Origin of the sequence: Streptomyces sp. 184 (genome assembly GCF_045781775.1) — a bacterium.
In the GTDB taxonomy this organism is placed as follows: Bacteria; Actinomycetota; Actinomycetes; order Streptomycetales; family Streptomycetaceae; genus Streptomyces.
In genome coordinates this window covers 5,105,235-5,217,388 of the sequence record NZ_CP123230.1, presented here as the reverse complement: position 1 = coordinate 5,217,388, position 112,154 = coordinate 5,105,235, and the positions used below count along the sequence as shown (strand labels likewise).

107 protein-coding genes, 2 tRNA genes and 3 pseudogenes (2 of these 112 cut by a window edge) are annotated in these 112,154 nt (G+C 72.3%); 64 read left to right on the top strand and 48 right to left on the bottom strand.

Features of this window, described 5'->3' with window-relative positions:
• The 4 genes from QBL21_RS22070 to QBL21_RS22055 form a co-directional block, all read left to right on the top strand.
• Positions 1-550 carry the 3' portion of a hypothetical protein gene (locus tag QBL21_RS22070; RefSeq protein WP_407563956.1) on the top strand. 344 nt of this gene lie to the left of the window's left edge, so only the last 550 of its 894 coding nucleotides appear in the window; its start codon lies off the left edge, out of view; it ends in the stop codon at positions 548-550.
• A gap of 76 nt (positions 551-626) precedes the next feature.
• On the top strand, positions 627-1,196 hold the full coding sequence (locus QBL21_RS22065) for a carboxymuconolactone decarboxylase family protein (protein ID WP_407563955.1): 570 nt from the start codon (positions 627-629) through the stop codon (positions 1,194-1,196).
• Positions 1,193-2,062, top strand: a complete 870-nt coding sequence (locus QBL21_RS22060) for an RNA polymerase sigma-70 factor (RefSeq protein WP_407563954.1) — start codon at positions 1,193-1,195, stop codon at positions 2,060-2,062. Before QBL21_RS22065 ends, QBL21_RS22060 begins: the two co-directional genes overlap by 4 nt.
• Positions 2,063-2,226: 164 nt before the next feature.
• A complete protein-coding gene (locus QBL21_RS22055) occupies positions 2,227-2,589 on the top strand; it encodes a nuclear transport factor 2 family protein (RefSeq protein WP_407566507.1) in 363 nt (120 codons plus the stop codon).
• A 95-nt stretch (positions 2,590-2,684) separates the two neighbouring features.
• On the opposite strand, the gene QBL21_RS22050 is transcribed toward QBL21_RS22055, so the two are convergent.
• The 6 genes from QBL21_RS22050 to QBL21_RS22025 all read right to left on the bottom strand — a co-directional run bounded on the left by QBL21_RS22050 (position 2,685) and on the right by QBL21_RS22025 (position 7,402).
• Positions 2,685-3,608 (bottom strand): NADP-dependent oxidoreductase, encoded by a 924-nt coding sequence (locus QBL21_RS22050; protein ID WP_407563953.1) that lies wholly within the window; start codon positions 3,606-3,608, stop codon positions 2,685-2,687.
• Positions 3,609-3,747: 139 nt separating this feature from the next.
• Positions 3,748-3,945: a hypothetical protein gene (locus tag QBL21_RS22045; RefSeq protein ID WP_407563952.1), complete on the bottom strand. Its 198-nt coding sequence runs from the start codon at positions 3,943-3,945 to the stop codon at positions 3,748-3,750.
• Positions 3,942-4,544: a DUF5994 family protein gene (locus QBL21_RS22040; protein WP_407563951.1), complete on the bottom strand. Its 603-nt coding sequence runs from the start codon at positions 4,542-4,544 to the stop codon at positions 3,942-3,944. The genes QBL21_RS22045 and QBL21_RS22040 overlap by 4 nt, the downstream gene beginning before the upstream one ends.
• Positions 4,545-4,934: 390 nt before the next feature.
• Positions 4,935-5,234 (bottom strand): hypothetical protein, encoded by a 300-nt coding sequence (locus QBL21_RS22035; RefSeq protein ID WP_407563950.1) that lies wholly within the window; start codon positions 5,232-5,234, stop codon positions 4,935-4,937.
• A 452-nt stretch (positions 5,235-5,686) separates the two neighbouring features.
• Positions 5,687-6,736, bottom strand: a complete 1,050-nt coding sequence (locus QBL21_RS22030; RefSeq protein ID WP_407563949.1) for a fatty acid desaturase family protein — start codon at positions 6,734-6,736, stop codon at positions 5,687-5,689.
• 123 nt (positions 6,737-6,859) lie between these two features.
• On the bottom strand, positions 6,860-7,402 hold the full coding sequence (locus QBL21_RS22025; protein ID WP_407563948.1) for a hypothetical protein: 543 nt from the start codon (positions 7,400-7,402) through the stop codon (positions 6,860-6,862).
• Positions 7,403-7,783: 381 nt separating this feature from the next.
• Here QBL21_RS22025 and QBL21_RS22020 point away from each other — a divergent pair, with 381 nt between their 5' ends.
• Positions 7,784-7,987, top strand: coding sequence for a cold-shock protein (locus tag QBL21_RS22020; RefSeq protein ID WP_407563947.1), 204 nt, complete (start codon positions 7,784-7,786; stop codon positions 7,985-7,987).
• 192 nt (positions 7,988-8,179) lie between these two features.
• A complete protein-coding gene (locus QBL21_RS22015) occupies positions 8,180-9,646 on the top strand; it encodes a DEAD/DEAH box helicase (RefSeq protein WP_407563946.1) in 1,467 nt (488 codons plus the stop codon).
• A 519-nt stretch (positions 9,647-10,165) separates the two neighbouring features.
• Here QBL21_RS22015 and QBL21_RS22010 read toward each other — a convergent pair.
• The 5 genes from QBL21_RS22010 to QBL21_RS21990 form a co-directional block, all read right to left on the bottom strand.
• Entirely contained in the window at positions 10,166-10,828 is a 663-nt protein-coding gene (locus QBL21_RS22010; RefSeq protein ID WP_407563945.1) for a TetR/AcrR family transcriptional regulator, read from the bottom strand.
• Between the two features lie 132 nt (positions 10,829-10,960).
• Complete coding sequence (locus tag QBL21_RS22005; RefSeq protein WP_407563944.1) at positions 10,961-11,653, bottom strand: SGNH/GDSL hydrolase family protein; 693 nt, start codon at positions 11,651-11,653, stop codon at positions 10,961-10,963.
• Positions 11,654-11,679: 26 nt separating this feature from the next.
• Positions 11,680-13,077 (bottom strand): DHA2 family efflux MFS transporter permease subunit, encoded by a 1,398-nt coding sequence (locus QBL21_RS22000; RefSeq protein ID WP_407566506.1) that lies wholly within the window; start codon positions 13,075-13,077, stop codon positions 11,680-11,682.
• A gap of 178 nt (positions 13,078-13,255) precedes the next feature.
• Positions 13,256-13,930 carry a TetR family transcriptional regulator gene (locus QBL21_RS21995; RefSeq protein WP_407566505.1) on the bottom strand — a complete coding sequence of 225 codons (675 nt, stop codon included), beginning with the start codon at positions 13,928-13,930 and terminating at the stop codon, positions 13,256-13,258.
• A 224-nt stretch (positions 13,931-14,154) separates the two neighbouring features.
• A complete protein-coding gene (locus tag QBL21_RS21990) occupies positions 14,155-15,372 on the bottom strand; it encodes an MFS transporter (RefSeq protein ID WP_407563943.1) in 1,218 nt (405 codons plus the stop codon).
• A gap of 487 nt (positions 15,373-15,859) precedes the next feature.
• Here QBL21_RS21990 and QBL21_RS21985 point away from each other — a divergent pair, with 487 nt between their 5' ends.
• Both QBL21_RS21985 and QBL21_RS21980 read left to right on the top strand, forming a co-directional pair.
• On the top strand, positions 15,860-16,276 hold the full coding sequence (locus QBL21_RS21985; RefSeq protein ID WP_407563942.1) for a RidA family protein: 417 nt from the start codon (positions 15,860-15,862) through the stop codon (positions 16,274-16,276).
• Entirely contained in the window at positions 16,273-17,118 is an 846-nt protein-coding gene (locus QBL21_RS21980) for an SAM-dependent methyltransferase (protein WP_407563941.1), read from the top strand. The genes QBL21_RS21985 and QBL21_RS21980 overlap by 4 nt, the downstream gene beginning before the upstream one ends.
• Before the next feature lie 34 nt (positions 17,119-17,152).
• Here the strand turns inward: QBL21_RS21980 and QBL21_RS21975 are convergent, their stop codons facing one another.
• From QBL21_RS21975 to QBL21_RS21965, 3 genes are read right to left on the bottom strand one after another with little or no spacing between them, the layout of a single operon-like run.
• The gene (locus tag QBL21_RS21975; protein ID WP_407563940.1) at positions 17,153-18,442 is read right to left on the bottom strand and encodes a hypothetical protein; all 1,290 of its coding nucleotides are present in this window, start codon (positions 18,440-18,442) and stop codon (positions 17,153-17,155) included.
• The gene (locus QBL21_RS21970; RefSeq protein ID WP_407563939.1) at positions 18,439-18,846 is read right to left on the bottom strand and encodes a hypothetical protein; all 408 of its coding nucleotides are present in this window, start codon (positions 18,844-18,846) and stop codon (positions 18,439-18,441) included. The genes QBL21_RS21975 and QBL21_RS21970 overlap by 4 nt, the downstream gene beginning before the upstream one ends.
• On the bottom strand, positions 18,843-19,478 hold the full coding sequence (locus QBL21_RS21965) for an HXXEE domain-containing protein (RefSeq protein ID WP_407563938.1): 636 nt from the start codon (positions 19,476-19,478) through the stop codon (positions 18,843-18,845). The genes QBL21_RS21970 and QBL21_RS21965 overlap by 4 nt, the downstream gene beginning before the upstream one ends.
• A 76-nt stretch (positions 19,479-19,554) precedes the next feature.
• Between QBL21_RS21965 and QBL21_RS21960 the strand changes: the two genes are divergently transcribed.
• From QBL21_RS21960 to QBL21_RS21950, 3 genes are all read left to right on the top strand, one after another.
• Entirely contained in the window at positions 19,555-20,136 is a 582-nt protein-coding gene (locus QBL21_RS21960; RefSeq protein ID WP_407563937.1) for a TetR/AcrR family transcriptional regulator, read from the top strand.
• A gap of 205 nt (positions 20,137-20,341) precedes the next feature.
• Positions 20,342-21,823, top strand: coding sequence for a M28 family metallopeptidase (locus QBL21_RS21955; protein WP_407563936.1), 1,482 nt, complete (start codon positions 20,342-20,344; stop codon positions 21,821-21,823).
• Positions 21,824-21,851: 28 nt separating this feature from the next.
• The gene (locus QBL21_RS21950; protein ID WP_407563935.1) at positions 21,852-22,892 is read left to right on the top strand and encodes a ParB N-terminal domain-containing protein; all 1,041 of its coding nucleotides are present in this window, start codon (positions 21,852-21,854) and stop codon (positions 22,890-22,892) included.
• Positions 22,893-22,974: 82 nt separating this feature from the next.
• Here QBL21_RS21950 and QBL21_RS21945 read toward each other — a convergent pair whose 3' ends face one another.
• Positions 22,975-23,949, bottom strand: a complete 975-nt coding sequence (locus QBL21_RS21945) for a GlxA family transcriptional regulator (RefSeq protein WP_407563934.1) — start codon at positions 23,947-23,949, stop codon at positions 22,975-22,977.
• A gap of 178 nt (positions 23,950-24,127) precedes the next feature.
• A complete protein-coding gene (locus QBL21_RS21940; RefSeq protein ID WP_407563933.1) occupies positions 24,128-25,117 on the bottom strand; it encodes an ABC transporter permease in 990 nt (329 codons plus the stop codon).
• Positions 25,118-25,330: 213 nt separating this feature from the next.
• Here QBL21_RS21940 and QBL21_RS21935 point away from each other — a divergent pair, with 213 nt between their 5' ends.
• Positions 25,331-26,011: a TetR/AcrR family transcriptional regulator gene (locus QBL21_RS21935; protein ID WP_407563932.1), complete on the top strand. Its 681-nt coding sequence runs from the start codon at positions 25,331-25,333 to the stop codon at positions 26,009-26,011.
• A 144-nt stretch (positions 26,012-26,155) separates the two neighbouring features.
• On the opposite strand, the gene QBL21_RS21930 is transcribed toward QBL21_RS21935, so the two are convergent.
• Both QBL21_RS21930 and QBL21_RS21925 read right to left on the bottom strand, forming a co-directional pair.
• Positions 26,156-27,325, bottom strand: coding sequence for an FAD-dependent monooxygenase (locus tag QBL21_RS21930; protein WP_407563931.1), 1,170 nt, complete (start codon positions 27,323-27,325; stop codon positions 26,156-26,158).
• An 80-nt stretch (positions 27,326-27,405) separates the two neighbouring features.
• Positions 27,406-28,575 (bottom strand): FAD-dependent oxidoreductase, encoded by a 1,170-nt coding sequence (locus QBL21_RS21925; RefSeq protein WP_407563930.1) that lies wholly within the window; start codon positions 28,573-28,575, stop codon positions 27,406-27,408.
• Positions 28,576-28,676: 101 nt separating this feature from the next.
• Here QBL21_RS21925 and QBL21_RS21920 point away from each other — a divergent pair, with 101 nt between their 5' ends.
• The gene (locus tag QBL21_RS21920) at positions 28,677-29,273 is read left to right on the top strand and encodes a TetR family transcriptional regulator (RefSeq protein WP_407563929.1); all 597 of its coding nucleotides are present in this window, start codon (positions 28,677-28,679) and stop codon (positions 29,271-29,273) included.
• On the opposite strand, the gene QBL21_RS21915 is transcribed toward QBL21_RS21920, so the two are convergent.
• Positions 29,242-29,931 carry a SelB C-terminal domain-containing protein gene (locus tag QBL21_RS21915; RefSeq protein ID WP_407563928.1) on the bottom strand — a complete coding sequence of 230 codons (690 nt, stop codon included), beginning with the start codon at positions 29,929-29,931 and terminating at the stop codon, positions 29,242-29,244. The genes QBL21_RS21920 and QBL21_RS21915 overlap by 32 nt on opposite strands.
• A gap of 269 nt (positions 29,932-30,200) precedes the next feature.
• A tRNA-Sec gene (locus QBL21_RS21910) sits at positions 30,201-30,293 on the bottom strand.
• Positions 30,294-30,519: 226 nt separating this feature from the next.
• Between QBL21_RS21910 and QBL21_RS21905 the strand changes: the two genes are divergently transcribed.
• From QBL21_RS21905 to QBL21_RS21890, 4 genes are all read left to right on the top strand, one after another.
• Positions 30,520-31,014 (top strand): hypothetical protein, encoded by a 495-nt coding sequence (locus QBL21_RS21905; protein WP_407563927.1) that lies wholly within the window; start codon positions 30,520-30,522, stop codon positions 31,012-31,014.
• A gap of 1 nt (position 31,015) precedes the next feature.
• Positions 31,016-31,594, top strand: coding sequence for a MauE/DoxX family redox-associated membrane protein (locus tag QBL21_RS21900; protein WP_407563926.1), 579 nt, complete (start codon positions 31,016-31,018; stop codon positions 31,592-31,594).
• On the top strand, positions 31,591-32,163 hold the full coding sequence (locus tag QBL21_RS21895) for a hypothetical protein (RefSeq protein ID WP_407563925.1): 573 nt from the start codon (positions 31,591-31,593) through the stop codon (positions 32,161-32,163). Before QBL21_RS21900 ends, QBL21_RS21895 begins: the two co-directional genes overlap by 4 nt.
• Positions 32,164-32,662: 499 nt before the next feature.
• Positions 32,663-33,292, top strand: a complete 630-nt coding sequence (locus QBL21_RS21890; RefSeq protein WP_407563924.1) for a hypothetical protein — start codon at positions 32,663-32,665, stop codon at positions 33,290-33,292.
• A 103-nt stretch (positions 33,293-33,395) separates the two neighbouring features.
• On the opposite strand, the gene QBL21_RS21885 is transcribed toward QBL21_RS21890, so the two are convergent.
• The 4 genes and pseudogenes from QBL21_RS21885 to selD all read right to left on the bottom strand — a co-directional run.
• On the bottom strand, positions 33,396-33,887 hold the full coding sequence (locus tag QBL21_RS21885; protein ID WP_407563923.1) for a hypothetical protein: 492 nt from the start codon (positions 33,885-33,887) through the stop codon (positions 33,396-33,398).
• Between the two features lie 188 nt (positions 33,888-34,075).
• Positions 34,076-34,873 carry a hypothetical protein gene (locus tag QBL21_RS21880; protein WP_407566504.1) on the bottom strand — a complete coding sequence of 266 codons (798 nt, stop codon included), beginning with the start codon at positions 34,871-34,873 and terminating at the stop codon, positions 34,076-34,078.
• Between the two features lie 119 nt (positions 34,874-34,992).
• Positions 34,993-35,070, bottom strand: a pseudogene (locus tag QBL21_RS21875) (hypothetical protein); the annotation flags it as partial.
• Between the two features lie 43 nt (positions 35,071-35,113).
• Positions 35,114-35,842 (bottom strand): annotated as a pseudogene (gene selD, locus QBL21_RS21870) (selenide, water dikinase SelD); the annotation flags it as partial.
• Between the two features lie 259 nt (positions 35,843-36,101).
• Here selD and phnD point away from each other — a divergent pair.
• The 3 genes from phnD to phnE all read left to right on the top strand — a co-directional run bounded on the left by phnD (position 36,102) and on the right by phnE (position 38,648).
• Positions 36,102-37,010: a phosphate/phosphite/phosphonate ABC transporter substrate-binding protein gene (gene phnD, locus QBL21_RS21865; protein WP_407563922.1), complete on the top strand. Its 909-nt coding sequence runs from the start codon at positions 36,102-36,104 to the stop codon at positions 37,008-37,010.
• A 43-nt stretch (positions 37,011-37,053) separates the two neighbouring features.
• Complete coding sequence (locus QBL21_RS21860) at positions 37,054-37,791, top strand: phosphonate ABC transporter ATP-binding protein (protein WP_407563921.1); 738 nt, start codon at positions 37,054-37,056, stop codon at positions 37,789-37,791.
• A 62-nt stretch (positions 37,792-37,853) separates the two neighbouring features.
• Positions 37,854-38,648 carry a phosphonate ABC transporter, permease protein PhnE gene (gene phnE / locus QBL21_RS21855; RefSeq protein ID WP_407563920.1) on the top strand — a complete coding sequence of 265 codons (795 nt, stop codon included), beginning with the start codon at positions 37,854-37,856 and terminating at the stop codon, positions 38,646-38,648.
• Between the two features lie 326 nt (positions 38,649-38,974).
• Here the strand turns inward: phnE and QBL21_RS21850 are convergent, their stop codons facing one another.
• From QBL21_RS21850 to QBL21_RS21830, 5 genes are all read right to left on the bottom strand, one after another.
• Positions 38,975-39,637, bottom strand: coding sequence for a PadR family transcriptional regulator (locus QBL21_RS21850; protein ID WP_407563919.1), 663 nt, complete (start codon positions 39,635-39,637; stop codon positions 38,975-38,977).
• A gap of 55 nt (positions 39,638-39,692) precedes the next feature.
• On the bottom strand, positions 39,693-41,975 hold the full coding sequence (locus QBL21_RS21845; protein ID WP_407563918.1) for a xanthine dehydrogenase family protein molybdopterin-binding subunit: 2,283 nt from the start codon (positions 41,973-41,975) through the stop codon (positions 39,693-39,695).
• Positions 41,972-42,832, bottom strand: coding sequence for an FAD binding domain-containing protein (locus QBL21_RS21840; RefSeq protein WP_407563917.1), 861 nt, complete (start codon positions 42,830-42,832; stop codon positions 41,972-41,974). The genes QBL21_RS21845 and QBL21_RS21840 overlap by 4 nt, the downstream gene beginning before the upstream one ends.
• Positions 42,829-43,368: a (2Fe-2S)-binding protein gene (locus QBL21_RS21835; protein WP_407563916.1), complete on the bottom strand. Its 540-nt coding sequence runs from the start codon at positions 43,366-43,368 to the stop codon at positions 42,829-42,831. Before QBL21_RS21835 ends, QBL21_RS21840 begins: the two co-directional genes overlap by 4 nt.
• Before the next feature lie 63 nt (positions 43,369-43,431).
• On the bottom strand, positions 43,432-44,430 hold the full coding sequence (locus QBL21_RS21830; RefSeq protein WP_407563915.1) for an asparaginase: 999 nt from the start codon (positions 44,428-44,430) through the stop codon (positions 43,432-43,434).
• Positions 44,431-44,583: 153 nt separating this feature from the next.
• Between QBL21_RS21830 and QBL21_RS21825 the strand changes: the two genes are divergently transcribed.
• The 4 genes from QBL21_RS21825 to QBL21_RS21810 all read left to right on the top strand — a co-directional run bounded on the left by QBL21_RS21825 (position 44,584) and on the right by QBL21_RS21810 (position 49,182).
• Positions 44,584-45,552, top strand: coding sequence for an MBL fold metallo-hydrolase (locus tag QBL21_RS21825; protein WP_407563914.1), 969 nt, complete (start codon positions 44,584-44,586; stop codon positions 45,550-45,552).
• Positions 45,553-45,624: 72 nt separating this feature from the next.
• Positions 45,625-46,407, top strand: coding sequence for an SRPBCC family protein (locus tag QBL21_RS21820; RefSeq protein ID WP_407563913.1), 783 nt, complete (start codon positions 45,625-45,627; stop codon positions 46,405-46,407).
• Between the two features lie 272 nt (positions 46,408-46,679).
• Positions 46,680-47,774: a mandelate racemase/muconate lactonizing enzyme family protein gene (locus QBL21_RS21815; RefSeq protein ID WP_407563912.1), complete on the top strand. Its 1,095-nt coding sequence runs from the start codon at positions 46,680-46,682 to the stop codon at positions 47,772-47,774.
• 40 nt (positions 47,775-47,814) lie between these two features.
• The gene (locus tag QBL21_RS21810; protein WP_407563911.1) at positions 47,815-49,182 is read left to right on the top strand and encodes a dihydroorotase; all 1,368 of its coding nucleotides are present in this window, start codon (positions 47,815-47,817) and stop codon (positions 49,180-49,182) included.
• A 98-nt stretch (positions 49,183-49,280) separates the two neighbouring features.
• Here QBL21_RS21810 and QBL21_RS21805 read toward each other — a convergent pair whose 3' ends face one another.
• Positions 49,281-50,162, bottom strand: coding sequence for an NAD-dependent epimerase/dehydratase family protein (locus tag QBL21_RS21805; RefSeq protein ID WP_407563910.1), 882 nt, complete (start codon positions 50,160-50,162; stop codon positions 49,281-49,283).
• A 548-nt stretch (positions 50,163-50,710) separates the two neighbouring features.
• On the opposite strand from QBL21_RS21805, the gene QBL21_RS21800 reads away from it, so the two are divergent.
• The 10 genes and pseudogenes from QBL21_RS21800 to QBL21_RS21755 all read left to right on the top strand — a co-directional run bounded on the left by QBL21_RS21800 (position 50,711) and on the right by QBL21_RS21755 (position 59,385).
• Positions 50,711-50,833 carry a hypothetical protein gene (locus QBL21_RS21800; RefSeq protein WP_407563909.1) on the top strand — a complete coding sequence of 41 codons (123 nt, stop codon included), beginning with the start codon at positions 50,711-50,713 and terminating at the stop codon, positions 50,831-50,833.
• Between the two features lie 36 nt (positions 50,834-50,869).
• Complete coding sequence (locus tag QBL21_RS21795) at positions 50,870-51,448, top strand: LysR substrate-binding domain-containing protein (protein ID WP_407563908.1); 579 nt, start codon at positions 50,870-50,872, stop codon at positions 51,446-51,448.
• Between the two features lie 45 nt (positions 51,449-51,493).
• Complete coding sequence (locus QBL21_RS21790; protein ID WP_407563907.1) at positions 51,494-52,336, top strand: ferritin-like domain-containing protein; 843 nt, start codon at positions 51,494-51,496, stop codon at positions 52,334-52,336.
• Between the two features lie 179 nt (positions 52,337-52,515).
• Positions 52,516-52,968, top strand: a pseudogene (locus QBL21_RS21785) (helicase-related protein); the annotation flags it as partial.
• 222 nt (positions 52,969-53,190) lie between these two features.
• Positions 53,191-54,024: a 2OG-Fe dioxygenase family protein gene (locus QBL21_RS21780; RefSeq protein ID WP_407563906.1), complete on the top strand. Its 834-nt coding sequence runs from the start codon at positions 53,191-53,193 to the stop codon at positions 54,022-54,024.
• A gap of 118 nt (positions 54,025-54,142) precedes the next feature.
• Positions 54,143-54,850 (top strand): HemK2/MTQ2 family protein methyltransferase, encoded by a 708-nt coding sequence (locus tag QBL21_RS21775; protein ID WP_407563905.1) that lies wholly within the window; start codon positions 54,143-54,145, stop codon positions 54,848-54,850.
• Positions 54,851-55,019: 169 nt separating this feature from the next.
• Positions 55,020-55,277 (top strand): hypothetical protein, encoded by a 258-nt coding sequence (locus QBL21_RS21770; RefSeq protein WP_407563904.1) that lies wholly within the window; start codon positions 55,020-55,022, stop codon positions 55,275-55,277.
• 275 nt (positions 55,278-55,552) lie between these two features.
• Positions 55,553-56,437: an SDR family oxidoreductase gene (locus QBL21_RS21765; RefSeq protein ID WP_407563903.1), complete on the top strand. Its 885-nt coding sequence runs from the start codon at positions 55,553-55,555 to the stop codon at positions 56,435-56,437.
• Between the two features lie 144 nt (positions 56,438-56,581).
• Entirely contained in the window at positions 56,582-57,628 is a 1,047-nt protein-coding gene (locus QBL21_RS21760) for an SDR family NAD(P)-dependent oxidoreductase (RefSeq protein WP_407563902.1), read from the top strand.
• Between the two features lie 263 nt (positions 57,629-57,891).
• Positions 57,892-59,385: an aminotransferase class I/II-fold pyridoxal phosphate-dependent enzyme gene (locus tag QBL21_RS21755; RefSeq protein WP_407563901.1), complete on the top strand. Its 1,494-nt coding sequence runs from the start codon at positions 57,892-57,894 to the stop codon at positions 59,383-59,385.
• A gap of 133 nt (positions 59,386-59,518) precedes the next feature.
• On the opposite strand, the gene QBL21_RS21750 is transcribed toward QBL21_RS21755, so the two are convergent.
• Both QBL21_RS21750 and QBL21_RS21745 read right to left on the bottom strand, forming a co-directional pair.
• On the bottom strand, positions 59,519-61,333 hold the full coding sequence (locus tag QBL21_RS21750) for a thiamine pyrophosphate-requiring protein (RefSeq protein ID WP_407563900.1): 1,815 nt from the start codon (positions 61,331-61,333) through the stop codon (positions 59,519-59,521).
• A 136-nt stretch (positions 61,334-61,469) separates the two neighbouring features.
• A complete protein-coding gene (locus QBL21_RS21745; RefSeq protein ID WP_407563899.1) occupies positions 61,470-61,793 on the bottom strand; it encodes a plasmid stabilization protein in 324 nt (107 codons plus the stop codon).
• Between the two features lie 277 nt (positions 61,794-62,070).
• Between QBL21_RS21745 and QBL21_RS21740 the strand changes: the two genes are divergently transcribed.
• Entirely contained in the window at positions 62,071-62,628 is a 558-nt protein-coding gene (locus QBL21_RS21740) for a hemerythrin domain-containing protein (RefSeq protein WP_407563898.1), read from the top strand.
• Positions 62,629-62,810: 182 nt separating this feature from the next.
• Here QBL21_RS21740 and QBL21_RS21735 read toward each other — a convergent pair whose 3' ends face one another.
• Entirely contained in the window at positions 62,811-63,440 is a 630-nt protein-coding gene (locus QBL21_RS21735) for a type III effector protein (protein ID WP_407563897.1), read from the bottom strand.
• Between the two features lie 128 nt (positions 63,441-63,568).
• On the opposite strand from QBL21_RS21735, the gene QBL21_RS21730 reads away from it, so the two are divergent.
• The 3 genes from QBL21_RS21730 (at position 63,569) to QBL21_RS21720 (ending at position 64,838) form a co-directional block, all read left to right on the top strand.
• Complete coding sequence (locus tag QBL21_RS21730) at positions 63,569-64,000, top strand: Hsp20/alpha crystallin family protein (RefSeq protein WP_407563896.1); 432 nt, start codon at positions 63,569-63,571, stop codon at positions 63,998-64,000.
• An 89-nt stretch (positions 64,001-64,089) separates the two neighbouring features.
• Positions 64,090-64,332: a DUF2267 domain-containing protein gene (locus QBL21_RS21725; protein WP_407563895.1), complete on the top strand. Its 243-nt coding sequence runs from the start codon at positions 64,090-64,092 to the stop codon at positions 64,330-64,332.
• A gap of 62 nt (positions 64,333-64,394) precedes the next feature.
• Positions 64,395-64,838, top strand: a complete 444-nt coding sequence (locus QBL21_RS21720) for a DUF2267 domain-containing protein (RefSeq protein WP_407563894.1) — start codon at positions 64,395-64,397, stop codon at positions 64,836-64,838.
• A gap of 100 nt (positions 64,839-64,938) precedes the next feature.
• Here QBL21_RS21720 and QBL21_RS21715 read toward each other — a convergent pair whose 3' ends face one another.
• Positions 64,939-65,361: an ATP-binding protein gene (locus tag QBL21_RS21715; protein WP_407563893.1), complete on the bottom strand. Its 423-nt coding sequence runs from the start codon at positions 65,359-65,361 to the stop codon at positions 64,939-64,941.
• Between the two features lie 706 nt (positions 65,362-66,067).
• Here QBL21_RS21715 and QBL21_RS21710 point away from each other — a divergent pair.
• Positions 66,068-66,406 (top strand): helix-turn-helix domain-containing protein, encoded by a 339-nt coding sequence (locus QBL21_RS21710; RefSeq protein ID WP_407563892.1) that lies wholly within the window; start codon positions 66,068-66,070, stop codon positions 66,404-66,406.
• A gap of 229 nt (positions 66,407-66,635) precedes the next feature.
• Here QBL21_RS21710 and QBL21_RS21705 read toward each other — a convergent pair whose 3' ends face one another.
• Together QBL21_RS21705 and QBL21_RS21700 are read right to left on the bottom strand one after the other, a co-directional pair.
• The gene (locus QBL21_RS21705; protein WP_407563891.1) at positions 66,636-67,256 is read right to left on the bottom strand and encodes a hypothetical protein; all 621 of its coding nucleotides are present in this window, start codon (positions 67,254-67,256) and stop codon (positions 66,636-66,638) included.
• Positions 67,257-67,454: 198 nt separating this feature from the next.
• Positions 67,455-67,539 (bottom strand) — tRNA-Leu (locus QBL21_RS21700).
• Positions 67,540-67,683: 144 nt separating this feature from the next.
• Here QBL21_RS21700 and QBL21_RS21695 point away from each other — a divergent pair.
• The 3 genes from QBL21_RS21695 to QBL21_RS21685 all read left to right on the top strand — a co-directional run bounded on the left by QBL21_RS21695 (position 67,684) and on the right by QBL21_RS21685 (position 70,350).
• The gene (locus QBL21_RS21695) at positions 67,684-69,018 is read left to right on the top strand and encodes a M20/M25/M40 family metallo-hydrolase (RefSeq protein ID WP_407563890.1); all 1,335 of its coding nucleotides are present in this window, start codon (positions 67,684-67,686) and stop codon (positions 69,016-69,018) included.
• Between the two features lie 183 nt (positions 69,019-69,201).
• Entirely contained in the window at positions 69,202-69,435 is a 234-nt protein-coding gene (gene chpH, locus QBL21_RS21690) for a chaplin ChpH (RefSeq protein ID WP_407563889.1), read from the top strand.
• Positions 69,436-69,573: 138 nt separating this feature from the next.
• Entirely contained in the window at positions 69,574-70,350 is a 777-nt protein-coding gene (locus tag QBL21_RS21685) for a chaplin (RefSeq protein WP_407563888.1), read from the top strand.
• A 152-nt stretch (positions 70,351-70,502) separates the two neighbouring features.
• On the opposite strand, the gene QBL21_RS21680 is transcribed toward QBL21_RS21685, so the two are convergent.
• Complete coding sequence (locus QBL21_RS21680; RefSeq protein WP_026276372.1) at positions 70,503-70,691, bottom strand: DUF5703 family protein; 189 nt, start codon at positions 70,689-70,691, stop codon at positions 70,503-70,505.
• A 47-nt stretch (positions 70,692-70,738) separates the two neighbouring features.
• Between QBL21_RS21680 and QBL21_RS21675 the strand changes: the two genes are divergently transcribed.
• Positions 70,739-71,503 carry a hypothetical protein gene (locus QBL21_RS21675; protein WP_407563887.1) on the top strand — a complete coding sequence of 255 codons (765 nt, stop codon included), beginning with the start codon at positions 70,739-70,741 and terminating at the stop codon, positions 71,501-71,503.
• 117 nt (positions 71,504-71,620) lie between these two features.
• Here the strand turns inward: QBL21_RS21675 and QBL21_RS21670 are convergent, their stop codons facing one another.
• Together QBL21_RS21670 and QBL21_RS21665 are read right to left on the bottom strand one after the other, a co-directional pair.
• Entirely contained in the window at positions 71,621-73,999 is a 2,379-nt protein-coding gene (locus tag QBL21_RS21670; protein WP_407563886.1) for a helix-hairpin-helix domain-containing protein, read from the bottom strand.
• Positions 73,996-75,003, bottom strand: coding sequence for an aldo/keto reductase (locus QBL21_RS21665; protein WP_407563885.1), 1,008 nt, complete (start codon positions 75,001-75,003; stop codon positions 73,996-73,998). Before QBL21_RS21665 ends, QBL21_RS21670 begins: the two co-directional genes overlap by 4 nt.
• A gap of 123 nt (positions 75,004-75,126) precedes the next feature.
• Here QBL21_RS21665 and QBL21_RS21660 point away from each other — a divergent pair, with 123 nt between their 5' ends.
• Both QBL21_RS21660 and QBL21_RS21655 read left to right on the top strand, forming a co-directional pair.
• Positions 75,127-76,176 (top strand): LLM class F420-dependent oxidoreductase, encoded by a 1,050-nt coding sequence (locus QBL21_RS21660; RefSeq protein WP_407563884.1) that lies wholly within the window; start codon positions 75,127-75,129, stop codon positions 76,174-76,176.
• Between the two features lie 223 nt (positions 76,177-76,399).
• Entirely contained in the window at positions 76,400-77,191 is a 792-nt protein-coding gene (locus tag QBL21_RS21655; protein ID WP_407563883.1) for a ferritin-like domain-containing protein, read from the top strand.
• A 62-nt stretch (positions 77,192-77,253) separates the two neighbouring features.
• On the opposite strand, the gene corA is transcribed toward QBL21_RS21655, so the two are convergent.
• Positions 77,254-78,252, bottom strand: coding sequence for a magnesium/cobalt transporter CorA (corA, locus tag QBL21_RS21650; protein WP_407563882.1), 999 nt, complete (start codon positions 78,250-78,252; stop codon positions 77,254-77,256).
• 56 nt (positions 78,253-78,308) lie between these two features.
• Here corA and QBL21_RS21645 point away from each other — a divergent pair, with 56 nt between their 5' ends.
• The 4 genes from QBL21_RS21645 (at position 78,309) to mshC (ending at position 82,046) form a co-directional block, all read left to right on the top strand.
• On the top strand, positions 78,309-79,046 hold the full coding sequence (locus QBL21_RS21645; protein ID WP_407563881.1) for a histidine phosphatase family protein: 738 nt from the start codon (positions 78,309-78,311) through the stop codon (positions 79,044-79,046).
• Between the two features lie 85 nt (positions 79,047-79,131).
• Positions 79,132-79,722, top strand: a complete 591-nt coding sequence (locus QBL21_RS21640; RefSeq protein ID WP_407563880.1) for a DUF3090 domain-containing protein — start codon at positions 79,132-79,134, stop codon at positions 79,720-79,722.
• Positions 79,686-80,675, top strand: a complete 990-nt coding sequence (locus QBL21_RS21635; RefSeq protein ID WP_407563879.1) for an SCO1664 family protein — start codon at positions 79,686-79,688, stop codon at positions 80,673-80,675. Before QBL21_RS21640 ends, QBL21_RS21635 begins: the two co-directional genes overlap by 37 nt.
• A 141-nt stretch (positions 80,676-80,816) precedes the next feature.
• Positions 80,817-82,046 (top strand): cysteine--1-D-myo-inosityl 2-amino-2-deoxy-alpha-D-glucopyranoside ligase, encoded by a 1,230-nt coding sequence (mshC, locus tag QBL21_RS21630; protein WP_407563878.1) that lies wholly within the window; start codon positions 80,817-80,819, stop codon positions 82,044-82,046.
• Between the two features lie 30 nt (positions 82,047-82,076).
• Here the strand turns inward: mshC and QBL21_RS21625 are convergent, their stop codons facing one another.
• Positions 82,077-83,381, bottom strand: coding sequence for a PAC2 family protein (locus QBL21_RS21625; protein ID WP_407563877.1), 1,305 nt, complete (start codon positions 83,379-83,381; stop codon positions 82,077-82,079).
• 260 nt (positions 83,382-83,641) lie between these two features.
• Here QBL21_RS21625 and QBL21_RS21620 point away from each other — a divergent pair, with 260 nt between their 5' ends.
• The 6 genes from QBL21_RS21620 (at position 83,642) to QBL21_RS21595 (ending at position 90,649) form a co-directional block, all read left to right on the top strand.
• Positions 83,642-84,961: an enolase C-terminal domain-like protein gene (locus QBL21_RS21620; RefSeq protein ID WP_407563876.1), complete on the top strand. Its 1,320-nt coding sequence runs from the start codon at positions 83,642-83,644 to the stop codon at positions 84,959-84,961.
• Between the two features lie 157 nt (positions 84,962-85,118).
• Entirely contained in the window at positions 85,119-86,165 is a 1,047-nt protein-coding gene (locus tag QBL21_RS21615; RefSeq protein ID WP_407563875.1) for a sugar ABC transporter substrate-binding protein, read from the top strand.
• A 3-nt stretch (positions 86,166-86,168) separates the two neighbouring features.
• Positions 86,169-87,773, top strand: a complete 1,605-nt coding sequence (locus QBL21_RS21610) for a sugar ABC transporter ATP-binding protein (RefSeq protein WP_407563874.1) — start codon at positions 86,169-86,171, stop codon at positions 87,771-87,773.
• A complete protein-coding gene (locus QBL21_RS21605; protein WP_407563873.1) occupies positions 87,770-88,831 on the top strand; it encodes an ABC transporter permease in 1,062 nt (353 codons plus the stop codon). The genes QBL21_RS21610 and QBL21_RS21605 overlap by 4 nt, the downstream gene beginning before the upstream one ends.
• Positions 88,832-88,841: 10 nt before the next feature.
• Entirely contained in the window at positions 88,842-89,807 is a 966-nt protein-coding gene (locus QBL21_RS21600; RefSeq protein ID WP_407563872.1) for an aldo/keto reductase, read from the top strand.
• Positions 89,808-89,809: 2 nt separating this feature from the next.
• Complete coding sequence (locus tag QBL21_RS21595; protein WP_407563871.1) at positions 89,810-90,649, top strand: amidohydrolase family protein; 840 nt, start codon at positions 89,810-89,812, stop codon at positions 90,647-90,649.
• A gap of 98 nt (positions 90,650-90,747) precedes the next feature.
• Here QBL21_RS21595 and QBL21_RS21590 read toward each other — a convergent pair whose 3' ends face one another.
• From QBL21_RS21590 to QBL21_RS21570, 5 genes are all read right to left on the bottom strand, one after another.
• A complete protein-coding gene (locus QBL21_RS21590) occupies positions 90,748-91,419 on the bottom strand; it encodes a FadR/GntR family transcriptional regulator (protein WP_407563870.1) in 672 nt (223 codons plus the stop codon).
• 173 nt (positions 91,420-91,592) lie between these two features.
• Positions 91,593-93,215 carry an FAD-dependent oxidoreductase gene (locus tag QBL21_RS21585; protein ID WP_407563869.1) on the bottom strand — a complete coding sequence of 541 codons (1,623 nt, stop codon included), beginning with the start codon at positions 93,213-93,215 and terminating at the stop codon, positions 91,593-91,595.
• A gap of 5 nt (positions 93,216-93,220) precedes the next feature.
• Positions 93,221-94,747 (bottom strand): glycerol kinase GlpK, encoded by a 1,527-nt coding sequence (gene glpK / locus QBL21_RS21580; protein ID WP_407563868.1) that lies wholly within the window; start codon positions 94,745-94,747, stop codon positions 93,221-93,223.
• Between the two features lie 84 nt (positions 94,748-94,831).
• Positions 94,832-95,629 carry an MIP/aquaporin family protein gene (locus tag QBL21_RS21575; RefSeq protein ID WP_407563867.1) on the bottom strand — a complete coding sequence of 266 codons (798 nt, stop codon included), beginning with the start codon at positions 95,627-95,629 and terminating at the stop codon, positions 94,832-94,834.
• Positions 95,630-95,827: 198 nt separating this feature from the next.
• Complete coding sequence (locus tag QBL21_RS21570) at positions 95,828-96,592, bottom strand: IclR family transcriptional regulator (RefSeq protein WP_407563866.1); 765 nt, start codon at positions 96,590-96,592, stop codon at positions 95,828-95,830.
• A 258-nt stretch (positions 96,593-96,850) separates the two neighbouring features.
• Here QBL21_RS21570 and metH point away from each other — a divergent pair, with 258 nt between their 5' ends.
• The 4 genes from metH to QBL21_RS21550 all read left to right on the top strand — a co-directional run bounded on the left by metH (position 96,851) and on the right by QBL21_RS21550 (position 104,903).
• The gene (metH, locus tag QBL21_RS21565) at positions 96,851-100,384 is read left to right on the top strand and encodes a methionine synthase (RefSeq protein WP_407563865.1); all 3,534 of its coding nucleotides are present in this window, start codon (positions 96,851-96,853) and stop codon (positions 100,382-100,384) included.
• Between the two features lie 178 nt (positions 100,385-100,562).
• A complete protein-coding gene (locus QBL21_RS21560; protein ID WP_407563864.1) occupies positions 100,563-101,297 on the top strand; it encodes an HAD family hydrolase in 735 nt (244 codons plus the stop codon).
• Positions 101,298-101,637: 340 nt separating this feature from the next.
• The gene (locus QBL21_RS21555; protein ID WP_407563863.1) at positions 101,638-103,242 is read left to right on the top strand and encodes an ABC transporter substrate-binding protein; all 1,605 of its coding nucleotides are present in this window, start codon (positions 101,638-101,640) and stop codon (positions 103,240-103,242) included.
• 59 nt (positions 103,243-103,301) lie between these two features.
• The gene (locus QBL21_RS21550; protein ID WP_407563862.1) at positions 103,302-104,903 is read left to right on the top strand and encodes an ABC transporter substrate-binding protein; all 1,602 of its coding nucleotides are present in this window, start codon (positions 103,302-103,304) and stop codon (positions 104,901-104,903) included.
• A 71-nt stretch (positions 104,904-104,974) separates the two neighbouring features.
• On the opposite strand, the gene QBL21_RS21545 is transcribed toward QBL21_RS21550, so the two are convergent.
• Together QBL21_RS21545 and QBL21_RS21540 are read right to left on the bottom strand one after the other, a co-directional pair.
• A complete protein-coding gene (locus QBL21_RS21545; protein WP_027746322.1) occupies positions 104,975-105,646 on the bottom strand; it encodes a response regulator transcription factor in 672 nt (223 codons plus the stop codon).
• Positions 105,647-105,678: 32 nt separating this feature from the next.
• Complete coding sequence (locus QBL21_RS21540) at positions 105,679-106,743, bottom strand: RecB family exonuclease (RefSeq protein WP_407563861.1); 1,065 nt, start codon at positions 106,741-106,743, stop codon at positions 105,679-105,681.
• 103 nt (positions 106,744-106,846) lie between these two features.
• Between QBL21_RS21540 and QBL21_RS21535 the strand changes: the two genes are divergently transcribed.
• The 5 genes from QBL21_RS21535 to dop form a co-directional block, all read left to right on the top strand.
• On the top strand, positions 106,847-108,016 hold the full coding sequence (locus QBL21_RS21535; RefSeq protein ID WP_407563860.1) for a site-2 protease family protein: 1,170 nt from the start codon (positions 106,847-106,849) through the stop codon (positions 108,014-108,016).
• Positions 108,017-108,043: 27 nt separating this feature from the next.
• A complete protein-coding gene (locus tag QBL21_RS21530; protein ID WP_407563859.1) occupies positions 108,044-108,949 on the top strand; it encodes a tRNA (adenine-N1)-methyltransferase in 906 nt (301 codons plus the stop codon).
• A gap of 99 nt (positions 108,950-109,048) precedes the next feature.
• The gene (locus tag QBL21_RS21525; RefSeq protein ID WP_407563858.1) at positions 109,049-109,624 is read left to right on the top strand and encodes a hypothetical protein; all 576 of its coding nucleotides are present in this window, start codon (positions 109,049-109,051) and stop codon (positions 109,622-109,624) included.
• Positions 109,625-109,916: 292 nt separating this feature from the next.
• Positions 109,917-111,683 carry a proteasome ATPase gene (gene arc / locus QBL21_RS21520; RefSeq protein WP_407563857.1) on the top strand — a complete coding sequence of 589 codons (1,767 nt, stop codon included), beginning with the start codon at positions 109,917-109,919 and terminating at the stop codon, positions 111,681-111,683.
• Between the two features lie 244 nt (positions 111,684-111,927).
• Positions 111,928-112,154, top strand: partial view of a depupylase/deamidase Dop gene (dop, locus tag QBL21_RS21515; RefSeq protein ID WP_407563856.1) — the 5' end (the start) only. Its footprint extends 1,285 nt past the window's final position; the window shows 227 of its 1,512 coding nt (coding positions 1-227); the start codon lies at positions 111,928-111,930; the stop codon falls past the right edge of the window.

Genomic DNA, 112,154 nt, shown 5'->3' with positions numbered 1-112,154 from the left:
CGTCGGCGACGCCGTCCAGCACGAGGTCGAGACGACCCTCCACGCCGTCCTCGCCGACCCGGACGCGGCCCGCGAGTGGGCCGCCGGCCACCTCGCCAAGCCCCTCACCGTCCGCTCCGGCTTCCCGGGCACCACCGCCTCGTCCACCGCCACCTCCGGCTCCACCTCCGCCCCCGCGTCCCGCCCCGCCCGCAGGCGCCACCTCAAGGTCGTCAGGGACCCCGGCAAGGCCCGCGCCGAAGAGCTGACCCGGGCCCGTAAGGAGGCCAAGGCCGCCGAACGCGAGGCCCGCGACCGCGACAAGGCCCTGCACCAGGACGAATCCCGGCGGGACGCGGCCGAATCCCGTCTGGAGGAGGCGGCCGCCCGCGTCGCCGAGCTGACCGGGCAACTGAGAGCCGCGGAGAAGGCGGAAACGCAGGCCCGCGAAGCCTTCGCGAAGGCCCGGCGCGCGGTCACCGCCACCACGCGCGCCACCCGGGAGTCCCGCAGAGCGGCCGACAGAGCCGCGGCGAAGGTGGCCGATCTGGAAGCCGAAACGGACACCTGAGACGCCCCCGCGGTGTCACGGCCGGTCCGCGGCCGGTGTCTCGATGGGGACCGGATCGCGTGACGAAGGAGAAACCGTGACCGTGCGTGTCCCCAAGGCGGAACTTCCCACCCAGTTGAAGGAGTCCATGACACAGCAGTTCGGAGAGGTGCCCGAGCCGGTGGAGGCGGTGTTCAACCACCCCGACCTGGCGGCGGCCACCCTGGAGTTCTCGGCGAAGCTGGCCACGTGGCGCGCCGTCGACGCGGGTCTGAAGTCGTTCGCGCACATGGCGGTCGCCTCGCTCGTCGGGTGCAGTTGGTGCCTCGACGTCGGCTACTTCCTCGCGCAGAACGAGGAGCTGGACCTGACCAAGGCCAGCCAGGTGCCGCGGTGGCGGGACTCGGAGGTGTTCTCGCCGCTGGAGCGCGAGGTGATGGAGTACGCGGAGGCGATGTCCGTCACGCCCACGACCGTCACCGACGAGCAGGCGGCGAGCCTGCTGAAGCAGCTCGGCTCCGCCGGTCTCGTGGAGCTGACGACGTACATCGGCTACGTCAATCTGTCGACAAGGGTGAACACGGCCCACGGGATCACCTCGCAGGGCTTCTCGGAGTCGTGCGCGGTCCCGCTGGCCGGGCGCCCGGAGAGTGCCGGCCGGGCGTGACGACGGCGCCCGACGACCCGTTCGTCTCCCACCGCAGCCTGCTGTTCACCGTCGCGTACGAGATCCTCGGCTCGGCGGCGGACGCGGAGGACGTCGTGCAGGAGTCCTGGCTGCGGTGGTCCGGCGCGGACCGGGCGCGGGTACGGGACGCGCGGGCGTACCTCGTACGCATCGTCACCCGGCAGTCGCTCAACCGCCTGCGGACGCTGGCGCGCCGGCGCGAGGACTACGTCGGCGAGTGGCTGCCGGAGCCGCTGCTGACCACGCACGACGTCGCCGAGGACGTGGTGCTCGCGGAGAGCGTGTCGATGGCGATGCTCACCGTGCTGGAGACGCTCGGGCCCACCGAGCGGGCGGTGTTCGTGCTCCGCGAGGTCTTCGACGTGCCGTACGACGAGATCGCCCGAGCCATCGGCAAGCCGGCGGCCACCGTGCGGCAGATCGCCCGGCGGGCCCGCGTGCACGTGGCGGCCCGCCGGCCGCGGGTGCGGGTCAGCAGCTCCGAGCAGCAGGCGGTGGTGGAACGGTTCCTGACCGCGCTGCGCACCGGGGAGCTGCGAGAACTCCTGGAGGTCATGGCGCCGGACGTGGTGATGGTCATCGACGGCGGCGGGTTCGTGCCCGCGGCCCTGTCCCCGGTCCGCGGGGGCCGGCAGGTCGCGGAGCTGCTCGCGAAGGTGAACCGCGTGGCGCTGGGGACGGCCGCCGTCTGGCTGAACGGCGCCCCCGCGGGGCGGATCGACTTCGACGGCGAGCCGGGCGCGGTGAGCCTGGAGCTGGCGGACGGAAAGATCACCCGGATCTACGTCGTCCGCAACCCCCGCAAGCTCACCCGCATCGACCACCCCGCCGACCTCACCCGGTGACGCGCGCAACACCGCGGCGGCAGCCGGCCGCGGTGTTGCGGTCCGTGCGTCCGCGACGCACTCGTTCCGGGCAGCGGCCTTACCTCTGCGGTAATCGACGCCGACGCGGGGTGCCCCGCATCGTGGAGGCATCGATCAGCAGTCGCTTCGTGGAGGTCAACACCATGTCGGCATACGAGTCCGCCGTCGCCCGCTACTTCACCGCCTGGAACGCCACCGACCCCGCCGAGCGGGAGAAGGCCGTCGCCGCGGCCTGGACCGAGGACGCCACGTACACCGACCCGCTGGCCGACGTCAGCGGCCACACCGGGCTCACCGCCGTGATCACCGGCGCGCAGGAGCAGTTCCCGGGCTTCGAGTTCCGCCTCCTCGGCCCCGTCGACGGCCACCACGACACCGCCCGCTTCACCTGGGAGCTGATCGCGCCGGACGGCTCGGCCCCGGTCCAGGGCTTCGACGTCGTCACCCTGGCCGAGGACGGCCGGATCACGTCCGTACGCGGCTTCCTCGACCGCGTGCCGGGCTGACCCGCCCCGGGCAGCCGCGGCGGCAGCCGTCGCCCGTCGTCCCGGTCGGCGCGCACGTCCCCGGAGGCGGGCCGGCGCGCCGCGGGCGGTCCGGTTCAGTCGTCCTCGGCGACCCGGATGACCGTCTTTCCGGGGGTGCGCCTGCCGGGTGCGAACGCGACTGCCGCCTCCGCGAGCGGGCGTACGCTCCCGACCAGGGGCTTGAGCCTTCCGTCCCGCAGCCGCCCGGCGAGATCGGCGAGGCGGGCCCGGTCGGGTTCCACGACGAAGAAGACCGCGCGCCCGTCGGCGGGCCGGACCCTCACCGGCTCGGCGATGGTGACCAGCGTGCCCCCGGGACGTACCAGGGCGGTGGAGCGGTCGAGGATCTCGCCGCCGATGACGTCGAAGACCACGTCGACCTCTCCGGCGTCCTCCAGGCGCTCCGACTCCAGGTCCACGAAGGCGTCGGCGCCCAGTCCGAGGGCGGTGGCCCGGTCGGCGGTGCGGCCGGTGCCGACCACCCGGGTGCCGGCCTCGCGGGCCAACTGCACCGCGATGGATCCGACACCGCCCGCCGCACCGTGGACGAGCACCGTCTGCCCCGTGGTGAGCCGGCCGTGGTCGAACAGCGCCTGCCAGGCGGTCAGTCCGGAGATGGGCAGGGCCGCCGCGGTGACGTGGTCGACGTCGGCGGGCAGCGGGGCGAGGTTGCGGGCCTCGACGGCGGTGAACTGGGCGAGCGAGCCGTTACGGGTCCAGTCGGTGAGCCCGTACACCCGCTGGCCGACGGTGAGTCCGGTCGTGCCGTAGCCCAACTCGGCGACCACGCCGGACAGCTCGTGCCCGGGCACGCTCGGCGTGCGGTCCCGGCCGGCGCGATCGGTCCACGTACCCGGCCAGTCCAGCTCACCGGGGGTGAACCCGGCGGCGTGCACCCGCACGATCACGTCGTTCTCGGCGGCATGCGGGTGGGGCAGGTCCGTCAGGGACATCCCTGCCGGACCTGCGTCACGGTCTCGAACGGTGATGGCTTGCACGGGAATCCGACTCCTTTCCGGGCAGCCCGACGTGGCCGCCGCTCCGCCCATCCTCGCGGACCCGCACGCCGTTCGCGGCGGTGGCACGCCTCACCGGCCGCCGCGGCCTCGGCCGCATCTCCGGGCAGGGCAGGCGCGCCTACCTTCTGTCGGGCAGCGGTCCCTTCGACGTGGGCGGCCCGCGCTTGCCGCCGTTCCTGCGGCGGCGGGAGGGGGTGTAGTGGTGGTTGGCGAGGCGTTCGGCCCGCTGGGCGTTGAGCAGGTGCAGGACGAGCGCGCCCAGCGCGATCATGCCGAGGAGGATGAGGACGGTGACGAGGGTCTCCACGTTGTTCACCTCTCCTTCGTGGAGGTCGGCGGCGGAGCAGTAGTTGCGGGGATGCGGGCGTGCGGGACCGGAGGGGATGCCGTACGCGGGAGCACGGTACGTCCGCCTTCGGAGTCCCAGATCGCCTGCTGGGCCGTGTCGCCCTCGGTCGAGTGCCGGCGGTGTCCGGCTTCCCGCATCATCCGGCTCGCCGTCCGCACCCGCGCGGGGTCGACGGCGGCGGCCGTCAGCCAGGCGGCGGCCTCGGGCGCGGTCTCGGGCGGGATGACCAGAAGATCCCAGCGGCCGGCGCCGTAGGAGCGCAGCAGCAGGCTGTGGGGGTCCAGCTCGGCGCTGAACCAGCCCACTTCGACCACATGGCCGGCGACCGGGATCCTGCGGGGCGTCTTTGGCCAGTGCGTGGAGTTCACCGCGAGGCGGATGATCCGCCCCCACAGCGGGTCCAGGACGGCGATCAGAGCGGGCAGCTCGGCGGTCAGGTCCCGGGAGCGGGGCCACCACGCGCCGTCCAGTGCCGCCGGCGCGGTGCCGGCGGTGAGCGCCAGCCGCGGGGGTACGGGGGTGAGCCGGTCTTCGGTTGTCGGCGGGGGGAGAGCGGTCGCGGTCATGGTGCCGACCTTGCTCCGGGCGGGCTGCGCCGCGGCCCGGGCTCGCGTACGCCGAAAACGGCACAGGCACGGAAGCTTGTGCACGAATTGCCTTCGGTGCTCTCAGTCTACTCCCCGCCCGCGGGTCACCGCGGGGTCGGCGCAGGTGAGGAGGCCGCACACCGGGCCGGACCGGGGCGGTCACGTCGTCGGAGGGTGCGGCCGGCGGCCGGGCGGCGGCCCCGCACGTCCCGCGGCGGGGAGCCCGAGGCGGTGATGCGGTCGATCTCCTCAGGCACCGCACCGACGTGACTCCGCCACCACTCGCCCGGCCGGTCCGCCCGGCAGCCGTAGGCGCAGCCCAGAGGCGGGCCCCCGCCGGCGACGCCCGTGGCCCGGCGGATGTGTGCCCTACAGCTCGTCGTCGTGCGGATGGCCCGTGACGAGGCGCAGACGGGGCGGCCCGACCGCCTCGGGGACGTGGACGGTGTCGATGGTGAGGTGGAGCCGGGTGCCCTGGCCGTCCTCCCCCGCGGGGTAGCTGCGCTGTTCGTCGCCCGCGAAGCGGAGGCGGAGCACCTCGGCGATCTGGCGCGCGGTCTCGGGGCTGGCCGCGACGATACGGACCTCCGCGAAGCCCGGTGCGGGGAGCGAACCCGGCCGTGGGGCCGGTGCGGGCGCCGCGTGGCCGTTGCCGGTGTCCGTGGTCATCCGGTGCCCGTCCCGCGGCCCCGGGCGCCTCTGCGCGCCCGGCTGCTCGGGCGCCGCCGGCCGCGACCGCCGTCCCGGTGGTCGCGCCGTACGAGGTGGTCGACATGACCACCCGGTTCGGGACCTGTACCGGGGACCGTCGTCGCGGCCCGGCGCGGACGCCGGGACGGCTCTCGGAGGACCCCCGGCCGCCCGCCGGCGCCCGTGGCCACCGCGCCCCCTCCCACCGGACGGAGACACGTGACTGCCGGTGAGCTGAGGCTTACGGCCGGGGCGGACCTGCGGACAACGGACAAAACCGTCATGAAGCGGACCGATCTCGGGCGGCGTCACGCCGGCCCGGTGTATCCGTACGCCGGGAACGGCGCCGACCACGAAGTCGGCACGCGAAGTGCTCCCGGCGCTCCCCACCCTACTCCGCCGCGGCCAGGCGTCCCGGCCGCGGCGGCACATCAGGACGCCCGGGCCGCGCCGCGCAGCGGGGCACCTGCCTCGTGCAGGCTGCGCAGAGCCTGCTTGTACGAGGCGAACAGCCCCGTCTCCGCGTAGGAGACGCCCAGTTCCTGGCAGTGACGCCGGACGATGGCCTGCGCCTTCGACAGATGAGGGCTGGGCATGCTCGGGAAGAGGTGGTGCTCGATCTGGTAGTTCAGCCCGCCCAGCGCCAGGTCGGTGAGCCGGCCGCCGCGCACGTTGCGGGAGGTGAGCACCTGGCGGCGCAGGAAGTCCGGGAGGTCGTTGCCGGACAGCGTCGGCATGCCCTTGTGGTTGGGGGCGAAGACGGAGCCGAGGTAGAGGCCGAACAGCCCCTGGTGGACGGCCAGGAAGGCGACCGCCATCCCGGGCGGCAGGACCAGGAACAGCACCGCCAGATACGCCGCGATGTGCCCGAACAGCAGGGTGCCCTCCAGCGTCCGGTGCTTGGTCTGGCGGCCGGCCAGCGCGCGGATGCCGGCGACGTGCAGGTTGACGCCCTCAAGGGTGAGCAGCGGGAAGAACAGCACGGCCTGCCAGCGGCCGAGCAGGCGGGGCAGTCCGCGGGCGGCGCGCGCCTGCTCGGGCGTCCAGACCAGGATGTCGGGGGCGATGTCGGGGTCGCGCTCTTCGTGGTTGGGGTTGGCGTGGTGGCGGGTGTGCTTGTCCTGCCACCACTCGTAGCCCATGCCGATGGCGGCGCCCGCGATCCGGCCGGAGGCGGTGCTCGCCCGGCGCAGCCGGAAGACCTGGCGGTGCGCCACGTCGTGGGCGACCAGGGCGACCTGGCCGAAGACCACGGCGAGTACGGCGGCGACCGCCAGCGTCCACCAACTGGCGCCGACGAACGCGAAGACGGTCCAGGCGGCGGCGTAGCACGCGGCCACGGCGGTGATGCGGACCGCGTAGTAGCCGGGGCGGCGGGCCATCAGCCCGGCGTCGGAGATCTTCTTCGACAGCCGGGCGAAGTCACTGCCGGTCTCGTTCGGGGGCCGGACACGTGCTGAGGGTGCTGAGGATGCGGTCATGGTGGTGCGTCCTTGTCTTCGGCGGTACGTACGCGGTCATCCGCCCGCCGTCCCGTAGGGACGGCGGGGAGGCGGGCCCGGAGAACATCGGTGATCTCCTCTCGGCGGGTGCGACACCCGCGGCTACAGGGCGATGTGTTCGCGGATCCTGCCCCGCACCATCGGTCTGCGGTCCCCGATGGCCAGGGGCAGGGTGGGCAGGCGGCGGGCCAGGTCGGCGGCGGTGAGCGGCGGTCCGAGCGGCAGGGTGACCTTGCCGCGGGCGTCCTCGTGCCACGCACCGACCTGCACTTCCCGGACCCGGGTGACGAGGCCGTCGACGACGTACACGACGGCGCGGAGTAACTCCCGCTTGTCACGGGCGACGGTGAAGCCCATGCGGTCGGCGTCCAGTTGGGCCCGGCTGTCCTCGCCGTGGCCCGTCTCGCCGTACCGCCGTCCCCCGGCGGTGACCCTCCTGGTGCGGCCGCCGCGGTAGACGACCATGACCACACCGGCGGCGCGTTCACGCGCCCGAACGGTCTTGGGATCCAGGTCAAGCAGGGTTGCCGCCTGACTGACCCCGCCGGCCCTCGCGACGATCGCGCGGATCACCATCGCGTACTCGGTGCAAAGCGCCCGCTGCCGGGATTCGATTATGCGCAGCCGATCAAGAAGATCGCGCATGCCATTCCCTCATGGTATGGGCCGGAGGCCCTTACGCCCCATTGGACGTATTTTCCGCGCCGATGTCAAAGAGCCGGAGATCACCGGACGCCATGGCCGGCCCGCGGCCCGCTCCCCCGGGGAGGTCACCGGGGGAGCGGGCCCTGGGCGCCGGGTGCCCGGCCGCCGCGGCCTGCGGAACCAAGGTCGTGTGCCGCCCGTGCTAGGCTGGACGCCAGTTGCAGTTGTGGTTCCCATGTACTTTGTGTGCGCCTGCTGGCTTTGACCTTCAGGCGCATTTCTGTTTTTCGGTGCTTTACCGGATCGGGTAATCATCGCGGCGACGCGGTATCGCGCACCGTGCGTACCGCCGGCATTGCCACCAAAAGGAGAGAAAAAGACATGGCCACTGGCACCGTGAAGTGGTTCAACAGTGAAAAGGGCTTCGGCTTCATCGCCCAGGACGACGGCGGCGCCGACGTCTTCGCCCATCACTCCAACATCAACGCCCAGGGCTTCCGCGAGCTGGCCGAGGGCCAGAAGGTGGAGTTCGACGCCGTCCAGGGCCAGAAGGGCCTCCAGGCGGAGAACATCACCATCGTCTGAAGCCTTGATCCGAGGACGTGGCGCAAGTCACGAGCACGGGCCGGCGCCGTATGGCGCGGGCCCGTGCCCTGCGGCCGGAGCGCTCGTCGCACCGCGCCGCCGTTCGCCCATTCCCCGGCCCGTTCCTGCGGCTTCCGTGCGGCTCGTCCCCGCCGGGATCTCCTCGACACGCGCCGTGACGAGGAGGTTCACATGAACCGCAGTACACCCCGCGCCCCCGACAACCCGGCCCGCCGCCGTTCGCGCGGTCAGGCCCAGCGCCGGTCGGGCCGCCGCAAACCCGCCGCCGTGCAGGGCGAGTTCGCCCTGCCGGCGAACACCACACCCGCGCTGCCCCCGGCCGCGTCGTTCGCCGACCTGGACATGCCGTCCGTGCTGCTGACGACGCTGCGGCATCAGGGAGTGCGGGTGCCGTTCCCCATCCAGGCGGCCACCCTGCCCGACTCCCTGGCCGGCCGGGACGTCCTCGGCCGCGGCCGTACCGGCTCGGGCAAGACGCTGGCCTTCGGCCTGGCGCTGCTGGCCCGTACCGCCGGCCGGCGCGCCACCGCCCGCCACCCGCTCGCGCTCGTCCTGGTGCCCACCCGCGAACTGGCCCAGCAGGTCACCGAAGCCCTCACCCCCTACGCCCGGGCGGCGCACCTGCGGCTCGCCACGGTCGTCGGCGGCATGTCCCAGGCGCGGCAGGCCGCCGCGCTGCGCGACGGCGCCGAGGTGGTCGTGGCCACCCCGGGACGGCTGCGGGACCTGATCGACCGCCGGGACTGCCACCTCGACCAGGTACGCATCACCGTGCTGGACGAAGCCGACCAGATGGCCGACATGGGCTTCCTGCCCCAGGTCACCGCCCTGCTGCGGCAGGTGCGGACGGACGGCCAGCGGATGCTGTTCTCGGCCACGCTGGACCACAACGTCGACCGGTTGGTCAAGGGCTTCCTCACCGACCCGGTCGTGCACTCGGTCGACCCGTCGGCCGCGACCGTGACGACGATGGAGCACCACGTGCTGCATGTCACGGACGGCGACAAGCGGACGGCCGCCACCCACATCGCCGCCCGCGACGGCCGCGTGCTGCTCTTCCTGCACACCAAGCGCGGCGTCGACCGGCTGACCAAGCACCTGCTGGCGAACGGGGTGAAGGCCGGGGCGCTGCACGGCGGCAAGTCCCAGTCCCAGCGCAACCGCACCCTTGAGCAGTTCAAGGGCGGAGACGTCACCGCGCTGGTCGCCACCAACGTCGCCGCCCGCGGTATCCACATCGACGACCTCGACCTGGTCGTCAACGTCGACCCGCCCGCCGACCACAAGGACTACCTCCACCGCAGCGGCCGCACCGCCCGCGCCGGCGGGTCGGGCAGCGTCGTGACCCTCGTCCTGCCCGAGCAGCGCCGCGAGATGACCCGCCTGACCACCACCGCGGGCATCACCGCACACGTCGCCCACGTCCAGCCCGGCAGCACGGAACTCGCCCGCATCACCGGCGCCCGCACCCCCTCCGGTGTCCCCGTCACCCCCACCGCATCCGCCGTGCGGCCCGTCAAGCGCAAGAGCACCGGAGGCCGCAACAACCGACGCGGCAACACCGCCCTGACCCAGCGCGCCTCGTCCCTCCGCACCCGCTTCCCGGAGAAGACGACGCCCCGCAGGGCGGCCGCGTAACGCTGCAACACAGCCCGGCTGCCGCACCTGCGAAGGCGGCCGGGCGACGAGCGGAAGTGAAGCCCGTGGAGGGGGCGGCACACCGCTCGAACGCGACGACCGGACCAAGGAAAACGAGGGCGGCGCCGGGCGCTTGGGCCGGGGAGCCGGAAGCGAAGGCCGATTCCCTGTCACACGGTCGAGTCCTGGTCCCGAGCCGGCCCACAACCCAACCCCTCATCCTCCGCACCGATCTGCACCTTGGCGGTGAGGTAGTAGACCAGTCACGGACCGCGCTGGGCGACGCGGAGGGAATCGATGACAGTCACACCTCCGCGCAGCGACGAGACCGGGCGCGCGGCCACGTTCCGGGAAGTCCCGGATGCTGGTGATCGCGGTTCGTTCAGAGGGGGCCATTCCTCTCGCGCCGGGCACCTGCCCTGCACCTCAAACAACGAGCGGACAGCAGCCTGGCCACACGCCTGCCGCACCGTACTGGGCGGACAGCCACCCAGCAGCCGTGTTCTGCGATCCCACGGGTCAGTACAGCCAGCGGGTGCCGCTGACCATGCGGTCGGTGATGTGTTCGTAGTGCGTCGGGGTGATGGCCGGGCCCGGGAGTGAGCCGCCGCGGGTGCGGTCGGCTTCCGGGCGCAGGCCGTCGAGGTAGAGCCGCAACTGGCGGTGGGCCAGGGCCGCGTCCTCGGGCAGCCCGTCGCCGGGGAGAAGCAGGGACAGGCGCATGATCATGAGGGGGATGTCGCCGAAGACGACGTCCTTGCGGACCTGGTCGGCCTCCTGCGCCCGCGTGAGGAGCCCCAGCACCGGGCGGACCGTCGCGCTGCGCAGCTCGTCGAGCTCCTCGTCGAACTGGATCCGGCCGGACAGCGCGGGCAGCACGGCACCGACGCGCAGGCTGAGGGCCACGTGTGCGAACCGGCGCAGCGCCTCGAACGGCTCGTCCTCGCGGTCCAGCGCCTGCTCCGCCGCCCGGCGTATCCCGGTGAGCGTGGCGGTGGCGACGCCGCGCATGAGCGCCTCGCGGTTGGCGTAGTTCCGGTAGAGCGTGGCGATGCCGACGCCGGCCCGGCGGGCGACCCTCTCCAGCGGGATGTCGGGGCCCTGGCTCACGAAGACCTCGCGGGCGGCCCGGAGAATCAGCTCACGGTTCCGCCGCGCGTCCGCGCGCATCCGGGCCCTCACGGTGCCTCCTCATGGCGAAGGGAATTCTCCCACTCGCCGTAACCGTAGGAGGGGGACGCAGCGTTCTCGCCCGTCCGAGGCGAAGTGAGAGACATGGCCGTACTGATCATCCACATCGGGGCGGAGGATTGTTCATGTCTCGGTCCGGGCCGCCTTGCCGCTGCCGGCGAGAAGTTCGACCAGGGTGTGGACCGTACGGGCCGCCGTTGCGGCGTGGCCGCGCCGGTTCAGGTGCAACCCGTCGCTGCCGTAGATGTCCGGGGCCGCTCCCAGCGGATCGTCGGTGAGCGGCACGTGTGCCGCGCCGTGTGCCGCGGCGATCGCCGCCGTCCGGGCGCCGAGCGCGCGCAGTCTCTCCGTCATCCCGGTGCGCATGGCCTCGGGCACGTACGGGGAGCCGGAACAGTCGAAGAGGCCGAGGGTGACCACGTCGGCGCCGCTCTTCCGCAGGGCCACGACGATGGCGTCGAGGTGCCCCGCCACCGCCTCCAGATCGAACCGCCGGCGCAGGAGGTCGTTCCCGCCGGCGGTCACGAGCGCAAGGTCGGGCTCGAAGGCCAGCGCCGGGGCGAGTTGCCCGGCGCGGATCTCCTCGGCCAGCAGGTCGCGCCGGCCGAGGTTGAGGTACTCGACCCGTTCGCCGCCGGTGCTCCGCCCCAGCGCGTTCATGACGGTCGTGGCCCAGGGGACGTCGGGAAACCCGGGCGTGGGTTCGCCGACACCTTCGGCGATGCTGTCCCCGATGACGACCACACGACGCCAGGGTGCGGAGGAGAGCGCGTCGAGGTCCTCGTCGGCCACTTCGTGAGAGCCGGGGATGGTCATGGGTGGAACCTCCGTTCTACGGGGTGTCATGCGGCCGTCTCCACGGTGGTGCCCGTGGCCGGGGGATCGGAGGACACGACTCGTGCCGGCGGCTTCTTCCCCGCCGAGGTGGCCAGGCCCATGCCGGCAGCGGCGGTGAGCAGCGAGGCGATCGCGCACATCCGGTAGACGTCGGCGAAGTCGCCGGTGCCCGGGCCGCCGCCGCCCCTGTTCAGGAGAGCGGCCAGCATCGCGAGACCGAGGGCACCGCCCACCTGGCGAGAGGTGATGTTCAGCCCGGTGGCACTGGCGAAGCGCGGTGGCTGGACCGACAGCGCCGCCGCGGTGGACACCCCGGTGCTGATCATGCCGATGCCGACCCCGCAGGTGAGTCCGGTGGGCAGCCACAGCGCCAGGAACGCCGGCTCGTCGGGTAGGGCGACGGCGATCCAGACCGCGGTGCCGGCCAGCACAAGGGCTCCGGCGACGACCGAACCGCGGGCGCTGAGGCGGGCCGAGTAGCGGCCCACCAGGATGCCGGCCAGTGCAGAGGCGACGGCACCATGAGTCATGGCGAGCCCCGCGCGCAGTTCCGAGTACTGCCACACCTGGGTGAGATAGAGGACGCCGAGCAGCAGCCAGGGGTAGAGCGCGAACCCGAAGAAGAACGAGACCACGTTCGCCATTGCGTAGCCGCGCCTGCGCCACAGGGTGACTTCCAGCCCGGGGTTGGGGTGCCGCCACGCCTGGGCCACGGCGGCGACGAGCAGCACCACGCCGCTGACGAGAGCGAGCAGCGTACGGGTGTCGTCCCATCCCCAGTCGGTCCCCTGGCTGACCCCCAGCACCACGCCGCCGATGCCGAGAGCGAGCAGCACGGAGCCGAGGAGATCCGGAGTGCGGCCTCCCGTCCGATGCGGGGAGACGACGCGGATGGCCGCGATCAGCGCTGCCCCGATGGGCACGGAGATGAGGAAGACCGAGCGCCAGCCGAAGGCGTCGACCAGCACCCCGCCGAGGCTGGGGCCGACGGCGGCGGCGAGGGAGGCGGACCCCGCCCAGATGCCGATCGCGGCGCCCCGGCGCGTCGGGGGCACCTGCCCGAGGATGATGGCGAGGGAGGCGGGGATCAACGCGGCGGCTCCGGCCCCCTGCACGGCACGCGAGACCAGCAGGACCTCCAGCGAAGGCGCGGCGGCGCAGCCGGCAGAAGCGAAGGTGAAGACCACGAGCCCTGCGAGGTACAGCCGACGACGACCGAGCGTGTCGGCCAACCGCCCGAGGGGCGCCAGGAGCGCCGCGAACGCGATGGCGTACGAAGTCATCACCCAGGTCAGCCCGGCTACGGACACACCCGGGAACTCCCGCCCCAGATCCGGCATGGCCAGGTTGGCGATCGTGACGTCGAGCAGAGCGACGAACGACCCTCCGCAGGCGAGCAACATGACGGCCACAGGGCTGCCGCCACCGGGGGACTCGGGATGTGAACGGGCGCTCAACGCATACCTCCAAAACATACCGACCGAAGGAATGTAAGTTCCGGGCGGCAGTCCGTCAACCTTCCGGCTCCTGCGGTGACGGTTCTCGGTGTCCCGCCAGAGATCGTCGGCCGCCGCCACGAACTCAACCCCGGTCGCGTACCTGATGGCCGGGTGGTGTGGGTGGCGTGCCGGTGAGGTGGATCTGGACGACCGGGGCGAGCCGGCGGATCAGATCCTCCCGGTCCGCCGAGGCCAGCGGCTCCAACCTGGCGATGTAGCGCAGCATCGCCGCCCCTACGAGCTGTGCCGCTGCCAGCTCCGCGCGCATCTCGCCGTCCGGCGGTGGCAGGGCGGAGGCGACGTGGCGGACCACGTTGCGGGTGAGCATGCGCCGGAAGATCGCCTCCGCGGTCCGGTTGGTGACGGCCGAGCGGACGACGGCGAGAATCGGCTCGCGGGTGAGCCGGTTCTCCCACACGCCGAAGAGCAGCCGCGTCAGCCGCTCCCCGGCCTCCTCGACCGGACCGATGAGCAGCACGTCCGTCACGGACAGCGCGGGCGTGAGGGACACCTCCAGAGCAGCCTCGAAGACCCGCTCCTTCGTGCCGTAGTAGTGGTGCACGAGGGAGGGGTCCACTGCCGCGGTCCTTGCGATGCGGCGAACGGTCGTCCTGTCGTAGCCGCGGGCGGCGAACTCGGCACGCGCGGCGGCGAGGATACGGTCGTTGGTCGTGGGCCCGACCGCACCCCGTGCCCGCGCCGGCCGCCCACGCCGCCGCCCGGGCGGAGGGGCGCCCGTATCGCCGGGCGGGGTCACCACGGTGCGTTCCGCGGGACATCCTCGATCGACACGTTCGCTGCGTCGGCTCGTTGCAGGGGTGACATATCGGTCCTGAGTAGTACACGGCCTCGCGGGTGCGACGAGAGCCGAACTGCCGAACGGATAGACACGGCCTGAAACTTCTACCGGTTCCGTGGGCCGTCGGCGCGTGCAGGGTCGCGGGCGGCGACTGCGGCTCTTCCGCAGTCGTACACCGGGTCTCAGCCTCGGGCCCGGTGGGCCGGGAGTTCCGGGCGGTGGCGGTAGAGGGCGGGGACGGCGGTGGCCAGGAGGAGGAGGTAGCCGGCGACGGCGAGGAGGTAGGGGGCGCGGAGACCGAGAGGGCCGGCCAGTAAGCCGCCGAGTACGGCCCCGGCGCTGACCGCGGTGTGCAGCAGGATGCGGAAGACGGCGGCGATGCGGCCCTGTAGGGCGGCGGGGACCGCGGCCATGCGCAGCGTCGCGATCGTCACGTTGCCGAGGCCGATGCCGAAGTTCTCCACCGCGAGCGCCGCTCCGGCGAGCCGGGGGTCGGTGGTGAGGACCATTCCGGTGTATCCGGTGGCGGCGGACAGGATTGCCGCGGGCAGCAGCCACAGCCGGTGGGGTTCGACGAGGCGACCGGCCGTCACCGCGCCGGCCAGCCCTCCGACGGCCGCGCCACCCACGAACACTCCGTACTGAGTCGGCGTCAGGTCCAGCACCTCGAGGCCCAGCAGCACTTGGACAGCAAGCGCACCGGACTGTAGGCCCGCCAGCACGGTGAGCGTGAGAGCGAGCAGCCGGACAAAGCGGTTGCGCCGTAGCAGGGCCAGGCCCGAGCGCACATCGTCGCGCAGGCGTGTGCCCGAGACGCGGTCGGAAGGAGCCTCCGGCGCTCCGCGCAGCAGCCACGCCGAGCCGCCGAAGGCGACGGCGTTGAGGAGCATGGGCAGGGCCGGCGCAGCGGCCGTCAGCGCCCCGCCCAGGGCGGGGCCCAGCATCCGGTCCGCCTGCCGGCCCGTCTCCAGATGACCGTTGGCCGTGCCCAGGCGCTCGCGGGTGACGGTCCGGGTGAGCCACGCCTGGGCCGCGCACTCGAAGACGACGGTCGCCGAGCCGACTGCGAATGCCGTGACCAGCAGCGTCGCCAGCGTGAGGTCAGTCCACAGGGCGAGTACGCCGGTCGCGGCGACGATCGCCATCCGGGTCAGGTCCGCGGCTATCAGCAGCGGTCGGGCGCTCCGCCGGTCGATCACGGCGCCGGCGACGAGGCCGAAGACCGCCCAGGGCAGCCGCAGCGCCAGCATGACGAGGGAGACGTGGAGCGGATCCGTGGTGGCGGCCACGGCCAGCAGGGGCAGGGTCACAGCGACCATGCCGTTGGCCGAGGAGGCGGTCGTGGCGGCCCACCAGTAGCGCCAGAACGTGCGGCCCAGCGCGGGGCGTTCCGACGACACGCGAACCTCCTACGCGCCCGTACCGACCGACGGGAGAACGGACAGGGCCGCCGGCCGGGCCGGCGGCCCTGCACCCCGTCGGAAGGGGGCCGACGGGGGATACCGACGGTGCTCAGTCCCAACCGTTATCGGCCATTGCGCATACCTCCTCTCGCACACCGTTTCCCGGAATCGGAGGGCACAAGGAAACGGCAGACGCCGTTCGACTGTCAATGTGCGCGTACCGAAGGCGCTCTCGTAAACCCGGGTAACGGCTGCCGAGCTGAAATCCGCGATTTCGCGCGCACCGCCGAACGTCGGCAACCGGATGGAAAATCCGGGCCGCCCTCCGCTTCCCGGCGACTTCTTCACCGGCCGCCACCGACGCCCTAAGCTGCGTCGCAGCCCCGGGCCTTGCTGTACCACCCGTCGGCAGGTCCGGGGCCCTGCGGGCACCCCCGCCCCGCTCTCATCTCCACCGACCGGCGCGATCCACGGAGGTATTGCGATGAATCGCAAGCAGAATTCCCTCTCGAAGCAGGTGATTCACACACCGGCCGCCGTGCTTCCCGTGGGTCCTTTCCCGCAGGGAGTGCGCGCAGGAGACTTCCTTTTCATCTCCGGCACGGTGCCCTACGACTCGAGCACGTCGCAGGCCGTCGAAGGCGGCATCGAGGTGCAGACGGCTCACGTCATGAGCAGCATCCGGCAAATACTCAAAGCGGCCGGGGGATCGATGGACGACCTGGTCAAGGTGACGGTCCATATGAAAGACGTCGGCGAGTGGGACAGAATGAACCAGGTCTACAAGACATTCTTCGACCATTACCTCCCGGCACGGATGACGATGCACGCACCGCCCCCGCTCGGTTTCCTCGTCGACATCGACGCGGTCGCGTACCTGCCCGGCAAGGGGCACGCGTGACAGCGGCGGACAGCGCGGAGCGACGACCGGCGGAAGAAGGCGGGCCGGGGTCCACGGACGGCCTGCGCACGGATCAGCCCCACGCCGCCCGGATGTACGACTACCTGCTCGGCGGGACCGACTACTTCGCTTCCGACCGGGCAGCAGCGGACCAGGCCGTCGCGGCCTTCCCCACGCTGCGCACCGCCGCCCGGGAGAACCGCCGCTTCCTCGGGCGGGCGGTGCGCCATCTGGTCGAACAGGTAGGCATACGCCAGTTCCTCGACATCGGCTCCGGGCTGCCCACGGCCGAGAACGTCCACCAGGTCGCCCGGCGGTACGCGCCCGACGTCCGCGTGGTCTACGTCGACAGCGACCCTCTCGTGCTCGCCCACGGGCAGGCCCTGCTGGCCGAGGACCACCGCACCACCGTCATCCGGGCCGACGCCCGCGAGCCGGAGACCGTCCTCGGCCACAGCGCCACCCGCCGGCTGCTGGACTTCTCCCAGCCCATCGGCGTACTGGCCGTGGCCCTGCTGCACTTCATCGGCGACAAGGACGATCCCGCGGGCATCGTGCGCACGCTGCGCGGTGCCGTGGTGCCCGGAAGCCACTTCGTCCTCTCCCACGCCACCGCCGACGTCGCCCCGTCGAACGCCCTGGGGGTACAGGATGCCTACCGCGCCCGCGGCGTACCGCTCAGCCTGCGCGGCAAGCAGGAGTTCACGGAGTTCTTCACCGGTCTGGAGCTGATCGAGCCGGGTATCCAGATGGTCTCCGACTGGCGCTCGGACCTCCCTTTGGAGCACCGTCCGTCCCACGCCGACGTCTCCTGGTACGGCGGCCTCGGCAGGCTCCCCTAGCGCGTCGGCCGCGGCGGGCGGGCGGCCGGAGCCCTCAGGCCAGTAGCAGGCCGAGGCCGGTCACGGTGTAGAGGACCATGAGCGAGAGCATCGGGAGCTGGCTCGCCACCCGGCCCGCGGTGAAGGTCCGGTCCGCCGTGTCGTGGGTGGCGATCGTGCCGACGACATGACCGGCGATCACGGAGACGATCTGCACGTGCGAGGTCGTCGCCGGCGTCAGGACGGCGTCGTCCACGGCCCGGTCGGCAAGCCCGAGCAGGTCGGCGCCGGTACCGAAGGGGTCGCTCGCGAGGATGACGGTCCGCTGCCCCTCCGTCAGCAGCAGCGTGACGTAGTGCGCGACGACGTAGCCGAGGGCGACGGGCAGGACCGCGGGGGCGAACTGCCGAGCCGTGCCCGGACGGTGGCGGGCGATGCGGTCCGCCGCGGCGGCGGCGAGCGCGTAACCCGCCGACACGACGGTGATCGCCGCCGCGAGCCCGAGCGTGCCGGTGACGGCGTCGGGCAGCGGGCCGTCCTGCCGCAGCCGGATCCAGAACGGGGCGCCCGACAGCCCGTCGTACGCGGTCGAGCCAAGCAGCACCAGGACCATCGCCCGCAGGCCGGGCCGCACGGGCAACGCGGCGAGTCCGGCCAGCGGGCTCCGCAACACCAGCCGCCCGTCCGGCCCGCGGCCGAGGGGCGACATGCGCGCGACGAGTGTGGAGTACACCTCGAAGGCGTCCGCGCGGGCGAACCAGCGGGGGCCGAAGACGACGGCACCGCCGAAGGCGACCACCGCGTACGCGCCGGCGTACGCACCCACGACGGCCGGGGACGTACGGTTCGGCGCCACCAGCTCCAGCCACGCGAACGAGGCGAGCAGCAGTGCGGCCGGCCGGTACCCCCACGCTTCCGGGTACGGCCGCCGGGGCCGCGGCGTCACCAGCCCGTACAGGAAGCGCAGCGGATTCAGCCGGCGCCAGACCGGGCCGCAGACCAGGGACGCCAGGGGGACGCCGACCCACAGCAGGACGTAGAGCATGCCCGGAGCGGCGTTCCGGGCCGGGTCGGGGTCGCCGGCGAGCACGGCGGCCGTGAACCACGCCGCGGCGAGCACGCCGGCCAGCCCCAGTGCCCGGCGGGTGAGCCGGGCGTCAACGGCCCGCTGGATCCGGGCGGGCAGCGTCCGCCCCGTCGGCCGGCAGGGCGGCGAGCGGGTGCCGGCCACCAGCACGAAGGTGGCGACAAGGGCCATTACCGCGCCGGTGAGGGCTTCGGACAGCGGGACGGGCAGGTCCTGGCGGCCGCCGACGCCGTGCGCGATCAGGTGCGCAGTGGTCACCGCACCGCCAGTTGGAACAGCACGAGGTGCGAGCCGTGCGTCTCGACCTCGTACAGCCCGGGCCGGTCGGCGACGAAGTCGATGGCGGCCGGCCGGCCCGGGGCGGCGCGGTCGGCGAGGTCGTACCCGTGGACATGCACCTCCTCGGTGCGGTCGGCGGTGACCACGATCCTGAGGCGCTCGCCCACGCGTACGGCATGGCGGCCGGGCGGGGGAGTGACCTCGTCGCCGGTGACGGCCACCCGAAGCTCACGCGCCGCCGGGGCCGATGCCCCCGCGCGGGACGTCGGCCGCGGCCCGGACGGGTCCGCCTCCTCGGCGGCGCAGCCGGTGAGGAGCGTGGCCGCGACCGCACAGAGGACGGGCGTGCGGATCGGACGAGGGACGAGGAGCTGAACGATCATGCCGCCGCCGGTCCCGTCGCGGCTTCGGCCTTGAGCCGGCGGCTCTCCTGGACCAGGAAGTAGATGAGCAGCACGCTCATGACGAAGTGCCCGAACGCGGTGTACAAGCCGGGGAAGTAGCCGCCTTCGAGGAACGGAAGGACGAAGTGGGCGATGGCGTTGACCAGGCCGAGCCCGAGCGCGTAGAACCACAGGGCGTAGTTCGCGACCCGGATCTGGTAGAGGGCACCGGCCCCGGCGAGGCAGAGCACCGCGCTCATATAGAAGACCGCCGCGAGCAGGAACGACTTCTCGGTCCAGTCCTGCGAGGTGTCGAAGAGGTCCGCGAAGTCGTGCGGGAAGCCGGCGAGATACTCCTCCGACATGTGGATGAGCTGGAACGCCACCGCGCACAGATACGCGGCGATGACCCTGCGGGAACGCACGGGGTGGGCGTAGTTCGTCTTCAGCCAGGCGACGTACGCCACCACGGCGGCGACGATCGGGGGGATCGCCCCCTGCCACGGCCAGACCACCACCAGCGTGACGCAGAAGCCGGTCATCACCAGGGCGGCGACCACGGCGGAGACACGTTCCGTTCGCTCCCGGGGGCGGATCGGCGCGGGTGCCGTTTCGGCCGGGGGGTGCTCCATGGCGCTACCTCCATTGTGAGACTCGGAGTATTGATACTGGTAGTATCTGAGACTGTCAATCTCACCGGGAGTGCCCATGACCGAGACCCGCAGCGGCCGCCGGCCGGACCCCGCCGTCGACACGGCGATCCGCGAGGCGGTGATCGAGCTGCTCTTCGAGCGCGGCTTCGAGATGACCTTCGACGAGGTCGCCGCGCGCGCCGGCGTGGGCCGCGCCACCGTGTTTCGGCGTTTCCCCACCAAGCGGGACCTGGTTCTCGACGCCGTCGCGCAGCTCACCGTGTCGCGCATCCAGATGCCCGACACGGGGTCGCTGCGCGGGGACCTCCTGGCCGGGATCGCCGAGATCATGCGGGTGTTCGGCGAGCCGCGGCTACGGCTCTTCACCCGCCGGATCCTCGGCGAGGCATGCCGCGACGCGGCCTTCAGCGACGTGCTCCGCGCCAACCTGGACCGCCGACTGGAGTTGATCTCCGGTGTGCTCGACCGGGGCGTCCTGCGCGGTGAACTGCCCGCCTCGGCCGACCCCGCCCTGATCTCCGATCTGCTCTCAGGTCTCCTGGCCGTCCGGCTCGCCACCGACACCGCGCTCCCCGGTCCCGAGGAGATCGCCGCGCTCGTCGACGGGCTCCTGCACGGCTTCGCCGCGCAGCGCTGAGAGTGCAAACGGCACCGGCGTGACGGCAGCGGTCACATCCGCTGGAGCCCACGCCGCCGTACCCGCGCCCGGGGCCGCGCGGCGTTGTCGGGTATGGCCAAAACCGGGCGGAGCCTGACCGTGCCGGCGCTGTCCCGGCGTACCACGAGGACCGAATGATCGAGAGGCCCGACCGGCGTTCGGTCACCCGATGGCAAGGAGCCGCATGCGCAAGTCCGTCCCGAGACATCTCGCCTCCCCACTCACCGCCCGGCCGCTCCTCACCCTGCTGCTGCTCCTGCTGCTCACCACCTCGGTCGCGTCCGTGCCGCGGTCGGCGACCTCCGTCGACGCGATCGCCGGATCGGTACGCGGCAAGCAACTCGACCGGCATCTGACGGCGCTGAAGAACATCGCCGACATGCACGGCGGCACGCGATCGCGCGGCACCCCCGGGTACGACGCCTCCGTCGCCTACGTCGCCGGGCAACTGCGCGGCTTCGGGTACGACGTGTCGTACACCGACGTGGAGTTCGGCAAGAGCTGGACCGAGCCGTCGCCGCCCGGAATGGCGCAGGTGTCACCGCGGCAGCGCACGTACTCCACACCGGACGACTTCGCCACCGTCGTCTCCTCCGGCGCCGGGGACGTCGCCGCCCGGATCCGGCCCGTCGACGTGATGCTGCCGATGCCGCCCGCCGAGAACGCCTCGACCAGCGGCTGCGAGATGAGCGACTTCAAGGACTTCGCACCCGGGGACATAGCGCTGCTCCAGCGCGGTACCTGCTCGCACTACCTCAAGGCCCGGAACGCCGAGGCGGCCGGCGCCGGGGGGATCGTCTTCTTCAACGACGGCTACCCCGGGCGGACCGATCCCTTCGTGTTCGACATCGCCGACTGGCGCTGGGCCCTGCCCATCGTCTACGCCACCGCTGCCGTCGGCCAGGACCTCGCCGCGGCGCCGGACACCACGGTGCGGCTGGAGGTCGACGCGCGCGCGGAGACGGGCCTCATCCGCAACGTCCTCGCCGAGTCGCCGCGGGGCAGCGCGGACGACGTGGTCCTAGCTGGCGGGCATCTGGACAGCGCCCCGGAGGGGCCGGGCATGAACGACAACGCCTCCGGCGTCGCCGCGCTGCTGGAGACCGCCCGGGTGCTGGCGGACCAACCGCTGCGCAACCGCGTGCGGTTCGCCTTCTGGGGTGGTGAGGCGGCCGGGCTGCTCGGCTCGACACAGTACGTGGGGGCCCTGCCGGCCGCTGAGCGCGAGCGGATCGGCCTGTATCTGAACTTCGACATGCTCGCCTCACCCAACTACGCCTACAAGATCCTCGACGGCGACGACTCCGACGGCGTCGGTGCCCCGGCCGGGCCGCCCGGTTCGGCGGCGATCGAGCGGGTCTTCGCGTCGTACTACGAGCGCCGCGGCCTCGGCCATGTGGGCATAGATTTTGCAGGCACCTCCGACTACTCGCCGTTCACGGCGCACGGCATCCCCGTCGGCGGCCTGGTCACCGGGGCCCGCGGGCTGAAGACCGAGACCGAGGCCGCCCTCTTCGGCGGCCGGGCGGGCGAGGCGTACGACCCGTGCCACCACAGGGCGTGCGACACCGGGGCAAACGTGGACGGGACCGCCCTGCGCACCAACGCGGGGGCCGTGGCCACCGCCGTCGCCACCTATGCATTCGGCGCACCGGTACAGGGCTGACCCGCGCGCCCACACCCAGGGAGAGAGCTTGAGCGCCGAGAAGCGAAACGCCGTCCTCTCGCTCCTTCCTTCCTCGTCCGCGATCGGGACGACGAAGGCCGAGGGGGCCGAGAGGGCCGAGGGGGTCGGCGAGGAGAGGGGCGGGACAGGCCCCGACCGGGTACCGGTCGACCGGCTGCTGAGAGCCGACTCACCCCGCCTCGACGGAGTCGACCACGACCATGTGCGCGTACTCGCCGAGGTCGAGACCGAGCTGCCGCCGATCCTGGTGCACCGGGCCACGATGCGCGTCATCGACGGCATGCACCGGCTGCACGCGGCCCGCCTCACCGGGCAGCCCACCGTAAGGGTGCGGTACTTCGACGGCACCGAGGGCGAGGCATTCGTCGCGGCCGTCGAGGCCAACATCAGCCATGGCCGGCCCCTGACCCTGGCGGACCGCCGGGTCTCCGCGCGGCGGATCGTCGACCTCTACCCCCGGTGGTCGGACCGGGCGATCGCCGCCAAGGCGGGCCTGTCCGGGAAGACCGTCGCCGCCATCCGGCGCGAGCACGGCGGCCCGGACCGGCAGTCGTCCGCCCGGCTGGGGCAGGACGGCCGGGTACGGCCGCTCGACGCCGCGGCGGGCCGCATGCGGGCCGGCGACGTGATCGCCGAGAACCCCGGCGCCACCCTGCGGGAGATCGCCGAGGCCGCCGGCATCTCCGTCACCACGGCGCGGGACGTGCGGCTGCGGTTGCGCCGGGGTGACAGCCCGCTGCCGGGAGGGCGGCGGGCCGGAGAGGAACCGGCCAGGGACCTGCCGCCCCGGCCGCGCGCGACCGACTGCGCCCCCGCGCTCGACTCCCTCAGACGTGACCCCGCCCTGCGCTACACCGTCGACGGGCGCGCTCTGCTGCGCTGGCTCGAAACCCACGTCGTAAGCGACGAGGACGTCGCCCGGCTGACCGGCGTTCCGCCGCACCGCATGGCCACCCTCGCCCTCGTCGCCCGCTGCTGCTCGGCGGTCTGGGAGCAGGTGGCGAACGAGCTGGAGGGGCGCGGCGCGGGCCGCGGCCCGTGCCCGTAGCGGACATGCCGTACGACCGCGGAACTTCCGCGGTCGCACGCCCCGCGGGCGCGGGTGTGCAGGGGCGCGGGCGTGCGGATGCTCAGCCGGGGTGCCCGGCCGCGTCGGTCGCGGCCGTGAAGGTACTGCGGTACGCGCGGGGAGAGACGCCGAGCTGACGGATGAAATGGGTGCGCATCGTCGTCGGCGAGCCGAAGCCGGCTTCCTGCGCGACGCGGTCGACCGGCAGGTCGGTGGCCTCCAGGAACTGCCGGGCGCGGTTGACGCGCCGGTGCAGGAGCCACTGGTGGGGCGTGGTGCCCAGGTGGATGCGGAACCAGCGGGTGAGCGTGCGCACGCTGACGCAGGCGTGCCGGGCGATGTCCTGGACCGTCAACGTACGGTCCAGATGGGCATCCAGCCAGCCGAGGACGGCGTAGAGCGCCGACAGGCCGTCGCCGGGTTCGTGGTGCGGTACGAGTTGCGCGTGGCCGGCCTCGCGCTGTAGCGGGACCACCATGCGGCGGGAGGTGCGGGCGGCGACGACCGCCCCGTGGTCCCGGCGCACGAGATGCAGGCACAGGTCCAGCCCGGAGGCGACGCCGGCGGAGGTGAGGATCGCGCCGTCGTCCACGTACAGCACCGAGGTGTCCACCTCGATCTGCGGGTAGCGGTCGGCCAGGGCCGCGGCGTGTTCCCAGTGCGTGGTCGCGCGCCGGCCGTCCAGCAGCCCGGCCGCGGCGAGGACGAAGCTGCCCACGCAGATCGAGGCGATGCGGGCGCCGCGCGCCGCCGCGGCGCGGAGGGCCCGGAGCATCTCGGGTGGGGGCTCGTCGAGGAACCGGTCGCTGCCCGGCACCACCACCGTGTCCGCGTCGGCCAACTGGTCCAGGCCCCAACCGGACTCCAGCCGCATGGCGCCAAATACCGCCGAGGTCGCCACACCTCCGGGCACGGTGCACACCCTGGTCTCGTAGTACGGCGTCCGACCGACGCCGGCCATTCCGAAGACGCCGCAGGGAATGGCCAGGTCGAGGGCGATGACGCCGTCCAGGGCGAGGATTGCCACCACATGCACGACGGTGAATGTAGACCGCCTGCCCGGGGACGTCGAAGCGGTTGCCGGGAAGCGGAGGCGATGCGGCGCACAGTCGTCCGTTTGGCCGCGCCCGGCGGGCCGCGCGGGTGGCGCGGTCCGCCGGACACGGCCGGGGAGATCGGCGGGGTCCTAGCCCCGGCCGCCGTGCGCCGTCGCGTCAGGCTGCTTCCGCGGAGGGGCGCAGGGCCTCGAACTCGCGAATGTCCCGCCGGGACCGGCGGAAGTCGTCCAGCCAGAGGAGGGACAGGCCGACGACGGCCCAGATGATCAGAGTGATCAGCGCGGCGGTGGCGCCGTGCCCGTCGAAGAAGGAGACCGAGCGCAGCAGCGTGCCCCCGGCGCCCGGCGGCAGCCATTGGCCGATCATGCCGACGGGCTCCGGCAGCAGCTCGGGGGCGGAGGTGATGCCGGCGAAGGGATTGCCGAAGATCACCACCAGCAGCGCGCCCAGCGCGATGCCGGAATGTCCGCGCAGTGCCCCGAGCCCGGCGACCACGGCGCCGCCGGCGAGCACGATGAGCGCGAAGACACCGGCCTGCGCCCACCAGTTGCCGGTGAGGATGTCCAGCCAGGTGTCGGTGATCAGCCCTGCCGTTACCCCGATCAGAGTGGCGGCTGCGAGCACCGCGCCGATCGCAGGGGTGCCGCGCATGCCCAGCAGGGGAACGACGGCGCCGAGCGCCAGGCCGGCGATGGCCAGGGGCAGGATGCTGGAGTTCAACGCACTGCCGCGCGGGTCGGCGGCCGGACTCGGGACCACGTCCTCCACCGGCATCGGCTCCTCGGCCGAAGCGCCGGACGCGGTGGCGGTGGTGGCCAGCAACTGCGCGACGGTGGGGCTGGCGGCGGAGGCGGTCAGCAGTTTGGGGCCCTCGGGTCCGCTCACCACCGCCCCGTAGACCTCGCGTTCCTCGATGGCGGTGCGGGCCGCCTGCTCATCCGGATAGATGTGCAGGTCGAATGCACCTTCGCGGGCGGAGAGTTGTTTCTCGATACCGGCGGCGGCGTCGGCGGGGGCGGCGATGCCGATGGGCAGATCGCGCGGTTCGAGTCGGGCATTGGGCCAGATGAAGGCCCACAGCGCCAGGGTGATGGCGAGGGGGACCATCACCATGGCGACGACCATGCTGCGGCTCTGGGTGCTCATAAGGCGGCCTCGTCGAAAGGGAAGAAGGGGTCCGGAATTCCGTGCGGACGCGGCACAACGGCCGCCTTCGCACGCCACCTTCATACCGGAAGTCATTGCCGTTGCGCGCTTTATGGAGGGTTCAGGCCGACTGTGCTATCACTTGCGGGCGTCGACGGGAAGACACGGCTTCCCGGTTCCTAATCTGGTGGCAGGGAAACGAATTGAGGAGCCGTGGCCGCCAGAATGCGTGCTGATGCGCAACGAAATCGTGAGCGGATCCTCTTGGCCGCTCGTCAGGTGTTCGTCGATCAGGGCCCGGACGTCGCACTGGAGAAAATCGCGCGGCGCGCCGGAGTGGGCATTGCGACCTTGTACCGGCGCTTTCCCAGCCGTGCGGACCTGATTCGCGGCGTCATCGCCGAGACGCTGACCGGGCTCTACGACCACGTGCGCCGGGCCATCGAGCAGGAGCCGGACGAGTTCGAGGCGCTGCGCCGGGCCATGCACACCGCCCTCGAACTCGAACTCGGGGTGCTGTTCTCGACGCTCTCCGGCAGGTTCGCCGTGGACGACCTCATCGAGGAATCGCAGCGTGACGCGGCGGCACTGCTCCAGGGGCTGGTGTTCCGGGCGCAGGCGGCGCAACTGCTCCGCGACGACGTGGGCTTCGGCGACATCGTCCTGGCGATCATCCGGCTGGGCCGGCCGCTGCCCGGCAGGCTGCTCCCCCTCGACCGCGATCTGGCCCACCGCCAGCTTGAGCTGTACCTGGACGGGCTGCGGCCCGCCGCTGCCCTGTCGCGCACCGCCCCGCTACCGGGCCCCATGATCAGCCTCGGCTGGTTCCGGCGCTTCCGCCGCCAATTCGGCCCCGCCTGGGGCCCGGCGAGTGAAAACTCGGAGAAGGGCTAGCCGGCCGCGTCGTACCCGGCGGAGATGTGCGGAGAATTCCACGTGGTAAACACCGTGGTCGGCGCGGCCCGCCGTGACGCACGGCGCCGCCGTACGCGGCCGGCCGGGGAGTCCGGCCGGCCGCTCACCGGGGCGAAAGGAGGGTCAGCGGTCGACCAGCCGTGTGAGCCGGTAGATCATCCTGCGATTCAGCGGCGGGAAAGTCGTCAGGGGCATGAGTGAGTCCCGTACGGCTCCCTTCACCGGACTGCGCACGGTGGCGGCGGCGTTGATGCGGCGGGTCACGCCGACGGCGTCGCGGGCGATCGGGAGGCGAATGCGCTCGTAGTCGTCCAGGACGCCGGGACCACCGCCGGTCAGTGCACGCGCCAGCAGGTCGCCCAGGGTGATGGCGTCCTGGATGCCGAGGTTCATGCCCTGGCCGATGATGGGACTGTTGACGTGCGCCGCGTCGCCGGCGAGGAAGACCCGCCCCACGCGGAAGCGCTCCGCGACCCGGTGGTGAATCTTGGTGTACGACTCGTTCGCCACGTCCAGCACGCGGATCCGCCGCCGGGCGGGACCTCTCTCCCGCAGCAGCGCCTCGACCCGTTCCGCGGTCAGCTCGCCGGGCAACTCGTCGACGGACAAGCACACCCGGTGCAGCCTGCCGGGCATACGGCCCATGATGACCGCGCCCGCGCGGGAGAAGAACAAGTGGATCTCGTCGGGCGTCGAGCCTTCGGCCAGCTCCAGATCGGCCAGGATGAACCGCTGGGCGAAGGTCTCGCCGGGGAATCCCGCCTTGATCAGTTTCCGCACGTCGCTGCGGGTGCCGTCGGCGCCGACCGCGTACGCGGCGCGCACGGTGCGCCGCTCGCCGTCCGTTCCCGTCACGGTCGCGACGACTTCGGAGGCGCTCTGCTGAACTGCCGAGACCCGGTACGGCCGGTGGACGTCGCCGCCGAGTTCGCGCAGCCGGCCGAGCAGGACCGCCTCGTTGACGTGCTGCGGCAACAGCACGGCGAACGGGAAGTCCGTGCGCAGCCGGTCGAGCCGGAGGGTGGCGATGTTGCGGTCGCGGTCGCCGGAGAAGATCCGGATCCGCTCGGCGCGGTTTCCCGCCTCGGCCAGCCGCTCGGCGACTTTCAGTTCCCGCAGCATCTCCAGGGTGCGGGGCAGCGTTCCGACCGCCCGGGAGTAGTTGCCGCCCTCTTCGGCGGCGTCGACGACCTGGCAGCCGACGCCCCTGGCGTGCAGGGTGGCGGCGAGCGCGAGCCCGGTGGGGCCCGCGCCGATCACCAGGACGTCCGTGGTCTCGGGGAGTTCACTCATGGTGGGAGGCGATCCCTTCTCGTAGGGCGTGGCGCGGCGCCGTACGGCGGTCGCCGTAGGGCGCGGCGCCCGGCGGCGAGTCAGCGGTCGATGAGGCGGGTCATGCGGGCGAGCATCGCCCGGTTCACCGCGGGGAGCCTCGGGGCGACGGAGAAGACGGCGTCGCGCACGCCGCCCTTCCAGGCGCTGCGCTCGGTGGCGAGCCGCTGGATCCGCCGCGTGACGGCGACGGCGTTGCGCGCGATGGGGCGGCGGACCCGCTCGTACGCGTCGAGGTCGTCCTCGCCGACCAGGAACACGGTCGCCAGCAGGTTGCCCAGGGTGATGGCGTCCTGGATGCCGAGGTTCATGCCCTGGCCGATGATGGGGCTGTTGGTGTGCGCGGCGTCACCGGCGAGAAACACCCGTCCGGTGCGGTATCGCTCCGCGACGCGGTGCTGGACGGGCGTGTCGGAGTCGGTCGCCAACCTTTGGACGTGGATCCGCCTGCTCACCGGCAGCCGCTCCAGCAGCAGTTCTTCCGCGGTCCCGGGTGTCAGCCCGTGGGGCACGTCGTCGACCGACAGGCACACGCGGTGCAGGCCGCCGGGCATGTTGCCCATGATCACGGTGCCGGCGCGGGAGAAGAACAGGTGCACCTCGTCCGGCGGTGACCCGCCGTCGAGTTGCAGATCGGCCAGGACGAGGCGGTGCCGGAAGGCGTCGCCGGGGTAGTCCACGCCGATGAGCTTGCGCACGGCGCTGCCGGCGCCGTCGGCGCCGACCGCGTAGGCGGCGCGGAGCGTGCGCTTCTCCCCGACCGCGTCCACCGCGGTGGCGACGACCTCGTCCCCGCTCTGCCGCAGGCCGCAGAGCCGGAAGGGCCGGTGGACGTCGCCGCCGAGCTCACGCAGCCGGCACAGGAGAATCCGCTCGGTGGCGTGCTGGGGGAGCAGGACGGCATACGGGAAGTCGGTACGCAGCCGGTCGAGCCGGAGAGTGGCGATGTCGCGGTCGCGGTCGCGGGAGAAGATCCGTACCCGCCGCGCGACATTGCCCACCTCCGCCATGCGCTCGGCGACCTCCAACTGGTGCAGCATCTCCAGCGTGCGCGGGAGGGTCCCGACCGCACGGGAGTGGTTGTGGCCCTCTTCCGCCTTGTCGATCACGCAGCACCCCACGCCGACAGCGCGCAGGGTGGCGGCCAGCGCCAGGCCGGTGGGGCCCGCGCCGATCACGAGAACGTCGGTGTAGTCGGGAAGTTCGCTCATGGTGGGGGTCCTCGGGCATCGGTGTCGTCGTGAGCGGTCCGGGTGACCCTGACACCCGTGAACAATGGTTTGCAAACACGTGTTTGCGTACCTTGGCGGCCATGGAATCAACGGAATGCCCGCCGCCCGCGAAGCGGCGACGGTCCGACGCCACCCGCGCGGCGATCCTCGCGGCCGCCCGCGAGCGGTTCGCCGCGGAAGGCTACGAGCGGGCGACGATCCGCTCCATCGCCAAGGACGCGTCCATCAACCCGTCGCTGGTCATGCGCTACTACGGCAGCAAGGAAGGGCTCTTCGCCGTCGCCTCGGCGATCGACCTGCGGCTGCCCGACCTGACCCGGCTGCCGGTGGACGAGGTCGGCGCCGCGCTCGTCAGCCACTTCTTCGGCGGGTGGGAGAGCGACGAGACGTTGACCGCCTTGCTACGCGCCGGCGCCAGCAACCCGATGGGTGCCGAGAGCATGCGGCAGATTTTCCGGACGCAGGTGGAGCCGCTGGTCACGGCCGTCTGCCCGCTGCCCGAAGAGGCGAGCGTGCGGGCGACGCTCATCGCCTCACAGATACTCGGCGCGGCGCTGCTTCGCTATGTGCTGCGCTACCCAGCGGCCAGGGACCTGTCCCTCGACGACCTGCTGGCATGGCTCGCGCCGGTCGTGCAGCACTACCTCACGGCCCCCGCCCCGTCCCCCGTCCCCTGACCTGTGTCGCCACCCCGCCCGGTGGCCCGTGTGCGACTGCGGAATATCCTCCGTCGTGCAACCCACCGCGGGCCACCAGCCGCCGTCGGCTGTCGTGGAGCCGGCGGGTGCGGCCCTCGCGATCGAGGACGGTGAGCAGTGGCAGCGCCACGCGTCGCGTAGTGCCGAGGGCATGGCAGGCATCGCTGACCGAGAACGGCTGGGCCGGCTCGTCGAGGAGGGTGAGTGCCTTGGCGGGGGCGTCGGGCAGCAGGACGACCGAGTCGGAGAGCCGGAGCAGGACGCCGGCACGGGCGGCCACCGCGATCTCCCGTCGGCCGAGCCCTAGTTCGGCCGGCCGCGGCGCATCGGGCGCCGCGAAGGGACGTTCGGTGAGCGCGCCGGCGACATGCCGTACGGCTGCGGCGACCGCCGCGGGCAGCTCGGGGGCCCCGGGGACGATGCGATCGGCCCGGAGTCTCAACGGCGTCGTCACGAGGGCCTTGACGAGTGCCGCCGCGGGCAGCTCCAGGTGCTGCCGGGCTGTTTCCACGGCCGGGCCGTCCTCGTAGGGGTGGTCGAACGCGTACGCGGCCACCAGTTCGGCCAGCCGTTCGCGCAGCCGGTTCCAGGGGGCGGGGCCGACGAGCCAGTCCGCCGCCGTCGGGGTACCGCGCACCGGCACACCCGTCGCCTTCAGCTCCGCGCGCCGGGCGAAGAGCCTGCGGCGCAGCTCACCGGCCTCTTCCGGCGTGCCGTCGAGGTCCCGGAGTACGACGATCCGCCGCGGCGCGGGCTCCGGCGCCGGATGCTCGGCGGACGAGCGCGCGCACCAGCGTCGTCTTCCTGTGGTCCACGTGACCTGCCGTCGCTATCACGCGCACGTCAGACATCCATCCACGGACAAACCGAAGCGAGTGCCACATTGCCATTCGGAGTGAGAGGCGGCGGAGACGGACGGGAATCGAACCCGCCTGGCCCGTATGACGGACCACACCGATTTTGAAGATCGGGAGGGGCACCAGCCACCTGAACGCCTCCAGGACCCGTTCTCTCGATTCCCCGAGCCTTTCGGGGCGGCGAGAGCGGCGTCACGCTCTCATGGTGCTGCTCGCGGCGTCAACAGTGGAACCGGCGATACCACTTCAGGGAGTTCTTGCCAAGGGAAGTGGTCCTCATGCCGGGTGTCGACCGCTGGCGCACACTTCGGACAAGCGCTTACGGGAGGCAGTGCACTGCTGCCCGGAGAATCATATGTGGAGGAGCCATGGGTCAACGCCATAGAAGGCGGTCCGTACTGAAGGGCGTGGTCGGCGTAGCGGCGGTGGCCGCTGCGGCGGCGCCGGCCGTGGCCGGCTCACCGGCGTCCGCCGCGCCGAGTCGGCGTGCCAAGCCCGGACTGGTCACGCACGTCACCGGTCTGAGCGTCGAAGTCGAGCTGGACGGCGGAGGCACTGCGTCTGTGCCCGCCGTCGGATTCCCGGACGGCTGGCGGATGCGGACCGGCGACGTAGTGATGGTGATGAATTCGGACGCCGACGGATCACCCGACCACGCCCTGCCGTTCGTCACGGCCGTCTCGGGACCGTTCCAGCCGGGTCCCCGGAGCGAGGCTCACGTCGACGGACGGCGGATACGCATCCTCCCGGAGACGGTGCGAAACGGAGAGCGCAGGACCGGGGGCTCCCACGCCGTGGCTTTCTGCATGGAGAACCGGCACGAGAGCGTACTCACCGCCACAGCCGTCCGTTTCGGAGGCTGAGGTGCAGGCTGCCGGGCTTCTGCTCCTCCTGCCGGTATCCGGCGTGTTGCTCTGGGCCGGCCTGGAAAAGCTCCGGATGCGCGCCGAGTTCGCCCGCACGCTCAGCGGCATCGGCTTCACGGGCCGTACGCGGCGTGCACTGATCCTGCTCGTTCCCGCAACCGAACTGCTCGTGGCCGGAGCGCTGCTGATCACCCCGTCGGCGATGTGGACGCGATACGCCGTCGGAGCGCTCGGTCTCGCGTTCGCCGCGGCGGGAGCGATGGCCCTGCGTGCCGAGCGGGTGATCGAATGCTCGTGTTTCGGCGCGGGTGGCCGCGCCCTGGGCCGACGTCAGATCGTACTGCTGCCCGTGTGGCTGGGCGTTGCCGCGGCCTTGCAGCTCACGGGCCCGTCCTGGTCCGCCACGGCCGGCGTCCGAGGTCTTGCCGGAGTGCTCGTGGCGATCTGCGTGCTGCGCGCCGTGTCCCTCGCCCACGTCCTGAGGGCGGCGGTGGGCTATCGGCGCGCCATCGATGAGTCCGCGCGTGTGCTCAAGCCGCTGGTCACCGCACGCATCAAGGAACCGGAGACACTATGACGATCGTGCTGTCGGTTTCCGTCGTGGTGACGGCGGTGCTGGTCTTCCTCCTGCTCGGCTCGCAGATCGAGATGTACCGGTTGATCGAGCAGATCCGCAAGCACGGAGGTCTGGTCGATCGACCGCAGCCCATCGAGATAGCCAAGGTGGGGGAGCCGCCGAGCAGCGCCGGGCTCCCGGCGGAACTCGACTCGGCAGCAGCCGCGATCGCGCTGCTGCTGTCCGACAAGTGCGCGAACTGCCGGTCTATCGCCGCCTCGCTGGACGGTTCCGTACCCCCTGACGTGCTGCTCGTCATCGCCGCACAGGACCCCGCCATCGATCCCGACCTGACCCTGAGCTACGACCTCGACCCCAACCGCACGATCATCGACCCCGCCGCGCGGGTCTGGGATGAACTCGGCATCAACACCAGCCCGGTGGCCGTCGTCGTGAAGCACGGCCGCCTCACCCGCGCCACCACCGTTCCCTCGACCCGGCAGCTCGACGTGCTGCGGAAGTCGCTGCAAGACGAGGAACTCCATGACATCGGCAAGCCGTCCTCGCTGAAGGGAAGTGACCCCAGATGACCGGTGTGGAAGCACCGCAAGTCCACACGACCGCAACGCGTACCGCCCCCGACGAATCCGGTGGGGTGGAGTCGGTGGGTCGTCGTGGCGCGCTCGGGCTGCTGGGAAGAGGCGGCCTGGCCATCGTCGGCGGGCTTGCCGGCATGGTCGCCACCTCCAGCACCGCCAAAGCCTCCCCGCAGGTACGCGAGGTGTTGTGCTGCCATCTTTCCTCGACACCGAACTGCCCCCTCGGCTGCCCCAACAGCTACACCGTGTGCTGCCCTTCCGGATACAGCAGAAGGGCCTGGACATGTTCTTTCGGGTCCCGGTTCATCGCGTGCTATGAATGCACCAAGTCGGGGAACTGCTACAGCGGCCCGTTCGCCTGCTCTCGCGCAGTGGACCAGACGTGACTCCTGAACACCTCGGACTGGCCGGCGTCCTGTTGGCGGCGGTGGCGGGTTTCGCGCAGCTCTTCAGTCCTTGAGGCGTTTCCTTCGTGGGCATGCTCCGGCCGATGATGGAGGTGCCCGGCCCTCTCGTGCAGGGGGCCAGCACGAAGAGGCGGAGCCAAGCCGCCTACCCCCTGGGTGCTCTTGCCGGAGGGTTTCTGCTTTCGAGCGTTCTGCTGTTCGCGACGCTCGCATTCGTCGGCGCCGCCTTCTGGGTCGGTTCCCTGCCGTTGACTCTGCGAGCTGTTCTGGCGGCGGTACTGGCCACGGGGATGGTCGTCGTCGAGGTCGTCGGCCTCAGGTCGGGCGCGTACTGCAAACTGACGCTGCGGCGCCAGACCCCCCAGGCACTGGCAAGCAGATTCGGCTCTCGTCTCGGGCCACTGATGTGGGGGCTGGACACGGGACTGGCATGGACGACGATCAGAGTGTCCACGGCCACCTGGGTGGTCTTCGCACTGTCCCTTCTCCAGCTCGTGCCGTGGTGGACCGGCCTGGCGTACGGCGTGGGGTTCTGCCTCCCGCTGACGTTCGTCACCCTCGTGCTGCCCTGGCATCCCCGGGAGGATTTCGAGGAGCCGCACTGGGTCCTGCGGATGCTGCACCGCATCCGCCCAGCCGTCCGGGTCGGCTGCTTCGCCAGCCTGCTGGTGATGACCGGGATCCTGGGAGGTAATGCACTCACCGGTGGCTGAGTTGGCACCCCTACCGGGCACCCGTCTCGTCCGGATCGGTAGCGGCTCGGGCGAAGCGCCGGGTGAAAGGGGAGCGTCCGGTTCGATCGGACGCTCCCCTGCTTCATTCGACGATCCCCAGCCTGTGGCCGGCCTGGGCCAGAGCCTGGAGTTTCCAGCCCGGCCGTCGGCCGCCGGGTACCGGGCGGACGCCCAGCCGGCCGGCGAGGTAGTCGATCTGACCCTGCACCGCACGGACGGTCATCCCCAGCTCTGCGGCGATGTCACGGGCCTGCGGCGGGTAGCGGAGATCCGTGGTGCGGCACAGGGCTGCCAGCACGGCGTGGCCGCGCGTACCACGACGCGGCCTCCACTGCGGGTCGAACAGCCCTTGGACGCACGCCGAAGCCGGCAGCGGCGGCGGTCTGTACGGCTCGGGGCCGTGGACGGTGAGGAAGTGCACGGTGCCGGCGGTGACGCCGAAGAGCTCGAAGGGGATCGGGACTCTGCCACCGCCGAGTTCGATGCCGAACTGCTCGCTCGTGTATTCGAGGTTCCAGACGGTGAGCGGCTGCCAGCGGTGGTGATTGGTGAGGTAGCACGTGGTGCTGTCCAACTCCAGGACACCCCATGTGCCTTCGACGAGCAGATCGCACCCACACCCCCCGCAGCGGCAATCACCGAAGGTGAAGTGCTGTGCCGGTGTGATGTCGATGTACGAGGAGGAGGCTTGCTCTGGCACGGGCTGGATGGACGCCACTGTCGGTTTCCGCCCAGCGGTCCGCATGGACACCCGCCCGTCTCTCACGCGGCATTCGCCGCGAGCACCGCACCCAGGAGGCCGGTGTCCCGTTCCGGCGGTATGCAACGCAGGGCCGGCAGGCAGTGTCCGTGCGGGATCCGGCCCACGGCGCACGGGCTCCCACGCCGGAGCGGCGCGGCCGGCGCGAGGGGCAGCCGGGTGGCCCACCCGGGCAGTTCGACCCAGGGAGCGCCGCGTCCCCCGCCACACCCCGCGCTCGCCACGACCGCCTCCTCGACGCCGCGCCTCCCCGATTGGCCGACGAGCACCACCGCACGCGTGTGCAGGCTGTCCGCGTCCGCGTGCACCGCGGTCCGGGCGGGTGTCGTCGGTGCCATGAGCGTGGCTTCGAGGGCGGCGAGAGTGAGCTTGTCCACTCGCGCGGAGCGGGCCGGCGGGTGGCGGCGCAGGGTATGCAGGACCGCACGGGAGCCGAGCAGAAGGCCGGCCCGCGGCCCGCCGAGCAGCTTGTCGCCGCTGGCGATGACCAGCGTGCTGCCCTGGGCCAGCCATGCCGAGGCGTCCGGCTCGTCGCGGAGCACCGGGTCGGGGGTGGACAGGCCGGATCCGATGTCGCCCACGACGACGGCGCCGAGCCCGGCGAGGTCGCGTACGGGGACCGTGCCAGTGAAGCCTTCGATCCGGAAGTTCGAGGGGTGAGTCTTCAGGATGAATCCGGTCTCCAGCCCGAGCGCCCGCCCGTAGTCGGCGATCGTGCGATTCGTCGTACCCACCTCGTGCAGCCGCGCACCGGTGGCGAACGGCAGTTCCGGTAACCGGAAGCCGTCGCCGATCTCCACCAGCTCTCTACGGCCCACGATGATCTCCCGCCCGGCGGCCAGCGCCGTCGCGGCCGAACCAGCGCGGCGGCGCCGTTGTTGACGACGTGCACCACCTCCGCAGCCGGTACGGCCGTACGAAGTGCCCGCAGCGCTCCCCGGCCGCGTGCGGCCCGGACGTCGTACTCCACGTCCACGTAACCGGCCGCGAACTGCACGGCCTCGACGGCCTCCGGAGCGAGTGGGGCGCGGCCGAGGTGACAGGTGGCCGAGGAGCCCGAAGCCGGTCACATCCGTCGCGCACACCGCCCGGGCCGCGAGCGCGGCCTGCGACTCCCTCGCGTTGAGTCGGGTCATCGAGTCGACGGCGTGGGGAAAGCGTTGTCCCGTGGCCTTGTGCCGGGTGTTCAGTACTCCGACACCCAGAGGCTTGGTCAAGGTCAGCGGATCGCCGGCGCGGCCGGCATCGCTGCGCAGCAGTCGCTGGGGAGAAGCGACTCCGGTGACCGCGAGACCGTACTTCGGCTCGCTGTCCACGATGCTGTGCCCGCCGCTCACATGGCATCCGGCCCCACGGGCGGTGTCCCAACCCCCGCGCAGCACCTCGTCGGCCAACTCCAGTGGCAGTGTGTCGGGGGGCCAGGCCAGCAGATCGACCGCCATGAGCGGCGTGCCGCCCATGGCGTAGACGTCGGAGAGTGCGTTGGCCGCGGAGATGCGCCCCCAGTCGTAGGTGTCATCCACGACCGGGCCGAAGAAGTCCGTCGTCAGAACCGCGGCCTGAGTCCTACCGAGACGGATGACCGCCGCATCGTCGGCAGGGTGCAATCCGACCAGAAGCTCGTTCTCCGCGGCTTCCGGCGGGCCCGCCGGCGGCAGTCCGCCGAGGAGTGTCTCCAGATCGGACGGCGGTAACTTGCATGCGCAGCCTCCACCCGCGGCGTACTGGGTCGAACGCACCATTGATCTCCCATCTCGATGTCGTCGCATGGCAACGCACCTCGGGAAGAGGTAGTTGGTGAGGGCGCCTGACGGCATTGGACCAGATCGCCGCGGAGACGGTCGAGGTGCGCGCTCGAACGAAGCCTTTGGAGCGTTTTCGACCGCGGTTTTCCTCAGTTGCACAGGCAGCGAGGACTTCGCGCTGCGGGCGTACGACAGTCGACGTGTCAGGAGCGTGCTGGCAGCATGACGGCCACCGCGACCGAGGTCGTGAGCACAGACGTGAACGACGGAGTGGAGAGTGCGGATGGTGCGGCTGCGGGCTGCCCTTACGCTGGTCGCTTTCATGGCCGTCGCCTGCGGTGGCGGAGATACCGCAGGCGATGCCAATGGGTACGGCATACCGGAGAAGTTGCGGGTGGGCGTCGTACCGAACGTTGCGCCGGATCGGCAGAACGCGAAGTACGAACCGCTGCGGGCATATCTGGCCGACCGGCTCGACACCGAGATCGAGCTATTCGTGGCGACGGACTACGCGGGAGTGGTGACCGCCCTCGCCGCGGAGCAGATCGACATCGCCTACCTCGGTGGGTTGACGTATGCCCAGGCCGAACGGAAAGTGGACGTGACGCCGCTGGTCACCGAGACGGACGAGGAAACCGGCACCGAGGAGTACCTGTCCGGCATCGTGGTGCGCAGCGACTCCCGGTACGAGTCCGTGCGGGATGTCCTCGACGCACACGGAGAGTTCGCTTTCGGAGACGTCAGCTCGACCTCCGGCAGCTTGTATCCACGGATGATGCTGAACGCGGCCGGGGCGCGGTGTTCGTCGAATGCGATCGACCAGTGCCCGCCGCTGTCCGAAGTCACCTTCACCGGCGGCCACGACGCCACCGCCCAGGCGGTGGTGAACGGCTCCGCCGATGCCGGCGGGCTGGAAATACGTATCCTGCGGGGCCTTGAGGACGAGGGCGCCGTCCCCGAGGGGGACCTTCGGATCGTCGAGAAGAAACGGGTCATGGGCTACCCCTGGGTGATTCGCGACGAACTGGGCGGCGCGGCGGCCACCTCGGTCACCAGGGCTTTCAAGGAGATGAAAGACCCGCAACTGCTGGACCTGATGCAGACCAGCGAATACCGGGAGGTGTCCGAGAGCGACTACGCGGCGATCAGGGAACGGGCCGAGGAACTGGGCCTGCTCACCACCGACGGATGACCCCCGCCTGACCGGCCCGTTCACGATTGGGGGCAACCGCCTGATGAACATCGAGACCGAGGGCCTGGCCGTGTCGTTCCCGGGGCGCGGCACACCCGCCCTGGACGACGTGAGCATCACCATCGACCATGCCGAGCACGTCGTGCTCCTCGGCCCTTCCGGCTCCGGCAAGACCACCCTGCTGCGCTGCATCCTCGGAGGCGTCACACCGGACCGGGGCCGCGTCCGGGTGGGCGGACTCACCACCGCACGGCCCGCCGAACTCCGCCGGATCCGCCGCAGGGCCGGAGTGGTGCGCCAAGAGACCGCCCTGGTGCCGGGGTTACGGGTCCAGACCAATGCGGTGCTGGGCACCGCCCCCGCCTGGAGGCTGCGGGAGTGGGCAGCCGTCCTGCGCGGCGGAATCCCATCCCGTCACGCAGAGCGCGTTCATGCCCTCGCCGACGCCCTCGGCATCCGCGACTACCTCACCGACCGCGTGGAAAACCTCTCCAGGGGCCAGCAGCAGCGCCTCGCAGTGCTGCGGGCGGTGCTCCCGGCCCCGCGTCTGCTGCTGGCCGACGAGCCCACCTCCGGGCTCGACCCGGTCACCGCACGGGCCGCGGTCGACGCGTTGCTCGTCGAAGGAACCACGGTCATGCTCTCCACCCACGACCTGGACCTCGCGCGACGGTTCACCCGCGTCATAGCCCTGCGCGCGGGCAGGCTCGTCCACGACGGCAGCGGACTGTCCGACCGGGACATCGCAAGGATCTACCCGGGAACACCGGTGGGCACATGACGCGCAGCCGACCCGCCGAGGCCGCCAGAACGCGACGTGCCGGAAGACCGAAGACCTCGTGGTTGCTCCTTGCCCTCGCCGTTGCCGCCGTCGTCTGGTCGCTGCACGGGACCGGCGTGAACGGGGCGAACGCGCTCGCCGGCTGGTCGGGTGCCCGAGAATTCGCGGCCGGGTTGATCCCGCCGCGGTTCGAGGGGGAGTTCCTGCGGTCCGTGGCCGCCGCGGTGCTGGAGACCCTACAGATCTCGATCGCCGCGCTGTTCCTCGGCGTCGCGATGGGACTCGCCCTGTCCGTGCCCATGGCGGGCAACATGGGCGCCCCCGTCTGGCTGGCGGCGGGAGCGCGCCTGCTGGCCGCAGTCTTGCGCTCGGTGCCCGAACTGCTGTGGGCGCTGCTGTTCGTGGCGGTGGTCGGCCTCGGCCCGGCGGCCGGCGTCTACGCCATCTCCCTGCACGCCGCAGGGTTGCTCGCCAAGCTCGTCTCCGAACAACTGGAAGCGGTCGACCCGGATCCGGTCGAGGCGCTGCGACTCACCGGTGCCTCCGGGTTCACCGTCGGCATGCTGTCGATCCTGCCCCAGGCGCGGACCGGCATCGCCTCGCTGGTGCTGTACCAGTGGGAGTGCAACATCCGCAGCTCCGCGATCGTCGGTTTCGTCGGCGCCGGCGGTATCGGCCAGGCCATGGGAATCTCCATGCACCTGTTCCGCTACCGGGACCTTGCGACCCTGGTGCTCGCGCTGCTGCTGCTCGTTCTCGCCGTGGACCAGGTCTCGCGTTCGTTGCGCACGCGCATGGGAGCCGTGACCCACAGCCTCGCACCCCGGCGGAGCCGAGGACCGTTCGGCCGTCGCTGATCGGCCGGCCGGGGCCGACGAGTGCCGACGCACACCGCCGGGCCGCAGGGCGCGGCCCGTGCACTGCCCCCGCGGCGGGCGGCTGCGCCTCCCGGCGGGGCGCTCCACCACGGTGGCGTCGGTGCCGGGGCGGTTGGGAGGGCCGGTGCCGGGGCGGTGATGCGGGGGGCCGGGGCGCGGGCCGGGGCCGGGTGCCACGAGGCGGTGGCGCGGGTCATGAGGACGGCGGTGAGCAGGATCGGGATCAGTGCGCCGACGTGGGTGGGGCGGCTGGTTGCGGACACGATGGTGGTCCTTTCACGACACGCCGCCCGTCGCCATGGGCGTCAGCCGCCGGACTCGGGCGGCTCCGGAGTGGCTTCGGCCTGTCCGGTCTCGTCGGGGGTCTCGCCCCAGAGGGGGACCGCGTGCTGTTCGAGGTGGTCGAGGAGTGCGAGACCTTCTGCGGCCCAGGCGATCTCGGTGCGGGCCTTGGCGGCCTCGCCGCGGAAGGCGAAGAGCTTGAAGGCGACGATCGCTTCGTGCTCGGCTTCGGGGCGTTGTCTGAGGCGGGAGCGCAGCAGGGGGACGCGGTGGGCTTCGAGGTCGTCGACCATGCGTTCCCAGGCGACGAGCGCGGTCGTGTAGTGGGCGTGATGGGCGCGTAGCTGGTCGCGTGCGGCGGCATAGGAGGAGAACTCGAAGTGGGCCGCGCGGACGCGCGAGGGGTCGCGTTCGGGTGCGTAGGGGGCGGGTTCGCCGAGCCAGGAACGCAACTCCGCGAGGCCCGTGGCGGTGAGGGAGTAGACGCGCTTCTCGGCTCGCTTGCCGCGGGGGACGACTTGGACCTCGACGAGTTCGTCCTGCTCCATGCGGCGCAGTTCGGGGTAGATCTGGCTGTGCGGGGCCTGCCACATGTACGCGACGGTGCCGTCGAAGTAGCGCAGCAGGTTGTAGCCGGTCATGGGCTCGGCGGTCAGCACGGCGAGCAGCGCGTGACGAAGGGACACGGTGGACCTCGGGTCGGCTTGCGGATGGGTCGGGAGAAACTGATGACGATAGTCATCAGTGGACTGTAGTGGCCTGCGGTGACACGTCTTCGCGCAGCAGCTTCCGTACGTTGCCCGGGGTGAGCGGGAGCCGCGTCACCGGGCCGGCGGCCGGGCCGAGGGCGTCGGCGACGGCGTTGGCGACGGCCGCCGGGGTGCCCACCATGCCGGACTCGCCGGCGCCCTTGAGGCCCAGGGGATTGGTGGGTGTCGGATGCTCGACGACGATCACGTCGATCTCCGGCAACTCCGCGGCGGTCGGCATGAGGTAGTCGCCGAACGACGTGGAGAGCGGCTGGCCGTGCTCGTCGTAGACCAGTTCCTCCAACAGCGTGCCGCCGATCCCCTGGGAGGCCGCGCCCGCGATCTGGCCGCGCACCAGTTCCGGGTTGACCGCCCGTCCGACGTCGTGCAGGACGGCGTGCCGGAGAACGCGGACGGTGCCGGTCGCGGCGTCGACGGTGACGAGCGAGAGGGCGGTCCCGAAGGAGAAGCTGGGGTGCGGCTTGTCGAACCGGCCGCGCCCCGCCGGGAGCTTCCCGGCGGGGCACGTCGAGCCGGCCGCCCCGAGGACGGTGCCCCGGTCGAAGCGCACCTCACCGGGTTCTCCGCCCACCGCCTCCGCGGCCTTGGCGAGCAGGTCCTGTGCCGCGAGCACGATGGCGTTGCCCGCCAGCAGCGTCGAGCGGCTGGCGAACGCCCCGAAGCCCATGGGGACGGCCGTGGTGTCGGAGAAGTCGACGGTCACGTCCTCGATGGGCACGGACAGCGCGTCCGCGGCGATCTGGGCGAGGGCGGTCTCCACGCCCTGGCCGAGTGAGGAGACGCCGGTCCGCACGGTGAACGTGCCGTCGTCGCCGGCCTCGATGATCGCGTCCTCGAAGGGCCCGACGCCACCGATCTCCACGTACGGCGCGAGGCCGACCCCGGCCAGCTCCCCCCGCTGCCGCAGCCGCTCCCGCTCGCGCGTGAGTGCCTCGTAGTCGGTGCGGCCGAGGAGCGTTTCGAACGAGGCGGGGAAGTCGCCGCTTTCGTAGCGCACGGGAGGCACACCGGGCTGCTGCGGCGGGTCGAAGGCGAAGGGTACCGCCTCGGCCGGGATCAGGTTGCGCCGGCGCAACTCGGCCGGGTCGAGGTCCAGCCGCGCGGCGAGCAGGTCGAGCGCGCGCTCGCGGGCGAACGTCGCCTCGGTCATGCCGGGGCCGCGGTACGTCCCGGTGGGCGTGCGGTTTGTCATCACGCCGGTGGAGTCGACCGCGTACGCCTCCCAGCGGTACGGGCCCGCGACGTGGAGGGCGGGCAGCAACTCGGGGAGGATCCCCTGGGAGCGCACGTAAGCGCCCTGGTCGCACGTCGCCCGGTCGCGGAAGGCGAGCAGCCGGCCGTCGGCGGTGGCGGCGATCTCCAGGTCGTGCTCCTGCTCGCGGGCGTGGTTGGTCGCCACGAAGTGCTCGGCCCGGTCTTCGGTCCACTTCACGGGCCGGCCCAGCCGCATGGCGGCGAAGGGCACGAGGAAGTCCTCCGGGTAGGGCTCGCCGCGTACGCCGAAGCCACCGCCGACGTGCACCTCGACGACCCGGATCCGCTCGGGATCGAGGCCGAGCATGGTGCCGAGGGCCTGCCGGGTGAAGTGCTTGACCTTGGCCCCGCCCCACAGGGTGAGCCGGCCCTCGTCCGCGTCGTACTCGGCCAGCAGGCCGCGGGTCTCCATGGGGACGGCGGTGTGACGGTGCATGGTCAGCCGCTCCCGGACGACCACGTCGGCACGGGCGAAGGCGGCGTCCACGTCGCCGTGCCGGAGGGAGACGGTGCTGACGGTGTTGTCGGTGCTCGACTCGTGCAGTCGCGGGGCGCCTTCGGCGAGGGCGACGGCCATGGTGGCGGCCACGTCGAGGTCGTCGATGTCCACGTCCACCATCTCGGCGGCGTCTTCGGCGACGTACGGGTCCTCGGCGACGACGATTGCGACGGGCTCGCCGACGTAGCGCACAGTGCCGCGGGCCAGCGGGGGTTGCAACAGCGGGCCCGTCTCGGCTGTCTCGGCGAACGGCAGCCGGACGGGGATACGGACGTCCGGCAGGTCTTTGGAGGTGTAGACGGCCAGCACCCCCGGCATGGCAAGCGCCTCGGTGGCGTCCAGTTCCGTGATCCGGCCGTGTGCGAGCGGGCTGCGCACGACGCGGGCGTGGAGCTGGTTCTCGCGGTCGATGTCGGCGGAGTATCGGGCGCGGCCGGTCAGCAGGTCGTCGACGCCGCGCCGCGGTACGGAGGTGCCGATGGACGGGGCTCGTCGGTTCACGATGTCTCCTTCAGCCGGCCGAGAGCGCGCTTCACGAGCGCTTGGACGAGTTCGCGCCGGAAGACGCCGGCTTCGGGATCCGCCCCGGGTTCGGCCGCGGTCGCGGCCAGCCGGGCGGCCTCGCCGCATGCCGGGTCGGTCAGCAGTTCTCCGGTCAGTGCCGCCTCCGCCTCGCGGGCGCGCACGGGTACGGGCCCGACGCTGCCGAGGGCGATGCGCACGTCCGTGGCACGCCCGTCGCCACCGACGGCGACCGCGACGGCTGCCGAGGCCATGGCGAAGTCGCCGCTGTGGACTTGGAACTCCTCGAAGACGCTGCGCAGTCCGGGCGGCGGGGCGGGGAAGCCAACCTCGACGAGCATCTCCTCGGGTTCGAGCGCGGTGATGAAGGGGGCGAGGAAGAAGTCGGAGGCCGGCACGGTCCGCGTGCCGTCGACGGACTGGAGGGTGAACTCCGCGTCGAGCGCGGCGGCGACGACCGGCAGCTCGGCGGATGGGTCGGCGTGGGCGAGGCTGCCTCCGCAGGTGCCGCGTACGCGGATGGGGTGGTGACCGATGGACGCGGCGGCCTCGCGGAGCGCCAGCCAGGCGCCGGTCAGTCCGGTGGCGCGCTCCAGCTCCAGGTGCCGGACCAGTGCACCGACGCGCAGGCCGCCGCCGTTCCCGCGGACGTACCGGTGGGTGGTGATGCGGCCCACGTCGACGAGGTGGCTGGGTCGGGCCAGCCGGTAGGCCATGAGCGGGATCAGGCTCTGCCCGCCCGCGAGGAGCTTGGCGTCCTCCCCGCCCTCGTGCAGCAGGTCGAGCGCCTCCGGGACTCCGGTGGCGCGGGCGTAGGCGAACGGCGGCGGCTTCATGCTCCGGCCTCCTTCCTGGCGCGCTGGGCGGCCCGCACCGCCGCGACGATCGGGACGCCGCCGGTGCAGCGGCAGATGTTCGAGGACAGCACCTCGGTCACCCGCTCCGCAGAGGCGTTCGGCTCGTCGTCGAGCAGGCCGTGGGCCAGCATGAGGAAGCCGGGGGTGCAGAAGCCGCACTGGAGCGCGCCGCCGTCGCGGAACGCCCGCTGCACGTCGGAAAGCCGTACGTGCCGCTCGTCCCCTCCGTCCGGCTCAGGGTGGTCGGCCAGCCCTTCGACCGTCTGGATACGGCTGCTCTGCGCCTGAACGGCCAGGACGAGGCATGCGCGCACCGGCAGGCCGTCGAGCAGGACGGTGCAGGCTCCGCAGACGCCGTGCTCGCAGCCCAGGTGCGTGCCGGTCAGGCCGGCGTCGCGGAGCGCGTCGGCGAGGGTGTGGCGGGGTTCGACGGTGCAGGTGACGCGGCTGTCGTTCACGTTGAGTTCGACGGTCACGGGGTCGAGCGGCGGGAGCCAGGTGGCGGGCTGGTTCATCGTCTGCCTCCAGGGACGGGCCGGCGGTGCGCGGCGCCGGGCGGTTCGGGTCGTGCGGATCGTTCAGGCGGAGAGTGCGTCGTACGCGAGGGACACGGCGTCCCGCGTCAATCCGGCGCCCAGAGCGAGTGACAGCAGCATCCGGGCCTTGAGCGGGGAGACCGCGCCGGCGCCGATCAGTCCGCGGGCCAGCAGATCACGCTCGGAGCCGGGGAAGTCGTACGTGTCCCGGTACAGCTCGCCCGCGCCGGTACGGGAGGCGAGGACGACGGGCATCCGGGCGGCCAGCGCCTCGGCGTCGGTGACCGCCCAGGCGGGCAGGTGCCCGGCGCCGAAGCCGGCCAGCACCGCCCCTTCGTAGCCGAGCTCCGGCAGGAGGGGCAGCAGCCGGATGTCGTCGCCGAGGGTGGCAGTGAAGAGGGCGACCGGCGCGGGCCTGACGGGGACGGGGAGGGGGAGTGCCGGCAGCCGGGCAGGGCGAAGCGGGATGCGGATACGCCCCTCGGCCACCCAGCCGAGAGGGCCGAGGCCGGGGGAGGCAAACGCGGAAAGCTGCGTTGTGTGCCGCTTCTGCACGTAGCGGGCGCTGTGCACCTCGCCGTTCATCACCACCGTGACGCCGAGGCCCACGGCGGCGTCGCTTGCCGCGAGGCGGATGGCGTCCAGCAGGTTCGCCGGCCCGTCGGCACCCGGCTGGCCGGGGTGGCGCATGGCGCCGGTGAACACGACGGGGACTGCGGCATCGCCGAGCAGGTCGAGGGCGAAGGAGGTCTCCTCCAGGGTGTCGGTGCCCTGGGTGATGACGACGCCGCCGCAGCCCCGGTTGGCTAGCTCGGCGACCTTGGCGTGCAGGCTCACCACGTCGTCCAGCGTGAGGTGGGCGCCGGGCAGCCGGCGGAAGCTGCTGCTCGACACGTGCGCCCCCGCAGGCTCGGCGTGCAGCGCCGCCAGCAGTTCGTCTGCGCCGAGGCTGGGGGACACCCCGTGACCTGCGGCGCGTGGCGTCATGGCGATCGTGCCCCCGACGGCGAGCACGTGCACTCGCACCGGCTCTGTACCCATCTGCGCGACTCCCTCGGCTCTCCGGCTCCCGGGTTCGGATCCGGCTGGACTAGCTTTTACGTATCAGGATACCTATATTGATACTGTAAAACCAGACGCGAAGAGCGAGAGGACATGCGCATGGTGTGCTGGCCCCTTCCGGTGATCCCCGAGATGAGCGAGCGGCAGGAGGGCTTCATGGCCCCCAACCTCAGCCCCAAGGGGCTACAGCTCATCCCGAACGAACTCGCCGAGGGCGTGTACGGCCTGATGGCGAACAAGTTGCCGAAGGACAACAACGGCCTCGTCATCGGCGACAAGGCGGCCCTGGTGATCGACTCCGGAATCACCCCCGACGTGGGCCGCTACATCCAGGAGATCGTCTCCTCGATCACCGACCGGCCAATCCTCTACCTGGCCAACACGACCTTCCACGGTGACCACACCTTCGGCAACGTCGCCTTCGGAGACTCCGTCACGGTCATCTCCTCGCGGCTGAACAAGGCGTCCATGACGGACCTGGAGGAAGAGAAGGAGTACCGCTCGGAGAGCATGTACGGCGACCCGGGCTTCGAGAGCGTCACGGCCTGGCGCACGCCGGACCTCGTCTTCGACCGCTACTGCGAGATAGACCTGGGCGGGCGCGAGGTACAACTCTGGCACTTCGGGCCGGGCAACGGCTCGGGCGACACGATCGTGTACGTGCCGGACGCCAAGGTCGCCTGGGTCGGCAACTTCCTGCGCCACCCCGGCATTCCGCCGATGCTGCTGGCCGGCGATCCCGTCGGCTACGCCCGCTCCCTGCGGTCCCTCAGGGCGACCCTGGCCCCCGAGACCCTCGTACCCGGCCACGGGCCGCTCACCGACGCCGACGCGGCCATCACGTACATGCTCAACTACGTCGAGAAGATCGGCCTCGACGTGGCCGAACGGCGGGCCGGCGGTATGGACCTGCGGACGACCATGACGGATCTGCCGCTGACGGACCCGCTCGACCTGGCGACGGTCGTCGCCGAGCCCGAGCCGGGCGAGCCCGAGCGCTTCGCCAAGCTGATGCGCTCCAACCACGAGCTGAACGTCCTGCTCACCTACCGCTGGCTGGAGGCGACCAGTCCCGTCGGAGCGGGTGTGCAGCGCGGCTGAACCACACGGCCCCTTCGTCCCTCATTCCCGTCGACCGGGGCCACCCGCGGCCGTCGTACCGAGGAGGTAACCATGCAGATGCAGCACCACTTCGCCGTTCCGATCGCCGCCGACGAGGCATGGAAGGTGCTTCTCGACGTCGAGCGCATCGCCCCGTGCATGCCGGGCGCTTCACTGGACTCGGTCGAGGGGGACACCTTCGGCGGGCGGGTGAAGGTGAAAGTGGGCCCGGTCGGGCTCACCTACAAGGGAACGGCCGAGATCGTCTCCAGGGACGAGAGCACGCACACGGCCGTCATCAAGGCCAGGGGCAGAGACAGCCGCGGCAACGGCACCGCCACCGCGACCGTCACCATGGTCCTGTCCGCCGCGGCCGACGGAGCCGAGACCGGAGTGGACGTGCTCACGGAACTCGACGTGACCGGACGACCCGCCCAGCTCGGCCGCGGAGTCATGGCCGATGTCGGTGGCCGGATCATCGGGCAGTTCGCCGCGGCGCTCGCCGAGCAGCTCCACGAGGAGCGGTCCGCGTCCGTGCACCGGCTGCCGGTCGAGCGGAATGCGGAGCTCGACGGCGATGACTTGCCGGCCGGCGCACCGCCGACCCCCGGGTCCGCGGGGTCGGCGGTGCTCGCCGGGTCGCCACACTCGTCGACGAGGCCGGCCTCCGACCTGTCCGCCCGGGCCGCGCCCGCCGCCCGGACCACTGCGGCGCGGCGCACCTCACCGGACACCGTGCAGGTACTCGGCCTCGCGGGCGGCTCCGTGCTGCGCGTCCTGGGGACGTCGCTGCGCGGCGTGTTCGTGGGGTCGGCTCGCCTCGTACGGCGTCTGCTGACCCGCACGGCCCGGTGAGGCCGCGGTTAGCCGGGCCCGCGCGGACGGCCGGACGTGGCTGGCTCCCCCCGGCCACGTCCACCGCCGCCCCGGGGCCCGTAGACCCGCGGACGCCACGGACCAACGGCACGGTCCACGCCGCCGGTAACAGCGCCGGCCGCAACCGCCCCGCAGCCGTACCCGCCGCGGCACCTCCACCACCTCCACCACCTGCGCCCACCGTCCCCACCGCGCCCACCGTCCCCACCGCGACCACGCGACCACCGCGACCACCGAAACCAGGGACTCCCATGAGCACCGGCACCGAAATCATCGGCATCGACACCGACTTCCTGACCATCCCCCTCAAGAAGCCGCTGGTCACCGCCGCGTTCCCGATCCCCGCCATCGACACCGCGCTCGTCCGTGTCCGCACCCGTGACGGCCACCAGGGCGTCGCCTGGAGCTTCGCCTTCGGCCGCGGCCGGGTCGCCGCGCTGCTGCAACTCGTCGACGACCTCGCCGAGCTGGCGCAGGGCGCAGACGCCACAATGCCGGAGGCACTGTGGGCGCGGATGTCCGGCGCCGTCGGGTTCGTCGGCCGGCGCGGCCTCGCCGCCCTGGCCATGTCCGCCATCGACACCGCCTGCTGGGACATCACCGGCAAGGAGGCGGGGCTGCCCGTGTACAAGCTGCTTGGCGGCCACCGCGACCGCGTGGAGACCTACGCCAGCCAGGGCCTGTGGCTGGACCGGTCTCGCGAAGAACTGGTGGAGGAGGCGTGGGGCCTGGTGGAGGAAGGGTTCCGCGCGGTGAAGATGCGGGCGGGACTGCCCGACCACGCCGAGGACATCGCGCGGGTGGCGGCCGTACGCAAGGCCATCGGCCCCGACGTCAAGCTGATGGTCGATGCCAACCAGGCATGGGACCTCAAGCAGACCCTGCGCATGGCCGCGCGGTTCGAGCAGTACGACCTGTACTGGCTGGAGGAGCCCATGCCGCACACCCGCGTCGACGACTACGCCGCCGCGGCCTCCGCCATGAGCATCCCGCTGTGCACCGGCGAGTCCAACTACTTCAAGGACGAGCTGCTGACCCTGGCCCGGCGCCGCGCGGCCGACTACCTCATGCCGGATCTCATGCGCATGGGCGGGGTCACCGAGTGGATGAAGGCCGCGCGGATCTGCGAGGGCTTCGAGGTGGCCGTGACGCCGCACCTCTTCATGGAGCACTCGGCACACCTGGCCTGCGCCGCGCCCAACGCCGTCTGGCAGGAGTACCAGCCGTGGTGGCAGCCGATCATGGCCCTGCCCCCGGCTTTCGACGACGGCTGCCTCGTTCTCGGCGACCGGCCGGGCTTCGGTATCAGCCTCGACGAAGACGCGGTCGCGCGCTACCGGGTGTGAACCCCGGCCCTCCGCCGACCCCTGAAAGGAGTGACCGCACGTGCCCGACTTCGACCTGCTGATCAACGGCGGCACGGTCGTGACGCCCACGGGGCGCCGCCGCGCCGACGTCGCCGTACGCGACGGCGTGATCGCCGCCCTCGGCTCGCCGTCCCGCGGAACCGCGCGGGAGACCGTAGAGGCCGACGGACTGCTCGTGCTGCCCGGCGGCGTCGACACCCACGTCCACCTCATGGACCCCGGCGACACCGACCGGGAGGACTTCCCGTACGGCACCCGCGCAGCCGCCGCGTCCGGGGTCACTACGATCATCGAGCATTCCCACGGCAGGCCCGTCCGCACTCCGCAGGAGCTGCGGCAGAAGGTCCGCCACCTCACCGGGCGCGCATACGTGGACTTCGCCCTGGCCGCGCACGCCTGGCCGGGGGACACCGCCGCCGTCGCCGACCTGTGGCGGGCGGGTGCCGCCTTCTTCAAGGTCTTCACCTGCACCACCCACGGCATCCCGGGACACACCGCGGCCGGCCTGCTCGCCCACCTGCGGGCCACCGCGGCGGCGGGCGCGGTCAGCCTCCTGCACTGCGAGGACGAGTCGTTGACGCAGGCCGCGGAAGAGGTGCTGCGCGCCGAGGGGCGTACGGATGGGGGGCTGCTGCCGGAGTGGCGGACGCGGGACGCCGAGGTGGTCGCCGCCGCCGTCGCCGCCCTGCTGGTCCGGCGGGCCGGCGCCCGGGCCACGGTGGCCCATGTCAGCCATCCCGAGGTGGCGGAGTACCTGGCGCGGGAGCGTGCCCGCGGTGCGGCGATCGCGGCGGAGACGTGCCCGCAGTACCTGCTGCTGCGGGAGCACGAGGTGCTCCGGCACGGGGCGTTCCGCAAGTTCACCCCGCCCGCCCGGGCCCGGCACAACGCCGACGAGGCCGCGCTGTGGCGGTTGCTGCGCGACGGCGGGCTGACGCACATCTCCTCCGACCACGCCCCCGCGACCGCCGAACAGAAGCGGGCCGGCGGCATCTGGGATGTGCACTTCGGCCTCCCCGGCCTCGACAGCACGATGACCGTGCTCCTCGACGCCGCGGCGCGCGGCGAGTTGGCGTACGAGGACATCACCCGTCTCTACGCCGAGACCCCCGCCAAGACGTACGGCCTGTGGCCCGCGAAGGGTGCGCTCGCCGTCGGTTCCGATGCCGACCTCGCACTCGTGGACCCCGAGGAGCGCTGGACCCTCACCGACGGCGACGTGCTGTCCAAGGCCGGCTGGACCCCCTTCCACGGCCGCCCGATGACCGGCCGTGTCGTGGTGACCTACCTGCGGGGGCAGCGGATCTACGGGGACCGGCGGGTCCCGCACGACCGTGCGGGACGTTTCCTGCGCGGCGCAGGGTCACCTGGTGGCCCGCACGGCTGACGCCGGCGCCGAAAGACTTCGCCCCCGGGAGACGTAGCGGCTTCCGGGGGCGAATCGCACGTGGATACCGTCCGGATCCGATGCGGTGCCTGCGTCGCTCAGACGTTGTGCTTGCGCTGCCAGCCCAGCTCGCGTGTGGCCTTCTCGTTGGAGGCTCGGAGGGTGGTGTCGATCATGAGCGCGCCCAGGTAGGGCACGGCTAGGCGGAGCAGCCGGCCGGGCATCCGGGTCGGCCGCCTGCCGCGCGTGGCCGCGGTGACGGAGGCGACGTGGCCCCACGTCGCCGGCGTGTCGCCGACGATGTTGTACGCCTCCGAGGGACCACCGCGTTCCAGGGCGGCGACGGTGGCCGTGGCGGCGTCCTCGACGTGGATCCAGGACATGACGCCACCGCCGTCGGTGGGCACCGGCAGCGCTCTGGCCTTCCGGCCGGAGGCGTCGAACCAGGTGCCGGGGCCGTACAGCACGCCGTAGCGCAAGGCGATCCCGCCCGCGCCGAGCGCCTGCGCCTCGGTGGCCATAAGCCCTTTGATGACGTGGTCGGCGACACTGCCCGTGCAGCGGGCGAACGGGTCATCCTCGGTGAGCACATGGTCGCCGTGGTCGCGATAGCCGTAACCCGTGACCATCGACTGGGTGAGGAACCGCCGGGCACCGAGTTCTGCGGCGGCCTCCAGGAGGTTGGCGGTACCGGTGACCCGGAGCGCGGTGCTCGGATCGTCCGCGTTCAGCGTGCGCTTCGGCCTGGCGAGCGCGGTCATCTGGTGGATCACCGCGTCTGCGTTCAGTCCTTTCACCGCCTCCAGCAGACCGTCGCGGTCCATGGCGTCCGCGCGCACGGGCCGGCCGCCCGTCTCCTCGACCCTGACGGCGGAGCCCTGGCTGCGGGCCAGTCCCAGCACCTCGTGCCCGGCGTTGACCAGCTCGCGGGTGAGGGGCCGCCCGATTGCTCCGGTGGCGCCGGCAACCAGTACCCGCATCTGCTGCTCCTCGGTGTCTGTATGTCCGTGCTCGAACAAGCCGAATGTATCACTGTACTTATGCAGATACATAAATGGGCGAGGGATCGCCCCGAGTGGGCCCGAGCCTCGATCGGCATGAGCGGGATGTCGTCGCCGCCCGACCGGCGGGCCAGTTCGGCCAGAATCGGCTCGCCGATCAGCTTGCAGATGAAGGGCGTACGCTCCACGATCGGCCCCAGCCGGGCACGGAGCGCGTCGCCCACTTCGGTCGTGCATGACACGAGTTCGCGGATGCGCTCGTCGCGATAGCCGCGCAGCGTCTCCGCCACCGCCGGGTACAGCACGGGCCGGCACTCGCTGCCCAACTCGAAGGCCCGCGCGCGGGCGGCCGCCACCAGGTCGGACCGGCCGCCTAGCAGCCCGACACGGGGCCCCATGACGCCGTACTTGTCCAGCCCCGTGGCTCCCAGGTCCACGCCCAGCCCCAGCGTGCGCGGCTGGCCGAGGACGGCCGGCCCGACCCGGGCGCCGCCCGCGTCGTCGACGACGACGTACGCCCCCCGCGCGTGGCCGGCATCCACGATCTCCCGTATCTCGGTCTCGTCGAGGGCGTCGTAGGTCACGGCCAGCCGCGTCAGCACCACCACGGAGACGTCCTGCTCGCGTTCCAGCGCGGCGCGGAGCCCTGACAGCCCGACCGCCTCGACCGCCCGGCCCCCGGAGTCGTGCACCGAGCGCATCCCCAACTCGCGTACCTGCTCGACGTGCAGCGCCCGTCCACTCGTCGTCGACGAAGTCGGCGTCGTGATCCGGCGACAGGGGCAGACCGCGTTCACCGTGATCCACCGCAGCCTTCCGGCACGCTGCACGTCGAGCGGCTCTTCACCGACCCCTGGTCCCTGCTGCTGCCACCGGACCACGCGCTGTGCGGGCGCGCCGACCCGATCGGTGTCCCAGAGTTGCGCGCGGAGCGCTGGGTGGCGGGCGAGACCTTCACGCACGTCGTCTCGGCACTGTGCAAGGGGGCGGGTTTCGAGCCGGACGTCGTGCACCGCAGCACCGAGTACGCCGTCATCACCACGCTGGTGAGTCTCGGGCACGGCATCGCGGTCATGCCCGTCATTGAGGAACTGGGCCGGCACCTGCCGCCGGTGGTGCTGAAGCGCCTCGATATCTCCGACGAGTGCGAAGGCGTGCTCGCCGTCCTGCGGCGCACCAGCCGGCGGCGCCCCGCCGTCGCGGCGGTCGTCCGGCTGCTGCGTCAGCCCTGGGGCGGTCCGGAGGTGGGGCGGCCACGGTGTTAGGGTAGCGATGTACGTATAGAGATACGTAAATAGGGTGGCGAGAGCATGACGTTCAACATCGCTGGATACATCAACTCCGCGGGCCGGGTGCAGGTCGACGACCTGGACCTCGACGCGTTCGTACGGCATCCGCTGTCTGCCGCGACGCTGCGCTGCCTCCGCTACATGTCGGATGTGGAGAGCCACACCGTCTGCTATCTGCGCGACGTGCTGGTCACGCCGTCACACCGGGACCCCGACGTGACGGCCTTCATGTCCATGTGGGCGTTCGAGGAGTTCTGGCACGGCGAGGCCATCGACGAAGTGCTCCGGCTGCACGGGCTCAAGGCGGACTACGAGCACATCCGTTCCGTCCGCGCGGCCCAGGGTCTGAAGGACCGCATCTCGCCCGTCCTACAGTCTGTCGCCGCGAACACGATCGGCGAGGACTTCGTCGCGGTGCACATGACATGGGGGGCGATCAACGAGTGGTCCGCCCATGCGGCCTACGGGAGCCTCATCGAGAAGGAGGGGCATCCGGAACTCACCAAACTGCTGTCCAGGATCCAGCAGCAGGAGACGCGGCACCTGGCCTTCTACGCCAGTCAGGCGCGGGACCGCCTCGCCCGTTCCAGGCGGGCCAGGGCTCTCACCCGCTGGACGACCCAGCGGTTCTGGGCCCCCGTCGGTTCCACGATCGAGCCCGAGGAGGAGACCCGCTTCGTCCTGCGCCATCTGCTCGGCGACGAAGCGGGCGCCAAGGCGATCCGGCAGATCGACGAGAAGGTCGCCAAGCTGCCGGGCATGGCAGGGCTCACCCTGGTCGAGCGTGGCGTGGCGAGGTTCGGGACAGGGGCCCGGACGCCCGCTGCCGGACCCCGGCGGAAGGGTCGCCCCGCCCCCGGGTGAGCGCCCTGTGGCCCATGCCCGCGATCTTCCCGGCGTCGCCCACCTCGCCCCTGTCGAGCCCGACGAGCGGATGCGGGCCGAGCCGGGCAGTTGCCGGGGTTTTCCGCGCCGGTCGGCTCCGCCCCAAGCGGCGCCCGTACCGCTACCTTTCGCGCCATGCCGGATCCGCCCGCGGGGGCGGAGACGTCACCGCGCTGGTCGCCACCAACGTCGCCGCCCGCGGTATCCACATCGACGACCTCGACCTGGTCGTCAACGTCGACCCGCCCGCCGACCACAAGGACTACCTCCACCGCAGCGGCCGCACCGCCCGCGCCGGCGGGTCGGGCAGCGTCGTGACCCTCGTCCTGCCCGAGCAGCGCCGCGAGATGACCCGCCTGACCACCACCGCGGGCATCACCGCACACGTCGCCCACGTCCAGCCCGGCAGCACGGAACTCGCCCGCATCACCGGCGCCCGCACCCCCTCCGGTGTCCCCGTCACCCCCACCGCACCCGCCGTGCGGCCCGTCAAGCGCAAGAGCACCGGAGGCCGCAACAACCGACGCGGCAACACCGCCCTGACCCAGCGCGCCTCGTCCCTCCGCACCCGCTTCCCGGAGAAGACGACGCCCCGCAGGGCGGCCGCGTAACGCTGCAACACAGCCCGGCTGCCGCACCTGCGAAGGCGGCCGGGCGGCATCGGCCGGGCTCGAAGCCCACGCCGGGCACCGTGGCCCGCGGGCCGTGGCCGGTTCACCTCAACGGCGGATCAGCGACGGCGGGCCCTCCGGCCCCGTGACAGCCTGAGAAGGCGCTGACCAGGTGCGCTACCCGTCGGGCCAACCGATCCACCGGCGGCACAGGAGGAGTCCATGAAGGAGCCCCCGACCGTGCTGCGCGACCCCGCGGCGCCGCCCGCCGCGGCAGGTCACTCCGCCGACAGCCTGCGGCGGGACGGCTTCGCCCGCTACCGCGCCGCGGACCTGGGCCTGGATCCTGCCGCCTACGCCGGCGAGCTGGCCGAGATCGACGAGGTCTACGCCCGGCTTCCGCCCGACCCCTACGCGCCGTCGACCAACCGGTCCCGCCGCTACTCCCACGCCGTGTACCTGCCGTGGACGCGCCGGCTGACCTTCGTACCCGGTGCACCGGACGCCGCGTACGGCACGGTGACCGAGTACTGGCAGGACGACCACAACCCCGAATACCCGCACATGCGGCGCCGGCTGCCCGACATCCCCGCAGCGCAGCAGGGCAACCCCCTGCTGCTGCACCTGATCCACACCGATCTCGCCCAGGCCATGTGGCACGAGGAACTCCAGCACGCACCGCTGTACGTCGGGGTCCACATGATCAAGCTGGCCGTGCACGAGCCCGGGGAGCGAGCCGTGTCCTCTCCCGACTGCCTGCACCAGGACGGCGCTTCCGCCGCCACCTTCACCTTCGCCCACCTGATCGGGTGCACCAACATCCGCGGCGGGGACAACGTCATCGCCGCCCCCGAAGGCGCCGGCCGGCAGCCGGCCGACCTCCCGCCGGACGATCTGTACGCGCGCTTCGCCCTGACGGAGCCCCTGGACGGCTACGCCGTCCACGACCACCGGGTCAGCCACTACGTCGCCCCCGTACACCTCGGCGACGACCCCGGACCCGGCGAACGACGCATCCTGATCATCGGGCTGGCGCCCTACGCCCCCCGGCTCTGAGTCCGTCCACGCGCCGGCCACCGGCGCGATGCCGCGCACCCGCAGTCACACGGCCAGGGCCGCAGCCGCGCCCCCGGCAGCACCGCCCTTCGTCGGGGACACGGAAGAGGTGACCGAAATGGAAACCAGCCGAGGGCACACCGGCCCGGACATCCGGCCGCTCAAGGTCTGGGGCGTGTACCGGCCTCAGGGCGACTCCTTCCTGCTCCAGGACGCCCTGCGGAAGGCGTCGGTGCCCCCCGGGGCCCACGTCCTGGACGTGTGCACCGGAACCGGCCTGATCGCGATGGCCGCGGCCCGCCTCGGCGCATGCCGCGTGCACGCCGTGGACACCTGCTACCGCGCGGTCCTCAGCGCACGCTGGAACGCCTGGCGGCACCGGCTGCCGGTACGCGTCGAGCACGGCGACTTCAGCACCTGCCGGGCCGTCGGCCGCCGCTACGACGTCGTCACCGCCAACCCCCCTTACGTCCCCGGCCCCGACACCGCGGACCCGGAGCACGGGCGCGCCCGGGCCTGGAACGCCGGCCCCGACGGCCGCCGGTACCTGGACAGGCTCTGTGCCATGGCACCCCACCTGCTCACCCCCGACGGCATGATGCTCCTCGTCCACTCCGCCCTGTGCGGACCGCACACCACCCTGCGCCTGCTCGGCGAAGCCGGCCTGAAAGCCTCGGTCGTAGCCCGGCACCGACAGCCCTTCGGCCCCGTCCTCGCCGCCCGCGCCGCGTGGCTGACCGAGCAACGACTCATCGCGCCGGGCCAGAAGGAAGAAGAACTCGTCGTCATCCGCGCCGACCGGACCCCCGGCCACAACTCCGGCTGAGAACGAGGCACATGCCACCAGCCGGCAGGCCGGTGCCGTGCAGCCGCCGTCCTCCGTACGCGCTCCGCCCTGACGGCGCGAGGCCACATGCCGGCGACGGAGACGGGTACTCCGTCGCTGCCGACCTTTACGTCCTGATTGAGGAGGCGCCGTGTCCTGGTGGTCGAAAATGCGCGAACGCCTGGGTGGTGGCTCCGCGGAGCCCCGAGCCGGCACCGCCGAGATTCGTCCGGACAGCCCGGAGGACAGGGGCGGCCGGCCGAAGGACGAGGTGGAGGGCGAGACGGAGGACCTCCACAGCACGACGGGCACGACATCCGACGACGCCCACGTGGGCCGCATCGCCGGCGACGACCCCGGCTACCTGGAGACCGGCGCCGAGAACCGCGCCGCGCCCAAGCCCGACCCGGACGACAAGAACACCTGACCCGCACCCACGCCGGGGGCCGGGGCCGGACGTGGGGCGACGCCAGGACCTGCACGCCCTCGGGTCGTACCGCCGGTGTGGCGGGTGGCGCCGTGCCGGATGGTGCATGGAGCCGAAGCCCCTGTTTCCGCGGGGCGGGTCGGGAAACCCGTAGCGACAGCCGGATCCCTCAGGTGGCGGGCGATGGCGGACAAGGCCAAGCTGGGGAGTGGAACCGGTGAAAGAGCCCGGCTCGACGCGCGCCTCTTGGTGAATCACACGACGGACGGACACCGATGAGTGACGCTTCCCCGCAGGATCCCACCGACAAGTATCCGCGGCCGGACTTCCCCCCGCAGGGGCAGGAGACGCCGGGCTGGACCGGTCCCATGGACCCGCCGCCCGACCACGGTGAGGACTCCTACCGCGGCACCGGCCTGCTGAAGGACCGCGCCGCGGTCCTGACCGGCGGCGACTCCGGAATCGGCCGGGCCGTCGCACTGGCCTACGCCCGCGAGGGCGCGGACGTCCTGTTCACCCACCTGCCGTCGGAGGCCGAGGACGCCGGCCAGACCACCCGCTTGGTCGAGGCTTCCGGCCGCCGGGCCGTCGCGGTCCCGTGCGACATCCGGGAAGAGGAGCAGTGCCGGCGGCTGGTGGAGACGGCGGTCAGCGAGTTCGGGCGGATCGACGTACTGGTCAACAACGCCGCGTATCAGATGTCCCAGCCGGACGGAATCGGGAGCATCAGCACCGAGCAGTTCGATCGCGTTGTACACACCAACCTGTACGGCATGTTCTGGCTGTGCAAGATGGCGGTGCCGCACATTCCCGCGGGCGGATCGATCATCAACACCACCTCCGTGCAGGCTTACAAGCCGAGCCCGCACCTGCTGGACTACGCGATGACCAAGGGCGCGATCGTCACGTTCACCCAGGGCCTGGCGCAGATGCTGATCGGGGACGGCATCCGCGTCAACGCCGTGGCGCCGGGACCGGTGTGGACGCCGCTGATCCCCGCCACGCTGCCGGACACCGAGGAGTTCGGGAAGCAGGCGCCGTTGGGCCGGCCCGCGCAGCCCGCCGAGATCGCCCCCGCCTACGTCTTCCTCGCCTCGGAGCACGCGAGTTTCATCACCGCTGAGATCGTCAACGCCACCGGCGGCACACCGCTGCCCTGACCCCGACGCGCCGACGCCGGCGTGAACCTGCCGCGAACCTGCCGGGTGCGGCCGCGGTCGCCCCGGACGCCTCGCGGGCGCGGTGGACCGTCGTACGACGGCGGGAGACGTCAGGCCGGGGCCACCCGGCCGGGAGGAGGGCCCATGAAACCCCTGCGTGGTCTGTCGGTACTGGTGACGGGGGGCTCCCGGGGCCTCGGGCTGCTGCTGGCCGGGGAGTGCATGGCGCGCGGGTGCGCGGTGACGATCGCGGCCCGCGACCGGGAGGAGCTCGACCGGGCCACGGCGAAGCTGCGCCACGGCGACGCGCAGGGCGCGAACGGCCGAAGCGGTGCCGCCGGCGCCGGCGGCACCTCCCGCGCGGCCGAGACCGCGGCGCGCACGGGCGGTGTCACCGGCCGCGTGTGCGACGTACGGGACCGCGACGCCGTCGGCGAACTCGTCGCCCGCACGGCCGAGGAGCAGCGCGGACTGGACGTCGTGCTCGCGGTTGCCGGCGTCATCCAGGTCGGTCCGGCCGAGGCGGCGGGGGAGGAGGGCTTCCGGGACGCGATGGACACGATGTTCTTCGGTTCGCTCCACACCGCGCTGGCGGCGCTGCCCCTCCTGCGGGACAGCCCCGCGGGCGGGCGGCTCGGGCTGGTCGGCTCGGTCGGCGGACTGATCCCCGTACCGCACATGGTGCCCTATTCGTGCGCGAAGTTCGCCGTCGGGGCGCTCGCACAAGGTCTGCGCGCGGAGCAGGCGGCGCGCGGGGTCAGCGTCACGGCGATCCATCCGGGGCTGATGCGAACCGGGTCCCACGTGCAGGCGGAGTTCGCCGGCGATCCGGAGCGCGAGTACCGGTGGTTCGCCACCCTCGCGGGGACACCGCTGGTGTCCATGAGCGCGGAGCGGGCCGCGGCCCGGATCGTCCGGGCGGTGGAGCGCCGCCGGTCCCGGCTGGTGCTCACGCCCGCGGCCCGGCTGGGCGACAAGGCGTACCGCCTGGCGCCCACGCTGGTGACCGGGGTCAACTCGGCAGCGGCCAGGCTGCTGCCGGCGGCGTCGGCGGACGGCGGCGGGGCGATGGTTTCCGGCGGCCGGATCGAGCGGGGGTCCGGGCGCGGTCGGTCGCGTTGGGAGAAGGCGATCAGCGCCATGAACGACCGCGCCTCGCGCCGCCTGAACGAGACCGGCGGGGCGCCCTGAGGGTACGGGCACGGGGTGCACCGCTCGCGGTGCACCCCGTGCCCGTACGCGGCGGTGGTTCAGTGTTTCAGCGCGACTTTGCCGGCGCCGTAGTGGGCCTGCCGTACGCGGAGGTATCGGGCCTGTGCGCCCTGCCGTGCCCTACGAAGCCGAACGGCCCACGCATCCCCGCGCCCGTCCCGGGTAACCGACGGCCCCGGAGAACGGATGACGCCATCGCCCGCCCCACGGTCACCGACGCACTACCGGACAGGACATCAGACATGGACCACTCGCGCGCCCCCGTCCTCGAAGCACTGGACCACTACCACCAGGAGGGCCGGCTCCCCTTCACCCCGCCCGGCCACAAGCAGGCCCGCGGTGCGGATCCCGAGGTCCGCCGGATTCTCGGGGAGGCGGTCTTCGCCTCGGACGTCCTGGCGGTGAGCGGGCTGGACGACCGGCGCGCCTCGCACGGGGTGCTCAAGGAGGCCGAGGCGCTGATGGCCGACGCCGTACGCGCCGACCACACCTTCTTCTCCACCTGCGGCAGCTCGCTCTCGGTGAAGGCCGCGATGCTGGCGGTGGCAGGACCGCACGAGAAGCTGCTGGTGGGCAGGGACGCGCACAAGTCCGTCGTCTCCGGGCTCATCCTCTCCGGGCTGCGCCCGGTATGGGTCGAGCCGTGCATCGACGAGGAGCGACACCTCGCGCACCCGCCGTCCCCGGCCGCGTACGAACGGGCCTTCGCCGAGCACCCCGACGCCCGCGGCGCGCTGGTGACCAGCCCCACCCCGTACGGCTCGTGCGCGGACCTGGCCGCCCTCGCCGAGATCTGCCACCGGCGCGGCCGGCCCCTGCTGGTCGACGAGGCGTGGGGCGCCCACCTGCCCTTCTCCGACCGGCTGCCGGCCTGGGCGATGGACGCCGGCGCGGACGTATGCGTCACGAGCATCCACAAGATGGGCAGCGGCCTGGAACAGGGCTCGGTGTTCCACCTACAGGGCGACCTCATCGATCCGGCGGTACTGAAGTCCCGCGCCGACCTGCTGGGCACCACCAGCCCGTCGGTCCTCATCTACGCCGGCCTCGACGGCTGGCGGCGGCAGATGATGCTGCGCGGCTCCGGACTGCTCAGCCACGCGCTGGGGCTGGCGGAGACGGTACGCGCGCGGATCGCGGAGATCCCGGGGCTGCGCGTGGACGGACGCGCCGAGTACGTCGACTCGGGGCTCGCCGCCGACGTGGACCCGCTGCCCGTCGTCATCGACCTCGCGGAACTCGGCGTCTCCGGCTACGACGCGGCCGACTGGCTGCACCGGCACCACCGGCTCAACGCCCACCTGGCCGACCACCGCCGCATCAGCACCCAGCTCACCCACGCCGACGACGAGTCGACCACCGCCGCACTGCTGGAGGCGCTACGGGAACTCGCCGCGCACGCCGGGGACCTGCGCCCGCCGGAGCCGGTCGTCGTGCCGTCCGCGGCGGGGCTGCGGACGGAGCAGACCTGTCTGCCGCGCGACGCCTACTTCGGCGAGGTGGAGGACGTCCCGCTCGACCGGGCGGTGGGCCGCGTGGCAGCCGAGATGCTCACGCCCTACCCGCCGGGCATCCCCGTCGCCCTGCCCGGCGAACGGCTGAACCGGTCCGTGCTGGAGTACCTGGACACGGGGATCCGCGCCGGTATGTACCTCCCGGATGCCGCGGACCCGCGTCTGCGCACGGTCCGGGTGCTCGCCGAACGTCCGGCGCCCGGGTCCTCGCCGGAGTCGTGAGCGGGGGCCGTTCGTGGTACGCGCATTGTCGCCGCCGGCATCGCTCGGCGGCATCAATGGTCGCCGCGGGCCCTTCGCCGCCGACCACGCCGACCGTACGCGGCCGGGCGCCGGCGGCGCCGTCACCCCGCCGTCACCCCTCCGACCGGTCCCCGCGGTCCTTGGCGCTGCCGGGCAGCATCTCCTGGACCTTGGCCTTGAGGCCCTGGCGGAGCATGGCGCCGCGGTCGCTGTCGCCCTTGAGCACGGACGCGGCGGCTGCCTCGATCTGGTCGAGCGTCGCGTGCGGCGGGATGGGCGGCACGGCCGGGTCGGTGCGGAAGTCCAGGACGAAGGGCCGGTCGGACGCCAGGGCCTGCGCCCAGGCGTCGGGCACCTGTTCCGGCTTCTCCACCCGCAGACCGCCCAGGCCCAGCGACCGCGCGAAGTCGGCGTAGGCGACGTCGGGCAGCGACTGCGAGGGCAGGAACTGCGGGGCGCCTGACATCGCCCGCATCTCCCAGGTGACCTGGTTGAGGTCCTGGTTGTTGAGCACGGCGACCACCAGGCGCGGGTCGGCCCACTGCTCCCAGTACTTCCGGATGGTGATCAGTTCGGCAAGGCCGTTCATCTGCATCGCGCCGTCCCCGACGAGCGCGATGGCCGGGCGGTCGCCGTGCGCGAACTTCGCCCCGATCGCGTACGGGACGCCGGGGCCCATGGTGGCGAGGGTGCCGGACAGCGAGCCGCGCATCTCACCGCGCAGCCGCAGGTGGCGGGCGTACCAGTTGGCGGCGGAGCCGGAGTCCGCGGCCAGGATCACGTTCTCGGGCAGCAGGTCGTTCAGGGTGTGGACCACGTACTCGGGGTTGACCGGGTCGGCCTCGACCTCGGCCCGCCGCCGCATGACCTGCCACCAGCGGGTGTTCTTCTTCTCGATCTCCTTGCGCCAGGCGTCGTCCTCGGCCGGACGCAGGTGCGGCAGCAGCCGCTGGAGCGTGGTCCGCGCGTCGCCGACGAGGTTGATCTCGAACGGGTAGCGCAGGCCGACCATGTGCGGGTCGATGTCGATCTGCACGGCGCGCGCCTGGCCGAACTCCGGCAGGAACTGGGAGTAGGGAAAGCTGGAGCCGATGACCAGCAGGGTGTCGCAGCCCTGCATCAGCTCGTACGAGGGGCGCGTGCCCAAGAGGCCGATCGCCCCCGTGACGTAGGGGAGTTCGTCATCGAGCACGTCCTTGCCCAGGAGGGCCTTGGCCACGCCGGCACCCAGGCGGTCGGCAACCTCCATGACCTCCCGGCGGGCGCCGCGGGCGCCCTGGCCGACGAGGACGGCCACCTTCCCGCCGTCGTTCAGCAGCTCCGCGGCGCGCTCGATGTCGGGCTCGGCAGGGGCCGGGGCGTAGTCGGACGTGCCCAGGCTGGAGGGCACCATCTTGAAGGCGTGCCCGGGCGGGGAGTAGTCGAGCTCCTGCACGTCCGCCGGGAGGATCACGGCCGTCACGGAGCGGCGGGCCACGGCGGTACGCAGGGCCCGGTCGAGCACGTTGGGCAACTGCTCGGGAACGGTGACCATCTCGCAGAAGTCGGAGGCGACGTCCTTGTAGAGGCTCAGCAGGTCGACCTCCTGCTGGTAGGAGCCGCCCATGGCGCTGCGGTCGGTCTGCCCGACGATCGCGACGACGGGCACGTGGTCGAGCTTGGCGTCGTACAGGCCGTTCAGGAGATGGATGGCACCGGGACCCGAGGTGGCGGCGCACACGCCGACCCTGCCGGAGAACTTCGCGTAGCCGACGGCCTCGAATGCGGACATCTCCTCGTGGCGGGACTGGATGAACCGCGGCTTGTCGTCGGCGCGGCCCCAGGCGGCGAGCAGCCCGTTGATGCCGTCGCCGGGGTAGGCGAAGACGTACTCGACCTCCCACTCGCGCAGGCGCTCCAGGACGTAGTCGGAGACCTTCGTGGACATGGTGATCACCTTCCGGTGGGGCGGCGCGACCCATCCGGCAGACCATCGCTCCTGCCTACGTGGACGAGCCGCAGATCGAGCGAGCCGCAGAACGACGCCGGGCTGAAGCCGGGTGCCCGGCCACGGCATCCGGCGCTCAGCGCCCGAGTGCGCGCTTCAGTTCCGCCTTGTTCATGGACGAGCGGCCACGGATGTTGCGGCGGCGGGCGTCGGCGTAGAGCTGGTCGTAGGTGGGGCCCTGAGGGCCGGAGTGGGAGCGGCGGCCACCTCGCTTCTCCGAGGAGATGTCCTCCGTGGACGTGCGGCTGGCCGTACGGGCCTCGCCCGTGCGGGCGCGCTTCTTGTTGACGGTGCGGGCGGCGATCTCCTTCGCCCGCTTGGTGCCGGCGCCGCGCTTCTTCGCGCCTTCCTTGATGTGCTCGTACTGGCGTTCCCTCTTCGGACTCGATCCGCTGGGCATGGTGACTCCCTGAAGTGCCGACGTTCCGACCACCCCATCGTGTGCCACGCCGCGGGCGCTATCAAACGGGCACATATGGCCCGCCAGGGAGCCGGCCCGGCGGCGGGCGGCGGGAGACGCCGGCGCCGCCTCGTCCTCGCCTTCGCCGCGTACGGCGGCACGGCGGACGCAATTCGGGGAGGGCGGGCGCCTGCGGATCCGACCCGAAACCGCCGGATTTCCCGAGGCGTACAGGGGAACCCGCACCTCCGCAGTTTCGCATCGGGAAGGGATCATCATGGGACACGGCGGAGACGCCATCGAGGAACTGACCACCGACCATCGCGAGGTCGACGACTTCTTCGAGCAGATCCGGAAGGCGCCGCACGGCAGTCACGAGCGCAGGCGGCTGCTGGACCAGTTGACCATCGAACTGGTGCGGCACTCGGTCGCCGAGGAGCAGCATCTCTACCCCGCAGTCCGCGAGCACCTGCCCATGGGCGGGACCATCGCCGACAAGGAACTCGCCGACCACGCCGACGTCGAGCAGATGCTCAAGGACCTGGAGGGCATGGACCCCGAAGACCCGTCCTTCGACCCCGCGGTGGAGAAGCTGCAACGCGAGGTGACCGCCCACATCCACGACGAGGAGACCAACCTCTTCGTCCAACTGCGTGAGGTCTGCGGTGAAGACGCCCTTCAGGAACTGGGCGACAAGATCCGTACGGCGAAGAAGATCTCACCCACCCGCCCGCACCCGTCGACGCCTTCCACCCCGCCGGCCAACAGAATCCTCGACCCCGGCGCCGGCCTGGTCGACCGCGCGCGCGACCTGGTGACCGGCCGCGGGAAGTGACCCGCGACCGCTCCCAGGCCCGCACGCGAGCAACGGCCCCGGGGCACCGCCATGGTGAATCGACCCCCTGGATGAGGGCCGCGGCCAGGCCGTGCCGCCGGGCACCGGTGGACGCCGGCTGCACCGCCGGGCGCGTACCGGAGCCCGGCTGACCTGAGCCGGAGCTTCGGGGCCGTCCCGCCCTACGGGGCGGTGAGGGCGTCGAGCCGGGCGGCGAGGTCGGGGTGGGCGGCGGCCAGGTGGGGGCGGGTGGCGGTCAGGGGGGCGACGAGGTCGGCGGGGTCGTCGTGGGCGAGGGCCGCGTGGAGTTCGGTGAGCGGGCGGTGGGCGGCAGGGGGCAGGTCGGTGAGCGCGGTGATCTGGCCGGCGAGGCGGCGCAGGTCGGCCGCGTTGCGGCGGGCCCGGGCGGCGGTGGTGCGGTCGGCGGCGCGGGCCTGCCGGGTGGCCGTTACGCGCTGTTCGCCGGTGGTGCCGGCGGGTCCGGGACGGCCGCGCAGGTAGCGGCGTTCGGCGGCCTGGCGGCTGGCGACGCCGAGGGGGCGGGCGAGGTCGGCCCAGCTCGCGCCCGCGTCGCGGGCCGACTCGATCAGGCTTGTCTCCCATCCGGCGAGCTGCTCGCGGACCTGCCGCAGCAGCAGAAGCGAGGCCAGGGCCTGCTCCGGGCCCGGCCCGGCGCCGGGGTCGTTGGGGGCATCGTGCCGGGCGCCGCGCAGGGCGTCGTCTATGGCGTCGAGGGCCGCCGCCGCGGCGAGGAACGACACCGGGCTGCCGGTGTCGGTGCTGGGCGGGGACGGCTGGTCGGCCGGGGTCACGGGCACCTCCCGCGGGTTGTCATCAGGTAGACGACATCTTGCTTGTCATCCATTGGATGACATGTTACAACAGTGTCAGTGAGGCGCATTGGCAGTAACTGCCTGAACCTGCTGGAGGTGTATTCACGATGTTGATGCGCACCGACCCCTTCCGTGAGCTGGACCGGCTGGCGCAGCAGCTTATGGGCCCGGGCACCTGGTCGAAGCCGTCGGCGATGCCGATGGACGCCTACCGCGAGGGCGACGAGTACGTGGTGGCCTTCGACCTTCCCGGCGTCTCCGCGGACGCGATCGATATCGACGTCGAGCGGAACATGCTGACGGTCAAGGCCGAGCGGAGGCCGGTGGCGAAGGCCGGCGACGTGCAGATGGAGCTGTCCGAGCGGCCGCTGGGCGTCTTCTCGCGCCAGATCGTGCTGGCCGACACCCTCGACACCGAGCACATCGAGGCCGACTACGACGCGGGCGTGCTGACGCTGCGGATCCCGATCGCCGAGCGCGCCAAGCCCCGCAAGATCTCCGTCGGCGTCGGGACCGGCCGCAAGGAGATCCCCGGCTGACACCGGCCGGACAGGTGCGGAGGACGGGCATCCGATCTCCCCCTCGCCCGCCCTCCGCACCCCGTGGGCAGTCCGAAGGACAAGAAGGGGTGGCGGCCGGGAGGACTCTGCGGCGCGAGGCGTTCCTCGGCCATGTGAAGGAACGCGGCGGGTACGGCACCGCGGAGGAAGCCGAGCACGCCGCCCGTGTGGTGCTCGCCCTCCTCGGCGCGCATCTGGTCGGCGAGGTCCGCGCCCAACTCGCGGCACGCCTGCCGGAGGGCTTCGCCCTGATCCTGTTCCAGCTCCCCGTCGGCTACGACCTCCTCTTCGGTCGCCCCCAGCCCACCTGACCCGTACCGCGGTGCCACACCGGCACCGCCCCACCCTGGCTTGACGAAAGGCATGCACCGCAGTGATCACCGACGTACGCGTACCGCTTGAGCACCGTGAGCCGTACGGGACGGCATACGAACAGATGCTGGAGAAAGTCCGCTACGAAGGCGCCTACCCCACCCGAGAGCGAGCCGACGAGGCCGTCCGCCTGGTCCTTTCGGGGCTGGGACGCCAGCTCACCGGCGACGAACGCGTCGACCTGGCCGCCTGCCTGCCCCTGGAGGCCGCACGAGTCCTGACCGCGCAGATCCCGGACACGCAGCCGCTGACCGGATGGGCCTTCGTCAACGACCTCGCCGTCCGTTCCGGCGCCTCCCTGGCCACCACCCGCTGGGACGCCGGCTCCGTCTTCGCGGCCGTCGCCGCCCAGGTCGGCCCCGACCTGGTCACCCGCATCCTCCACCAACTCCCCACCGGCTACGCGCTGCTGTTCGGCCGGGCCGAACTCACCCCTGCCGCGTAAACGGGCACCCGGCGCCCGGGGCGTGACTCGGCCCGCCCCGGGCGCGCCGACCGCCGGCATCCGCAACCCGCGGTGCGGGGACGCTCTCGACCGTCCGAGATCATCCCCTGGCCCCTGCCGCTTCGGGGCACTCGTGTCCGCGGTCGAGGAGGGCGCTTACGGTCTTGCCGCCTGCCCGGTGGTGCACGGCGGTCGTGCGGGCGAGGCGGTTGACCATGGGCCAGCCGAATCCGCCGGTGCCGTCGTTCAGATCGGGGGTGCGCATGCGCGGCGGCTGCGGGCTGTCGTCGTGGACGGCCACCTCGATGCTGTCCGGGTGTGCGGTCAGCTCCAGGGTGCAGGCGCCGCCGCCGTGGCGCAGGGCGTTGGTGACGAGCTCCGAGACGACCAGGACCACGGTCTCGGCACCCTCGGCCGCCATCGCCGGCCGGAGTCCGCCGAGGAAGTCCCGGGAGCGTGCGCGTGGCCCGGCGACGGACGTGGCGCAGCGGAGGGTCGCGATATCGACGCTCATCGTGTCCATCGGGTCCCCCTGGCGTTGGATCGTCCATGCCCGGTCCTGTCTGTCCGGGCTTGTGCCCCGGTCTGCGGTGCGCAAACCGGGGCACTCCCGCCTTCCCTCACTGACCGAGGTCGATCACCTCATCAACGGGCGCACGAAAATCTATGTCGGCTGGAGTAGACATTGGGCGGCGGCATGGGTATGGTTTCTCTCGTAACCAGAGATCAGTGAGGTCTGGCAGAGACGAACTGCCGACCAGCAGTACCAGCAGTTGCAGTGCGCAGGACGGTGCGGTGGTGGAGTTCCGAAGCCAGGTTGTCGCAGGACGGCGACGGGACTGACGACCGGACCGGGGGGCCCGCAGGATCAAGGGGCCGCCGCAAGCAGTACCGCAGTTCGGAAAAGCAGTTCGCATCACCGGCAGTAGGAAAGTGGCTGATCCCAGAGGGAAGAAACGGAGGAGTCAGACGCCATCAGGATCGCCCGGGCGCACGTCTGAGCCCGGGTACCGCAGGACATCGATAGTGAGGTGGTCTCCGGTCAAGCAACCGCGATCCCCGCGCCCCGACAGCGTCCTGATCGGGTTCGCGCACAGAAGGCCGACGCCGTGTCCGGGTCGGCAGATGGTGTAACTGTCCCTTCGGGGCCCTGGTGCCAGACGGCACCAGGGCCCCTCGACGCACGCCACCCGCGTGTTCCACCCCGACGTATTTCACCAAGAGGTGCGATGACAGCAGATGATTCGTTCGGCCGTCTCGATGACGACGACTATCCCGCTTACACCATGGGCCGGGCCGCAGAACTTCTCGGCACCACCCCGGGCTTCCTCCGCGCCCTCGGCGAGCACCGCCTGATCAACCCCCTGCGCTCCGAAGGCGGCCACCGCCGCTACTCCCGCTACCAACTGCGCATCGCCGCCCGCGCCCGCGAACTCGTCGACCACGGCACCCCCATCGAGGCCGCCTGCCGCATCGTGATCCTGGAAGACCAGCTCGAAGAAGCCCAGCGGATCAACGACGAATACCGCCGCGCCGACGGAACGTCACCCACTTCACCCGCCGCCTGAGACCGCCGGCCCCCCGACCCGCCGGAGCTTACGGCTGCCCACCCACACGTGCTGCCCGGAACGCACAGCGTTCCGGGCAACCTCGTTCTGGCCCCGGGGCCCCGGTCCCCGCAGAGTGCTCCAGCCCCGGATCTGCGAGACCGGCGCCGCCCGGCCACTCGCCCCGTCCCGCCTCCGGCCGCCCCGTCAATCGGCTGTCCCGACCCGTCGGGACAGCCGCCTCGGCGCGCTAGGCGGGTTCCCAGACCACGGCGTCGAAGGCAGCGTACGGTCCGTACTGGTCCGGGAACTCCACCACTGTGAACCGGACGACCCGCCCCTCCTCCGTCAGCCCGCAAAGGACGGTCCCCGCTTCCAGCGGGTGCGTGCCCACGCCCCCCGCAGCGGCCGACTCGGCGCAGTCCGCGTAGCCGGGCGTCCCCTCCTCGTCCCAGGTCGACAACATGGAGCCGCCCAGCACATGGAGTTCCACGATCTCGGTTCCGCCGGTGCCGAAGTCGTTGGATCCGACCGCGTCCCGGGGCGGCGGCGCGTCGAAGTCCTTGCCGCTCCCGTCGAACACCACGTCCCCCCGCCACTGCACCGACGCCCCCGCGGCGGACGACTCCGGGGTGCCCTCCGCGGGGCCGGCGTCCTCCTCGACACCCGCGGGCGTCTCCTCGGGCCGCTCTGCCGACGGCGGAGCGGACGAGGCGGGAGGCGTGCCGGTCGCCCCGCCGTCCCCGGTCTGGGCCGCCACGATCACCCCGGCCGCCCCGATCAGCGCGGTGACGACCGCCGCCCCGGCGCCGATCCACGCGCCCCGGTGCTCTCCGCGCCGGGCACCCGTCTCAGGCTCCTCCCCGGTCATCTCCGCTCCCCTCGTCACCTGTCGGTGTGAGAGAGTACGGCGTCGTGCGCCCGGCCGCGTGGGCGGCACGTGGTTCGTGTCATGTGGCCGCTTTTACGGGCCAGGAGGAAGCCTCTCGGCTCCGTCAGAGGAGTTCCGGCCACCGCAGAACCGGAGTCGAAGCCGGGATCGACCCGCAGCGGTCGGGGACAAGGTGTGTGTCCAGGGGGGGACTTGAACCCCCACGCCCTAATACGGGCACTAGCACCTCAAGCTAGCGCGTCTGCCATTCCGCCACCTGGACCGGTGGTTGCCGCGGGGGCGTGGCCCGTCGCGACGCGGTACACCCTAGCAAACCCGCGGGGCCTCTCGATCACCCCGCGGGTTGGGTCGCAGGGCCCGGCGGGGCAGGATGGGGCGTGGACCCCGAACGTGTCAGGGAGGCATCGTGAGCCAGCCGGAAAACGCAGGTGGCGGCACCGTCGAGCGCGCGGAGAGCGAGGTCGTCGACCTCTGCCGGGAGCTGATCCGGATCGACACCAGCAACTACGGCGACCACTCCGGGCCGGGGGAGCGGACGGCCGCGGAGTACGTGGCGGAGAAGCTGGCCGAGGTCGGGCTGGAGCCGGAGATCTTCGAGTCGCACCCCGGGCGGGCGTCGACCGTCGCGCGGATCGAGGGCGAGGACCCCTCGCGGCCCGCGCTCCTCATCCACGGGCACCTCGACGTCGTGCCGGCCAACGCCGCGGACTGGACCCACGACCCCTTCTCCGGCGAGGTCGCCGACGACTGCGTCTGGGGACGGGGGGCGGTGGACATGAAGGACATGGACGCCATGACCCTCGCCGTCGTACGCGAGCGGCTGCGCACCGGGCGCAAGCCTCCGCGCGACGTCGTGCTGGCCTTCCTCGCCGACGAGGAGGCCGGCGGGCTCTACGGGGCCCGGCACCTCGTGGACACGAAGCCCGAGCTGTTCGAGGGCGTGACCGAGGCCATCGGCGAGGTCGGCGGCTTCTCGTTCACCGTGAACGAGGACGTGCGGCTGTATCTCATCGAGACCGCGCAGAAGGGCATGCACTGGATGCGCCTGACGGTCGACGGGACCGCCGGGCACGGCTCGATGACCAACCGCGACAACGCCATCACCGAGCTGTCCGAGGCCGTGGCCCGGCTGGGGCGGCACGAGTTCCCCGTGCGGCTGACCAAGTCCGTACGCGGCTTCCTCGACGAACTCGGCGACGCCCTCGGCGTCGAGCTGGACCCCGGGGACATGGACGCCACGCTGGCCCGGCTCGGCGGCATCGCGAAGATCATCGGCGCCACCCTCCGCAACACCGCCAACCCCACCATGCTCGGCTCCGGCTACAAGGTGAACGTGATCCCCGGGCAGGCCACGGCGCACGTCGACGGCCGCTTCCTGCCGGGGCACGAGGAGGAGTTCCTCGCCGACCTCGACCGCATCCTCGGGCCCCGGGTGCGGCGCGAGGACGTGCACGCCGACAAGGCGCTGGAGACCACCTTCGACGGGGCGCTGGTCGAGGCCATGGCGTCGGCGCTGAAGGCGGAGGACCCGATCGCCCGCGCCGTGCCGTACTGCCTCTCCGGCGGCACCGACGCCAAGTCCTTCGACGACCTCGGCATCCGCTGCTTCGGCTTCGCGCCGCTCCAGCTCCCGCCGGAGCTGGACTTCGCCGGGATGTTCCACGGCGTCGACGAGCGGGTACCGGTTGCGGGTCTGAAGTTCGGCGTCCGGGTGCTGGACCGGTTCCTCGACGCCTGCTGAGCTGGGGTTTCTCCCTTACGGAGGCGCAGTGGTGCGCGGGTGGCGTATGCCGTCGAATCGGCCACCTGTACTAATCGGACTGAATCGGGTGAATGGCACGATAAGCGCGTAGCTCGATACCTACCTCGTCGTTGCATTGGGTGCGGTCCGCTGCTGGGACCGCACCGTCAATGAGGAGGAAGAATGATCAAGAAGGTTGTCGCCGCGGCGGCCGCCACGGGCGGTCTCGTGCTCGCGGGCGCAGGCGTTGCCGTCGCCGACTCGGGTGCTCAGGGTGCTGCCGTGAACTCGCCGGGCATCATCTCCGGCAACGTCGTGCAGGTCCCGGTTCACATCCCCGTGAACGCCTGCGGCAACACCGTGAACGTGATCGGTCTGCTGAACCCGGCGTTCGGCAACACCTGCGTCAACAAGTGACGCAGAACCTCCCGTAAGGGTGTGACCGGACGGCCCCGGAGCGCAGCAGCGTTCCGGGGCCGGACGGGCTTTTGGACGAGTGGGACGGGGACGGCCCGCCCGCTCGCGTACTCAGAGCTCAGAAGGCAGGAAAGACCCATGCGACATGTCGCAAGGAAGGGCCTGTTCACCATCGCCGCCGCGGGCGGCATGCTGGTCGCCGCAGGCGCCGCTGCCGCGCAGGCGGACGCGGGCGCCCAGGGCGCCGCACAGAACTCCCCCGGCATCGGCTCCGGTAACACGGTGCAGGTGCCGGTGCACGTTCCGGTGAACGCGTGCGGCAACACGGTGAACGTCGGCGGGCTGCTCAACCCCGCGTACGGCAACACGTGCGTCAACGACGGCGGGGGCACGAAGGCCGGCGCCGGCGGCCAGACCGGCGGGAACACCTCGGGCGGCGGCGCGCACGCCCAGGGCCAGTCGTCGCAGTCCCCCGGCGTGCTCTCCGGCAACACGGTGCAGGCGCCCGTGGACGTACCGGTGAACGCGTGCGGCAACTCCGCCAACGTCGTCGGCGTCGGCAACGCCGTCTTCGGCAACGAGTGCGGCAACGGTGCCACCCCGGACACCCCGAAGCCGCCCAGGCCCGAGGAGCCGCCGACGCCCGAGGAGCCGGACCGGCCCGACCGGCCGGACCGCCCCGACGTGCCGGACACCCCCGAGCGGCCCGACACCCCGGACCGGCCGGACGAGCCGAAGGAGCGGGCGCACATCCCGCCGAACCACGAGACGCACGCCGGTGCGCCCGTCCCCGGCGAGGAGCAGCTCGCGGAGACCGGCTCCGGCGTCCCGCTGGGGATCCTCGTCCCGATCAGCGGCGGCCTGCTGCTGGGCGGCGCGGTCCTCTACCGCCGCGCTCGCGCCTCGGCGGCCTGATCAAGTAGCCGACGGCAGGGGCGGGTCCGGTCAGCCGGACCCGCCCCTCCGCCGTCTCCCGCCCGGCCCGGCCGCCTGGCGCCGGGTTGCCCGACGCCCCCGATCCGCAGGTCAGCGGCCTGGTCCGGGCTACGGTCAGGAATCCGCCGGGCTCACCACGTAGCCCGTACCTGTCTGATGATCCGGCGCCGCAGCCGCGCCCTGCGGCTGCCGTCGGGGTACAGCCGGAGCCGGTGCAACTCCCAGTGCCCGTACTCCGCTTGGTCGGTCAGCAGCCTCGCCGCAGCGGCCCGTGAGACTCCCCGCGGCACATAGACATCACGAAACTCGTATTCCGGCATCGCATCCATTGTGCGGAAAGTGCCTCGCTCCGGATAGCGTCTGCACTATGTCTGATGCTGCGCAGCCTACGGCTGCCGAGGTACGCGCCGCCGCGTCGGTGCTGAAAGCCGCGATCGACCGCCACCTCGAAGCGGTCGAGCGCCGGTCGGGCGAGGAGGGCTCTGCCGTCTATGCCGCCTTCGAGGAGCTGGCAGCGGCAGCCGAGGCGTACGACGAGGTGTTGTACGAGGTCCACGACGAGGTGACCCCGTTCGAGATCCCCAGCAGCGACACGCTGCCCGCCTACACCGGGCCCGACGAGCCGGGGGCGCTCAGCGTCCTCATCCGCCGGGACTACGCCGTGGCGGAGCCGCACCGGCTGCTGGCCCAGGCGCAGCGCATCGCCGACCTCGACCCGGATGTCGCGGGCGGCGAGGACGCCGAGGAGCGGGAGGCCGTGGGCACCAGCCTGACGGCCGCGGTCGGGGTGCTCTTCGGCGAGTTCGAACCGGACGAGATCGCCACGCGGCACCGGGAGTTCGGCCTCTCGGAGGGCGACTCCGCGGTGTGGGTGGGGGCGGCGGAGGAGCCGGCGGAGCCGGGGGAGTGGCTGTCGGCGCCGTTCGACCAGGTCGACCCCGAGCTGGTCATCTGCCGCTTCGACGTCAGCGCGTCGTTCGAGGACGAGCTGGACTTCGACGCGGAGGACGACGCGGACATCGAGGACGAGCGCGTGGACAGCGTGGTGCGGTCGGACGACGAGGTGGTCGACGCGCTCGACGAGCTGGACGACGGCGACGACGAGCTGGAGCGCGTGGACACCGGCCGCTGAGGTGGAGCACGCGGGCCCGGCGCCGAAGCGCCGGGCCCTTCGCCTGTCCCGGGTCGTCCGCGTCCGCCCCGCGTAGTCCTTCGTCCGTCCGTGGCCTGCCGTGCCCGCGCCCGGGGCTCAGGCGCGCGTCTGGGCGGTGAGCAGGCCGCGCAGCCGCGTCGTACGCCGCGGGGCCGGCACCTCCGCGAGGCGCCGGGCCAGCACGGGCCCCGCGCCGTGCACGACGGACAGGTGCCGCTCGCCGCGGCTGAACGCCGTGTACGCCCACGCGCGGCTCAGCTCCGGCTCCGCGTCGCCGGGCACGACGACCACCGCGGCGGGCCAGCGCCGCCCCGCCGCCTGGTGGGCGGTCAGCGCCCACCCGTGCCGGACGGCCTCGCCGACCCGCTCCGGCCGGACGACGACGGCCGTGCCGCCGCAGTCGAGGTGCAGCCCCGCGTCGTCACCGGTGGTCACCAGGCCGGGCACGGCGGTGCCGGGGGAGGGGACGTAGACGACGCGGTCGCCCGCGTCGAAGCCGCCGAACGCGCCGGGGCCGGGGTTCAGCCGCTCCTTGAGCGCCGCGTTCAGCACCCGGGTGCCGGCGGCGCCGCCGTGCCCCACGGCGATCACCTGCGTGTCCGCGGCGGGCACCCCGAGCGCCCGGGGTACGGAGTCCGCGACGAGCTGCACCGTCCGGTGGACCGCCTCGCCGGGGTCCTGCACCGGGACGATCACCACCTCCTTGCCGGGCGCCGCCACGGCCTGTAGCTCACCGGCGCCGACGCCGGAGACCAGCTCGCCGATCGGGCCGGGGTCCGGGGTGCGCGACGTCACCCGCGGGCACACCCGCGCCGCGGCGACGTCGGCGAAGACCCGGCCGGGACCGGCGGACTCCAGCAGCCCGGGGTCGCCGCTGAGGACCAGCCGGGCGCCGTCGGGCAGGGCCTCGACGAGCGCGGCGGCGGCCTCGGCGTCGAGCTGCGGCGCGTCCAGCACCGCCAGCACGTCGACACCGAGCAGCCCGTCCGCGTCCCGCCCCGGGCCCTCCCGGCCGGAGAGCAGCCCGCGCACGGTCACGGCCGCGGAGGCCGCGGGCGCGTCCGGCGCGGCGCCGTCCCGTACGGCGTCGGGCTCCGGGCCGGCGAGCAGGGCGGCCAGGCGGGTGCGGCCGTCGTCGGTGTGGGTGGCCGCGTAGGCGCGCAACCCCAGGGCACGGGCCGCGGCCACCAGCGCCGCGGGCTCCGCGCGGGCGGCCTCGCCGCCGGTGTGCAGTACGAGCCCGCTGCCCGCGGCGGCGCGGATCAGCTCCGCGGCGGAGGGCGACGGCGCGGCCCCGGCCGCCGCCTCCCAGGCGGCGGCGCCCACGGCGCGGACGGCCGCGTCCCCGTCGTGCGGCCCGCCCGGCTCGGCCGGACCGGAGTCGGCCCCGGGCCCGCCGGCGCCGGCCGCCGCCGAACTCGCCGGCGGCGCGAAGGTGTTCACCAGCCGGGACAGGCCGTCCGCAAGGCTCTCCTCCGCCATCGCGTACCGCTCCAGGCCGAGCAGCAGCCGTACGGGAACCTCCTCCTCGCCGTCCTCCCGGTCCTCGGGACTCGGGGCCGGGGCCGGGGCCGGGGTTGGAGTCGGGGCGGTGGCGGGCGGCTCCTCCCGCTCCTCGAAGACCAACACGCCGCCCGCCGCCGCCGCGTCGCGCAGCGCGTCCTCGGCGTCCGGCACCCCGTACCCCGACAGGGCCGTGGCCAGCGCCGGGAACTCCAGCGCGGTGTGCCCCCGGAGGGCCGCCTGCGCCAGCAGCCAGCCCACCAGCGCCTCCACCCGGCGCTCGTCGCCGGGCTCGGCGGACTCCAGCAGCCCGCGGGCGAACTCGTCGGCCTGCGCGGGCCGTACGCCCGGCACCGCGAGCAACTGCCACGGGTCCGTACGCAGCAACTCCGCAGCGCCGTCGCCGAAGTGCCCCGCGACGAGGGCCGCCGGCCCTTCGGGGGCGCCCGCGCCGGCGAGCACCTGCCGTACGGCGGCCACCGCCGCCGCGGTCGGCTCCGGCGCACGGCCCGGCTGCCCCGGCCCGGCTCCGGCACCCGGATGCGCACCGGCCTCCGGCACCGGCCCCGCCGCCGGCCGAGGGCTCCGTACGGGCCGGGGAGCGGGCGCCCGCGCCGGGGTGGGGAAGAACGCGGCGGCGTCGCGCTCGCCCCGCTCCACGGCCCGTACGGCGGCCAGCAGCTCCGCCGCCTTGCCGGTCAGCGCCGTGCCGCTGTCGACGGGCACCGTCGGCCCTCGGCCCTCAGCGCCCTCTCCGTCCGCGCTCCCGGCGGCCCCGCCGCCGTCCGCGCTCCCGGCGGCGCCGTCGGTCCCGCCGGGCTCCCGGCTCTCGTCGCCCGCCGCGCCCCCGCCGGTTCCGGCACGCGCTCCGTCGCCGCCCTCCGCAGCCGTCGCCCCCGGCCCCGTACCGCCCCCCGCCGCCTTGGCGGTCCCGGCGGCGGCGGCCTCCGCGGCCTCCCGTGCGTCGTTCACAGCGTGCTCCAGTCCTGATCGGGATAGCGGTGCACGGGCGCCGACACGTCGTCCAGCGCCTGGCAGATCTCGTCAGGAAGCGTAAGACCCTCCACCGACAACGCCGCCGTCAACTGCTCGGCGTTGCGCGCCCCCACCAGCGGTGCCGCGACGCCCGGCCGGTCCCGTACCCACGCGAGCGCCACCTCCAGCGGCGTCACCGCAAGCCCGGCCGCCGCCGTGGTCACCGCGTCGACCACCCGGCTCGCCTCCTCGTCCAGGTACGGCGCGACGAACGGCGCCAGGTGCTCCGAGGCCGCGCGCGAGCCCGGCGGCGTGGCGTCCCGGTACTTGCCGGTCAGGACGCCCCGGCCGAGCGGCGACGACGGCAGCAGGCCCACGCCCAGGTCCAGCGCCGCCGGCAGCACCTCCCGCTCCACCCCGCGCTGGAGCAGCGAGTACTCCATCTGGGTGGACGCCAGCCGGGTCCGCCCGCCCGCCGCGCCCCCGCCGCCGCCCGCGACGCCGGCGAGCTGCCACGTCGCGGCCTTGGCGAGCTGCCAGCCGCTGAAGTTGCTCACGCCCGCGTAGCGGGCGCGGCCGCTCGCTATGGCGGTGTCGAGGGCCTGGAGGGTCTCGTCCAGCGGCGTGTACGGGTCGAAGGCGTGCACCTGCCACAGGTCGACGTAGTCGGTGCCCAGCCGCTCCAGCGAGGCGTCGAGGGCGCCGAGCAGGTGCCGCCGGGAGGTGTCGAAGCGGCGGTCGGGGTCGGGGACGCTGCCCGCCTTCGTGGCGACGACGATGTCCCGCCTCGGTACGAGGCCGCCCAGCAGCCGCCCCAGCAGACACTCCGCGCCGCCGTCCGCGTACACGTCCGCGGTGTCGACGAGCGTCCCGCCGGCCTCCCAGAACGTCTTCAGCAGTCCGGCCGCCTCGGGCTCTCCGGTGTCCCGTCCCCAGGTGAGGGTGCCCAGTCCCAAGCGGGAGACGCGAAGGCCCGTGCGGCCGAGTTGCCTGTGCTCCATGGGCGTTGAGATTACTGGGGCCGGCGCGCTGCGCGGCGCGGACCGTCGCGCTAGAGTCGCACAGATATATTACCCACCGGTACGAAACCTCGGCGTGGTACGCCGGAGAGCAGGGAGGCCCGCATGCGGCTCGGGATCAACCTCGGCTACTGGGGTGCCGGCATGGACGCCGACAACCTCGCCGTCGCCCAGGAGGCCGACCGCCTCGGCTACGACGTGTGCTGGGCGGCGGAGGCGTACGGCTCGGACGCCGCGACCGTGCTGACCTGGGTCGCCGCCAAGACCGAGCGCATCGACGTCGGCTCCGCGATCTTCCAGATCCCGGCCCGCGCCCCCGCCATGACCGCGATGACCGCCGCCACCCTCGACTCCCTCACGGAGGGCCGCTTCCGCCTCGGCATCGGCGTCTCCGGGCCGCAGGTCTCCGAGGGCTGGTACGGGGTCGAATTCGGCAAGCCGCTCGTGCGCACCAGGGAGTACGTGGAGATCGTGCGCAAGGCGCTGTCCCGCGAGCGGCTGACGTACGCGGGCGAGCACTGGACGCTGCCGATCCCCGACGGGCCGGGCAAGCCGATCAAGTTGACGGTGCACCCCGTACGCGAGCGGATCCCCGTCTACATCGCCGCCATCGGCCCGAAGAACCTGGAGCAGACCGGCGAGATCGCCGAGGGCGTCCTGCTCGTCTTCTACTCGCCGGAGCACGCCGAGGAGACCACCCTGCGCCACCTGCGCGCCGGGCGCGCGAAGGCCGGCAAGGACCTCCAGGGCTTCGACATCGTGCCCACGGTCCCCCTGGCCCTGGGCGACGACGTGGCGGCGCTCGCCGACGTCTTCCGCCCGTACACCGCCCTCTACGTCGGCGGCATGGGCAGCGCCCGGCAGAACTTCTACAACAGCCTCGCCGGGCGCATGGGTTACGAGCGCGAGGCCGCCGAGATCCAGTCCGCGTACCTCGCGGGTGACAAGGCCGCCGCTGCCGCCGCCGTGCCGCACGAGCTGATCGACGCCACCACGCTGCTCGGCCCGGTGGAGCGGATCGCGGACCGGATGCGGGCGTACGCGGAGGCGGGGGTGACGTCCCTGTCGCTGGCGCCGTCCGGGTTCACGCGGGAGGAGCGCATCGCCGGCGTACGCGCCGGAGTGGAGGCGCTGGAGCGCGCCGGCCTCGCCTGACCCCGAGCCTGACCCCCGAGCCCTGCACCCCGAGCCGGAGCCCGGCCGTGGTGGGGGCTCGGGGTCCTCCCCGCCACGGCCGTCACCCCACCAACGCGCCGCACCCGCATCGGTTACGGGATCGCCCGGATGGCGGTTGGCACGCACCGCGGTGTTGCGTCACGGGCATCCGCGTCATTCACTCGGATACGGGTGTATTCCGGTGGTGAAAGGCGACGGTGACATGCTCTCGGCCAAGAACCTGTACCAGGAGATCCTCGACAACGACGACACCTTCCGGCTCTTCTGCTCCATCGCCGCCGCCGGGGAGGCCCAGGGCGGCTGGGAGAACGCCCGCATCTCCGTCCTCGTCCCCGACTCGTACCGCGCCCTCGCCCCCAAGGTGGCCCGGCACGGCGCCGACGAGGACAAGCACGGCCGCATCTTCCACGCACTGATGAAGAAGCGCGGCCTGGAGCCGGTCGACGTCCCCGGCGAGACCGACTACACCATGCTGCTGGAGGGCATCGGCATCGGCCTCGCCCACGACCAGCTCCGCCGCGACGGGCAGCTCACCGAGGCCGACGTCATCACGTACCTGGCGCACAGCAGGGTCACCGAGCAGCGCGCGTCGGACCAGATGCGGATGCTCCTCAAGCACTTCGGCGACCACCCGGACATCGGCCGCGCGGTGCGGATGATCTCCCACGACGAGGACAACCACCTCGCGTACTGCCACGAGGAACTGCTCGCCATGGCCGCGCAGGGCCACGGCCGGCGCGTACGGGCCGCGCTGCGCGAGGCGGCGCTGGCGGAGATCCGCGTGTACCGGGATGTGAGCCACGCGGTGATGGAGCACATGGGGCGGATCCTGAAGTGGCCGCGGAGCAGACGCGCGCTGCTGTCCGCGGGCATCGGGGCCGTGTACGCGTACGAACGGGCCGGCGGCTGGCGGCGGATGGTCTCCCTGCGGATGCCGGAGCGCCGCGACGCACTCGGCGGGCCGCCGCCGCGCGCCGCGACGGAGTTCGCCTGACGCGCGTTCCGCCTGACGCGCGTTCGCGTTGCGCGAACAGCACCCGCACCGGAGCCCGGCCCTCAGCGGCCGTCGCTTCCCAGCCAGCCGTGCCGGCGGAAGAACACGTACAGCCACAGCACCACCGTCGCCATCAGCACGAGCACCGCCGGATACCCCAGCGTCCAGTGCAGCTCCGGCATGTGGTCGAAGTTCATGCCGTAGATGCTGCCGATGACGGTGGGCGCGGCGGCCATGGCGGCGTACGCGGAGATCTTGCGCATGTCGTCGTTCTGCTGCACCCCGACCCGCGCCAGATGCGCGGCGAGGATGTCGGACAGCAGCCGGTCGATGGTCTCCACGTGCTCGTTGACGCGCGAGAGGTGGTCGCCCACGTCGCGGAAGAACGGCCGCGCCCGCTCGTTGACGAACGGTACCCCCGCCCCCGTCAGCCGCGTGATCGGCTCGGCCAGCGGGCCGGTGACGCGGCGGAACTCCAGCGCCTGCCGCTTGAAGTTGTAGATCCGCCCCGGCGAGCCCCCCGAGTCGCCGCCGCCGGGCTGGAAGACCTCCGCCTCCAGCTCCTCCAGGTCCGTGTGGAAGTCGTCCGCGACGTCGAGGTAGTTGTCCACGATGGCGTCGCACACCGCGTACACCACCGCCGTCGGTCCGTGCGCCAGCACCTCCGGCTGCCGCTCCAGCAGGGCACGTACCTGGCCGAGGGGGTTCGCCTCGCCGTGCCGGACGGTGACCACGAAGGAGTCGCCGACGAAGGTGTTGATCTCGCTGACGGTGATGGTGTCCGTGCTGTCGTCGTAGAGCACGGGCTTGAGCACCAGGAACAGCGCGGCGTCGTACACCTCCAGCTTCGGCCGCTGGTGGGCGGTGACCGCGTCCTCCGCCGCGAGCGGGTGCAGGCCGAGCCCGCCGGTGACCGCGTCGAACTCCTCGCGGGACGGCTCGAAGAGGCCGATCCAGCAGAACGTGTCCTCATCCGCGCGCGCCTGCGCGAGCACGTCCGCGACGTCCGCGGGCGCGGGTACGCGCCGGCCGTGCCGGTAAAGCGCGCAGTCGACTATCACACCGCCATTGTTTACCGAAGCGTGCCGCCTGTCGCGCAGGACGTACGCTGGCTTGCATGCCCACCCTCCTACTGCTCCGGCACGCCCGGTCCACGGCCAACGTGGACGGCGTGCTCGCCGGCCGCAGCCCGGGTGTCGGGCTGGACGAGCGCGGCACCGAGCAGGCCGCCGCGCTGCCCGCCCGGCTGGCCGCCCTGGCGCCCGCCGCCGTGGTCACCAGCCCGCTCGAACGCTGCCGCGAGACGCTGAAGCCGCTCCTGGCCGCCCGCCCGGAGCTGCCCGTGCACGTCGAGGACCGGCTGAACGAGTGCGACTACGGCGAGTGGACCGGCAGCAAGCTCGCGGAGCTGGCGGAGGACCCGCTGATGGCCGTCGTGCAGCAGCACCCGTCCGCGGCCGGGTTCCCCGGCGGCGAGACGATGCGCGCGATGCAGGCGCGCGCCGTGGAGGCGGTGCGGGAGTGGAACGTTACCGTGGCCGCCGAGCACGGCCCGGAGGCGCTGTACGTGATGTGCAGCCACGGCGACATCATCAAGTCCGTGGTGGCGGACGCCCTCGGGATGCACCTCGACCTCTTCCAGCGCATCGCCGTCGGGCCCGCCTCCGTCACCGCGATCCGGTACACGCCCCTGCGTCCCTTCGTACTCCGTCTCGGCGACACCGGCCGGCTCGACGGCCTCGCCCCGCCGCCTCCCGCGGAGCCCGCGGCAGAGGCGGCGGAGGCCCCGCGCACGGGGCGGAGCGCGGCGGACGAGTCCGCCGCGGAGGTGGGCGGCGGTGCCGGAGCCGGTTGATCCCCGATGATCAGCTCGCGCAGTAGGGTGGTCGGATCGGTCCCGCACCGGATCCCTTTCAGGAGTCGAGTAATCGGAGCAGCACGTGCCGCGTGAGGTGTACTTCTACGACCCGCCGGACCGCTTCGTGGCCGGCACGGTCGGGCTGCCGGGGCGCCGCACCTTCTTCCTCCAGGCGTCCAAGTCCGGCCGCACCACCAGCGTTGCGCTGGAGAAGGCGCAGGTGGCCGCGCTGGCCCAGCGGATCGACGAACTTCTCGACGAGGTGGTACGGCGCAGCGGCGGCACCAGCGACGTGCCCGCCGTCGCCCCCGCCGAGCTGTCCGACACGGCGCCCCTGGACGCCCCCATCGAGGAGGAGTTCCGGGTCGGCACGATGGCGCTGGCGTGGGACGCGGAGGGCGAGCGGATGGTCGTCGAGGCGCAGGCCCTGGTCGAGTTGGACGCCGACTCCGACGAGGACCTGGCGGCGGCCGAGGAGGCGCTGCTCCAGGACGACGAGAACGGCCCGCCGATGCTGCGCGTACGCCTCACCGGGCAGATGGCGCGCGCCTTCGCCAAGCGGGCCAACGACGTGGTGAACGCCGGCCGGCCGCCCTGCCCGCTGTGCAGCCTGCCGCTCGACCCGGAGGGACACGTATGTCCGCGCCAGAACGGATACCGCCGGGGAGAGTGAGCCCGCTCGCCCTGGCGCCCGACGAGGCCCGCGCGCTGCTCACCGGTGGCGAGCTGACCGTCGCCGGGCGCATCCGCGGCGCGTCGAACGCGGTCCTGTTCTGCACCGTCGCCGACGGCGGGCGCACGGCGGAGTGCGTGTACAAGCCGGTCGCGGGGGAGCGGCCGCTGTGGGACTTCCCGGACGGCACGCTGGCGCAGCGCGAGGTCGCGGCGTACGAGGTCTCGCAGGCCACCGGCTGGGGGCTGGTGCCGCCCACGGTGCTGCGGGACGGGCCGTTCGGCGAGGGCATGTGCCAACTGTGGATCCCGGCCGCGGACAGTGGGAGCCCGGACGACACCGACACCGACTCCCACATTGACTCCGGGACCGCCGCCGACACCGGCTCCGAGACCGACTCCGAGACCGAGACCGACTCCGAGAACGACTCCGGCACCGCCGCCGGCCCCGGGGACGCGGCGCCCGCCGGCGCCGACCTGCTCGCCCTCGTCGACGGCGACGAGCCGGGACCCGGCTGGAAGGCCGTCGGCTACGCCGAGACCGGCCAGGGCCACCCCGCGCTCCTCGTGCACGCCGACGACGTAAGGCTGCGCCGCCTCGCCGTCCTCGACGCCGTGATCAACAACGGTGACCGCAAGGGCGGCCACCTGCTGCCCGCCCCCGGCGGCCGGCTCTACGCCATCGACCACGGCGTGACGTTCCACACCGACGACAAGCTCCGCACCCTGCTGTGGGGCTGGGCCGGCGAGCCGCTGCCCGCCGAGGCCGTCGCCGTGCTGCGCGGGCTGGCCGGCGGGCTCGCCGCCGACGGGCCGCTGGCCGCCCGGCTGGCGCCGCTGATCACCCCGGCGGAGGTGGCCGCGCTGTCCGCCCGTATCGCCGCGCTGCTGGCCTCGGGACGGCACCCGGAGCCCAGCGGCGAGTGGCCGGCCATCCCCTGGCCGCCTCTCTGAGCACGGCCCGGCCGCCCCGGCCGGTCCCGCGTCGCCGCCGCCCCGGCGCATTCCGTACGAACCCTCCCACCGCTGTCCGAATCCGCAGGCTCGCGCCGCCCCGGTCGTTTGGCCAGGCCACCGGCGGTTACGCTCGTTTACATGCATGCCTGGCCTGCTCCCGAGGTCCCGGTGCTCCCCGGCACCGGCCGCGACCTCCGCCTCCACGACACCGCGACCGGAGGGCTCGTCACCTTCGATCCCGGACCGGAGGCCCGCATCTACGTATGCGGCATCACCCCCTACGACGCCACCCACATGGGGCACGCGGCCACGTACACCGCGTTCGACCTCGTGCAGCGGGTCTGGCTCGACAACAAGCGGCAGGTCCATTACGTCCAGAACGTCACCGACATCGACGACCCACTGCTGGAACGGGCCGCCGAGACGGGCGAGGAGTGGGCCGCCCTCGCCGACCGCGAGACGGACCTGTACCGCGACGACATGACGGCCCTGCGGAACCTCCCGCCCCGCGAGTTCGTCGGCGCGGTGGAGGCGATACCGCGCATCGTGCCGCTGGTGGAGCGGCTGCGCGACGCCGGCGCCGCCTACGAACTCGACGGCGACGTCTACTTCTCCGTCGAATCCGACCCCCGCTTCGGCTCCGTCTCCGGGCTCGACGCCGCCACCATGCGCGAGCTGTCCGCCGAGCGCGGCGGCGACCCCGGCAGGTCCGGCAAGAAGAACCCGCTCGACCCGCTGCTGTGGAGCGCCGCCCGCGAGGGCGAGCCGAGCTGGGACGGCGGCTCCCTCGGCCACGGCCGGCCCGGCTGGCACATCGAGTGCGTCGCCATCTCGCTGGACCACCTCGGCATGACCTTCGACGTGCAGGGCGGCGGCAGCGACCTGATCTTCCCGCACCACGAGATGGGCGCGTCCCACGCGCAGGTGCTGACCGGCGAGTTCCCCTTCGCCCGGGCGTACGTGCACTCCGGCCTCGTCGCCCTGGACGGCGAGAAGATGTCGAAGTCCAAGGGCAACCTGGTCTTCGTCTCGCAGTTGCGCCGCGACGGCGTCGACCCCGTGGCCGTACGGCTCGCGCTGCTCGCCCACCACTACCGCACGGACTGGGAGTGGACCGCCCACGGGCTGGAGCAGGCGGAGGAGCGGCTGGCGCGCTGGCGCGACGCCGTCTCCCGGCCGGAGGGGCCGCCCGCGGAGGGGCTCGTGGAGGAGATGCGCGCCGCGCTGGCGGAGGACCTGGACTCGCCCGCGGCGCTGGCCGCCGTGGACCGCTGGGCGGCGCTCCAGCGCGCAGCGGGCGGTACGGACACGGGGGCGCCCGGCGTGGTCTCGCGGGCGGTGGACGCGCTGCTGGGCGTGGCGCTGTAGCGGCTCCGTAGCGGGGCGGGCGGGGCCGCGTCAGTCCTTGTCGCCGGCCTCGCCGCCGCGGCGGCCCCGGCCGCGGCGCGGCCGCTTGCCCTTTCCGGCACCGCTGTCGTCGGAGGCACCGCTGTCGTCGGAGGCGTCGGAGGCGTCGCCGGAAGCGCCGGAAGCGCCGCCAGAAGCGTCGGAGGCATCGGAGTCGGCGTCGTCATCGGCGGTGCGGTCCGCATCGCCGGCGTCGCCGGTGCCCTTGCCGGCCTCGGTGTCCTTGTCCGCCCCGGTGTCCCCGTCGCTCTCGACGGTCGGCTCGGGGCCCTCGCCCTTCGGCTTTGCGGCGCCGTCCGCCGCCGCCCCGTCGCCGTCGTCCGCGCCTTCCGCGCCGTCCCCGTCGTCGCCCTCGCGCTCCTCCGGCGCCGGCTGCTCGCCCCGCTCCGTGAGGTCCGGGAGGGGCTGCGGCCCGGAGAGGTCGCGCAGGTACGGGCCTGCGCCCGGGTCGCGGCGGCGCAGATAGCGCTCGAACTCGCGGGCGATCGCCTCGCCCGACGCCTCCGGCAGCTCCGCCGTGTCGCGCGCCTCCTCCAGCGTCTGTACGTACTCCGCGACCTCGCTGTCCTCCGCGGCCAGTTGGTCCACGCCCAGCTGCCAGGCCCGCGCGTCCTCGGGCAGCTCGCCGAGCGGGATGCGCACGCCGATCAGGTCGTCGAGCCGGTTGAGCAGCGCCAGGGTGGCCTTCGGGTTGGGCGGCTGGGAGACGTAGTGCGGCACGGCCGCCCACAGGCTGGCGGTCGGCACGCCCGCGTGCGTGCACGCCTCCTGGAGGATGCCGACGATCCCGGTCGGGCCCTCGTAGCGGGTCTCCTCCAGGTCCATCGACACGGCCAGCTCCGGGTCGGAGGTCACGCCGGTCACCGGCACGGGCCGGGTGTGCGGGGTGTCGCCGAGCAGCGCGCCGAGCAGGACGACCAGCTCGACGCCCAACTCGTGGGCGAAGCCCAGGATCTCGTTGCAGAACGAGCGCCAGCGCATGCTGGGCTCGATGCCGCGGACGAGCACGAGGTCCCGCGGGTGGCCCTTGCCGTCGGCGTCCGCGATCCGTACCGCGGACAACTGCGTCGTGGGCCAGGTGACCTTCCGTACGCCGCCGTGGAGGGTGACGGTGGGCCGGTTGACCTGGAAGTCGTAGTAGTCCTCGGCGTCGAGCGACGCGAAGACCTCGCCCTTCCACTCCCGGTCGAGATGTCCGACCGCGGAGGAGGCGGCGTCACCGGCGTCGTTCCAGCCCTCGAAGGCGCAGATCATCACCGGATCGACCAGCTCGGGCAGCCCCTCCAGCTCGATCACCCAGCGCCTCCTTCCGGCGGTTACCGCCCCTGTGCCACGTGCTTCGAAACATGCGGCCCCCAGCCTAAGGCTTCCCCGCCGACGAGCCGTATCCCGTGCGGCACGACTACCGATTCATCCGAGGTGTGCACCTTAGGGAGGGTTGGCAGCGCGTCAGTACGGATAAATCACTCACGGCCTCTGGACGTTGGTAAGCGGACCCGGATATACATCGGATGACTGCTGAAAGATCCGATGTTCCAGACGCGAGGGAAGCCTGCATGCGACCGACTGTCACCGATTTGGACGTCTCCGACATCCGCTTCCCCACCTCCCTGGAGCTCGACGGGTCGGATGCCATGCACCCGGATCCCGACTACTCGGCCGCGTACGTCGTGCTCCGCACCGACGACCCCGGCGTCGAGGGCCACGGCTTCTGCTTCACCATCGGCCGCGGCAACGACGTCACCGCCACCGCCATCCGCTCCCTCGCGCCCTACGTCGTCGGCCGCCCCGCGCCGGCCACCGCCGCCGAACTGGCCGAGCTGTGCCACAACCTCACCCACGACTCCCAACTGCGCTGGCTCGGCCCGGAGAAGGGCGTCATCCACATGGCCGCGGGGGCCGTGGTCAACGCCGCCTGGGACCTGGCCGCCGGGCAGGCGGGGCTGCCGGTGTGGGAGTTCCTGGCCGGCATGACCCCGGAGGAGCTGGTCTCCCTCGTCGACTTCCGCTACCTCTCCGACGCCCTCACCCCCGACGAGGCCCTGGCCCTGCTGCGCGCCGCCGAGCCCGGCCGCGCCGAGCGGGCCGCCCGGCTGCGCGCCGAGGGCTACCCCGCGTACACCACCACCCCCGGCTGGCTCGGCTACTCCGACGAGAAGCTCGTCCAGCTCTCCAAGGCCGCCGTCGCCGAGGGCTTCGGCCAGATCAAGCTGAAGGTCGGCGGCGACCTCGACGCCGACGTACGCCGCATGCGGCTCGCCCGCGAGGCCGTCGGCCCGGACATCCGCATCGCCGTCGACGCCAACCAGCGCTGGGACGTCGCCGACGCCGTGCGCTGGATGACCGCACTGGCCCCGTACGAGCCGCACTGGATCGAGGAGCCCACCAGCCCCGACGACGTGCTCGGCCACGCCGCCGTCCGCGCCGGGCAGCCGGTGAAGGTCGCCACCGGCGAACACGTCGCCAACCGCGTGATGTTCAAGCAACTGCTCCAGGCAGGCGCCGTCGACTTCGTCCAGATCGACGCCGCGCGTGTCGCCGGGGTCAACGAGAACCTGGCCATCCTGCTGCTCGCCGCCAAGCACGGCATCCCGGTCTGCCCGCACGCCGGCGGGGTCGGGCTGTGCGAACTGGTCCAGCACCTGGCCATGTTCGACTACGTCGCCGTCTCCGGCACCCGCGAGGACCGCGTCATCGAGTACGTCGACCACCTGCACGAGCACTTCACCGACCCGGCCGTCGTCGTCGACGGCCGCTACCGCGCGCCCGAGGCCCCCGGATTCTCCGCGCGGATGCACCCCGAGTCGCTGGCCGCGCACCGCTACCCCGACGGACCCGTCTGGCAGGCCGTGGCCCGGCGGGGCCCGGGGAGCTGAGCCCCATGCCCGACGCACCGCAAGCCGCACCGCACACCGCGCGGCAGGCCCCCCGGCGAGCGGCACCGCAAGCCGCCCCGCCGGCGGGACCGCACGCCGCAGCCCGAGCCGAACCCCCCAGCCGCATACCCGAGACGAACGACGGGACGGGACTCCCATGCTGACTCGCAGACTCCGCACGACCGCCGTCGCGGCCTGCACCACTCTCCTCGCCATCGCCCCGCTGGCGGCCTGCAACCGCGGCAACGACGCGGCCGGGGCCGACGGCCAGGTCGGCATCGACATGCCGCGCACCGACAGCGACTTCTGGAACTCCTACCACCAGTACCTGAAGAAGGGCGTCTCGGACGGCGTGGTCGACGCCCTGCCGATCACCAACTCCCAGAACGACATCGGCAAGCTCGTCTCCAACGTGCAGGCGTTCACCGACCAGGGCGCCGACGCCGTCGTCATGGCACCGCAGGACACCGGCGCCGTCGCCTCCACCCTGGAGCGGCTGGCGGAGGAGGACATCCCCGTCGTCAGCGTCGACACCCGCCCCGACAAGGGCGAGGTCTACATGGTCGTACGGGCCGACAACGAGGCGTACGGCATCAAAGCCTGCGAATACCTCGGCGAGCAACTGGGGGGCAAGGGCAAGGTCGTGGAGTTCCAGGGCGACCTGGCCTCCATCAACGGCCGCGACCGCTCGATGGCGTTCAAGAAGTGCATGGACGAGAAGTACCCCGACATGGAGGTCTTCGAGCTGCCGACCGAGTGGAAGGGCGACGTCGCCTCCGCCAAGCTCCAGAGCGTGCTGGCCAAGGAGAAGTCGATCGACGGCATCTACATGCAGGCCGGCGGCGTCTTCCTCCAGCCCACCCTCGCCCTGCTGGAGCAGAAGAACATGCTCAAGCCCGCCGGCGAGGAGGGCCACATCACGATCGTCTCCAACGACGGCATCCCGGAGGAGCTGGACGCCATCCGCGCCGGCACGATCGACGCGACCGTCTCCCAGCCCGCCGACCTCTACGCCGAGTACGCGCTCTTCTACGCCCAGCAGGCGCTGAAGGGCAAGGAGTTCAAGCCGGGCAAGACCGACCACGGCTCGACCATCGTCAAGATCCCCAACGGCCTGGAGGACCAGTTGCCCGCCCCGCTGGTCACCAAGGAGAACGTCGACGACCCCGAGCTGTGGGCCAACCAGCTCGAAAAGCAGGGCTGAGCGGTGCCCGTGGCGCCCCCCGCCGTACGCGCCGACGGCGTCGTCAAGCGCTTCGGCCCCACGCTCGCCCTCGACGGCGTGCACCTGGAGGTCGCGGCCGGCGAGGCACACGCCCTCGTCGGCCGCAACGGCGCCGGGAAGTCGACCCTCGTCTCCGTGCTCACCGGCATGGAGCGCCCCGACACGGGCACGGTCGCCTTCTCCGGCGAGCCCGCGCCGCCGTTCGGCGACACGGCGGCGTGGCGCGCCAAGGTCGCCTGCGTCTACCAGAAGCTCATGATCGTGCCGGACCTCACGGTCGCGGAGAACCTCTTCCTCAACCGCTTCACCGGCGGCGGCGCCATCAACTGGCGCCGGCTGCGCTCGCGCGCCCGCGAGCTGCTGGCGGCGTACGGCGTGGAGGTGGACCCCGCCGTGCGGGCGAAGGACCTCGGCGTCGAGCAGCGGCAGTTCGTAGAGATCGCCAGAGCGCTGAGCTTCGGCGCCCGGCTGATCATCCTCGACGAGCCGACCGCCCGGCTCGACGCGGGCGGCATCGACCGGCTCTTCGACAAACTGCGCGAACTCCAGCGGCAGGGGGTCGCCTTCCTGTTCATCTCCCACCACCTCCAGGAGGTCTACGAACTCTGCGACACCGTCACCGTCTTCCGCGACGCCCGGCACATCCTCACCGCACCCGTCGCCGGGCTGCCGAAGGAGGACCTGGTCGCGGCGATGACCGGTGAGGGTGCGCCCCCCGGCGCCGCGGCGGCGGTGCCGCCGGCCGCGGTGGTCCCGGGCCAGGCGACCGCCGCGGAGGGCGCCGGCGACGAGCCCGTGCTGCGGGCGCGGGCGCTGGCCGTGGCGGGCGCGTACGAGCCGCTGGACCTCGCCGTGCGCGCCGGCGAGGTCGTCGGCCTGGCCGGCGCCGCCGCCAGCGGCAACACCGCGATCGGCGAGACCCTCGTCGGCATGCGGGCGCCCGACGCCGGCCGGGTCGAGGTGCGCGGCACCGCCGTGCGCACCGGCAGCGTGCCGCACGCGCTGGAGGCCGGCATCGGCTACGTACCGGAGGACCGGCACGAACAGGGCCTGGTGCCCGGCCGCAGCGTCGCGGAGAACGCCACGCTCACCGTCGCCGACCAACTGGGACCGTACGGCACCGTGCTCCCCTCGCGCACCCGCCGCTTCGCGCAGCGCATGATCGAGTCGCTGGACATCAAGACCTCCGGGCCCTCCCAGGACGTCGACGGGCTGTCCGGCGGCAACCAGCAGAAGGTCGTGATCGCCCGCGCGCTCGCCCGGGACCCCGGCGTGCTGGTGGCGATCAAGCCGACCGCGGGCGTGGACGTGAAGTCCAAGGACGCCCTGCTGGGCGTCGTCCGGCGGGTGGCCGAGGGCGGCAGCGGCGCCGTCATCGTCTCCGACGAACTGGACGACCTGCGCGTCTGCGACCGGGTGCTCGCGCTCTTCCACGGGCGCGTGGTCGCCGAGTTCGGCGGCGGCTGGACGGACCGGGAGCTGGTCGCCGCCATGGAGGGCATCGAACCCGGACACCGCGAGCAGCAGCAGGACCAGAGCAACAAGCCAGACCAGCCAGACCAGCCGGAGAAGGGGCAGCAAGCATGACACGGCCTACGTCCACAGCGCCGCCGGCCGCCGCGGCCGAGGGCGGAGCGGCGGTGGAGAAGAAGCCGCAGTTGCAGCTCGGCGGGGTGGAGATAGACCTCGGCCGCTGGCGCGACTTCTCGCTCGTACCCGTCATCTTCGTGCTCGGCGTGATCGGCTTCATCGTCTCGCCCGCGTTCCTGACCTCCGACAACCTCATCGGCGTCGTCCAGCAGTCCACCGAACTCGGGCTGCTGGTCCTCGCGCAGGCGCTGATCCTCATCAGCGGCCGGATGGACCTGTCGCTGGAGTCGACGATCGGCGTCGCCCCGGTGATCGCGCTCTGGCTCGTCCTGCCCGCCGAGGGCGGCCGGTTCACCGGCATCGAACTGCTGCCGTCCGGCACGTCGATCTTCCTGTGCCTCCTCGTCGGCGCCGTCATCGGGCTCTTCAACGGCTTCCTCATCCTCAAACTCAGAGTCAACGGCTTCATCGCCACGCTCGGCATGCTGGTGATGCTGCGCGGCCTGCACGAGGGGATCACCGGCGGCAAGTCGATCATCGAGGTGCCCGAGTCCTTCGCGTACCTCGGCAAGGAGAGCTGGCTCGGCGTCCCCGCCGCCGTCTACGTCTGCCTCGGCCTCTACGCGGTCGGCGGGCTGATGCTCGGCTACCTGCGGCACGGGCGCGCGCTGTACGCCATCGGCGGCAACCCGGAGGCGGCGCGCGCCGCGGGCATCCGCGTGGACCGCATCACCTGGATCGTCCTGGCCATCGGCGGCATGCTCGCGGCCTTCGCCGGCGTGCTCTACACCGGCCACTACGGCTCGGTCTCCGCCGGCCAGGGCAAGGACATGATCTTCCAGGTGTTCGCCGCGGCGGTCATCGGCGGCATCAGCCTGCGCGGCGGGCGCGGCACCCTCTTCGGGGCACTGACCGGCGTGCTGACCCTCCAGCTCGTCATCAACGTGATGACGCTCGCGGGCGTGCCGGCGGAGTGGACGAAGTTCCTCAACGGGGCGATCATCATCGTCGCCCTGGTCATTTCCCGGTTCGTCAGCGGCGAGAAACAGGACTGAGAGGCGGCGGATGCCCCCCATACCCAGGCTCGGCCTCGGCTGCGCCAACCTCGGCAACCTCTACCGGGCGATGCCGGACGACACCGCGGCCGAGATCGTCGAGACCGCGTTCGCGCACGGCTACGGCTACTTCGACACCGCGCCGCACTACGGCGTCGGGCTGTCGGAGGAGCGCCTCGGCCGGGCGCTCGCGGGCCGGCCGCGGGACTCGTACACCGTGTCCACCAAGGTCGGCCGGCGGCTGCGGCCCCTCGGCCCCGGCGAGACCGAGCCCGCCCACGACTTCGTCGACACCCCCGCCCGCGGGCGGGAGTGGGACCTGAGCCGGGACGGGATCCGGGCGACGCTGGAGTCGTCGCTGGCGCGGCTGGGGCTCGACCGGGTGGAGATCGCGTACCTCCACGACGTCGAGAACCACCTGCCGCAGGTCTACGAGACCGCCTTCGCCGCGCTCGCGGAGCTGAAGGCGGAGAAGGTCGTCGGCGCCATCGGCTTCGGCATGAACTTCAGCGACCACCTGGGCCGGCTCGTCGCCGACCTCGACGTCGACGTGGTGCTGTGCGCGGGCCGCTGGACGCTGCTGGAGCGCAGCGCGTACGACGACCTGCTGCCCGTCTGCGCGCGGCGCGGCACCTCCGTCGTCGTCGGCGGCGTCTACAACACCGGGCTGCTCGCCGACCCGCGGCCCGGCGGGCGGTTCCACTACGGCGCGGCGCCGCCCGAGGTGGTGGAGCGGGCGCGCGGGATCGCCCAGGTGTGCGGCGAGTTCGGGGTGCCGCTGAAGGCGGCGGCGCTGCGCTACCCGTTCGCGCACCCGGCGGTCGTCTCGGTGATCCCCGGCGCCTCCCGGCCGGGGGACGTCAGGGAGAACGCGGAGATGTTCGCCCACGAGATCCCCGACGGGCTGTGGCCCGCGCTCGTCGGACTCGGGCTGCTCGACGCCGACCTGCCGCTGCCGACGGCCACGGGAGGCTGACCATGCCGCGGATCGACGCCCACCACCACCTGTGGGACATCGCCCGCCGCCCGCAGCCGTGGATGGACGGCTCGTGGGCGGACCCGCTGCGGCGCACGTTCACGCTCGACGACCTCGCGCCGCACCTCGCGGAGCACCGCATCGACGGCACGGTCCTGGTGCAGAGCTCGTCGTCGTACGAGGAGACGGTGGAGCTGTGCGCGGAGCCGGGCCCGCCGGTGGAGCTGGTCTGCGGCTGGCTCGACCTGACCGCCCCCGCGCTGGACGCGGACACCCTGCACCGCCTGCCGCCGCGCCTCGGGGCGCTGCGCCACCAGGCGGAGGACGAGCCCGACCCGCGGTGGCTGGTCCGCCCCGACGTGCTGCGGGCCCTCGGGCTCGCGGGGGAGGCGGGTCTCGTGTACGACCTGCTGGTGACGCCGCGCGAGCTGCCGGCGGCGATCGCCGCGGCCCGCGCGGTGCCGCACACCCGGTTCGTGCTCGACCACGCGGGCAAGCCGCGGATCGCGGCGGGGGAGTGGCAGCCGTGGGCGGACCTGGTCGCGGAGCTGGCGCGGCTGCCCAACGTGAGCTGCAAGGTGTCGGGCCTGGTCACGCAGGCGGACTGGGAGAACTGGCGGCCGGCGGACGTGCTGCCGTACGCCCGGCACGTGATCGACGCCTTCGGCCCCGGCCGGATCCTGTTCGGCTCGGACTGGCCGGTGTGCACGCTGGCCGCCGGCTACGGGCGGGTGGTGGAGCTGGCCGAGGAGGCGGTGGCGGACCTGACCGCGGCGGAGCGGGAGGCGTTCTTCGGCGGCAACGCCCGCCGCGTCTACGTCCCGGAGCGGGCCGGGGACTGAGCCCCGGACGGTCTCACCGGGCCGGGCGCGGCCGGTGGCCGCGCCCGGCACCGCGGTGCCCCGGGGTCACGGCGACCGGGTGTCCCGGCGTTGCGCAGTCACAGCGTCCGGCGCAGCCACTGCTCCACGCTCGCGATGTGCACCGTCGCCCACGACCGCGACGCCTCCGCGTCCCGGCTGCGCATCGCGTCGAGGATCGCCCGGTGCTCGGTCAGTGTGCGCCGTACCGCGTCCTCCTGCGTCAGGCCGCGCCAGATGCGGGCGCGGGCCGTCGGCCCCGACAGCCCCTCCAGCAGCGAGCTGAGCACGGAGTTCCCGGACGCCTGCACGATCCGGCGGTGGAACTCCAGGTCGGCGCGGACCAGTTCCTCCACCGACGGGTCCTGGCCCAGCTCCGCCAGCTCCGCCTCCAGCGCGTCCAGCTCCGCATCCGCGATGCCGGTGCAGGCCAGCGCGGTGGCCGCGGGCTCCAGGATGCGGCGTACGGCGAGCAGCTCCAGCACGGTGTCGTCGCGGTGGAAGTCGACGACGAAGCTCATCGCCTCCAGCAGGAGTTGCGAGTCGAGGCTCGTGACGTACGTGCCGTCGCCCTGCCGTACGTCGAGGATGCGTATCAGCGCGAGGGCGCGCACCGCCTCGCGCAGCGAGTTGCGGGACAGGCCGAGGTCGGCCGCCAGCTCGCTCTCCTTGGGCAGCCGGTCGCCCGGCCGCAGCTTCCCGGAGACGATCATTCCCTTGATCTTCTCGATCGCCTCGTCCGTGACCGCCATCGTGCCGCCCTCCCTGTCACAGACATCCGATGTCTGCGCGCTTCCATTATGCCTGCGCACGGGGCGTGCGGAGCAGGGGAGGGCACCGAATCCCACCGGAAGCGGAAACGACCGGGGGGAGAGGCGCCCCCGTGCTGCCTCTCCCCCCGGCCCGCGGCGTCCGCCGCGGCGGCTCAGCCCTGCTTGCGCGCGAGCAGCTCCCGCACCCGGGCCCGGACGCCGGCGGTGTCCAGGCCGCGGATCGTCACCGTCGTACGGCGGCGCAGCACGTCGTCCTCCGTCTCGGCCCACTCGTGGTCGCGGGCGTAGACCACCTGCGCCCAGATCTCGGGCCCGTCGGGGTGGATGCGCTCGCCCAGGTCCGGGTTCTCGTTGACCAGGCGGGCGATGTCGAAGGAGAGCGAGCCGTAGTGCGTGGCAAGCTGCCGCGCGGTGTCGGGGGCCATGCGGTGGCCCGGGTCGCGGTCGACCAGGAGCCGGTGCGCGACCGCGTTGGGGTTGGCCACCCCCGGCAGCGGCGTGTGCCGTACCAGGGATTTCACCGGCTGCATGTCCTCGGCGATCGCGCCGCCGTGCTCCTTGGCGAGCTTGCCGAGCACCATCCGGCCGATGTGCCGGTACGTCGTCCACTTGCCGCCCGCCACCGACAGCATCCCGCCGGAGCCCTCGGTGACGACCGTCTCCCGCTTGGCCTGCTCGGTCCCGCCGGGACCGCCCGGCAGCACCCGCAGCCCGGCGAAGGCGTACGTCACGAGGTCGGGCGACAGGTCGTCGTCGCGCACCGACAGCGACGCCTCGTCGATGATCTGCGCGACGTCGGCGTCGGTCGGGTGCACGTCGGCGGGATCGCCCTCGTACGACTCGTCCGTGGTGCCCAGCAGCAACTGGTCCTCCCACGGCAGCGCGAAGGTGACGCGGTACTTGTCCACCCACGTCGACATCGCCGCGTGCCACGGCGAGCGCCGCTTGAGCACGATGTGCGCGCCCTTGGAGAGCCGGATGGAGGGCGCCGCCCCCGCGTTCTCCATCCGCCGCAGGTGGTCCACCCACGGCCCGGTGGCGTTGAGCACGAGCCGGGCGTCGACGCCGAACTCGGCGCCGCTCAGCCGGTCCCGCAGATCCGCGCCCGTCACCTGGCCGCGGGCGAACCGCAGCCCGGTGACCTCGGCGTGGTTGAGGACGACGGCGCCGGCGCCGACCGCGGCCCGTACCGTCATCACCGCCATCCGCGAGTCGTTCATCTGGTGGTCGCCGAAGACCGCGACCGCCTTCAGCCCTTCGGTGCGCAGCGCGGGGATGTCCCGGGCCGCCCGGCTCGGGGTGATGAGGTGCCCGACGCCGTCGCGGAACGCGGACAGCGCGGAGTAGGCGAAGACGCCGGCGCCGAGCTTCGCGGCGCCGTGCGGGCCGCCCTTGTAGAGCGGCAGGTAGAAGGGGAGCGGGTTGACCAGGTGCGGTGCCACGTCGCGGGCCAGCACCCGGCGCTCGTGGTGGTTCTCGGCCACCAGCCGCACCGCGCCGTTCTGGAGGTAGCGGATGCCGCCGTGGACGAGCTTGGAGGACGCGGACGAGGTGGCGCCGGCGAAGTCGCCGGCGTCCACCATCGCCACCCGCAGGCCCGACTGCGCGGCGTGCCAGGCCACCGAGGTGCCCAGGATTCCGCCGCCGATGACCAGGAGGTCGTACGTCGCCCGGTCGAGCAGGTCCCGGGTCTCCGCGCGACCCGGGGTGCGGCCGGCAGTCGGGTGCGTCCCGAGCGCGGGTATCGCCGCCGGGACGGTCTGCGGGAGGGTCATCGTCGCTACTCCTCGTCCTCGATCCAGCCCATGGTGCGTTGGACTGCTTTGAGCCAGTTGTGGTATTCGCGGTCGCGGGTTTCGTTGTCCATGCGGGGGGTCCATTCGGCGGCGCGGCGCCAGTTGGCGCGCAGGGTGTCGGTGTCCGGCCAGAACCCGACGGCCAGCCCCGCGGCGTAGGCGGCGCCCAGACACGTGGTCTCCGCGACGAGGGGGCGGACGACGGGGGCGTCCAGGACGTCGGCGAGGGTCTGCATGAGGAGGTTGTTCGCGGTCATGCCGCCGTCGACCTTCAGCGCGGCCAGTTCGACGCCGGAGTCCTTGGTCATGGCATCGACGATCTCGCGGGTCTGCCAGGCGGTGGCTTCCAGGACAGCGCGGGCGATGTGGGCTTTGGTGACGTACCGCGTCAGGCCGGCGATCACACCGCGGGCGTCGTCGCGCCAGTAGGGGGCGAACAGGCCGGAGAAGGCGGGCACGAAGTAGGCGCCGCCGTTGTCCTCGACGCTCAGCGCGAGGGTCTCGATCTCGGCGGCGGTGGAGATGATGCCCATCTGATCGCGCATCCACTGCACCAGGGCGCCGGTGACGGCGATGGAGCCTTCCAGCGCGTAGACGGCGGGCTGGTCGCCGATGCGGTAACCGACGGTGGTGACCAGACCGTTCTCGGAGTGGACGGGTTCACCGGCGGTGTTCATCAGCAGGAACGTGCCGGTGCCGTAGGTGGACTTGGCCTCGCCCTGGGCGTAGCAGGTCTGCCCGAACAGGGCGGCCTGCTGGTCGCCGAGTGCGGAGGCGACGGGGATGCCGGTCAGGGTGCCGGAGGTGGCGCGGCCGTAGACCTCGGCGGAGGAGCGGATCTCGGGCAGGACCGCGGCGGGGACGTCCATCGCGGCCAGGATGTCGGTGTCCCAGTCGAGGGTGTGCAGGTTCATGAGCATGGTGCGGGAGGCGTTGGTGACGTCGGTGACGTGGACGCCGCGGCCGGGTCCGCCGGTGAGGTTCCAGATGACCCAGGAGTCCATGGTGCCGAAGAGGATGTCGCCGGCTTCGGCGCGGGCACGCAGGCCGGGGGTGTTGTCCAGGAGCCAGCGGATTTTGGGGCCGGCGAAGTAGGAGGCCAGGGGCAGGCCGGTGGCGGCGCGGAAGCGGTCCTGGCCCTGGGTGCCGCCGAGTTTGCGGCACAGTTCCGCGGTGCGGGTGTCCTGCCACACGATGGCGTTGGCGACGGGTTCACCGGTGTTCTTGTCCCACAGCAGGGTCGTCTCACGCTGGTTGGTGATGCCGATGGCCTTGACGTCGGCGCTGGTGATCCCGGCCTTGGCGACCGCGCCGTCGACGACCTGCTGGACATTGCGCCAGATCTCCGTGGCGTTGTGCTCCACCCACCCCGGCTTGGGAAAGATCTGCTCGTGTTCCTTCTGATCCACCGACACGATCCGGCCATCGGTGTCGAACACAATGCACCGGCTCGAAGTCGTCCCCTGATCGATAGCCGCAATGAACGGGCCTGTGGTGTGTGCGTCGGTCATGTCGCTCCGATACGTCGTTGGTTCGGCGGGAGTCGAGGTGGCGACCTGCGCCGTCCCGCCCGGCGGGCGGGCGGGACGTGCCGGCTAGGCGAAGACGGCCTGGTAGAGTCCGCCGGCCGCGGCGCCGCCGATGAGCGGGCCGACGACGGGGATCCACGCGTAGGTCCAGTCCGAGCCGCCCTTGTTGGGCAGCGGCAGCAGGGCGTGGACGATGCGCGGCCCGAGGTCGCGCGCGGGGTTGATCGCGTACCCGGTGGGACCACCGAGCGAGAGGCCGATGCTGACGACGACGAGCGCGGTGATCAGCACGCCGAGGGGGCCGAGCCCGTTGCCCTCGTCGTTGAGGCCCTGGGTGAGGATCGCGATGACCAGGACGAAGGTGGCGATGATCTCCGTCATCACGTTCTGCACGACGTTGCGGATCTCGGGGCCGGTGGAGAAGATGCCGAGCACCGGGCCCGCCCCCTTCTCACTGGCCTCGATCGCCTTGTCGTCCGCCGTCTGCCGAGGGCCGACGACTTCCCTGTCGGTCAGGTGGTGGTGGAACTGGCCGTAGTAGGCGAGCCACACGAAGACGGCGCCGATGATGGCGCCGAGCATCTCGGAGGCGAAGTACAGCGGCACGTCGCCCCAGTCGGTGTCGCCCTTGATCGCGAGGCCGAGGGTCACCGCGGGGTTGAGGTGGGCGCCGGAGACGCCGGCGACGGCGTAGGCACCGGTGAGGACCGCAAGACCCCAGCCGAAGGCGACCGCGACCCAGCCCGCTTGGAATGCCTTGGACTTCTTGAAGGTGATGGCGGCGACCACGCCGCCACCGAGAACGATCAGCAAGGCAGTCCCCAGTACCTCGCCAGAGAATATGTCCCAATTGGACGGGTCCATCCTGCGACTCCTTTGTCCTGGCTGGTCCGTTCAAGGAATCCGGTCCGCGCGTCACACCATACGTCAAAAATGTCGTCAGGCGTTCGACAATGCCGACCGGTGCACGGCAGTGTTCCGCCACGTAACAGGCACGTCAAGGCCCGGTGACGGGAAAACGGGGGAATCGGGGAATCGGCCGAACGGGGGACGCCGCCCGGCTCAGAACCGCCCGGCGCCCAGGTCCCGGGCCACCGCCCGGGCGCAGTCGCGCACGGCCGCCACCAGCTCGGACCGCAGCTCGCCACCGGGGCAGACGCGCTCCACCGCCCCGGTCACGCCCACGGCGCCCACGGGCATGCCGCGGCGGTCGCGTACGGGTGCGGCGACCGAGGCGATGCCGTCCCAGGTCTCCTCAAAGTCCGAGCCCCACCCGCGGGCCCGGGTCAGCTCCAGGACCGCTTCGAAGTCGGCCGCCTCGGTGACCGTGGCCGGGGTGAGCGCCTTGCGGTCGCTCTCCGCGGCCTCCGCGTGCGCCACCGGGTCCACGGCGCACAGGACCTTGCCCAGCGCCGTGCTGTGCAGCGGCTGCATGGCCCCTATCTCCAGCACCTGCCGGCTGTCGTCGGGCCGGAAGACGTGGTGGACGATGAGCACGCCCTGGTGGTGCAGGACGCCGAGGTGCACGCTCTCGCCGCTGGCGCGGGCCAGGTCGTCGGTCCAGGGCAGGGCGCGGGCGCGCAGCTCGTGCACGTCGAGAAAGCTGTTGCCCAGGCGCAGCAGCTCGGCGCCGAGCTGGTACCGGCCGGAGACCGGGTCCTGCTCGACGAAGCCCTCCTGCTGGAGCGTGCGCAGGATGCCGTGCGCCGTGCCCTTGGCCAGGCCCAGGGTCGAGGCGACGTCGGACAGGCCCAGGCGCCGCTCTCCTCCGGCCAGCAGGCGCAGCACCGCAGCCGCTCGCTCGAGCGACTGGATGTTCCGTGCCACGGAAGATCCTCCTCAACGAGACCGGCAGTTCGACAATGCTGAACAGTATGGGTCATCGTCACGCCCCGGGGGGACGGTCCGGGAAGACCCCGGAAGCGCCGATCGGGCACGGGTCTGCCGGAAAACCCCGCAAACCCGCACCGTCCGGGTCGTGGGACACCCCGCACCGCACCGGCTCCGGCCGATACCCTTGGCCCGTGCGCCGGTCCTCGCGGGCCGCGCATAGCCGACAGCCGTCGCACACGAGGGAGTATCCCCATGGCCTCGCAGCCGCCCCAGCCCGCCAGCCAGCAGACCCGCGCCGACGCTCTCCGCGAGGCCCTCGCCACCCGCGTGGTGGTGGCCGACGGCGCCATGGGCACGATGCTCCAGGCGCAGGACCCCACGCTGGCGGACTTCGAGCAGCTCGAAGGCTGCAACGAGATCCTGAACGTCACCCGCCCCGACATCGTGCGCTCCGTGCACGACGAGTACTTCGCGGCCGGCGTCGACTGCGTGGAGACCAACACCTTCGGCGCCAACCACGCCGCCCTGGGCGAGTACGACATCGCGCACCGGATCTTCGAGCTGTCCGAGTCCGGTGTGCGCATCGCCCGCGAGTCCGCCGACGCGCACACCGCGGGCGACGGCCGGCAGCGCTGGGTCCTCGGCTCCATGGGCCCCGGCACCAAGCTGCCGACCCTCGGCCACATCGCGTACGACACCCTGCGCGACGCCTACCAGGAGAACGCCGAGGGCATGATCGCCGGCGGCGCCGACGCGCTGCTCGTCGAGACCACCCAGGACCTGCTCCAGACCAAGTCCGCCGTCCTCGGCGCCCGCCGGGCGCTGACCGCCACCGGCGTGGACCTGCCGCTGATCTGCTCGGTGACCGTCGAGACCACCGGCGCCATGCTGCTCGGCAGCGAGATCGGCGCCGCGCTCACCGCGCTGGAGCCGCTGGGCATCGACATGATCGGGCTGAACTGCGCCACCGGCCCGGCCGAGATGAGCGAGCACCTGCGCTACCTCGCCCGGCACTCCCGGGTGCCGCTGTCCTGCATGCCCAACGCCGGCCTCCCGGTCCTCGGCAAGGACGGCGCCCACTACCCCCTCACCGCGGGCGAACTCGCCGACGCCCAGGAGACGTTCGTCAACGAGTACGGACTCTCCCTGGTCGGCGGCTGCTGCGGCACCACCCCCGAGCACCTGCGGCAGTTGGTCGAGCGGGTACGGGACCTGGAGCCGGCCCAGCGCACGCCCCGGCCCGAGCCGGGGGCCGCGTCGCTGTACCAGACGGTGCCGTTCCGCCAGGACACCTCGTACCTGGCGATCGGCGAGCGCACCAACGCCAACGGCTCGAAGAAGTTCCGCACCGCCATGCTCGAAGGCCGCTGGGACGACTGTGTGGAGATGGCCCGCGACCAGATCCGCGAGGGCGCCCACATGCTCGACCTGTGCGTCGACTACGTCGGCCGCGACGGCGCCGCCGACATGGCCGAGCTGGCGGGCCGGTTCGCCACCGCCTCCACGCTGCCCCTCGTGCTGGACTCCACCGAGATCGACGTGCTCCGCGCCGGGCTGGAGAAGCTCGGCGGCCGGGCCGTCATCAACTCCGTCAACTACGAGGACGGCGACGGCCCCGAGTCGCGCTTCGCCCGCGTCGCGGCGCTCGCCCGCGAGCACGGCGCCGCCCTGATGGCCCTGACCATCGACGAGGAGGGCCAGGCGCGCACCGCCGAGCACAAGGTCGCCATCGCCGAGCGGCTGATCGAGGACCTCACCGGCAACTGGGGCATCCACGAGTCCGACATCCTCATCGACTGCCTGACGTTCACCATCTGCACCGGCCAGGAGGAGTCCCGCGGCGACGGCAGCGCCACCATCGAGGCCATCCGCGAACTCAAGCGCCGCCACCCCGACGTGCAGACCACGCTCGGCCTGTCGAACATCTCCTTCGGCCTCAACCCGGCCGCGCGGGTCGTGCTCAACTCCGTCTTCCTCGACGAGTGCGTGAAGGCCGGCCTCGACTCCGCGATCGTGCACGCCAGCAAGATCCTGCCGATCGCCCGGCTGGAGGACGAGCAGGCCCAGGTCTGCCTGGACCTGATCTACGACCGCCGCCGGCCGGCGCAGGGCGACGAGCCCGCGTACGACCCGCTCCAGCGTCTGCTGGAGCTGTTCGAGGGCGTCGACACCAAGTCGATGAAGGCGGGCAGGGCCGAGGAGCTGGCCGCGCTGCCGCTGGAGGAGCGGCTGAAGCGGCGGATCATCGACGGCGAGAAGAACGGCCTGGAGGCCGACCTCGACTCCGCGCTCGCCGAGCGGCCGGCCCTGGACATCGTCAACGACACGCTGCTGGACGGCATGAAGACGGTCGGCGAGCTGTTCGGCTCGGGGCAGATGCAGCTCCCGTTCGTGCTCCAGTCCGCCGAGGTGATGAAGACCGCGGTGGCCTATCTGGAGCCGCACATGGAGAAGGTCGAGGACGACTCGGGCAAGGGCACGATCGTGCTGGCCACCGTCCGCGGCGACGTGCACGACATCGGCAAGAACCTTGTCGACATCATCCTGTCCAACAACGGCTACAACGTGGTCAACCTCGGCATCAAACAGCCGGTTTCGGCCATCCTGGAGGCCGCCGAGGAACACGCGGCCGATGTGATCGGGATGTCCGGGCTGCTGGTGAAGTCCACGGTGATCATGAAGGAGAACCTGGAGGAGCTGAACCAGCGCCGGCTGGCCTCCCGCTACCCGGTGATCCTCGGCGGCGCCGCGCTCACCCGCGCGTACGTCGAACAGGACCTGCACGAGGTCTACGAGGGCGAGGTCCGCTACGCCCGCGACGCCTTCGAGGGGCTGCGGCTCATGGACGCCCTGATCGGCGTCAAGCGCGGCGTCCCCGGCGCCGAGCTGCCCGAGCTGCGCCCCCGCCGGGTACGCGCCACCGCCGCCCCCGTGCCCGCCACCGAGGAGGAGGGCGCCTCCGCCCGCTCCGACGTGGCCACCGACAACCCCGTGCCCACCCCGCCGTTCTGGGGCACCCGGGTCGTCAAGGGCATCCAGCAGGCCGACTACGCCTCCTGGCTGGACGAGGGCGCGCTGTTCAAGGGCCAGTGGGGGCTGAAGGCGTCGCGCGCGGGCGACGGCCCGTCGTACGAGGACCTGGTCGCCACCGAGGGCCGGCCGCGGCTGCGCGGGCTGCTGGACCGGCTCCAGACCGGCAACCTGCTGGAGGCGGCCGTCGTCTACGGCTACTTCCCCTGCGTCTCCAAGGGCGACGACCTCATCGTCCTCGGCGACGACGGCAGCGAGCGCACCCGCTTCACCTTCCCGCGGCAGCGGCGCGGCCGGCGGCTGTGCCTGGCGGACTTCTTCCGGCCGGAGGACTCCGGCGAGACGGACGTCGTCGGGTTCCAGATCGTCACCGTCGGCTCCAGGATCGGCGACGCCGCCGCCGAGCTGTTCGCGGCCGACTCCTACCGCGAGTACCTGGAGCTGCACGGGCTCTCCGTGCAGCTCGCCGAGGCGCTGGCGGAGTACTGGCACGCGCGGGTACGCGCCGAGCTGGGCTACGGCGGCGAGGACCCGGCGGAGATCGAGGACATGTTCTCGCTGAAGTACCGCGGCGCCCGGTTCTCGCTCGGCTACGGCGCCTGCCCGGACCTGGAGGACCGGGCGAAGATCGCCGATCTGCTGGGGCCGGAGCGGATCGGGGTGCAGCTCTCCGAGGAGTTCCAGCTCCACCCGGAGCAGTCCACGGACGCGATCGTCATCCACCACCCCGAGGCGAAGTACTTCAACGCGCGCTGAGCGCCGCCCACCGGCCGTACCCGGTGCCGGGCCCGTACCCGGTCCCGGCCGCGTCCGAAAAGCGCCCCGAACGGTCTCCGCGGGCGCTTTTCGGACAGTCGGCATACACTGGTCGGTCCGGAACAGGCCGGTCGCCTCTGGCGGCCGGCCTTTGCGCCCCTTCGAGGGAGGTGAGCGGATGACCAGCAGCATCCCCGCTGAAGGCACCCGAACGGCCCAGGGCACCGCCCCGGCACGCCGCGTGCGCTCCGTCCGCGGTACGACCCCGCAGGCCGTACTGCTCGACATGGACGGCACCCTGGTCGACACCGAGGGCTTCTGGTGGGCCGCCGAGGTCTCGGTCTTCGCCGAGTTCGGCCACGAGCTGAACGAGGAGCAGCGCCGGGTCGTCGTGGGCGGCCCCATGTCGCGCAGCGCCGCGTACCTCATCGCCACCACCGGTGCCGACATCGCCCTGCCCGAGCTGACCACCCGCCTGAACACCCGCTTCGAGGAGCTGATCGACGGCCACGTGCCGCTGATGCCGGGGGCCCGGCGGCTGCTCACCGAACTCGCAGCCCACGACGTGCCCACGGCCCTCGTCTCCGCCTCGCACCGGCGGATCATCGACCGGGTGCTGCGCTCGCTGGGCCACGAGTTCCACCTCTCGGTGGCCGGCGACGAGATCGCGCGGACGAAGCCGCACCCGGATCCGTACCTGCACGCCGCGGCGGCCCTGGGCGCCGACCCGCGGCGCTGCGCCGTCATCGAGGACACCCTCACCGGCGTGACGGCCGCGGAGGCGGCCGGCTGCGCCGTCGTCGCGGTGCCGTCGGTGGCGCCGATCGAGCCCGCTCCGGGACGGCACCTCGTGCCTTCCCTCACGGAAGTCGATCTCCCTTTTCTCCGCTCCGTAGTCGACCGCCTCCAGTGAGAAAGCGGGAAAGGAACTCCGCGCAGCGGTTCATGTATTTTGCGTGACGAAAGCCGTTACCTCATTGCTGCATGAAGGCGCGGATTCGACGTGGTGAGCTTTCTCACGTGCACAGCTCTCGACAGGTGTGCGGGACTGTGCTGGAGGGGTGCTGAGGCTTCCCTGACGTGCCTCCCTGTGCCCGGTTTGATTCGGGTTCGCGGCCATTGTTCCCGCGTCCGGTTATCGGAAGGACGCCGGGCGTAATCGGCGCGTGATTCCTTCTCAACTTCCCTGCGGCCCAGCGCGGCTGGGTGCTCCGGCTAATCTCTCCGGGGACGCCCGAGGGAGAAAGTCGACCATGATTCGTAAGTCGCTGGTGCTGCCCGCACTGCTGGGCGTGCTCGCCCCGGTTCTTGCCTCCTGCGGCGTGGTGGGGGACTCCGGCAAAGACGGCGACGCGATCGTGGTGGGCACGACCGACCGGCTGGAGCTGACGAAGGAGAACCCCGCCCCCCTCGATCCGGCCACGGCGTACGACATCAACTCCTGGAACGTCCTCCAGAACACCTTCCAGACGCTCATGCGGATGCCGCGTACGGGCTCGGAGCCCGAGCCCGACGCCGCCGAGAGCTGCGTCTTCGCCGACCGGCTCAGCGAGCAGTACCGCTGCACGCTCCGCGAGGGGCTGACGTTCACCAACGGCCACGACCTCACGGCCGAGGACGTCAAGTTCTCCATCGAGCGGATGCTGAAGATCAAGAACCCCAACGGCCCGTTCCCGCTGCTCGCCAACGTCGACACGGTCGAGACCCCCGACGAGCTGACCGTGGTCTTCCACCTCAGGACGCCGGACGCGACGTTCCCCCTCAAGCTCGCCACCCCCGCCGCGGCCATCGTCGACAGCGAGGTCTACGAGAAGGACAAGCTGTACAAGGGCTTCGAGATCGCCGGCTCCGGCCCGTACAGCCTGAAGGTGGAGCACGACGACGACGTCGCCACCAAGGCCGTCTACACGGGCAACGGCGACTACAAGGGCGAGGTCGAGCCGCAGAACGACGCGGTCGAGGTCCGCTACTTCGACAGCTCCGGGAGCATGGAGGAGGCCATCTCCGACGGCGACATCGACGTGATGGGCCGCAGCCTGAAGCCGGAGCAGATCAACCGCCTCGACGAGGACAACGACGGCGACGTCAGCCTCTTCGAGACCCCCGGCGCGGAGATCGCCTACCTCGTCTTCGACGTGCGGAACCCGACCGTCGAGGACCGGGCCGTACGCCGGGCGACGGCCGAGGTGATCGACCGGACGAAGCTCGCCCGCGACGTCTACCAGCGCACCGTCGACCCGCTGTTCGCGATGATCCCGCGCGGCATCATCGGCCACAACACCGCTTTCCACGACGCCTACGGCGACCGCCCGGACGCCGACAGCGCCCGCGAACTGCTGCGGGAGGCGGGCGTCGAGACGCCCGTCGAGCTGACCCTGAACTACACCACGGACCACTACGGCGAGACGACGAAGGCCGAGTTCGAGGAGCTGCGCGACCAGCTCAACAGCTCCGGCCTGTTCAAGGCCACCATCAAGGGCGACACCTGGGAGACGTACAAGAAGAGCTACGCGGAGAACCGGTACGCCGTCTACGGCCTGCACTGGTATCCCGACTTCCCCGACCCCGACACGTTCACCGGGCCGTTCGTCGGCGAGGAGAACTTCACCTTCAACAACTACGAAAGCTCCGTCATCGAGGACCTGATCCCGCGGACCCGCCAGGAAGCGCAGCGGGAACGCACGACGGACAGCTTCGAGCGGATACAGGACGTCCTCGCCAGTGACGTTCCGTACCTGCCGCTCTGGCAGGGCAAGCAGTACATCGCGGCGCGCGACACCGTCACGGGGGCGGAGTGGGCGCTCAACTCGTCGTCGACGCTACAGCTTTGGGAGCTGCGGCGCGGGCTGAGCGAGTAGGGGCCACCGGCGGTGCCGCGCCGGGCCAAGAACCGACCCGAGTGAAGGAACCCACACACGTGAAGAAGGCTGTCCAGCGGCTCGCCCCACCCCTCGGCGCCGCCATGGCCACCGTACTGCTCGCTGCCGGCTGCGGCTCGGACTCCGGATCGGGGGCCGGCTCCGGTGACGCGGTCGTGATGGGAATGACCGACAAGGTCACGGCCATCGACCCCGCCGCGGGCTACGACGTCGGCTCCTGGCTGGTGTTCAACAACGTCTTCCAGTCCCTGCTGAGCTTCCCCAAGGGGTCCACGGAACCCGAACCCGAGGCCGCGAAGGAGTGCACCTTCGAGGACGCCGACAGCCGCGTCTACACCTGCAAGCTCCAGGACGGGCTGAAGTTCTCCAACGGCTCCGAACTCACGTCCGAGGACGTGAAGTTCTCCTTCGAGCGCACCATCGGCATCAACGACCCGGCGGGCCCCGCCGTCCTGCTCGACTCCGTCGGCAACATCGAGACGCCGGACGAGCTGACCGTGACGTTCCGGCTGGACTACCCCGACGCGACCTTCCCCATGAAGATCGCCTCCGGCGCCGGGTCGATCGTGGACAGCGAGTCCTACCCCCAGGACAAGCTGCGCGAGGACGGCAAGGCCGTCGGCTCCGGCCCGTACAAGCTGGACTCCTACCAGGAGGGCAAGGAGGCCGAGTTCTCCGTCAACTCCGGGTACAAGGGCACCGCCAAGGTCCAGAACTCCGGGATGACGCTGCGGCTGTACGGCGGCTCCGGCGGCGACGACAAGCTGAAGCGGGACCTGGAGGGCGGCGACATCGACCTGGCCTACCGCGGCCTGGCGATGAAGGACATCGCCGAGCTCCAGGACCTGGCCGGCGCCGGCCGGGAGATCCAGCTCGTCGAGGGCACCAGCGCCGAGGTGCAGCACCTGGTCTTCAACATGGACGACCCGGTCGCCGGCAACCCCGCGGTGCGCAAGGCGTTCGCGTACCTCATCGACCGCAACGCGCTGGTCCGCGAGGTCTACGAGGGCACCGCCGAGGAGCTGTACTCGATCGTCCCGGCCGGCATCACCGGCCACAACACCGCCTTCTACGACACCTACGGCGACCGCCCCGACGCGGGCAAGGCCGAGCAGGTGCTGCGCCAGGCGGGCATCGACGAGAAGGTGCAGGTGACGCTGCACGCCACGCCCGAGCGCTACGGGCCCGGCACGGTGCCGTCCTTCGAGCTGATCGCCAAGCAGCTCAACGCCAGCGGCCTGTTCGACGCGGACGTGGAGTCCGTGCCGCTGGAGGAGTTCGAGAAGGCCGTGGAGGAGGGCGAGTACGGCGTCTACGTCAAGGGCTGGGTGCCGGACTACCCGGACCCGGACAACTTCACCTCGCCGTTCTTCGGCGAGGGCAACGTGCTGGCCAACAACTACAACCCGGGCCGGATCACCAGCGAGCTGATCCCGGCGACCGCCGCGCAGTCGGAGCGTACGGCCACGGTGGACACCTACGGCGAACTCCAGGACATCGTCGCCGACCAGGTGCCGGTGATACCGCTGTGGCAGGGCAAGCAGTACGCGGCCGCCCGGGAGAACATCCTCGGCCTGGAGTGGACGCTCGACGCCTCGACGGTCTTCCGGTTCTGGGAGATCTCGAAGGGCGCGGAGTGACCCCTCCCGCGGCCTGACCTCCGTGCCGCCCCGGCGACCGGGAGCCCTTCGGCGAAGGGCTCCCGGTCCGTTCATGACCCGCCGGGGCGCACCAGTCCGCTCTCGTACGCGTACACCGCGGCCTGCACCCGGTCGCGCAGGCTCAGCTTGGTCAGCACATGGCCGACATGGGTCTTCACGGTCGTCTCGCTGACGAACAGGTCGGCGGCGATCTCCGCGTTCGACAGCCCGCGGGCGACCAGCTTCAGCACCTCGACCTCGCGCTCGGTGAGCGTGCCCAGGGTGTCCGGCACGTCCTGCTCGCCGGTCGGAAGCTTGGTCGCGAACTTGTCGAGCAGCCGCTTGGTGATGCTCGGGGCCAGCATCGCGTCCCCGGCGGCGACCACGCGGATCGCCTGCACCAGCTCGCCGGCCGGCGCGTCCTTCAGGAGGAAGCCGCTGGCCCCGGCGCGCAGCGCCTCCACCACGTACTCGTCGAGGTCGAAGGTGGTCAGCACCAGCACCTTCGCGGGCCCGTCCCGGCCCGCGCCGGTGATCTGCCGGGTGGCCTCCACGCCGTCCATGCGGGGCATCCGGATGTCCATCAGCACCACGTCCGGCTGGAGCGCGCGGACCTGGTCGAGCGCCTGGAGCCCGTCGCCGGCCTCGCCGACGACGGCGATGTCCTGCTCGGCCTCCAGGATCATGCGGAAGCCGGTGCGCAGCAGCGGCTGGTCGTCGACGAGCAGGACGCGGATGGCCACAGGGTCTCCTCTTCCTCGGCCGGACCCAACTGTCAGGCGGTGTCCATTCTGCCCTGCGTGCCGTCCCCGTCCCGGGCCGGGCGGGGCTGCGGCAGGCCGAGATCGACGCCCGTGAGCGGATACGGCGGAGGGGTGCCGCCGAAGGACGGGCAGGCGGCCTTGAAGTCGCACCAGCCGCAGAGCCGGCCGGGTCTGGGCCGCCAGTCGCCGCTCTCCGTCGCCCGCCGGATCGCCTCCCACAGGGCGAGGACCTTGCGCTCCACGCCGCGCAGATCGGCCTCGTCAGGGTCGTACGTCAGCACGTCGCCGCTGCCCAGGTAGACGAGCTGGAGCCGGCGCGGGACGCTGCCGCGCAGCCGCCACAGCACCAGCGCGTAGAACTTGATCTGGAAGAGGGCGTCCGCGGCGTACTCCGGCGGGGGCGCCTTGCCGGTCTTGTAGTCGACGACGCGGACCTCGCCGGACGGCGCCACGTCGACCCGGTCGATGACGCCGCGCAGCTTCAGCCCCGAGGCCAGCACGGTCTCCACGAACAGCTCCCGCTCCGCGGGCTCCAGATGCGCCGGGTCCTCCAGCGTGAACCACCGCTCGACGAGCTGCTCCGCCCCGGCCAGCCACTCCGCCAGGCGCTCCGCCGCCCCGTCCGAGCCGACCTCCCCGCCGGCCCCGCCGTCCCCTGCCGCGTCACCCGCCCCGGCCGTGGCCCCGTCCGCGGCCCCCGCCGCGTCCCCGTCCGGGCCCGCGTCCGTGAACAGCTCCGCCAGCTCCGGCCGGTCCGCGAGCAGCCGCTCCCACGCCGGCGCGACCAGCGCCCGCGCCCGCGGCGGCGTACGCTCGGCAGCAGGATCGTCGAAGAGCCGCTCCAGCACCGCGTGCACCAGCGTCCCGCGGGCGGCGGCGGCGCGCGGCTTCTCCGGCAGCCTGTCGATCACCCGGAAGCGGTACATCAGCGGGCAGGTCATGAAGTCCGCCGCGCGGGAGGGAGACAGCGCGCGGGGCGGCGCCGGGGCCCGTGGGGCATCCGGCGAAGCGTCCCCTTCCGGCTGCGGCGGGGCGGGGTCCGCCGGGTGGTTCCCGGTGTCGGTGCGGGTACTCATGGTGTACGACCCTAGGGCCCGGCACCGACATCCGGCGGCATACCATGCAGGCCGGACCGGCGGGCCGGAGATGGGGCGCCGCGAACGGGCAGGAGTGGGAGTGGTGAGCGAGGAGCGCAAGGGCGATCGGCCCCGCCGCCGCGGCGGCATCCTCATGGGCCGCCCCTTCGGCGTGCCCGTGTACGTCGCCCCGAGCTGGTTCCTCGTCGCCGCCCTCATCACCTGGGTCTTCGGCGGCCAGCTCGAACGGGTCCTGCCCGAGCTGGGCGCCCTGCGGTACGTCATCGCGCTCTTCTTCGCCGTCGCGTTCTACGCCTCGGTGCTCGTCCACGAGCTGGCCCACACCCGCGTCGCCATCCACTACAAGCTGCCCGTACGCCGTATCCAGTTGCAGTTCTTCGGCGGCGTCTCGGAGATCGAGAAGGAGTCCGAGACCCCCGGCCGCGAGTTCTGGCTCGCCTTCGCCGGGCCGCTGCTCTCGCTGGTGCTCGCCGGCGGCTTCTACGGCGCCCTCCAACTCGTCGAGCAGGACACCGTGCCGGCGGTGCTGCTCGCGGCGCTGACGATCTCCAACCTCATCGTGGCCGCCTTCAACCTGCTGCCCGGCCTGCCGCTGGACGGCGGCCGGATGCTGCGCGCCCTGGTCTGGAAGGTCAGCGGCAAGCCCATGACCGGCACGGTCGTCGCCGCCTGGGTGGGCCGCGCGCTGGCCGTGGCCACGCTCGTCGGGCTCCCGCTGTTCACCCACTCCCGGGCCTCCGACCCCGGCAGCTTCGACACCGTCACCGACGCCCTGCTGGCGGCGATCCTCGCCGCGATCATCTGGACCGGCGCCGGCAACAGCCTGCGCATGGCCCGGCTGCGCGAGCGGCTGCCCGAGCTGCGCGCCCGCGCCCTCACCCGCCGGGCGGCGCCCGTCACCGCCGACACCCCGCTGTCCGAGGCGCTGCGGAGGGCCGACGCCGCCGGCGCCCGCGCCCTCGTGGTCGTCGACGGCCGCGGCGACCCCACCGGCGTCGTCCGCGGCGCCGCCATCGCGCAGACCCCCACCCACCGCCGCCCCTGGGTGGCCGTCAGCTCCCTCTCGCAGGACCTCACGGACGAGATGAAGCTCTCCGCGGAGCTGACCGGCGAACAACTGCTGGAGCACCTGCGCGAGAGCCCGCACAGCGAGTACCTCGTGCTGGAGGAGACCGGTCAGATCTACGGGGTGCTCGCCACCTCCGACGTCGAGCGCGCCTTCGTCGCCGCCATGGCCCGGCCGCAGTCCTGACCCCCGCGGGCCGGTAGGGTGAGCGGCATGTCCGAGCCGACCGGTGCCGCGCGCCGCCGCGGGCCCTTCCAGGTCGGGGACCAGGTACAGCTCACCGACCCCAAGGGCCGCCACTACACGTTCACGCTCGAAGCCGGGAAGTCCTTCCACACCCACAAGGGCTCCTTCCCGCACGACGAGCTGATCGACGCCCCCGAGGGAACCGTCGTGCGCACCACGGGCAACGTCCCGTACCTCGCGCTGCGCCCCCTGCTCCCCGACTACGTCCTGTCCATGCCGCGCGGAGCGGCCGTCGTCTATCCCAAGGACGCCGGCCAGATCCTCGCGTTCGCCGACGTCTTCCCGGGCGCGCGCGTGGTCGAGGCGGGCGTCGGCTCCGGGTCGCTGACCAGCTTCCTGCTGCGCGCCGTCGGCGACAGCGGCATGCTGCACTCGTACGAGCGCCGCGCGGACTTCGCCGACGTCGCCCGGCAGAACGTCGAGCGCTACTTCGGCGGCCCGCACCCCGCCTGGCAGCTCACCGTCGGCGACCTCCAGGACAACCTCTCCGACACCGAGGTCGACCGCGTCGTCCTGGACATGCTCGCGCCCTGGGAGTGCCTGGACGCGGTCGCCAAGGCCCTGGTGCCCGGCGGCATCGTCTGCGCGTACGTCGCCACCACCACCCAGCTCGCCCGCACCGTGGAATCCATCCGCGAGCACGGCAACTTCAACGAGCCGCAGGCGTGGGAGACCATGCTGCGCAACTGGCACGTCGAGGGCCTGGCCGTACGGCCTGACCACCGCATGATCGGCCACACCGGCTTCCTGCTCACCGCCCGCAGGCTCGCCGACGGCGTCGAGCCGCCGCTGCGCCGCAGGCGGCCCGCGAAGGGGGCGTACGGGGAGGATTACACCGGTCCCGGCGGCCAGCGGGCCGCGGCGGCGGACTGACGGGGCACAGAAGCGGCAGGGGTCGTTCCGCGGGCGGCCGGTGTGTGACACCATGCTGGCCTCCCCACGGCCCTCCCAGCCCTCCCAGGAGCCTCCCCCGTGCAGCCTCTGCCCGGCGCCGACCTCCCGCACGCGCACCCCCGCGCGGTGCACTGGATCGCCACCGCGGCCGCCATGGCCGCCGTCGTCGCCCTCGCGGCGCTCATCCAGCCCCCGACCGTGGCCGCAGGCAACGACGGCAAGGGGGATCACGGGGGCCGGCCGGCCCCCGGCCCCCAGCCGAGCGCCGCCCACTACCCGGTGGACTGCGCGGGCACCGAGCCGGAGGTCTTCAAGCACGGCTCGGCGGACTTCGACGCCGACGGGCGGGCCGAGACGGTGGCCGTCGTGCGCTGCCGGGCCGCCGCAGGCTCCCCGCCCAGCGGGATGTACGTCGTGTCCGCCACGAAGCCCGGAGTGTCACCGCGCGTGACCGCGACCCTGCTCGACCCCGCCGAGGGGATGAGCGTCGGGCAATTCGCTGTCCGCGAAAACGAGATTTCGGCCACCCTCCTCGGCTACTCCTCGCCCGACGTCCCCCGCAGCAAGCCGGACAAGCAGCGCAACGTGACCTGGACGTGGGAGGACGACCGCTTCCGCCTCACCGCGGAGCCGATCCCCGGCACCCGGATCTGAGCCGCCCGCCCACCCTCTCTGTGCACTGCTGCCCCGCCGGTACGCGGAACCGGCGGGGCGGCAGTCGTCGTTCCGCTGCAATTCCAGGCACCCTTGGCGGGTGTTGAGCGTTGCAGAGGAAACAAATGGCTGCTTTCCGATGTTGCTGGATGGGTATTTGCCTGGCGTGAGGACGGGCGCACGGGTGAAGATCGGATGCACCCCGACCGTCTTTGTGATCTAGGGGTTTCAAGTGGGACGCGGCCAGGTAGGGTCAGGAAGCGTCCAGCTCCCCTTGGAGGAGGTGAGGACCGTGGCAGCCCACGACGACGACACCAACCGCGGCATCCGGCCGGGTCGAGGGTCCGAAGACCCTGCCGGTCAGGTCGCCTACCTTGAGCAGGAGATCGCCGTCCTGCGACGAAAGCTCGCCGACTCGCCGCGTCACACGAGGATCCTCGAAGAGCGCATCGTCGAGTTGCAGACCAACCTCGCAGGAGTGTCCGCACAGAACGAGCGCCTGGCCAGCACTCTCCGTGAGGCCCGCGACCAGATCGTGGCCCTGAAGGAGGAGGTCGACCGGCTGGCCCAGCCGCCCGCAGGCTTCGGGGTCTTCCTCCAGGCGAACGAGGACGGCACGGCCGACATCTTCACCGGCGGCCGCAAGCTGCGGGTGAACGTCAGCCCCAGCGTGGAGCTCGAAGAGCTGCGCCGCGGTCAGGAGCTGATGCTCAACGAGGCGCTGAACGTGGTCGAGGCCATGGAGTTCGAGCGCTCCGGGGACATCGTCACCCTGAAGGAGATCCTGGAGGACGGCGAGCGCGCCCTGGTCATGGGGCACACCGACGAGGAGAGGGTGGTGCGGCTGGCGGAGCCGCTGCTGCACACCACGATCCGCGCCGGCGACGCCCTGCTCCTGGAGCCCCGCTCCGGGTACGTCTACGAGGTCATTCCCAAGAGCGAGGTCGAGGAACTGGTCCTCGAAGAGGTCCCCGACATCGACTACACCAAGATCGGCGGCCTGGGCAACCAGATCGAGCTGATCAGGGACGCGGTCGAGCTGCCGTACCTCCACCCGGACCTCTTCAAGGAGCACGAGCTGCGGCCCCCCAAGGGCGTGCTGCTCTACGGCCCGCCCGGCTGCGGCAAGACGCTGATCGCCAAGGCGGTGGCCAATTCCCTGGCCAAGAAGGTCGCGGAACACACCGGCCGCCCCGCGGGCAAGAGCTATTTCCTCAACATCAAGGGCCCCGAGCTGCTCAACAAGTACGTCGGCGAGACCGAGCGGCACATCCGCCTGGTCTTCCAGCGGGCCCGGGAGAAGGCCAGCGAGGGCACGCCCGTCATCGTCTTCTTCGACGAGATGGACTCCCTTTTCCGCACCCGCGGATCCGGCGTCAGCTCGGACGTGGAGAACACCATCGTCCCGCAGCTCCTCTCCGAGATCGACGGCGTGGAGGGCCTGGAGAACGTCATCGTCATCGGCGCATCCAACCGCGAGGACATGATCGACCCCGCGATCCTGCGCCCCGGCCGGCTCGACGTGAAGATCAAGATCGAGCGCCCGGACGCCGAGGCCGCCAAGGACATCTTCTCGAAGTACCTGACCCGGACCCTGCCGCTGCACGCCGAGGACATGACCGAGCACGGCGGCTCGCCGGAGGCCACGGTCGACGCGATGATCCAGTCCGTCGTCGAGCAGATGTACGCGGAGTCCGAGGAGAACAGGTTCCTGGAGGTCACGTACGCCAACGGGGACAAGGAAGTCCTGTACTTCAAGGACTTCAACTCCGGCGCGATGATCGAGAACATCGTGGACCGCGCCAAGAAGATGGCCATCAAGGCGTTCCTCGACCACAACCAGAAGGGCCTGCGCGTCTCCCACCTGCTCGCCGCCTGCGTCGACGAGTTCAAGGAGAACGAGGACCTGCCCAACACGACCAACCCCGACGACTGGGCCCGCATCTCCGGAAAGAAGGGCGAGCGGATCGTGTTCATCCGCACGCTCGTCACCGGAAAGCAGGGCGCGGACACCGGACGGTCGATCGACACGGTGGCCAACACCGGTCAGTACCTGTAAATGCGGCGATCCGGCTGCGGGGGGCACCACACGGCCGCCCGCAGCCGGACACGTATTTCCACGGGTGCAAACGGACCGGAGCAAAGACTGTAATGATCTCCCCACTGCCGCTAAGGCGTTCTAGGCTCTTCCGTACCGGCGCGTCGCGCAGCGTATCGCCGCCGCGGGGACCACGCGTGCCGCAGACGCAGCGGTACTTGAGTGCCGTCCAGGGCCGGGGGCGGTACCGGGCAAGGAGGGCCGCATGACCGTACGGCGAGTAATGGGCATCGAGACGGAGTACGGAATCTCCGTTCCGGGCCATCCGAACGCCAATGCCATGCTCACCTCGTCCCAGATCGTCAACGCCTACGCGGCGGCGATGCACCGGGCGCGGCGCGCCCGCTGGGACTTCGAGGAGGAGAACCCGCTGCGGGACGCCCGCGGCTTCGACCTCGCCCGCGAGGCCGCCGACGCCAGCCAGTTGACCGA

What these genes read in the sequence shown, in the direction of transcription:
- QBL21_RS22055 (WP_407566507.1), top strand. Translation starts at nt 2,227, where the DNA reads ATGTCGGCATACGAGTCCGCCGTCGCCCGCTACTTCACCGCCTGGAAC.
- QBL21_RS22040 (WP_407563951.1), bottom strand. Translation starts at nt 4,544, where the DNA reads ATGACCGCGACCGCTCTCCCCCCGCCGACAACCGAAGACCGGCTCACC.
- QBL21_RS22035 (WP_407563950.1), bottom strand. Translation starts at nt 5,234, where the DNA reads ATGACCACGGACACCGGCAACGGCCACGCGGCGCCCGCACCGGCCCCA.
- QBL21_RS22030 (WP_407563949.1), bottom strand. Translation starts at nt 6,736, where the DNA reads ATGACCGCATCCTCAGCACCCTCAGCACGTGTCCGGCCCCCGAACGAG.
- QBL21_RS22025 (WP_407563948.1), bottom strand. Translation starts at nt 7,402, where the DNA reads ATGCGCGATCTTCTTGATCGGCTGCGCATAATCGAATCCCGGCAGCGG.
- QBL21_RS22020 (WP_407563947.1), top strand. Translation starts at nt 7,784, where the DNA reads ATGGCCACTGGCACCGTGAAGTGGTTCAACAGTGAAAAGGGCTTCGGC.
- QBL21_RS22015 (WP_407563946.1), top strand. Translation starts at nt 8,180, where the DNA reads ATGAACCGCAGTACACCCCGCGCCCCCGACAACCCGGCCCGCCGCCGT.
- QBL21_RS22005 (WP_407563944.1), bottom strand. Translation starts at nt 11,653, where the DNA reads ATGACCATCCCCGGCTCTCACGAAGTGGCCGACGAGGACCTCGACGCG.
- QBL21_RS22000 (WP_407566506.1), bottom strand. Translation starts at nt 13,077, where the DNA reads ATGTTGCTCGCCTGCGGAGGGTCGTTCGTCGCTCTGCTCGACGTCACG.
- QBL21_RS21985 (WP_407563942.1), top strand. Translation starts at nt 15,860, where the DNA reads ATGAATCGCAAGCAGAATTCCCTCTCGAAGCAGGTGATTCACACACCG.
- QBL21_RS21970 (WP_407563939.1), bottom strand. Translation starts at nt 18,846, where the DNA reads ATGATCGTTCAGCTCCTCGTCCCTCGTCCGATCCGCACGCCCGTCCTC.
- QBL21_RS21965 (WP_407563938.1), bottom strand. Translation starts at nt 19,478, where the DNA reads ATGGAGCACCCCCCGGCCGAAACGGCACCCGCGCCGATCCGCCCCCGG.
- QBL21_RS21960 (WP_407563937.1), top strand. Translation starts at nt 19,555, where the DNA reads ATGACCGAGACCCGCAGCGGCCGCCGGCCGGACCCCGCCGTCGACACG.
- QBL21_RS21955 (WP_407563936.1), top strand. Translation starts at nt 20,342, where the DNA reads ATGCGCAAGTCCGTCCCGAGACATCTCGCCTCCCCACTCACCGCCCGG.
- QBL21_RS21940 (WP_407563933.1), bottom strand. Translation starts at nt 25,117, where the DNA reads ATGAGCACCCAGAGCCGCAGCATGGTCGTCGCCATGGTGATGGTCCCC.
- QBL21_RS21930 (WP_407563931.1), bottom strand. Translation starts at nt 27,325, where the DNA reads ATGAGTGAACTCCCCGAGACCACGGACGTCCTGGTGATCGGCGCGGGC.
- QBL21_RS21925 (WP_407563930.1), bottom strand. Translation starts at nt 28,575, where the DNA reads ATGAGCGAACTTCCCGACTACACCGACGTTCTCGTGATCGGCGCGGGC.
- QBL21_RS21920 (WP_407563929.1), top strand. Translation starts at nt 28,677, where the DNA reads ATGGAATCAACGGAATGCCCGCCGCCCGCGAAGCGGCGACGGTCCGAC.
- QBL21_RS21905 (WP_407563927.1), top strand. Translation starts at nt 30,520, where the DNA reads ATGGGTCAACGCCATAGAAGGCGGTCCGTACTGAAGGGCGTGGTCGGC.
- QBL21_RS21895 (WP_407563925.1), top strand. Translation starts at nt 31,591, where the DNA reads ATGACGATCGTGCTGTCGGTTTCCGTCGTGGTGACGGCGGTGCTGGTC.
- QBL21_RS21890 (WP_407563924.1), top strand. Translation starts at nt 32,663, where the DNA reads ATGATGGAGGTGCCCGGCCCTCTCGTGCAGGGGGCCAGCACGAAGAGG.
- phnD (WP_407563922.1), top strand. Translation starts at nt 36,102, where the DNA reads ATGGTGCGGCTGCGGGCTGCCCTTACGCTGGTCGCTTTCATGGCCGTC.
- QBL21_RS21860 (WP_407563921.1), top strand. Translation starts at nt 37,054, where the DNA reads ATGAACATCGAGACCGAGGGCCTGGCCGTGTCGTTCCCGGGGCGCGGC.
- QBL21_RS21840 (WP_407563917.1), bottom strand. Translation starts at nt 42,832, where the DNA reads ATGAAGCCGCCGCCGTTCGCCTACGCCCGCGCCACCGGAGTCCCGGAG.
- QBL21_RS21835 (WP_407563916.1), bottom strand. Translation starts at nt 43,368, where the DNA reads ATGAACCAGCCCGCCACCTGGCTCCCGCCGCTCGACCCCGTGACCGTC.
- QBL21_RS21830 (WP_407563915.1), bottom strand. Translation starts at nt 44,430, where the DNA reads ATGGGTACAGAGCCGGTGCGAGTGCACGTGCTCGCCGTCGGGGGCACG.
- QBL21_RS21825 (WP_407563914.1), top strand. Translation starts at nt 44,584, where the DNA reads ATGAGCGAGCGGCAGGAGGGCTTCATGGCCCCCAACCTCAGCCCCAAG.
- QBL21_RS21820 (WP_407563913.1), top strand. Translation starts at nt 45,625, where the DNA reads ATGCAGATGCAGCACCACTTCGCCGTTCCGATCGCCGCCGACGAGGCA.
- QBL21_RS21815 (WP_407563912.1), top strand. Translation starts at nt 46,680, where the DNA reads ATGAGCACCGGCACCGAAATCATCGGCATCGACACCGACTTCCTGACC.
- QBL21_RS21805 (WP_407563910.1), bottom strand. Translation starts at nt 50,162, where the DNA reads ATGCGGGTACTGGTTGCCGGCGCCACCGGAGCAATCGGGCGGCCCCTC.
- QBL21_RS21790 (WP_407563907.1), top strand. Translation starts at nt 51,494, where the DNA reads ATGACGTTCAACATCGCTGGATACATCAACTCCGCGGGCCGGGTGCAG.
- QBL21_RS21780 (WP_407563906.1), top strand. Translation starts at nt 53,191, where the DNA reads ATGAAGGAGCCCCCGACCGTGCTGCGCGACCCCGCGGCGCCGCCCGCC.
- QBL21_RS21775 (WP_407563905.1), top strand. Translation starts at nt 54,143, where the DNA reads ATGGAAACCAGCCGAGGGCACACCGGCCCGGACATCCGGCCGCTCAAG.
- QBL21_RS21770 (WP_407563904.1), top strand. Translation starts at nt 55,020, where the DNA reads ATGCGCGAACGCCTGGGTGGTGGCTCCGCGGAGCCCCGAGCCGGCACC.
- QBL21_RS21765 (WP_407563903.1), top strand. Translation starts at nt 55,553, where the DNA reads ATGAGTGACGCTTCCCCGCAGGATCCCACCGACAAGTATCCGCGGCCG.
- QBL21_RS21760 (WP_407563902.1), top strand. Translation starts at nt 56,582, where the DNA reads ATGAAACCCCTGCGTGGTCTGTCGGTACTGGTGACGGGGGGCTCCCGG.
- QBL21_RS21755 (WP_407563901.1), top strand. Translation starts at nt 57,892, where the DNA reads ATGGACCACTCGCGCGCCCCCGTCCTCGAAGCACTGGACCACTACCAC.
- QBL21_RS21750 (WP_407563900.1), bottom strand. Translation starts at nt 61,333, where the DNA reads ATGTCCACGAAGGTCTCCGACTACGTCCTGGAGCGCCTGCGCGAGTGG.
- QBL21_RS21745 (WP_407563899.1), bottom strand. Translation starts at nt 61,793, where the DNA reads ATGCCCAGCGGATCGAGTCCGAAGAGGGAACGCCAGTACGAGCACATC.
- QBL21_RS21740 (WP_407563898.1), top strand. Translation starts at nt 62,071, where the DNA reads ATGGGACACGGCGGAGACGCCATCGAGGAACTGACCACCGACCATCGC.
- QBL21_RS21730 (WP_407563896.1), top strand. Translation starts at nt 63,569, where the DNA reads ATGTTGATGCGCACCGACCCCTTCCGTGAGCTGGACCGGCTGGCGCAG.
- QBL21_RS21715 (WP_407563893.1), bottom strand. Translation starts at nt 65,361, where the DNA reads ATGGACACGATGAGCGTCGATATCGCGACCCTCCGCTGCGCCACGTCC.
- QBL21_RS21710 (WP_407563892.1), top strand. Translation starts at nt 66,068, where the DNA reads ATGACAGCAGATGATTCGTTCGGCCGTCTCGATGACGACGACTATCCC.
- QBL21_RS21705 (WP_407563891.1), bottom strand. Translation starts at nt 67,256, where the DNA reads ATGACCGGGGAGGAGCCTGAGACGGGTGCCCGGCGCGGAGAGCACCGG.
- chpH (WP_407563889.1), top strand. Translation starts at nt 69,202, where the DNA reads ATGATCAAGAAGGTTGTCGCCGCGGCGGCCGCCACGGGCGGTCTCGTG.
- QBL21_RS21685 (WP_407563888.1), top strand. Translation starts at nt 69,574, where the DNA reads ATGCGACATGTCGCAAGGAAGGGCCTGTTCACCATCGCCGCCGCGGGC.
- QBL21_RS21680 (WP_026276372.1), bottom strand. Translation starts at nt 70,691, where the DNA reads ATGCCGGAATACGAGTTTCGTGATGTCTATGTGCCGCGGGGAGTCTCA.
- QBL21_RS21675 (WP_407563887.1), top strand. Translation starts at nt 70,739, where the DNA reads ATGTCTGATGCTGCGCAGCCTACGGCTGCCGAGGTACGCGCCGCCGCG.
- QBL21_RS21665 (WP_407563885.1), bottom strand. Translation starts at nt 75,003, where the DNA reads ATGGAGCACAGGCAACTCGGCCGCACGGGCCTTCGCGTCTCCCGCTTG.
- QBL21_RS21660 (WP_407563884.1), top strand. Translation starts at nt 75,127, where the DNA reads ATGCGGCTCGGGATCAACCTCGGCTACTGGGGTGCCGGCATGGACGCC.
- QBL21_RS21655 (WP_407563883.1), top strand. Translation starts at nt 76,400, where the DNA reads ATGCTCTCGGCCAAGAACCTGTACCAGGAGATCCTCGACAACGACGAC.
- QBL21_RS21645 (WP_407563881.1), top strand. Translation starts at nt 78,309, where the DNA reads ATGCCCACCCTCCTACTGCTCCGGCACGCCCGGTCCACGGCCAACGTG.
- QBL21_RS21635 (WP_407563879.1), top strand. Translation starts at nt 79,686, where the DNA reads ATGTCCGCGCCAGAACGGATACCGCCGGGGAGAGTGAGCCCGCTCGCC.
- mshC (WP_407563878.1), top strand. Translation starts at nt 80,817, where the DNA reads ATGCATGCCTGGCCTGCTCCCGAGGTCCCGGTGCTCCCCGGCACCGGC.
- QBL21_RS21620 (WP_407563876.1), top strand. Translation starts at nt 83,642, where the DNA reads ATGCGACCGACTGTCACCGATTTGGACGTCTCCGACATCCGCTTCCCC.
- QBL21_RS21615 (WP_407563875.1), top strand. Translation starts at nt 85,119, where the DNA reads ATGCTGACTCGCAGACTCCGCACGACCGCCGTCGCGGCCTGCACCACT.
- QBL21_RS21605 (WP_407563873.1), top strand. Translation starts at nt 87,770, where the DNA reads ATGACACGGCCTACGTCCACAGCGCCGCCGGCCGCCGCGGCCGAGGGC.
- QBL21_RS21600 (WP_407563872.1), top strand. Translation starts at nt 88,842, where the DNA reads ATGCCCCCCATACCCAGGCTCGGCCTCGGCTGCGCCAACCTCGGCAAC.
- QBL21_RS21595 (WP_407563871.1), top strand. Translation starts at nt 89,810, where the DNA reads ATGCCGCGGATCGACGCCCACCACCACCTGTGGGACATCGCCCGCCGC.
- QBL21_RS21590 (WP_407563870.1), bottom strand. Translation starts at nt 91,419, where the DNA reads ATGGCGGTCACGGACGAGGCGATCGAGAAGATCAAGGGAATGATCGTC.
- QBL21_RS21585 (WP_407563869.1), bottom strand. Translation starts at nt 93,215, where the DNA reads ATGACCCTCCCGCAGACCGTCCCGGCGGCGATACCCGCGCTCGGGACG.
- glpK (WP_407563868.1), bottom strand. Translation starts at nt 94,747, where the DNA reads ATGACCGACGCACACACCACAGGCCCGTTCATTGCGGCTATCGATCAG.
- QBL21_RS21575 (WP_407563867.1), bottom strand. Translation starts at nt 95,629, where the DNA reads ATGGACCCGTCCAATTGGGACATATTCTCTGGCGAGGTACTGGGGACT.
- metH (WP_407563865.1), top strand. Translation starts at nt 96,851, where the DNA reads ATGGCCTCGCAGCCGCCCCAGCCCGCCAGCCAGCAGACCCGCGCCGAC.
- QBL21_RS21560 (WP_407563864.1), top strand. Translation starts at nt 100,563, where the DNA reads ATGACCAGCAGCATCCCCGCTGAAGGCACCCGAACGGCCCAGGGCACC.
- QBL21_RS21555 (WP_407563863.1), top strand. Translation starts at nt 101,638, where the DNA reads ATGATTCGTAAGTCGCTGGTGCTGCCCGCACTGCTGGGCGTGCTCGCC.
- QBL21_RS21540 (WP_407563861.1), bottom strand. Translation starts at nt 106,743, where the DNA reads ATGAGTACCCGCACCGACACCGGGAACCACCCGGCGGACCCCGCCCCG.
- QBL21_RS21530 (WP_407563859.1), top strand. Translation starts at nt 108,044, where the DNA reads ATGTCCGAGCCGACCGGTGCCGCGCGCCGCCGCGGGCCCTTCCAGGTC.